The sequence below is a fragment of the Lysobacter sp. Root690 genome (assembly GCF_001427785.1).
In the GTDB taxonomy this organism is placed as follows: Bacteria; Pseudomonadota; Gammaproteobacteria; order Xanthomonadales; family Xanthomonadaceae; genus Lysobacter.
In genome coordinates this window covers 421246-536588 of sequence record NZ_LMHM01000016.1, presented here as the reverse complement: position 1 = coordinate 536588, position 115343 = coordinate 421246, and the positions used below count along the sequence as shown (strand labels likewise).

The 115343-nt window shown below is 65.3% G+C and carries 79 protein-coding genes (1 of these 79 running past the window's edge); 50 read left to right on the top strand and 29 right to left on the bottom strand.

Annotation, left to right across the window (positions count from 1 at the left end; genetic code table 11):
• The 10 genes from ASD86_RS19425 to ASD86_RS19380 all read right to left on the bottom strand — a co-directional run.
• On the bottom strand, positions 1–1124 hold the 5' portion of the coding sequence (locus tag ASD86_RS19425; protein ID WP_056114447.1) for a bi-domain-containing oxidoreductase. Its footprint begins 1030 nt before the window's first position; the window shows 1124 of its 2154 coding nt (coding positions 1–1124); the start codon lies at positions 1122–1124; its stop codon lies beyond the left edge, outside the window.
• Positions 1125–1179: 55 nt separating this feature from the next.
• Positions 1180–1944: a hypothetical protein gene (locus tag ASD86_RS19420; protein ID WP_056114443.1), complete on the bottom strand. Its 765-nt coding sequence runs from the start codon at positions 1942–1944 to the stop codon at positions 1180–1182.
• Complete coding sequence (locus ASD86_RS19415; RefSeq protein ID WP_056114440.1) at positions 1941–3038, bottom strand: hypothetical protein; 1098 nt, start codon at positions 3036–3038, stop codon at positions 1941–1943. Before ASD86_RS19415 ends, ASD86_RS19420 begins: the two co-directional genes overlap by 4 nt.
• A gap of 53 nt (positions 3039–3091) precedes the next feature.
• Positions 3092–4297, bottom strand: coding sequence for an O-antigen ligase family protein (locus ASD86_RS19410; RefSeq protein WP_056114437.1), 1206 nt, complete (start codon positions 4295–4297; stop codon positions 3092–3094).
• Positions 4298–4304: 7 nt separating this feature from the next.
• A complete protein-coding gene (locus tag ASD86_RS19405) occupies positions 4305–4823 on the bottom strand; it encodes an acyltransferase (RefSeq protein ID WP_056114434.1) in 519 nt (172 codons plus the stop codon).
• A gap of 10 nt (positions 4824–4833) precedes the next feature.
• Positions 4834–6126: an oligosaccharide flippase family protein gene (locus tag ASD86_RS19400; RefSeq protein ID WP_056114432.1), complete on the bottom strand. Its 1293-nt coding sequence runs from the start codon at positions 6124–6126 to the stop codon at positions 4834–4836.
• Between the two features lie 31 nt (positions 6127–6157).
• Positions 6158–7414, bottom strand: coding sequence for a UDP-N-acetyl-D-mannosamine dehydrogenase (gene wecC / locus ASD86_RS19395; protein ID WP_056114429.1), 1257 nt, complete (start codon positions 7412–7414; stop codon positions 6158–6160).
• A gap of 85 nt (positions 7415–7499) precedes the next feature.
• Positions 7500–9857 (bottom strand): UDP-N-acetylglucosamine 2-epimerase (non-hydrolyzing), encoded by a 2358-nt coding sequence (gene wecB / locus ASD86_RS28315; RefSeq protein WP_082578515.1) that lies wholly within the window; start codon positions 9855–9857, stop codon positions 7500–7502.
• 580 nt (positions 9858–10437) lie between these two features.
• Complete coding sequence (locus tag ASD86_RS19385; RefSeq protein ID WP_056114426.1) at positions 10438–12666, bottom strand: polysaccharide biosynthesis tyrosine autokinase; 2229 nt, start codon at positions 12664–12666, stop codon at positions 10438–10440.
• A gap of 51 nt (positions 12667–12717) precedes the next feature.
• Entirely contained in the window at positions 12718–13152 is a 435-nt protein-coding gene (locus tag ASD86_RS19380; protein WP_056114423.1) for a low molecular weight protein-tyrosine-phosphatase, read from the bottom strand.
• Between the two features lie 662 nt (positions 13153–13814).
• Here ASD86_RS19380 and ASD86_RS19375 point away from each other — a divergent pair.
• From ASD86_RS19375 to ASD86_RS19310, 14 genes are all read left to right on the top strand, one after another.
• Positions 13815–14918: a polysaccharide biosynthesis/export family protein gene (locus tag ASD86_RS19375; protein WP_056114418.1), complete on the top strand. Its 1104-nt coding sequence runs from the start codon at positions 13815–13817 to the stop codon at positions 14916–14918.
• A gap of 303 nt (positions 14919–15221) precedes the next feature.
• On the top strand, positions 15222–16994 hold the full coding sequence (locus ASD86_RS19370; RefSeq protein ID WP_162253703.1) for a CocE/NonD family hydrolase: 1773 nt from the start codon (positions 15222–15224) through the stop codon (positions 16992–16994).
• Positions 16995–17627: 633 nt separating this feature from the next.
• Positions 17628–19247 (top strand): methyl-accepting chemotaxis protein, encoded by a 1620-nt coding sequence (locus tag ASD86_RS19365; RefSeq protein ID WP_056114413.1) that lies wholly within the window; start codon positions 17628–17630, stop codon positions 19245–19247.
• A gap of 40 nt (positions 19248–19287) precedes the next feature.
• Complete coding sequence (locus ASD86_RS19360; protein ID WP_056115189.1) at positions 19288–19788, top strand: chemotaxis protein CheW; 501 nt, start codon at positions 19288–19290, stop codon at positions 19786–19788.
• Entirely contained in the window at positions 19785–21101 is a 1317-nt protein-coding gene (locus ASD86_RS19355) for a protein-glutamate O-methyltransferase CheR (protein WP_056114410.1), read from the top strand. The genes ASD86_RS19360 and ASD86_RS19355 overlap by 4 nt, the downstream gene beginning before the upstream one ends.
• Positions 21102–21111: 10 nt before the next feature.
• Positions 21112–21714 (top strand): chemotaxis protein CheW, encoded by a 603-nt coding sequence (locus tag ASD86_RS19350; protein WP_056114408.1) that lies wholly within the window; start codon positions 21112–21114, stop codon positions 21712–21714.
• On the top strand, positions 21711–24026 hold the full coding sequence (locus ASD86_RS19345) for a hybrid sensor histidine kinase/response regulator (RefSeq protein ID WP_056114405.1): 2316 nt from the start codon (positions 21711–21713) through the stop codon (positions 24024–24026). Before ASD86_RS19350 ends, ASD86_RS19345 begins: the two co-directional genes overlap by 4 nt.
• Positions 24023–25042, top strand: a complete 1020-nt coding sequence (locus ASD86_RS19340; RefSeq protein WP_056114403.1) for a chemotaxis response regulator protein-glutamate methylesterase — start codon at positions 24023–24025, stop codon at positions 25040–25042. The genes ASD86_RS19345 and ASD86_RS19340 overlap by 4 nt, the downstream gene beginning before the upstream one ends.
• Positions 25039–26052 carry a diguanylate cyclase gene (locus ASD86_RS19335; protein ID WP_056114399.1) on the top strand — a complete coding sequence of 338 codons (1014 nt, stop codon included), beginning with the start codon at positions 25039–25041 and terminating at the stop codon, positions 26050–26052. The genes ASD86_RS19340 and ASD86_RS19335 overlap by 4 nt, the downstream gene beginning before the upstream one ends.
• A gap of 200 nt (positions 26053–26252) precedes the next feature.
• A complete protein-coding gene (locus ASD86_RS19330; RefSeq protein ID WP_056114397.1) occupies positions 26253–27752 on the top strand; it encodes an XVIPCD domain-containing protein in 1500 nt (499 codons plus the stop codon).
• A gap of 221 nt (positions 27753–27973) precedes the next feature.
• Positions 27974–29212, top strand: coding sequence for a DUF4331 domain-containing protein (locus ASD86_RS19325; protein ID WP_056114394.1), 1239 nt, complete (start codon positions 27974–27976; stop codon positions 29210–29212).
• A complete protein-coding gene (locus ASD86_RS19320; RefSeq protein ID WP_200957270.1) occupies positions 29209–29820 on the top strand; it encodes a HupE/UreJ family protein in 612 nt (203 codons plus the stop codon). The genes ASD86_RS19325 and ASD86_RS19320 overlap by 4 nt, the downstream gene beginning before the upstream one ends.
• Positions 29821–29900: 80 nt before the next feature.
• Positions 29901–30323: a hypothetical protein gene (locus tag ASD86_RS19315; RefSeq protein WP_157476870.1), complete on the top strand. Its 423-nt coding sequence runs from the start codon at positions 29901–29903 to the stop codon at positions 30321–30323.
• A gap of 9 nt (positions 30324–30332) precedes the next feature.
• Positions 30333–31205, top strand: coding sequence for a DUF4198 domain-containing protein (locus ASD86_RS19310; protein WP_082578512.1), 873 nt, complete (start codon positions 30333–30335; stop codon positions 31203–31205).
• 92 nt (positions 31206–31297) lie between these two features.
• Here the strand turns inward: ASD86_RS19310 and ASD86_RS19305 are convergent, their stop codons facing one another.
• Positions 31298–31684: a hypothetical protein gene (locus ASD86_RS19305; RefSeq protein WP_157476868.1), complete on the bottom strand. Its 387-nt coding sequence runs from the start codon at positions 31682–31684 to the stop codon at positions 31298–31300.
• 239 nt (positions 31685–31923) lie between these two features.
• Positions 31924–32760: a hypothetical protein gene (locus tag ASD86_RS19300; RefSeq protein WP_056114379.1), complete on the bottom strand. Its 837-nt coding sequence runs from the start codon at positions 32758–32760 to the stop codon at positions 31924–31926.
• A 240-nt stretch (positions 32761–33000) separates the two neighbouring features.
• Between ASD86_RS19300 and ASD86_RS19295 the strand changes: the two genes are divergently transcribed.
• From ASD86_RS19295 to ASD86_RS19245, 11 genes are all read left to right on the top strand, one after another.
• Positions 33001–33894: a M15 family metallopeptidase gene (locus ASD86_RS19295; protein WP_056114377.1), complete on the top strand. Its 894-nt coding sequence runs from the start codon at positions 33001–33003 to the stop codon at positions 33892–33894.
• A 133-nt stretch (positions 33895–34027) separates the two neighbouring features.
• Entirely contained in the window at positions 34028–34291 is a 264-nt protein-coding gene (locus ASD86_RS19290) for a PAAR domain-containing protein (RefSeq protein WP_056115187.1), read from the top strand.
• 101 nt (positions 34292–34392) lie between these two features.
• Positions 34393–35883 (top strand): hypothetical protein, encoded by a 1491-nt coding sequence (locus ASD86_RS19285; protein ID WP_056114374.1) that lies wholly within the window; start codon positions 34393–34395, stop codon positions 35881–35883.
• 37 nt (positions 35884–35920) lie between these two features.
• Positions 35921–39694, top strand: coding sequence for a type VI secretion system membrane subunit TssM (tssM, locus tag ASD86_RS19280; protein ID WP_200957269.1), 3774 nt, complete (start codon positions 35921–35923; stop codon positions 39692–39694).
• On the top strand, positions 39694–40680 hold the full coding sequence (tagF, locus tag ASD86_RS19275; RefSeq protein ID WP_082578511.1) for a type VI secretion system-associated protein TagF: 987 nt from the start codon (positions 39694–39696) through the stop codon (positions 40678–40680). The genes tssM and tagF overlap by 1 nt, the downstream gene beginning before the upstream one ends.
• 2 nt (positions 40681–40682) lie before the next feature.
• Positions 40683–41501 carry an OmpA family protein gene (locus ASD86_RS19270; RefSeq protein WP_056114363.1) on the top strand — a complete coding sequence of 273 codons (819 nt, stop codon included), beginning with the start codon at positions 40683–40685 and terminating at the stop codon, positions 41499–41501.
• A 560-nt stretch (positions 41502–42061) separates the two neighbouring features.
• Entirely contained in the window at positions 42062–44308 is a 2247-nt protein-coding gene (gene tssI / locus ASD86_RS19265) for a type VI secretion system tip protein TssI/VgrG (RefSeq protein ID WP_056114360.1), read from the top strand.
• Between the two features lie 11 nt (positions 44309–44319).
• Entirely contained in the window at positions 44320–45948 is a 1629-nt protein-coding gene (locus ASD86_RS19260) for a hypothetical protein (protein WP_056114358.1), read from the top strand.
• A gap of 164 nt (positions 45949–46112) precedes the next feature.
• Positions 46113–50852, top strand: a complete 4740-nt coding sequence (locus tag ASD86_RS19255; RefSeq protein ID WP_082578510.1) for an RHS repeat-associated core domain-containing protein — start codon at positions 46113–46115, stop codon at positions 50850–50852.
• Positions 50853–51332 (top strand): Imm26 family immunity protein, encoded by a 480-nt coding sequence (locus tag ASD86_RS19250; RefSeq protein WP_056114355.1) that lies wholly within the window; start codon positions 50853–50855, stop codon positions 51330–51332. It begins immediately after the preceding gene.
• Positions 51332–51667, top strand: a complete 336-nt coding sequence (locus tag ASD86_RS19245) for an Imm51 family immunity protein (RefSeq protein ID WP_056114351.1) — start codon at positions 51332–51334, stop codon at positions 51665–51667. Before ASD86_RS19250 ends, ASD86_RS19245 begins: the two co-directional genes overlap by 1 nt.
• Before the next feature lie 299 nt (positions 51668–51966).
• Here the strand turns inward: ASD86_RS19245 and tssA are convergent, their stop codons facing one another.
• Positions 51967–53025, bottom strand: a complete 1059-nt coding sequence (gene tssA / locus ASD86_RS19240; protein ID WP_056114348.1) for a type VI secretion system protein TssA — start codon at positions 53023–53025, stop codon at positions 51967–51969.
• Positions 53026–53338: 313 nt separating this feature from the next.
• On the opposite strand from tssA, the gene ASD86_RS19235 reads away from it, so the two are divergent.
• The 4 genes from ASD86_RS19235 to ASD86_RS19220 all read left to right on the top strand — a co-directional run bounded on the left by ASD86_RS19235 (position 53339) and on the right by ASD86_RS19220 (position 60092).
• Entirely contained in the window at positions 53339–56647 is a 3309-nt protein-coding gene (locus ASD86_RS19235; protein ID WP_082578509.1) for a type VI secretion system Vgr family protein, read from the top strand.
• Between the two features lie 154 nt (positions 56648–56801).
• Positions 56802–58952 (top strand): phospholipase D-like domain-containing protein, encoded by a 2151-nt coding sequence (locus ASD86_RS19230; RefSeq protein ID WP_162253702.1) that lies wholly within the window; start codon positions 56802–56804, stop codon positions 58950–58952.
• An 89-nt stretch (positions 58953–59041) separates the two neighbouring features.
• The gene (locus ASD86_RS19225) at positions 59042–59320 is read left to right on the top strand and encodes a hypothetical protein (protein ID WP_157476866.1); all 279 of its coding nucleotides are present in this window, start codon (positions 59042–59044) and stop codon (positions 59318–59320) included.
• Between the two features lie 13 nt (positions 59321–59333).
• Positions 59334–60092, top strand: coding sequence for a hypothetical protein (locus ASD86_RS19220; protein ID WP_157476863.1), 759 nt, complete (start codon positions 59334–59336; stop codon positions 60090–60092).
• A 261-nt stretch (positions 60093–60353) separates the two neighbouring features.
• On the opposite strand, the gene ASD86_RS19215 is transcribed toward ASD86_RS19220, so the two are convergent.
• The 6 genes from ASD86_RS19215 to tssJ all read right to left on the bottom strand — a co-directional run bounded on the left by ASD86_RS19215 (position 60354) and on the right by tssJ (position 69580).
• On the bottom strand, positions 60354–61034 hold the full coding sequence (locus ASD86_RS19215) for a hypothetical protein (RefSeq protein ID WP_056114336.1): 681 nt from the start codon (positions 61032–61034) through the stop codon (positions 60354–60356).
• Between the two features lie 126 nt (positions 61035–61160).
• Positions 61161–63044 carry a protein-arginine deiminase family protein gene (locus ASD86_RS19210; RefSeq protein ID WP_056114334.1) on the bottom strand — a complete coding sequence of 628 codons (1884 nt, stop codon included), beginning with the start codon at positions 63042–63044 and terminating at the stop codon, positions 61161–61163.
• 3 nt (positions 63045–63047) lie between these two features.
• Positions 63048–66344 (bottom strand): type VI secretion system Vgr family protein, encoded by a 3297-nt coding sequence (locus ASD86_RS19205; RefSeq protein ID WP_056114332.1) that lies wholly within the window; start codon positions 66342–66344, stop codon positions 63048–63050.
• 212 nt (positions 66345–66556) lie between these two features.
• A complete protein-coding gene (gene icmH / locus ASD86_RS19195) occupies positions 66557–67342 on the bottom strand; it encodes a type IVB secretion system protein IcmH/DotU (protein WP_056114325.1) in 786 nt (261 codons plus the stop codon).
• Positions 67339–68673 (bottom strand): type VI secretion system baseplate subunit TssK, encoded by a 1335-nt coding sequence (gene tssK, locus ASD86_RS19190; protein WP_056114321.1) that lies wholly within the window; start codon positions 68671–68673, stop codon positions 67339–67341. Before tssK ends, icmH begins: the two co-directional genes overlap by 4 nt.
• A 262-nt stretch (positions 68674–68935) precedes the next feature.
• Complete coding sequence (tssJ, locus tag ASD86_RS19185; RefSeq protein WP_056114319.1) at positions 68936–69580, bottom strand: type VI secretion system lipoprotein TssJ; 645 nt, start codon at positions 69578–69580, stop codon at positions 68936–68938.
• A gap of 229 nt (positions 69581–69809) precedes the next feature.
• Between tssJ and ASD86_RS19180 the strand changes: the two genes are divergently transcribed.
• From ASD86_RS19180 to ASD86_RS19120, 13 genes are all read left to right on the top strand, one after another.
• Positions 69810–70397 (top strand): hypothetical protein, encoded by a 588-nt coding sequence (locus ASD86_RS19180; protein WP_157476861.1) that lies wholly within the window; start codon positions 69810–69812, stop codon positions 70395–70397.
• 40 nt (positions 70398–70437) lie between these two features.
• On the top strand, positions 70438–70944 hold the full coding sequence (gene tssB, locus ASD86_RS19175; RefSeq protein ID WP_056114316.1) for a type VI secretion system contractile sheath small subunit: 507 nt from the start codon (positions 70438–70440) through the stop codon (positions 70942–70944).
• A 2-nt stretch (positions 70945–70946) separates the two neighbouring features.
• A complete protein-coding gene (tssC, locus tag ASD86_RS19170; RefSeq protein WP_056114312.1) occupies positions 70947–72440 on the top strand; it encodes a type VI secretion system contractile sheath large subunit in 1494 nt (497 codons plus the stop codon).
• Between the two features lie 144 nt (positions 72441–72584).
• Positions 72585–73118, top strand: a complete 534-nt coding sequence (locus tag ASD86_RS19165) for a type VI secretion system tube protein Hcp (protein WP_056114309.1) — start codon at positions 72585–72587, stop codon at positions 73116–73118.
• A gap of 329 nt (positions 73119–73447) precedes the next feature.
• Complete coding sequence (gene tssE, locus ASD86_RS19160; RefSeq protein WP_056115180.1) at positions 73448–73936, top strand: type VI secretion system baseplate subunit TssE; 489 nt, start codon at positions 73448–73450, stop codon at positions 73934–73936.
• A 13-nt stretch (positions 73937–73949) separates the two neighbouring features.
• Positions 73950–75785, top strand: a complete 1836-nt coding sequence (gene tssF / locus ASD86_RS19155; RefSeq protein ID WP_056114306.1) for a type VI secretion system baseplate subunit TssF — start codon at positions 73950–73952, stop codon at positions 75783–75785.
• Positions 75749–76837 (top strand): type VI secretion system baseplate subunit TssG, encoded by a 1089-nt coding sequence (gene tssG, locus ASD86_RS19150; protein ID WP_056114302.1) that lies wholly within the window; start codon positions 75749–75751, stop codon positions 76835–76837. The genes tssF and tssG overlap by 37 nt, the downstream gene beginning before the upstream one ends.
• A 122-nt stretch (positions 76838–76959) precedes the next feature.
• The gene (gene tssH, locus ASD86_RS19145) at positions 76960–79728 is read left to right on the top strand and encodes a type VI secretion system ATPase TssH (RefSeq protein WP_056114300.1); all 2769 of its coding nucleotides are present in this window, start codon (positions 76960–76962) and stop codon (positions 79726–79728) included.
• A 301-nt stretch (positions 79729–80029) separates the two neighbouring features.
• The gene (gene vgrG, locus ASD86_RS19140) at positions 80030–82822 is read left to right on the top strand and encodes a type VI secretion system tip protein VgrG (protein WP_056114297.1); all 2793 of its coding nucleotides are present in this window, start codon (positions 80030–80032) and stop codon (positions 82820–82822) included.
• 2 nt (positions 82823–82824) lie between these two features.
• Positions 82825–83793: a hypothetical protein gene (locus tag ASD86_RS19135; protein ID WP_157476859.1), complete on the top strand. Its 969-nt coding sequence runs from the start codon at positions 82825–82827 to the stop codon at positions 83791–83793.
• On the top strand, positions 83772–87065 hold the full coding sequence (locus tag ASD86_RS19130) for a T6SS effector BTH_I2691 family protein (RefSeq protein ID WP_056114293.1): 3294 nt from the start codon (positions 83772–83774) through the stop codon (positions 87063–87065). The genes ASD86_RS19135 and ASD86_RS19130 overlap by 22 nt, the downstream gene beginning before the upstream one ends.
• Positions 87066–87175: 110 nt before the next feature.
• Positions 87176–87670: a hypothetical protein gene (locus ASD86_RS19125; protein WP_157476857.1), complete on the top strand. Its 495-nt coding sequence runs from the start codon at positions 87176–87178 to the stop codon at positions 87668–87670.
• A 22-nt stretch (positions 87671–87692) separates the two neighbouring features.
• On the top strand, positions 87693–87881 hold the full coding sequence (locus tag ASD86_RS19120; RefSeq protein ID WP_056114286.1) for a hypothetical protein: 189 nt from the start codon (positions 87693–87695) through the stop codon (positions 87879–87881).
• On the opposite strand, the gene ASD86_RS26950 is transcribed toward ASD86_RS19120, so the two are convergent.
• Positions 87863–88138 (bottom strand): hypothetical protein, encoded by a 276-nt coding sequence (locus ASD86_RS26950; RefSeq protein ID WP_157476855.1) that lies wholly within the window; start codon positions 88136–88138, stop codon positions 87863–87865. The two genes, ASD86_RS19120 and ASD86_RS26950, sit on opposite strands and share 19 nt — an antisense overlap.
• Before the next feature lie 25 nt (positions 88139–88163).
• Between ASD86_RS26950 and ASD86_RS19115 the strand changes: the two genes are divergently transcribed.
• From ASD86_RS19115 to ASD86_RS19105, 3 genes are all read left to right on the top strand, one after another.
• Complete coding sequence (locus ASD86_RS19115) at positions 88164–88499, top strand: hypothetical protein (protein ID WP_157476853.1); 336 nt, start codon at positions 88164–88166, stop codon at positions 88497–88499.
• A 2-nt stretch (positions 88500–88501) separates the two neighbouring features.
• Positions 88502–89293 (top strand): DUF6708 domain-containing protein, encoded by a 792-nt coding sequence (locus tag ASD86_RS19110; RefSeq protein ID WP_056114279.1) that lies wholly within the window; start codon positions 88502–88504, stop codon positions 89291–89293.
• Between the two features lie 651 nt (positions 89294–89944).
• Positions 89945–90556, top strand: a complete 612-nt coding sequence (locus ASD86_RS19105) for a hypothetical protein (protein ID WP_056114276.1) — start codon at positions 89945–89947, stop codon at positions 90554–90556.
• A 69-nt stretch (positions 90557–90625) separates the two neighbouring features.
• Here the strand turns inward: ASD86_RS19105 and mqo are convergent, their stop codons facing one another.
• From mqo to ASD86_RS26945, 4 genes are all read right to left on the bottom strand, one after another.
• Entirely contained in the window at positions 90626–92311 is a 1686-nt protein-coding gene (gene mqo, locus ASD86_RS19100) for a malate dehydrogenase (quinone) (protein WP_056114273.1), read from the bottom strand.
• A 400-nt stretch (positions 92312–92711) separates the two neighbouring features.
• The gene (locus ASD86_RS19095) at positions 92712–92987 is read right to left on the bottom strand and encodes a hypothetical protein (protein WP_056114271.1); all 276 of its coding nucleotides are present in this window, start codon (positions 92985–92987) and stop codon (positions 92712–92714) included.
• A gap of 111 nt (positions 92988–93098) precedes the next feature.
• Positions 93099–94094 (bottom strand): trypsin-like serine protease, encoded by a 996-nt coding sequence (locus ASD86_RS19090; RefSeq protein WP_056115177.1) that lies wholly within the window; start codon positions 94092–94094, stop codon positions 93099–93101.
• Between the two features lie 500 nt (positions 94095–94594).
• Entirely contained in the window at positions 94595–94861 is a 267-nt protein-coding gene (locus ASD86_RS26945; protein ID WP_157476851.1) for a hypothetical protein, read from the bottom strand.
• Positions 94862–94901: 40 nt separating this feature from the next.
• Between ASD86_RS26945 and ASD86_RS19085 the strand changes: the two genes are divergently transcribed.
• Positions 94902–95114 carry a DUF6289 family protein gene (locus ASD86_RS19085; protein ID WP_157476849.1) on the top strand — a complete coding sequence of 71 codons (213 nt, stop codon included), beginning with the start codon at positions 94902–94904 and terminating at the stop codon, positions 95112–95114.
• 160 nt (positions 95115–95274) lie between these two features.
• Here the strand turns inward: ASD86_RS19085 and ASD86_RS19080 are convergent, their stop codons facing one another.
• From ASD86_RS19080 to ASD86_RS19070, 3 genes are all read right to left on the bottom strand, one after another.
• Entirely contained in the window at positions 95275–95667 is a 393-nt protein-coding gene (locus tag ASD86_RS19080) for a GFA family protein (RefSeq protein ID WP_056114265.1), read from the bottom strand.
• 155 nt (positions 95668–95822) lie between these two features.
• Complete coding sequence (locus ASD86_RS19075; protein ID WP_056114261.1) at positions 95823–98903, bottom strand: efflux RND transporter permease subunit; 3081 nt, start codon at positions 98901–98903, stop codon at positions 95823–95825.
• The gene (locus ASD86_RS19070) at positions 98900–100021 is read right to left on the bottom strand and encodes an efflux RND transporter periplasmic adaptor subunit (RefSeq protein ID WP_056115174.1); all 1122 of its coding nucleotides are present in this window, start codon (positions 100019–100021) and stop codon (positions 98900–98902) included. The genes ASD86_RS19075 and ASD86_RS19070 overlap by 4 nt, the downstream gene beginning before the upstream one ends.
• Positions 100022–100442: 421 nt before the next feature.
• Between ASD86_RS19070 and ASD86_RS19065 the strand changes: the two genes are divergently transcribed.
• The 3 genes from ASD86_RS19065 (at position 100443) to ASD86_RS19055 (ending at position 104734) form a co-directional block, all read left to right on the top strand.
• Entirely contained in the window at positions 100443–101732 is a 1290-nt protein-coding gene (locus ASD86_RS19065; protein WP_056114258.1) for a cupin domain-containing protein, read from the top strand.
• A 69-nt stretch (positions 101733–101801) separates the two neighbouring features.
• The gene (locus ASD86_RS19060) at positions 101802–102593 is read left to right on the top strand and encodes a hypothetical protein (RefSeq protein WP_157476846.1); all 792 of its coding nucleotides are present in this window, start codon (positions 101802–101804) and stop codon (positions 102591–102593) included.
• Positions 102593–104734 carry a hypothetical protein gene (locus tag ASD86_RS19055; protein WP_056114250.1) on the top strand — a complete coding sequence of 714 codons (2142 nt, stop codon included), beginning with the start codon at positions 102593–102595 and terminating at the stop codon, positions 104732–104734. Before ASD86_RS19060 ends, ASD86_RS19055 begins: the two co-directional genes overlap by 1 nt.
• A gap of 15 nt (positions 104735–104749) precedes the next feature.
• Here ASD86_RS19055 and ASD86_RS19050 read toward each other — a convergent pair whose 3' ends face one another.
• A complete protein-coding gene (locus ASD86_RS19050; protein ID WP_056114249.1) occupies positions 104750–105976 on the bottom strand; it encodes a glycosyltransferase family 4 protein in 1227 nt (408 codons plus the stop codon).
• Positions 105973–109272 (bottom strand): amino acid adenylation domain-containing protein, encoded by a 3300-nt coding sequence (locus ASD86_RS19045; RefSeq protein ID WP_162253701.1) that lies wholly within the window; start codon positions 109270–109272, stop codon positions 105973–105975. The genes ASD86_RS19050 and ASD86_RS19045 overlap by 4 nt, the downstream gene beginning before the upstream one ends.
• Before the next feature lie 317 nt (positions 109273–109589).
• Between ASD86_RS19045 and ASD86_RS19035 the strand changes: the two genes are divergently transcribed.
• Positions 109590–110465 carry a hypothetical protein gene (locus tag ASD86_RS19035; RefSeq protein WP_082578505.1) on the top strand — a complete coding sequence of 292 codons (876 nt, stop codon included), beginning with the start codon at positions 109590–109592 and terminating at the stop codon, positions 110463–110465.
• The last annotated feature ends 4878 nt before the right edge of the window (positions 110466–115343 follow it).

The following is a 115343-nucleotide window of genomic DNA, read 5'->3' as shown; positions in this document are numbered from 1 at the left end:
TCGGGAATGTCGTCGCCCAGGCCGTAATCGAGCACGATGCCCAGCGAAGGTTCGCCGCCGCCGAGCACGGCGTAGGCGCGTTCGGCTTCGGCGATGCCGTAGCGATGGGTCACCAGCGACTGCACCTCGACCGCGCGGCTGCTCATCATGTCGAGCACCGCTTCGAAGTTGCGCTGCTCGGTCCAGCGCACGAACCCGACCGGATAGTCGTTGCCGCGTTCTTCGTAGGACGGGTCGTAGCGGCCCGGACCGTACGAGCACGAGACCTGGAACGACAGCTCCTTTTCGTAGAAATCCGCGCGCGACAGTTCCAGCCCGGTCACGCCGATCAGGACGATGCGGCCGCGCTTGCGGCACATGTGCGCGGCCTGGGCGACCGGTTCGTTGCTCTTGGTCGAGGCGGTGATCAGCACCGCATCGACGCCGCGTCCGCGCGAGAACGCCGCCGCTGCCGCGAGCGGGTCTTCGTTCTTGGACAAGTCGACGGTTTCCGCGCCGTATTCGCGCGCGATCGCGAGTTTGGCCGGGTCGTAGTCGATGCCGAGCACGCGACAACCGTGCGCGCGCAGCAACTGCACGGTGATCAGGCCGATCAGGCCCAGGCCGGTGACGACCACGGTTTCGCCCAACGTCGGCTGGACCAGACGAATGCCCTGCAGCGCGATCGCGCCGAGCACGGTGAACGCGGCGGCTTCGTCGCCGACGTTGTCGGGGATCTTCGCGCACAGGTTGACCGGCACCGCGACCACTTCGGCGTGCTTGCCGTTGGACGCGACCCGGTCGCCGATCTCGAAACCGCTGACCCCGGGACCGACGCCGATCACCGTGCCGACGTTGCAATACCCGAGCGCGAGCGGCTGATCGAGCTTGCTGCGTACCGCGTCGAGGGTGGTGGCCAGGCCGTCGGTGCGCACCTTCTCCAGCACCATGCGCACCTTGTCGGGCTGCTGGCGCGCCTTCTGCAGCATATTGGCCTTGCCGAACTCGACCAGCATGCGCTCGGTGCCGGCCGAGACCAGGGTGATGTGGCTGCGGATCAGCAGATGACCGCGGCGCAGGGCCGGGGCGGGCACGTCGGCGACTTCGGTGCTGCCGTCGCGCAGGTTTTGCAGGACTTGTTGCATGGTGATTCCAGTGCGTGAGCGAGTATTCGGGAAGGGACAGGCGCGTTGCGCGCGCTCAGCGCTCGGGCGCGGCGCGCGCGGCCTTGTCGAGGAAACTGCGGGTGACCGGCACCCAGTCGCGGTCGCCGCCATCGACGCGCTTGCTCCAGATCACCGCGCCATCGGCGGCGCGCTGGAGCTGATCGAGCTGAAAGCGCCAGTAGTCGGCCGGCACGAACTGCGCGCTGCGCGGGGTGGCGTCGTGGTATTGCGGCCAGATGAAGGCCAGCACCGGTTTGTCCGGATCGAGCTTGCGCGCCGCCGCGACCATATTGTCCATGCGTCGGCGCCAGCGATCGCGGTCGTCGTCGACGGTGTACAGCGAGGGGAAGAACAGATCGACCGAAGCCGCCAGTTGCTTGGCGCGTTGCGGATCGGCGTGGTCGATCGCGCCGGGGAAACCGTAGTAGCCGATCTTGCGTCCGGGCGCGGCCTCGTGCGCCCAGCGCGCGAGGGTCTGCAGCATCTGCAGATGCTTGGCCGACACCTCGGCGTCGCGGCTGAGGTTGATGTGTTCGAAGTCCAGCACCAGCGGGCCGGGATTCTTCACGTTGGCCTTGACCGCGGCCTTGAAGCGTTGCTCATCGGGCATGATGCCGTCGCGCAGTTCCGGCAGGTGCGGTTCGCCGACCAGATTGGAACGCGCGATCGCCAGGCGCTGGTCGACCAGGTCGGTGTACTTGGTGTTGTTGTACAGGACGAAGCCGCGCTCACCGGCGCGCGCGCCGAGCGGCGCGGTGACCAGCAGCATCGTCAGCAACAGCGTGCCGCGTCGGCTCATGGCGCCAGCCTCACGCACTCGGCGATGACCCGCGCCATCGCGGTATCCCAGGCTTCGTAACGCAACTGGCGCAGACCGGCGCGGCGGGTTTCCAGCAAGGAACGGTCGGCGGCGATCTGCAGCAGTTGCGCGGCCAGTCGTTCGCCGTCGCCGTACTCGCACATGAAGCAGGCCTGGTGCTGCTCGAACGGCGCCGAGGTCAGCAGGCCGGGGTTGGTGACGAAGGGAATCTGCAGCGCCGCGCAGTCGAACCATTTGTTCGGTTCGGCCAGGCGGTTGATCTCCAGGGCCGGGTCGTAGAACGCCAGCACCAGGTCGGCGCTCAGCAGCAGCGCCAAGGCGTCCTCGTTGCTGACGATGCCGCGATAGTCCGGGCCCATGCGTTCGGCCAGGCGTTGCGCATCCTCGCCGAGAAGACGGCCGGCGCCGATGAATTCGACCTCGCCCTGGGTGCGTTCGATCGCCTCGCGCATCATCCGCGCGCCCCGTTCGGGCGAGATCAGCCCACTGATCAGCACCCGCAGACGACCGCTGCGTGGCGGCAGGCGCTCGGCGAGACTGCGCGCGCGTTCGATCACCTCGGTGTGCGGGGTGTTGCGCACGATCCGCAGATTGTCGTTGTCGTTGTCGCCGGCGCGCGACGAGCCGGGCACCACATGCAGGCTGGCGCGACGGCCGACGAAACCTTCGATCGCTTCGATCATGCGTTTCACTGGCGCGGGCCAGGCATAGCTTTTGGAAAGCTTGTCGCGGTCGAGAAACACATAGCGGCAACGCCGCACCGAGGCGACCAGCGCGCACGGCAGCGCCGCGTCCAGGCGCGAGCAGAAGTACACCCCGGCGCGCGGCTGGGCGAACACGCGCACGCTCAGCCAAGCCACCCACAGCGCGTAGCCCAGCGCGTTGACCGCGCCACCGCCCCAGGAACCGAAGTTCAACAACACCTTGACCTTGGGCAGATCGGCGGGCTGTTTGTCGCGGCTCCATATCCAGAACTCGTACGGCACGCTGGCGCTGTCGAGCACTTTCGACAGTTTGCTCAGGTACGGATTCTTCAGGTAGGGATTGCCTTGGCCCAGGATGATCGCTTGCATTTTTGGCTCGGGATTCGGGATTGGGGATTGGTGATTCGAGATGTGTGATTCGCTCAGGTCGGGATGGGGTGGCGAGATGGCGGCGGTGGCATCGGTGTCGGCTGCGGTCCTCGCCGCACCGCCAGCGCGGTCGACAGCGCGAAGAACAGGCACAGGTACAGTTCCTTCGGGCTGGTGATGTCGCCGCTGAACATCGCGTTGGCCAGCGAATAGATCGCCAGCGCGCACAGGAAGGTCGGCACCAGTTCGCGGCCCTGGTCGCGCTTGGCGGTGAGGTAGAGGCGACGGATTGCGTAGACGATCAGGGCGAAGAAGAACGCGCTGAAGATCAGGCCCGGTTCGATCAGCGCTTCGATCAGCAGATTGTGCGGATACGGCTGCAGCGCGCCGCTGGCTTCGAACGCGCCGAAGCCGTGGCCGAACAGGGTTTCGCGCAACATGCCGAACGACACCTCATACAAATTCATGCGCAGCACGTCGCTGCCGCTGTAGTTGCTGACGAACAGGCTGGCGAGGCGATCCTGGATGCCCTGCGGCGCCAGCACCACCGCCGCGATCGCCAGCAGCACGACCAGTACGCCCGCCGCCCAGAGCTTGCGCGACAGCAGCAGCGCGCCGCGGTTGGTCATCACCACCAGCGCGCCCAGGCCGAGCAGCAACGACAGGATCGGGCCGCGCGAACCGGCCAGGATCAACGCCGCCACGCACGGCAGCAGCGCGAGCAGGCGCAGGCTGCGATGGCGCGGTTCGATCAACAATCGGTAGCCGAAGTACATGATCGCGGTGCCGGCCGCGCGCGCGATCCAGATCGGGTTGCCTTCGCCCTGCATCAAACGCTGCGCGCCGGTGTCGGCGGTGCGGTTGAAGCCGAGCGCGGCCAGGCTCAGGGCGAAGCACAGCGCCACGTAGATGCGCACGAAATGCTCGGCGGCCTTGCCGCGCAGCACGAAGCAGGCGCAGTAGGCGCAGAACACCAGGATCAGATAGAACTTGAGTTCCTTGGGCGGATGCGGCTGGCGCGTGTCGAGGAAGGAAATCTGCGCGAACACGATCAGGGTCGCGATGATCGGCAACAGGAACGCAAACCGGTTCAAGCCCGAATACGACAGCGAAAACGCGCCCAGCCCGATGGTCGCGGCGATCGCCGCGTACTGCACTACGTCGGTATCGACGCTGAAGAACACCGAGGCCCAGCCCGACAGCAGGAACGCGCCGAGCGCGGCCGGTGCCAGGAACAGCCGGGGAGCGGGAATGCGCATGCGCGGCTCAGGCCTCGCGGCCCTTGCGCAGCGACTTGTCGACATAGTCGCTGACCGAGCCGACGATCTGGCTGGGGTTGCCGATCACTATGCTCAACGGCGGAATCGTGCCGCGCACCACGGTACCGGCGCCGACGATGCAGCCCGCGCCGATGTCGGTGCCGGGCATGATGATCGAGCCGGTGCCGATGAAGGCGTGACGGCCGATCGAAATCGGCCGGATCCGCCCTTGCGGCGTATCGAACTTGAGCCCGAGCTCCTTGGCGACGGTATGGATCGCCCAGTCGTGAGTGAGGATGCGCACGTTGCTGGAGATCGTGCAGCCGCGGCCGAGGCTGATCAGCGAATAGTCGGTGCCGTCGAACCAGATCTTCGCCGACAGGTAATTCGGATCGGCCTCGACGTTGGCGCCTTCCGAACGCAGGAACCAGGCGTACAGACGCGTCACCAGGCCGGGCTTGATGAACCAGCCGACCCGGATCACGGTCAGGACCACGGCTTTCTTGATCAATCGCAGGGCTTTCATAGGAATGTTCTCATCGGCTGCCGCCGGTCGCCGAGTTCCAGCGGAACTCGCGGCGGTTGCACAGGGAATAGGTCGCCAGTTGCAGGCTCGAAGCGATCAGATAGGCGATCGCCAGCCCCGTCGCGCCGCCGTGCAGATGCAGCGAGGCCACGCTGGCGCCGATCAGCGCCAGCGCGAACACGCCGTTGCCGGCGAGCAGCACGCCGGGCCGGCCGTCGGCGGTGGCCTTGCGCATCAGCACCGTGGTCGGCGCGGTGGCGATGGCCGACAACAGCAGCCATTGCAGCGGCACGATCGCGTCGATATAGGCCGGCGCGAGGCGATGGATGAAGAACGGCGCGGCCATCGCCAGCACCATCGCGATCGCGCTGGTGGCGATCACCAGCAACGCGATCGAATGGCGCAAGGCGCTGCTGGCCTCGCCGCTGGCGCCGCGCGCCGCGGCCGACGCGAGCAAGGGCAGGGTGGCGTTGGCGACCACGCCCATGCCGAACAGCAGGATCGAGCGGGCCTGATTGCCGAGCGAGAAATTGCCCAGTTCGGTCGCGCCATCGATGCTGTGCGACAGCATCGCCATCGACAGCCAGATCGCCGGCATGGTCAGCAGGCCCGACAGCGACGACGGCAGGCCCAGCCGCCACACCACCGCCCACTCCTCGCGTCGCGGCGCCGACCACGACAAGGGACAGTCGTGCTCGCGCCGGTAGCGGCGCAGCACCCGTTCCTGGCCGATCACGATCAGCCATTGCGCGGCGATCGAGCCGTACACCGCCCAGCCGATATCGCGCCGGCTCGCCGCCAGCAGCATGATGCCGAACACCAGCGGCGCGGTGATCAGGTTGGCCAGCGCCTGCTGCTTGACCTTGTGCAGCGCCAGCGCGACCCCGTTCTGGACCGCGCCGATGAAACCGGTCAGCACCAGCAACGAAGAACTCGCGTACACCGCGACCAGGTCCGCCGAACCGCCGACGCGCACCGCCAACGGCTGCGAAAACACCAGCAGCAAACCGGCGAACAACAGCGACGCCAGCAGCGCCGAACCGTAGGACACGGTCAGCGCCGCGGCGATGCGTTCGGGTTTCGTCGCCACCGCCTCGGATACGATCTTGGTCGCCATCTGGCCCAGGCTCAGCGCGCAGAACGTGGTGAACAGCAGCGCGGTGGTCTGGATCAGGGTGAACTGGCCGAACGCGGTCGGACCGAGAAAATGCGCGGCCGCGAGCACGCCGGCGAACAGCGCGCCGCGCGAGGCGAGCGCGCTGAGCGCGGACAGACTGGCGGTGCCGATCAGGCGTCGCATCATGGGCTTTGGTCCGGATCGAGCGCGCCGGCGCTCAGGTCCAGATGCCCTTGGTGTCGATGATCTTCATGTGGCCGGGCAAGCTGTGCTCCTTGAACGGTTTGTGATCGACCAGCAGCACCGCGATGTCGGCCTGGGCGCTGGCGGTCGGCAGATCGACCAGAATCAACTTCGACGAATCGAGCTTGGCCGGCAGCACCGAGATATGCGGCTCGACCGCGAGCACGCGGCCGGGATGGCGGCCAGCGAGTTCGACCGCGATGTCGAGCGCCGGGCTTTCGCGCAGATCGTCGATATCGGGCTTGAACGCCAGGCCGAACACCGCGATGGTCAGGTCCTCGCGCTGCTTGCCGTCGGCCTTGGCCTGCGCGATCGCTTCGTCGATCTTGTTGATGACCCAGCCGGGCTTGCCGTTGTTGACCTCGCGCGCGGTGCGGATCAAGCGTGCCTCCTCCGGCGCGCTGTCGACGATGAACCACGGGTCGACCGCGATGCAGTGGCCGCCGACGCCCGGGCCGGGCTGAAGAATGTTGACGCGCGGATGGCGGTTGGCCAGGCCGACCAGATCCCAGACGTTGATGCCGAGCTTGTCGCAGATGATCGACAGCTCGTTGGCGAAGGCGATGTTGACGTCGCGGAACGCGTTCTCGGTGAGCTTGCACATCTCTGCGGTGCGCGCGTTGGTGACGATGCACTCGCCGCGCACGAAGCTCTTGTACAGCTCGCAGGCGCGCTGCGAACAGCGCGCGGTCATGCCGCCGATCACCCGGTCGTTTTCGATCAGTTCGCGCATCACGTGGCCCGGCAGCACGCGCTCGGGGCAGTAGGCGATGTTGACGTCGGCCTGCTCGCCGGCGTCCTGCGGAAAGCTCAGGTCGGAACGGGCGGCCGCCAGCCACGCGGCCAACTGTTCGGTGGCGCCGACCGGCGAAGTCGATTCGAGCACCACCAGATCGCCCTTGCGCAACACCGACGCGAGCGATTTCGCCGCCGCTTCGATGTAGCTCAGGTCGGGTTCGTGATCGTTCTTGAACGGCGTCGGCACAGCGATCAGGAACGCGTCGGCGGCCTCGGGCCGCAGCGAGGCGCGCAGGAAACCGCCAGATACCGCGGCGCGCACCGCGGCGTCGAGCTCGGGTTCGATGATGTGGATCTCGCCGCGGTTGATGGTGTCGACGATCGAGGCGGTGACGTCGATGCCGATCACGCGCTTGCGCGCGGCGGCGAAGGCGGCGGCGGTGGGAAGGCCGATGTAGCCCAGGCCGATGACGCTGACGGTGTCGAAACTCATGGAAACTCCGGTAGGCCCCGTGGGGAGGCGCAATGGGTGTCGTATCCGCCGCGGACGCGAAGGTCCGCGGCGAAGGGAAGGAAACTCAGGCGGCCAGGCGCGATTCGCCGTGCTTGAACAGGGCCAGCGCTTCGACGATGCGCTGACAGGCCTTGCCGTCGCCGTAGGGGTTGTGGGCGAAGCTCATCGCCTCGTAGGCGGCGCGATCGTCGAGCAACGCGGTGATGCCGTCGGCGATCAGCTTGCGGTCGGTGCCGACCAGCTTGACCGTGCCGGCCGACACCGCTTCCGGACGCTCGGTGGTGTCGCGCATGACCAGCACCGGCTTGCCGAGCGAAGGCGCTTCTTCCTGGATGCCGCCCGAGTCGGTCAGGATGATGTGCGCGGCATTCATCAGATAGACGAAGGGCAGGTAGTCCAGCGGCTCGATCAGATGGATGGTCGGGATGTCGCGCAGCAGACGATTGACCGGTTCGCGCACCTGCGGATTGAGATGCACCGGATAGACGATGTCGACATCGGGGTGGCGCAGCGCGGTGTCGCGCAGCGCGTGGCAGATGCGTTCGAAGCCGCCGCCGAAGCTCTCGCGACGGTGGCCTGTTACCAGCACGACCCGCCGCTTCGGATCGAGGAAGGCGAACTGCGATTCGAGTTCGTGACGCAGCGACGGCGTGTTCTCGATCCGCAGCAGCACTTCGCGCAAGGCATCGATCACGGTATTGCCGGTAATCTGGATGCGCCCGGTCGGGATGCCTTCGTCGAGCAGGTTGCGTCCGGACAGTTCGGTAGGAGCGAAATGCATCGACGCCAGCGCGCCGGTGAGCTTGCGGTTGGCTTCTTCCGGCCACGGCGAATACAGGTTGCCGGTACGCAGGCCGGCCTCGACGTGGGCGACCGGAATCTGCTGGTAGTACGCGGCCAGGGTGGTCGCCATGGTGGTCGAGGTGTCGCCGTGGACCAGCACCACATCGGGCTTGAGTTCCGACAGCACCTTCTTCATGCCGGTCAGGATCGCGGTGGTGATGTCGGTCAGATCCTGACCGGGCTTCATGATGTCCAGATCGAAATGCGGCTGGATCTCGAACAACTGCAGCACCTGATCGAGCATCTGCCGATGCTGGCCGGTCACGCACACGCGCGCGTCGAAACGCGGGTCCTGCGCCAGCATCAGCGCCAGCGGCCCCATCTTGATCGCTTCGGGACGGGTGCCGAACACGCACAGGGTCTTGATCGTGCGCGCGGCGTGCGGCATGGCTCCTACGGGCATCGGCGCGGGCGTGGCCGCGAGTTCGCCGGCCAGGCCGTTGCGGGCGTACGCCAGCGGCACCGGCGCTTCGGCTTCGGGCAGCTTGCCCGGGTTGTGCGGCGAAAACGCCAGTTCGTTATCGCTGTCCGCGGCCGGCTCGAGCAGGGCGCGCTTGAGCTTTCCGCCGTACGACAGGCTGATCGCATATACGCACAGCGCCGAGGCGAACAGCAGCAGGCCGATCCCGACCGGTTGCTGGCGCAGCGCATAACCTAGCGCGATCAGGCTGCAGGCGATGCCGATCATGGTCAGCAGCGCGTTGTTCGGCGAGCGTCCCTGGTCGATCAACATGTAATGCAGATGCTGGCGATCGGGCTTGAACGGCGACAAGCCCTTGCGCACGCGGCGGTACATCACGGTGAGGGTTTCGAACACCGGCAGGGCCACGCACCACGCCGCCTCGGCCGCGTCGATGCGCGGCGAGCCGCGCTGGCTCAGGTAGATCAGGCTCCAGGCGAGCACGTAGCCGATCAGCATGCTGCCGGCATCGCCCATGAACAGTTTGCGTCCGGGCACGCCGCCGAGATTGACGAACAAGTACGGCGTCAACGCGGTGAACAGCAGCAACAGCACCGGCAGCGCGCCGCTCGAGCCGGCGTTGCCGCCGCCGAACAGGAAGATCGCGCCGATGCAGACCAGGGCCAGGCTGCCGGCGAGTCCGTCGATGCCGTCGAGCATGTTGAAGGCGTTGATCATGCCGACCACCGCGATCAAGGTGACCGGAATGCCGAGCCAGCCCAGACGGATCGCGCCGGTGCCGAACAGATCGCCGAGCTGATCCAGATACAGGCCGCTACCGGACATCATCAACGCGGCCGCGCCGGTCTGCACCAGCAGGCGGGTGCGCACGCTCAGGTCGCGGGCGTCGTCGACCGCGCCGACCACCACGATCAGCGCGGCGCTGCCAAGCAGGCACAGCGCGAAGCGATCGTGCAGGCCCAGGTAGACCGCGCCGGCGAGCAGCCCGGCGAAGAAACACAGCCCGCCGATTACCGGGATATGGCCTTTGTGCTTTTTTCGCGCGTTAGGACGGTCGATCAGCCCCAGCGCGTTGGCGGCGGGGTACATCGCATACATCGCGATGCAGGTGACCAATAAAGTCAGCGTGCACGCTATGACGAATTGTTCTTTCAACATGACCGTGAGTCCAAGGAAAGTCTTCGGTGTGACCAGCCGACGACCGCCCCCTCGGTCAATCCTGTTCTTTTGCTTTTGGTGCTTTTGTTCTTAACGCAGCTACGCATTGCTCCTGTCGATCTGGCGGAGCGTTCGATCTTGTTGAAACCTTATGGCGATGCCGGCTTGTTATCGTTGTTGTTGCCGCCGCATCCCTGCAGCCGTATATGCACGGTGCTCAAGTCGATGTGGTGCGCGTTGCGTAGAGCGAAATCGGATGTTTCCGCCTCGACTTGCATCGTGCCACTTCGGGTTGCGCGATACTGTGAGTTGGTAAGGAGTTTATCGCTGTTTTCACGATTGCTTCCTCGAAACGTGCGCGAAGTTCATAAGCTGTAAACACATGTTTCGTGGTTGATGGTGTCGTGCAAATGTTTCTGTTGTTAGCGATTGATGCGTGCCGGTCATGCCGTCATTGCAATGCGTTATGAGGCGCTCATTTTGATTGCGATCGCGCGCCTGGAATCGCCTGTTCCCGTGGCCACGGTCGCGTCGCTTCCGGGCCGCGCGACACCGGTTCGCGAGCAGGACATCCGGATGCTCACGCATCGGTCTTGCCCTGGTACTGATAGCCGTAGACGTAATGGGTGTCGTGACGCCGCTCGACCGCGTTGAAGATCGCGCCGCGCAGTTCGATACCGTTGTGTTCGAAGCGCTGTTTGGCCAGCGCCAGTTCCTTGGCCGGATTCAGGCCGAAGCGGGCGACCATCAAACTGGTCGCGGCGTGGCGACCGATGATCGCCGCGTCGGTCACCGCCAGGATCGGCGGCGTATCGACGATCACCAGGTCGTACTGCTGCGCGGTGGTCTGCAGCAACGCGGCCAGATTGGGGCGCATCAACAGCTCGGACGGATTCGGCGGCGCTTCGCCGCGCGGGATGAAATGCAGCCCGTCGATGGCCGACGCGCGCGTGGCCGTGGCCAGATCGATCTTGCCGGCCAGCAGGTCGGCCAGGCCGTTGTCGTTGCTGTGTCCCATCACCCGGTGCAGGGTGCCGCGGCGCATGTCGCCGTCGATCAGCAGAACGCGCTGGCCACCCTGGGTGATCACCGCGGCCAGGTTGGTCGAGACGAAGGTCTTGCCGGCGCCGGGGCTGGAGCCGCAGATCATCAGGATGTTGTTCTTCGCTTCCAGCCGGGCGAAATGCAGCGAGGTGCGCAGGCTGCGGATCGCTTCGATCGCCAGATCCGACGGCGCGTCCAGCGCCAGCAGGTGTGGGCGGTTGCTGCGTCCGTTGCCGCTGCCGTGCAGCTTGCGGCCGTTGCTTTCGTGGTCGCGTTGGTAATCGCTCATCGGGATCGAGGCGTACACCGGCAGGCCGAGTTCCTCGATCTGCTTCACGTCCTCGATGCCGCGGTTGAGCATCTGCCGCAGGAATACCCAGGCGACGGCAAGAAAACCGGCGAGGAAGGTGCCGATCACCAGCAGCTGCAAGCGCTTGGGCTTGATCGGCTGGCTGACATCGACCACCGACTTGTCGACCACGCGCGCGTTGCCGACCGTGCCGGCGCGGGCGATGTCGAGTTGCTGCGCCTGATTCAACAGATTGGTGTAGGTGAGCGTGCTGACCTGGACCTCGCGGGTCAGCCCGAGCAATTGCTGCTGGGTCTGCGGCAGGCCGCCGATGCGGTCGTTGATTTCCTGCTTTTTGCCTTCCAATTCGCCCAATTGCGCCATCAAGGCGCGATAGGCCGGATGCTGCGGGGTGAAGCGGCGGCTGACTTCGGCCTGTTGCAGCTTTAATTGCGAAACGTTGTTGTCCAGCGCGACGACCTGATCGAGCAGCGACTTGGCTTCCAAGGTCACATCGACGGTATGCGCCTGCGACTGATACTCGGCCAACGCGTGCTCGGCCTTCTCCAGATCGGCGCGCACGTTCGGCAACTGCCTCTGCACGAACTGCAGGCTGCTGGCGGCTTCGGCGGAATTGCGCTCGACGTTCTGGCGGGTGTACTGGCGGGTGATCGCGTCCAGCGTGGCCACCGCGAGATCGGGATCGCCGTTCTCGTAGCTGAGCTGGATGATGCCCGAGTCCTTGGCCTTCTCGCTCGCGGTCAGGTTGTTCTGCAGCGAGGTGAGGATCGCCAGCCGCGGCAATTGGGTGATCTCGAAGCGCATGCCCGGATGCGCGCTCATCTGTTCCACCCGCAAGCTGACCGTGCCCGCGCTGGCTTTCTCGCCGACCTTGCCGTTGAGCAACAGATTGTCTTCGTCGTCATACAGTGCGTACGCGCCAGCTTCGGCGGCGACCAGCAGCAGCGGCTTGGCGACCAGTTCCTCGGGCACGCTCAACTGCGACAGCGCCAGGGTATCGCCGCCCCAGCCGTAGCTGTTCATGCCGAGCCACGGCGAGGCCAGATCGCCCGGCGCCGCGGGCTGATAGCGCCGCGCCAGCAACGAGCCGATCAAGGGAAAGCGCTTGGGCTCGACCTGCACGTCAAGCTTGAGATCGTCGACGGCCTTGCCGACCACGGTACGCGAGGTCATCAGCGCGATCTCGGTGACCGCCTGCGGCGCCGAATCGGTCAGCGCCTGCGACACCGCGGTCAGGCCGGGCAGGGTGGGCGAGTTCGACTCCACCTGCACCATCGCATTGGCCTGATACACCGGCGAGGCCAGCAGCACGTACATCAGGCTCAGCGCGAAGCCGGCCGCGGTGACGATGCCGATCAGCCAGCGATGGTCGAGCAAGGTGCCGAGCAACGCGGCCAGATCGATCTCGTCGTTGCTGTCCTGGCGCGAGCCAGGTGGCGTGGATACTGCCGACATTAGGGTGAGTACCTGTTAAGTGAAGCCTGCCGCGAACCGCGATGCGACAACTTATAGATAGCCCCGCCAGCTACTCACCCCTGAGCTGATCAACTGGTAGGACTGTTCGAAAACGCTGTGCGATTGCCGGTACGGATCGGGGATGCTGGCGTTGTCCAGCCATTTCCCGAGCAGATACGTCTTGCCTCGCGCATGCGGCGAAATCCGGAGCACGGCATCGACATGCCATGGTTCCATGGTCAACACCAGATCGGCCGCGTCGATCATCGCGCGGTCGATCTGTCGAGCAATGTGCGATTGCCCCGACATTCCATGTTGAGTGAGCACAGCCTGCGCTGTGGCGTCGATCGGATGGCCCTTGACGGCGGCCAGTCCCGCGGATTCGACGGTGACGTCCAGGTCGTGGAGTTGTTGGCGCAACAGCACTTCAGCGGTGGGACTTCGGCAGATATTGCCGACGCATACGATCAGAACTCGACGGAACACACGTTATGAGACCTCAATCGTTGCGGAGCTATCGTTTCAGAACTTTCATTACACAACGGCGACGGTCGCGAAGATTTCTTGTCTTGCGATCGTGCGTGCATCGATGTGCGGCACATCGGATGTGACGGCCGAAAATGTAAGAGCTGGCCATGACAGGGTCAACACGCACGTGATTTTTCGCGATGAAGGCGTGACGCAAGTCACCGCGATGTTTGCGGCATGAGCGCGCAGGCTTGCTGGGCGGGGCATACGCGACATGTGACGTCGCATCGACAATGCGATGCGGTCGTTAAATAAACGTCAAATGCAGCGTAAAAACAGCCGTATTCCGAATGCAAGCTGTACCCGGGTCGCATCCGATGGCGAAAACGTGATCGCGTTCCGATCATCGCGGCGATGAGGTGAGAGCGCTCGCTATACTTTCGCGACAGGGCGACAAGATCGATTTCATCGTTGAGGTTTCATGCAAGATCCGTACCGCGACTGCTTCGCCCGCGCAGTCGACTGTCTGCATCGCTCGCCGCGCATCGCCACGCCGGCCGCGTCCATCCATCGAATCGCAACGTCGCGTCGACAGGATCGTCGATTCAACGCGCGCGTCTGACCTTGAGTTCTCACCCAGAGTTCTCACCTCGAATTCGCGACTTAGAGACGATCCACTCATGAGAAAGTTTTCGCGCGCCATGGCTCTGACCGCCATCGCCGGACTCAGCGGCTGCATGTGGGCGCCAGGGCAGTACATGTCGCCCAAGCAGTTCGCGCCCGGCAAGACGATCGAGGACGGGCACATCCAGCTGGTCACGATCACCCCGCAGTTCCTGGCGAGCGAGCATGCGGCCAGCGCGACCGCGGCGCTGCCCACCGAGTTGCTGAGCTATCAGCCCGAGCCGTACCGCATCGGCGCTGGCGATACCTTGTACATCACCATCTGGGATCATCCCGAACTCACTTCGCCGGCCGGCACCCAGCAGCAGCCGGCGGCGAACGGACGCCTGGTCCGGCCCGACGGCACCTTGTTCTATCCCTACGTCGGCGTGGTCGAGGCGCGCGGCAAGACCATCGAGGAATTGCGCACGATCATCACCCAGCGCATCGCGCGGGTGGTCGAGAGCCCGCAGGTCGACGTCAGCATCATCGACTACGGCAGCCAGCGGGTGACCTTGCAAGGCGCGTTCGTGAAGACCGAACGCCAGCCGATCACCGCCACGCCGTTGACCTTGTCGCAGGCGATCGGCGCTGCGACCGTCGATCCCTTGCGCGCGGATCTGTCCGGACTTGTGCTGACGCGCGCGGGACGGCAATACCGGCTCGATCTGGATGCGCTCAATCGCGGCGACAGCAACGCGCCCGACATCTATCTCAAGGCCGGCGATCATCTGTTCCTGCCGTACAACGATCGCAAGGAAGTGTATGTGGTCGGCGAGGTGATGCGCCCGCAGGCGCTCAACTTCAAGACCACCGATATGACCCTGACCCAAGCCCTGGGCCGGGTCGGCGGGCTGAATCCGCAGACCTCCAAGGGCGAGGCGGTGTATGTGATCCGCGGGGTCGAGGACATGCAGCGCAAACCGGCGACGATCTATCACCTCAACGCCAAATCGCCGGCCTCGTACGCGCTCGCGAGTCAGTTCGCGGTGCGGCCCGGCGATGTGGTGTTCGTCGGTCCGGCCGGGGTGACCCGCTGGAACCGCTTCGTCAATCAGCTGCTGCCGTTGTCGAACGTGATCAACAACGCGGCCAATACCCAGGATCTGCTGGGACGCTGAGTCGTGGCGTCGTCTGGCCAGTTTCTACTGGCCGGTGCGAGGCGGTATGCGCTAAACCGCGCGGCGAGCCTGCGCGGTTCGCTGCGCGTGCGTTTTTCGCAATTCCGGCACGATGCCGCGCGGCCCGGGTCTGCTAGCCTGCGCCCAATCGAAGTCTCGCCCGCGCGAGTCACCGCATCGCCCGCGATGCGCGGAGCGGCGACTTTCGCTGTTTGTTACCTCTCGTGACGGAGCGCAACCATGAAGGCAGGCGTCGCAAGCTGGATGCTCGGCGGACTACTCGCGTCCGCGAGCCTCGTGTCCATGAATGCATGCGCACAGGACGTCAAGCCCGACGCCAAGCCCGGCGACAAGACTGAACTCGGAGCGTTCGATTTCCGCTGGGACGTACGGATTCCCTTGCGCGACGGAGTCAAGCTCAGCGCGACCCGATACCTGCCGCGCGGACTCAAGCGCGCCGGCCCCTGCGTGTTCTCGCTGACCCCGTACACCGCGCAGCGCAATCACGAACGCGGCAAGTACTTCGCCAGTCATGGCTATGCCTATTACGCGGTCGACGTGCGTGGACGTGGCAACTCCGAAGGCGAGTTCACTCCATTGCTGCAGGAGGCGCGCGACGGTCACGACGTGGTCGAATGGTTGGCGGGGCAGCCCTCGTGCAACGGCAAGGTGGCGATGAGCGGCGGCTCCTACCTGGGCTATGCGCAATGGGCCACGGTGAAGGAATTGCCGCCGCATCTGGCCACGATCGTGCCGATCGCGTCGGTCGGGCCGGGCGTCGACTTCCCGATCCTCAACAACATTCCCTACACCTACAACATGCAGTGGCTGACCTTCGTCAGCGGCCACACTTCGCAGGACCGGATCTTCGGCGACTTCGGCTTCTGGGCCTCGCAGTACCGGCGCTGGTACGAGGCGCATGCGCCGTACACGCAGCTCGACGAATACATCGGTAACCCGTCGCCGACCTTCCAGACCTGGAACGCGCATCCGTACCAGGACGCGTACTGGGACAGCCACCGTCCCACGCCGGAGCAATACGCCAAGCTGAGCGTGCCGATCCTCAGCGTCACTGGCCATTACGACGACGACCAGCCCGGTGCGATGAGTTATTACAAGGGCCATATGCGCTACGGCAACGAGCGCGCCAAGGCCATGCATTACCTGGTGATCGGACCGTGGGACCACACCGGCACCAGCAGCCCGCAGGCCGAGGTCGGCGGCCTGAAGTTCGGCGAGGCCTCGCTGGTCGATATCAACGCGTTGCATGTCGCCTGGTACGACTGGACGATGAAGCAGGCCAGGAAACCGGAGTTCCTCAAGGACAAGGTCGCGTTCTACGTGGTCGGCGAAGAGGCCTGGCGTTACGCGCCGTCGTTGTCGGCGGTCACCGTGAGCACCCAGGCCTGGTATCTGGATTCGCGAGGGCGGGCCAACGACATATTCGAATCGGGGCAATTGCGCGCAACTCAGTCCGTCGGCGGCATCGATCGCTACGTCTACGATCCGCTCGATACCAGTCCGCTGGAATACGAGGACCGGCCGGACGTGCTTACGCCGACCTACGCCTATCTGACTGACCAACGCGGGCTGGTGATGTCATCGGGCAAGCAACTGATCTATCACACGCCCGCGCTGGAACGCGACACCGATATCGCCGGTTTCTTCAAGCTGTCGGCGTATATCGCGCTGGATCAGCCCGACACCGATTTCGCGGCGAAGATCTATGAAGTCAAGGCCGACGGTGGCAGCGTGTTTCTGGCCCAGGAACTGATGCGCGCGCGTTATCGCAAGAGCCTGCGTCAACCTGAGCTGGTCGTGCCCGGTCAGGTCGAACGCTACGACTTCGAGCGTTTCAACTTCACCGCGCGGCGCCTGGCCAAGGGCAGCCGCCTGCGGCTGGTGATCGCGCCGCTCAACAGCCTGAGCATGCAGAAGAACTACAACAGCGGCGGCGTGGTCGCGGAAGAATCCGGCAAGGACGCGCGCAAGGTCACGGTCGCGCTGTACCACGACGCGCAGCATCCCAGCGCCTTGTACGTTCCGATCGCGGCGAAGTCGTCGGTGGGAAAATAAGCCGGGCGCGGGCATCGAGCCGATCGGTCACCCGAGGCCCACCCAGGCCTCGCTGGTCCGTGCAGTGTCCCCTATAGGAGCGGCGCAAGCCGCGACCACGACACCACACCCACGACGCAAGCACATCGAGCGCCCCTCGCTCGCGCCGCCTGCGATGCAAGCGCGAACACCCGCGCAAACCGCTGGCCGATCCAGCCGGCCCGCAGTGACGACCACCGGCATCAGTCGTGACGCTCGCCCGTGCCGCCACGCGATCGGTTAACCACGCGCCCGAGACCGCCCTCGCTGCCGCCGTTCGCCCTAACAGATTCACAGCCGCGCAACGACCGCGTTCCGCTCCGCGTACGCCGGACCCGTGTGCGGCCCAGTCTGGGGGAATACACCCTTACCGGCCGGACCGTCATCGGCCATAGTGTCGATAAGCCTCATAAACTGAGTATTTAAAGTGCCAATTACTGGCGTCAGGTATAACTTATGCTGCAAGAATATACGTACTGGAGCAGGTCGACGGCGTCGGCCTGAGACGACCGGACTCCAGTCGAATCAAGCACATACCTTAATCGGCGTGGCCGCCGTTCGGCCATCGCCAGGGCGCGCGGGCAGGGCGTTCGGACGACACAACGGGAACCGGTCATGAGCCAATTCACGATCCGCCAGCGGATCATGTTCAGTTTCGCGATGATTATCGCGGTGATGGTGCTGATGGGCGGACTCGCTCTGCAGCGGCTGAATCACATCAAGATCGAAGAAACCGCCCTGCGCAGCGATTCGATTCCCGGGCTGTATTCCTCGGGCACGATCGAGACCGAATGGCATGCCTATTACAGCGCCCTGCATGGGTTGTCGGCGCCGGCCGCGAGCGACCGGGCGGAGGCGGTGGCGAGTCTGCGCGCCCGCCACGACGCGTTCGAGGAGGCGATGGGACGCTATCGGGCGACCATCCATGCGGCCGACGACCGACGCAGCTTCGAGCAGTTCGGCCGCCTGGCCGCCTCGGTATTCGCGCTGCAGCCTGAGTTGATCAAGGCCGGCGAAACCAGCGATCAAGCGCTGCAGCAGGCGCTGCGTTCGCGGATCGCCCCGACCTTCCGCCAGTCGGCCGAACAGATCCGTTCGATCATCCAGTACAACTACAAGCAGTCGGTGGCCTCGGGCATCCGCATCGACGACGCGGTCAAGTCGGCTCAGTTCGGCATCGCCCTGGCGTTCGCCGGCGCGCTGTTGCTGGCGGTGCTGGCCGGTTTCTTCCTGTGGCGGGCGATCACCCGGCCGCTGGACCAGTTGGCGCGCGCATCGGCGGTGATGGCCAAGGGCGATTTCAGCCAGCGCCTGGGCTTCGCCCGCAGCGACGAGTTCGGCGCGGTCGCGCAGGGCTACGACCGCATGAGCACGGACCTGTCCGAACTGGTCGGGCAGATCCAGACCTCGGGCATCCAGGTCAATTCCTCGATCAACGAGATCACCGCGACCCTGCGCGAACAGCACGCCACCGCCGCCCAGATCGCCGCGACCACCACCGAGATCGGCGCGACCTCGCGCGAGATCGCCGCCACCTCCAAGGAACTGGCGCGGGCGATGCGCGACGTCGCCGGCAGCGCCGAGCAGACCGCCGACCTCGCCGGCGACGGCCAGGAAGGCGTGGCGCAGATGGAAGACACCATGGGCCGGATGATCGACGCGACCGCGGCGATCAGCAGCAAGCTCGCGGTGCTGGCCGAGAAGGCCAGCAACATCAGCCAGGTCGTCACCACCATCACCAAGGTCGCCGACCAGACCAATCTGCTGTCGCTCAATGCCGCGATCGAGGCCGAGAAGGCCGGCGAATACGGCCGCGGATTCTCGGTGGTGGCGGTGGAAATCCGTCGTCTGGTCGATCAGACCGCGGTCGCCACCCTCGACATCGAGCAGATGGTGCGCGAGATCCAGTCGGCGGTGTCGGCCGGCGTGATGGGCATGGACAAGTTTTCCGAGGAAGTCCGCCGCGGCACCGGCGACGTGCAGAAGGTCGGCGGCCAGTTGTCGAAGGTGATCGAGCACGTGCAGGCGATGGTGCCGCGCTTCGAAACCGTCAACGAAGGCGTGCAGGCGCAGACCGCCGGCGCCGAGCAGATCAATCTGGCGCTGGCCCAGCTCAGCGAGGCCGCGCAGCAGACGGTCGACGCGCTCAAGCAATCCAATCAGGCGATCGACGAGCTGCATCAGGTCAGCGCCGGTCTGCGCGACGGCGTGTCGAAGTTCAAGCTGCTGGCTTGATCGCGCGGGCTGAAGCAGGTTGGTCGAAGCAGGCGCAGTGATGGTTACGCGGACTCAGGCTCGGGAGAACGATGCCGTGTTATTGCTGGTGTTCCATCTCGATCGCGACCGCTACGCCATCGACGCGGCGCAGGTCGTGTCGGTGCTGCCGTTGGTGCGGGTCAAGACGATCCCGCAGGCGCCGCCCGCGGTGGCCGGCCTGTTCGATTGCCGCGGCGAACTGGTGCCGGTGATCGATCTGTGCCAGTTGGCGCTGGGACGCGCGGCGCGAGCTTTGCTGAGCACGCGGATCATCGTGGTGGATTACCCGGGCGACGACGGCCGCATGCGCAAGCTCGGCCTGATCGCCGAGCAGGTGCTGGAAACCCTGCGCCGCGATGCGCACGAATTCGAAGCCAGTGGCATCGACAACCCGGATGCGTCCTACCTGGGCCCGGTCGCCAGCGATGCGCGCGGGCCGATTCAACTGATCGGCGTGCGCGAGCTGTTGCCCGAATCGGTGCGCGAGCTGCTGTTCCAGGCCGCGGCGGCGGAGGCATGAGACTCGACGGCTTCCAGCAATGGCTCAAGGACACGATGGGGCTGGATGCCAGCACCATCGGCCCGACCCTGGTCGAGCGCGCGGTGCAGCGGCGGATGACCGCCTGCGGTCGCGCCGGCCTGGTCGACTACTGGCAATTGCTGCGCGATTCCGCGCTCGAACAGCAGGAACTGATCGAAGCGGTGGTGGTGCCGGAGACCTGGTTCTTCCGCGACGCGCAGGCGTTCGCGACTCTGGCCCGGCATTTCGATCCGCTGTGGGCTGTCACTCATCCGGGCGAGCGGCTGCGGCTGCTGAGCCTGCCGTGTTCGAGCGGCGAAGAACCCTACACGATGGTGATGAGCCTGTTCGAAGCGGGGTTTCCGATCGAACGGCTCGACATCGACGCGATCGACATCAGCGAACAGGCGCTGGCCAAGGCGCGGCGCGGGCTGTACGGCAACAATTCCTTCCGTGGCGGTGACCTGGGATTTCGCGACCGGCATTTTCAGGCCGAGGCCGGCGGCTGGCAGTTGCCGGCCTCGATCCGCGCTCGGGTCAATTTCATCCAGGGCAACGTGCTCGACCTGGGTTTCCTGCCGGGCGAAGCGCGTTACGATGCGATTTTCTGCCGCAATCTGCTGATCTATTTCGACGAGCCGACCCAGGTGCGCACGGTCGAGATTCTTGCGCGGCTGCTGAAACCCGAAGGGCTGTTGTACGTCGGTCCGTCCGAGGCGAGTCTGCTGCTGTCGCGCGGTATGACCTCGGCGCAGTTCCCGATGGCGTTCGCGTTTCGCAAGGCAGCGCCCGCGTCGAATCCGAATGCGGGCATGGCGTCCGGTGCAAACAAATACGTCGCCGACAAGCGTGTCGCGAGCGAGCCGACGCGGCGCGCGGCCACGCCGCTTGCGTTCACACCTGCCTCGCCGCCGCGGGCGTCGTCGCCATCGCGACCGAAGCCCGCGCCGCCGACACTTACGTCGACCTCGGCCAAGCCGGCGCCCGCCGCCGCCACGCAATCCTCGCTGCTCGACACCGCGCAATCCCTCGCCGATGGCGGACGTTTCGTCGAAGCTGCCGCGGCCTGCGAAGCGTATCTGCAGGCGCAGGGGCCGTCGGTGCGCGCCTTGTACCTGTCCGGGCTGATCCACGGCGCGATGGGCCGCGATGCCCAGGCCGAGGACCATCTGCGCAAGGCCTTGTACCTGGATCCCTGCCACGAGGAAGCGTTGATGCATCTGGCCCTGTTGCTGGAAACCCGTGGCGATGCGGCCGCCGGCCGCGTGCTGCGACTGCGCGCGCAGCGTTGCCGCACGGCGACGAGCCGATAGGACCGCATCGATGACCGATCATCCCGCCATCGACGCCTCGACCAGCCCAGTCGCGCAACTGCTCGGCCGCGCGCCCGATTCCGACGCGCTAAACCGTGCTACCGGCGAAGTCGCGGCCAAGGCCGATGACCTGCGCTCGCTGACCCGCTCGCTGTTCGTGTTCCGCCTCGGTGGCGAATGGCTCGGGCTGCCCGCGGCGATCGTCGACGAAGTGCTGGAGCCGCGCCCGATCCACAGCCTGCCGCATCGTCGCGAAGGCCTGGTGCGCGGTCTGGTCAATGTGCGCGGGCAGCTGACGGTGTGCGTGGCGCTCGAATCCCTGCTGCAGATAGACGCGGCGCGGACCGATCCGGAGCGCTCGTCCGCCAGCGCGGCCAGCGTGCTCGGCCGACGACTGGTGGTGCTGTCGCTGCAGGACCAGCGGCTGGCGTTCGAATCCGACGAAGTGCATGGCGCGCATCGCTACGATCCGGCGCTTGTCGGCGAGGTGCCCGGCACCGTCGCCCTGGCCAGCGCGGCGTTCAGCACCGGCGTGCTGGCGATGGAAGCCCGCAGCGTGGGTTTGCTCGATGACGGCTTGATGCTGAGCGCAATCAATCGGCGGCTGGGATGAGCACAGGCGACCTGCGGGATTTTTCGCTGCACGACCTGTTCCGCATGGAGGTGGACGGGCAGGCGCAGTTGCTGACCGATGGCCTGCTGGTGCTGGAAGGCCAGCCCGATGCCGCCGCGCAACTGGAGTCGTGCATGCGCGCGGCACATTCGGTCAAGGGCGCGGCGCGGGTGGTCGGCTTGTCGGCGGCGGTGACCATCGCGCATGCGATGGAGGATTGTCTGGTCGCGGCGCAGGAACGTCGGCTGGTCCTCGATCATGCCGCGATCGATGCCTTGTTCAACGGCGTCGATCTGCTCAGCCGCATCGCCGCGACCCCGGCCGAGGAGGCCGAGCCGTGGATGCGCGACGATGCGCCCGAGGCGAAGCGCTATTGCGAAGTGCTGGCTGAAGCGTTGCGCTCGGGCGTCAGCCCCGCGCGCGTACCTACCGCCGCGCCGCGCACCGAAACGCCGCTCGCCAATTCACCTCTCGCTCAAGCAGACAAAGCCCAAGCGAACCAAATCCAATCGCATCACACCGAACCGCCGCGCAATGAAATTGTCGGCGATCCGATCGGCGAAGAACGGGTCCTGCGCATCACCGCGCGCAGCCTCAATCGCCTGCTCGGATTGGCCGGCGAATCGCTGGTCGCGTCGCGCTGGCTGGACCCGTACATCCATTCGCTCGGGCGGCTCAAGCGCCTGCAGCGCGACAGCGCCACCGCGCTGGACCGGCTGGCCGAGGTCGCGCCCGGTCTGGCGCGCGATCAGCACGCCGCCGCGCTGCTGACCCAGGCGCGTTCGCAGATCGCCGAATCGCAACGCCTGTTGACCGATCGCATCGCTCAGCTCGATCTGTTCGAACGCCGCGCCGCCAGCGTCGCTCATCGGCTGTACGACGAAGCGCTGTCCAGCCATATGCGCCCGTTCGCCGACGGCACCCGTGGCTTCAAGCGCATGGTCCGCGACCTGGCGCGCGAACTGGGCAAGCAGGCGCAACTCGAGATCGCCGGCGCCAAGACCCAGGTCGACCGCGACGTGCTCGCGCGCCTGGAAGCGCCGCTCGCGCATCTGCTGCGTAACGCGGTCGATCACGGCATCGAAGCGATCGAGTCGCGTCGCGCCGCCGGCAAGCCCGATGCGGGCACGATCCGGCTCGAAGCCCACCACGTGTCGGGCCTGCTGGAAATCGTGGTCGAAGACGACGGCCGCGGCATCGACCTAGAGCGCATCCGCGAGACCGTCGTCGTGCGCCGCCTTACCGATGCCGACACCGCCTCGCGTCTGAGCCCGGCGGAACTTATGGAGTTCCTGTTCCTGCCCGGGTTCACCTTGCGCGAGGTGGTCACCGAGATTTCCGGACGCGGCGTCGGCCTCGACGCGGTCCAGACCATGGTCAAGGAACTGCGCGGCAGCGTGCGGCTGTCGTCGCGGCCCGGCGGCGGCTCGCGTTTCCAACTGCAACTGCCATTGACCACCTCGGTGCTGCGCGGCCTGGTGGTGGAGATCGGCGGCGAGCCGTATGCGTTCCCGCTGACCCAGATCAGCAGCACCGCGATGGTCCCGCGCGAGCAGGTGCAGTGGCTGGAAGGGCGGCAGCATTTCCAATTGAACGCGCGCAGCATCGGCCTGGTGTCGGCGGCGCAGGTGCTCGGCGGCGCCGAAGCGCAGACCTCGCCGGAACAACTGCAAGTGATCGTGGTCGCGGCCAGCGGCGGCGGGCACGAATACGGACTGGCGGTCGAACGCTTCATCGGCGTCAACGAACTGGTGGTGCAGCCGTTGCCCGGCCAGCTCGGCAAGGTCAAGGACATCAGCGCCGGCGCCTTGCTCGACGACGGCACGCCGGTGCTGATCGTCGACGTGGACGATCTGGTGCGTTCGGTCGAACGCCTGGTGTCCACCGGTCGTCTGACCCAATTGCGTTACCACGACCACGCGCAGACGGTGACGCGCAAGCGCGTGCTGGTGGTCGACGATTCGCTGACCGTGCGCGAACTCGAGCGCAAGCTGATCGAGAACGGCGGCTATGCGGTCGAGGTCGCGGTCGACGGCATGGACGGCTGGAACGCGGTGCGTTCGGGGCATTTCGATCTGGTGGTTACCGATATCGACATGCCGCGCATGGACGGCATCGAACTGGTCGGCCTGATCAAGAAAGATCCGCGCCTGCGCGCGCTGCCGGTGATGATCGTGTCGTACAAGGACCGCGAGGAGGACCGCCGCCGCGGTCTCGACGCCGGCGCCGATTTCTATCTGACCAAGGGCGGGTTCCATGAAGAGGCGTTGTTGCAGGCGGTGGTCGACTTGATCGGCGAGGCCTCGGCATGAGGATCGCCATCGTCAACGATCTGGCCCTGGTGGTGGAGGCGCTGCGCCGCGCGATCGGCGTGCGCGGCGAACACAGCGTGGCCTGGACCGCGTCCAGCGGCGAGCAGGCGGTCGAGCGCTGCGCGCAGGACGTTCCCGATCTGGTGCTGATGGATCTGCTGATGCCAGGCATCGGTGGAGTCGAAGCCACGCGCCGGATCATGGCCGCGAGCCCGTGCCCGATCCTGATCGTGACCGCCAGCGTCGGCGGCAACGCGCCACTGGTGTTCGAGGCCATGGGCCACGGCGCGATGGACGCCACCGATGTTCCCTCGCTGGGCGTCGACAACTCGGTCGGCGTGCGGCAACTGCTGGCCAAGATCGACCTGATCGGCCGCTTGATCGGAGATGCGCCGGCGCCGCCGAAGCGCGCGCCGCTGGTGCGCGGCTCCGGCGCGCGGCGCCTGATCGCGATCGGCGCGTCCGCCGGAGGCCCGGCCGCGTTGGCCGATCTGCTCGGGGGTTTGCCGGCGAAGTTTCCGGCCGCGATCGTGATCGTCCAGCACATCGACGAAAAATTCGCCTTGAGCATGGCCGAGTGGCTCAATCGCTTCTCGCCCAATCCGGTGCGCCTGGCCATGGCCGGCGACCGGCCGCTCGCCGGCACGGTGCTGCTGGCCGGCACCAACGAACACTTGATCCTCGACCAGCGCGGCGCGCTCGCGTACACGCCCGATCCGGTCGATCAACCCTATCGTCCGTCGGTCGACGTGTTCTTCGACAGCATCAACGCGAACTGGCCCGGCGACATCGTCGGCGTGCTGTTGACCGGCATGGGCCGCGACGGCGCCAAGGGCTTGCAGGCGCTGCGTCTGCGCGGCCATCACACCATCGCCCAGGACCAGGCCAGCAGCGCCGTATACGGCATGCCGAAGGCCGCCGCCGACCGCGGCGCCGCGGTCGATATTCTTCCGCTGAATGCAATCGCTTCGAAGTTGGAATTCCTCTTCGGAGACACCAGGAACACAAGCCCATGACCCTGCCTCCCAGCCTCCGTCCCACGGGACTGCCGCACGAACGTCGCATCGTGGTGCTGCTGGTCGACGACCAGCCCTTCATCGGCGAGGCGGTGCGTCGCGCGCTGGCCAAGGAACGCGACATCGATTTCCATTACTGCGGCTCCGCGAGCGACGCGGTCGCGATGGCCGAATCGCTGCAGCCCACAGTGATCATGCAGGACCTGATCATGCCCGACGTCGACGGCATGACCCTGGTGCATCTGTACAAACTGCATCCAGGCCTGAGCAGCGTGCCGGTGGTGGTGCTGTCGAGCAAGGAAGACGCGGCGGTCAAGAGCCAGGCGTTCGCGACCGGCGCGACCGACTATCTGGTCAAGCTGCCCGATCCGATCGAACTGATCGCGCGGGTGCGGCATTACTCGCAGTCCTATCTCAATCAGGTCGAGCGCGATCTGGCCTATCAGGCGCTGCACGAAAGCCAGCAGAAGCTGCTGGAAATGAACGAGACCCTGCGCCGGCTCAGCGACGTGGATGGCCTGACCGGGCTCAACAACCGGCGTTACCTCGACCGCTACCTGGATCAGGAATGGCGCCGCGCCGCGCGCGAACGCCGCGATTTCTCGATCCTGATGATCGATGTCGACAACTTCAAGGCCTATAACGACGTCTACGGCCATCTGGCCGGCGACGAAGCGCTCAAGACCGTCGCCAGCGAGATCCAGCGCTGCGCGCATCGCCCGGCCGATGTGGCGGCGCGCTTCGGCGGCGAGGAGTTCTCGCTGATCCTGCCGGCGACCTCGATGGAAGGCGCCAAGCAGGTAGCCGACCTGATTTGCGCCAGCGTCTACCAACTCGGTATTCCCAATCGCGGCGCACCGCTGGAACGCGTCACCGTCAGCGTCGGCGGCGCGACCTGCTCGTTGAGTCACGTCGAATCGCACGAAACCTTGCTCGAAGCCGCCGATCTCGCTCTGTACGAAGCCAAGCGGATGGGCAAGAATCAGGCGATCTTGCGCGAGTTGGGATGATCGCGTCGATTCACCGATACGCGATCACGCCCGAGCCGATGGTGATGGCGTAGTCCGAACAAGCAAATCCGATATTCATCACAGTCCGCCGTGTCCGCGCGAGCCCGGCGCGCATGCACGCTCGCATAGAGCGCATCGATGGCCGCCCGTTCGCGCCGATCGCGTTTGTGCAGACATCAAAGCCAAAGGACCCCCATCGAATGGGAACCTATCGACAAACCCTCAGCGGCGGCAGCCACGTGCAGCTCGCGACCTGGGACGACATGCAGCCGCCCGTGCACGGCCCCGACTTGCAGCAGCGCACCTGGAATCCCGACGCCAGCCGCACCGGCCTGGCGTTCTACGATTCGACCGTGCACTACATGCGCAACGACTGGGCGAGCGCGCACATGGACGTGGTGCCGGTCAGCGCCGGCCAGCACAATCTGCTGCTGTACCGCAATCGCGAAAGCGATACCTGGCATACCGCCGAAGCGCTCGATATCGATCACGAGCGGCCGTGGAAACAGCACCTGCAAGACGTCGGCACGGTCAGCATGGCCGACGCCCAGCAGGCCTACAACGACGTCAGCAACTTGCGCGCGCTGCCCGGCGTGATCAACCGCGCCCGCAACAGCGCCGAGCGCGCGCTCGCACAGGGCCTGGACTCGGACGCATGGCGCAACTGGTCCGATCAGCATTTCCGTTACGACCCCAACGAAGCGCATCCGGCGTTCGATCCGCAGCGCGATGCCGCCCGCCGCACCGCCACCACGCTCAACCAGCCGTGGACCCTTGACGACGGCCGTTCGACCTTGAGTTTCGACACCCGCGTACAGGGCAAATGGTTCGAACACCAACTGTCGCAGCATTACGCCGGCTCGGTCGAAATGGTCTCCGACGAGGACGGCTCGCGGCGCAACGTGCACCTGTTCCAGTGCCCGGCGACCCGGCAACTGGTGACCCGCGACGCCTTCGACATCGACCATGTCCGGCCGTTCGAGGACGTGGCGCGCGAGCGGATCGAGCAAGCCGGCGGTTCGATCAGCAAGGCCGAAGCGCTGAATCTGTACAACGACACCAGCAATCTGCGTTTGGTCAGCCGCAGCGCGAATTGCTCGCACGAGTGGGAACTCGATGCGCAAGGCGAATACCGCGACCGCGAGGCGCCCGAGACCGACGAGGACCGCGCCTTCATCGAACACGGGCCGGTGACCGAGGAGGATCAGCATGCGCTCGACGACCTGCGCGGCATGCTCGACCGCAACGCGCATCCGCCGCGGACTTTCGGCGACGACGCGCCGGTGCATACGCCGCAGGTGCATTACCGGCTCAACGATGCGCGCAATCCCGATCACGCGCTGTTCGGCCAGGCGCGCCAGCAGATGGGCGTGTTGAACGGCCAGCACGGCTGGAACCTTGGCGAGCAGCAGCTCGACAACGCCTCGGCCGCATTGACCGTGGCGGCCAAGCAGAATCATCTGCCGGCGATCGACAGCGTGCTGTTCCAGCAGCCGGACAAGTTGTTCGCGGTGCGCGGGCAGGGCGAGGCGATGCAGTGGGCCGGGGTCGATGCGCGGGCGGCGATCGACAAGCCGATCGCGGTGAGTTCGCGCGAGGCGCGCGAGATCGCGCCCACCGTGCAGGCGCCGCCTATCGCGCAGGTGCAAAGCATGGATGTCGATGTGCAACCGATGCAGATCGGCCGCCACGGCCACTAGGGCTCGCCGGTTGGAGCAGTTCGCATGATCCGCGGCGCAGTGGTATCGCTGCGTCGCGGATCGATGCGGCATGGTTGTGGTTGGCGCTGCCCGGCGGATCAGGCCGGACGGGGCGTTCGGACACCACCGGCCGCGCCGTGAGACACGATCGCTAAAGATTCCGATAGCGGCGCGCGGCCGTCGAATCTCTACTGGGCGCCTTCCCGCCAGGCGCCGATCCCATGTCCGATCCATTGCGATTTCCACTGTTGCGCCGACGCGTCGCCGCCGGCCTGTCAGCCATCGGCTTGTTCGCGATCCTGGCCGGCCAGACCGCAGGCGCCTCGGACCATCTCGACTCGCCCAGCGTGATCGCCGACCCGCGCGCCGACATCGGCGACTTGTACGCGTGGATGGCGCCCGACGGCCGCCATCTGAATCTGGTCATGACCATCGTCGGACACAGCTTCTCCGACAAGCTCGACTATGTGTTCCATATCGACAGCGCCAAGCGCTTCGGCAAGGCCGGACAGACCATCCGCATCGCGTGCCGCTTCGCCGCGCCCGAACGCGCCGATTGCCGGCTCGGCCAACTCGACAGCGCCCTCGGCGATGCCAGCGACGAACAAGGTCTGTGGAGCCGGGATCGTCGTTTTCGCGTGTTCGCCGGTCTGCGCGACGATCCGTTCTTCAACAACGTCAAGGGCACGCGCGCGGCTTACAACGTCGCCGATGCCGCCTTGAAGCGCGGCGCCGCGGTCGATGCCGCGCATTGCCCGCAATTCGATCGCGCGACCTCGGACGCGATCTTCGAACAATGGAAGCACACCGACGGCGGTCCGGCGCACAATCTGCTGGCCGGTTGGACGCCGGCATCGATCGTGATCCAGGTCGATCTGGATGCGGTCGATAGCGGCGGCAAGTTGCTCGCGGTGTGGGCGGCGACGCAGTCGCCCGAACGCCAGATCGACCGCGCCGGCCGCACCCTGACCGGCAATGCGTTGCTCGGAACGTTGGACAGCGAGGAGGTCAGCGATGCGCTCAAGGAGCGCTATAACGCGGCCACTCCGGCCACCGGCACGCCGTTCGTGGCGGAAATCGAGAAATCGCTGGGTCTGTACGACGGCTTCGACGGCCGTTGCGGCAATCAATGGCTGGCGCGGCGTGCGTCGCAATCGTCGACGCCGTACCGCGCCCTGGCCGAGTTGCTCGCGGACGACCGGCTGTGGATCAACAGCGCGGCCAAGGTCTGCGCGCAGCCGTTCGCGGTCGAGCTGGCGCGGTTCGATCCACGCAAGGCCTGGCGGCGCGACTGCGGCGGCCGCACGCCGAATGTCGGCGCGATCAACGTGTACCGATCGCTGCTGGTCGACGGCAGCACCGAGCGCGTCGACGACGGAGTGGAACGCGACGACAAGATTCACTCGATCTCGCAGTTCCCGTTTCTGGCGCCGGCCGATAAGGCGGGGTATCCGCGGTGATCGCTGTGCGCGTCTCCAGCGCGCGCGTGCGTGTGCTGACGGTATTGGCGTTGTCGATATTCGCCGGTTCCGCCGCGGCGCACAGCGGCACCGGTCTGGCCGGCGGTTTCGCCTCGGGATTCGCGCACCCGTTCGGCGGCGGCGATCATCTGCTAGCGATGGTTTGCGTCGGCATCTGGGGCGCGTTGTTAGGCCCGCGATTGCGATATGAATTGCCGATGGTGTTTCCGCTGCTCATGGTCGGAGGCGCGATCGCTGGCATGTTCGTGCTGCCGATGCCGCCGGTCGAACTCGGCATCGCGCTGTCGGTCGTGATGCTGGGCGGCTGCATCGCGGCGGCCTGGCATGCACCGGCGTGGCTGGCGATTACGATCGTGTCGCTGTTCGGATTGTTCCATGGCTATGCGCACGGCCGCGAATTGCCGTCATCCGCCGATCCGGTTGGTTACAGCCTGGGCATCGTGTTCGCGACCGGATTGCTGCATGTGCTCGGCATCGCGTTGGGCGAGAGCGCGTTGCGTATGGGCTGTGTGCAGATCATCCGGGCAGCTGGCGCCGCGATCGGCTTAGTCGGTGTGGTGTACCTGTGGTCGGCGAGAGTCGCGTGAACGCCGATGCGCTGGCGCCTTCGTTGCTTTGCGCCGCGCACGGCCTGGCGCTGGCGTTCGCGCCATCGCGGGCGAGGAGGATGGGCGCGGCGCTGTCGGCAGCCGCGGCGATCGCAATGGTGGCCATCGACGCGTACGTCATCCGCCCGGCTTGGGGTCCGATGGCAGTGGAGCAGGGCACTCAGGCCTGTTGGTTCGGCGTGGTCGTGTGCGCGGCCAGCGTGTATCTGCCGGTCGCCGTCTCGCGAAGGATCGCGCCGTTGCTCGCGGTGTGCGCGGGTCTGTGCTGCGGCATTGTGATATCGGGGCAGGGCGATGCCGTCGGCGTGTTGCGCGCATTGCCGTGGCTACTGCTGTCGTGGCCGGCAGCGTGGTTGATCGATCGCGGCGCCGCGGTCGCGGTCAAAGTCGTGTGCAGTTGGTTGCTCGCGGTCGCGGTGTTGGCCGCGACGCTGGCGTGGCTGCCGGTCACACCGGGCTATTTGCCCGATCATCTTGAATAGAGATCGTCCATGTTCGCTATCGATTGGTTACGACGCGTGAGATCGCAAGGCGCGCGCATCACATTGGCGATGAGCCTGTTGTCGCTCGCCGCCTCTGCGCAGGCCCATGATTTCTGGATTCAGCCCGAACGTTACCGGATCGCGCCCGATACGCCGACCGCATTGACCCTGCAGGTGGGCCACGGCGCCGATCGCCAGCGTTCGAAGATCGGTGTGCGCCGAATCACCCACTTCGCGGCCGTCAGCACGGGCGGAAGCAGTATCGATCTGCGCGAACGTCTGCATCCCGGCGAGGCCAGCGACGGGACCTTTCAACTGCCGGCCGGCGGCTACATGCTGGTGCTGGAAACCGATGCGCGCGCGCAGAGCCATCTGCCGGCGATCCGTTTCAACGATTATCTGCAGGCCGAAGGATTGACTCCGGCCTTGCAGCATCGCCAGCGCAACGGGCGCATGCAGGCGGAAGGTTTGGAAAACTACAGCCGGCGCAGCAAGGCGATCGTGCGGGTCGGCCCATCCGATGCGATGACGTCGGCGCAATGGCGGGCGTTGCTGAGCCGGCCGCTCGGTCTGCCGCTGGAAATCGTGCTCGATCAAGATCCGTACGCGCAGCCGCGACCATCGCGATTGCCGCTGCGGGTGATCTACGAAGGTCGCACGCTGGCCGGCGCGCTGGTCAAGCTGACCCGGCTCGAAGACGACGCCCAGCCGTTCGCGACCCAGTACACCGACGCCGACGGTCGCGCCGACTTCGCCATGCCCACGCAAGGCCGCTGGCTGCTCAACGTGATCTGGACCAAACCGCTGCCGGCGTCGAGCGAAACCGACTACGAGACGGTGTTTTCCAGTCTGAGTTTCGAACTGGATGATGCGCGCCGGTGATGTTGCGCGTGCTTCAAATTTTCGCGATACGATTCGGTCATGCAGGTTCCTGCAACGCGGGATAAGCGAAAGACGCTCGAAAACTCGCGGTTTCAGCAATGTCCCGCGGACGACCAACTGTTGCCGCGCCTCACCACCAGTTCGCCGTTGATGCAGCGCAGCGAGGCTTGCTCCTGCGGTTGCGCGCTGCGCTCGGCGAGCAATTGCGTTTCCAGCTCAAGCACCCGATCGCGCAATGTGTCGCGCTCGGCGACGATCTGCGCGACCTGCGTCTGCGCGACCTGGCGTTCGCCGAGGACCGCGCGCTCGCCCGACAGTTTGTTGCGTTCGTCGGCCGCGGCCTGCTGCTTACCGATCTGGTAGGCGGTGCCGCCGGCCGCGCCGACGATGCCGATCAAAACCACCGCGGCCAATGCCGCGCCCCTCCAACCCCATGAGGTTCGCTCGTCGGTGGTGCGGTGATATCCGGACTCTTGCATGCGCCTGCCCATTGATGTGGCGAACGCATGCGCCGCGCCGGGTTGGCGGGGCCGGATCTGCGTTCGTAAGCGAACCGTTCGAAATTACGGTGTATGCGTGCGGCCGACTGCCATCGCGGTCACGAACCGCGATGGCGAATCCGATGCGTGGATAACGGACGAGCTTACCTGGAACCCGATCGATAACGACCGCGGGCGATGGCCCGAGGCGATCTGCGCAAGCGCCCCGGTCCGGTGATTCAGACCGGGCAGGCCGGGTCCTGCCCGGCGTATTTGGCGCAGACCTTTTGCCGGCACTGCAAGCCCTTGGTCGTATTCGCCTTCGGGCATTTGCGCAGGCTGGCCTGGACCGGGTTCGCCGGCGCTGTCGAGGTGGTTTTCGGCGCGGCGCTCTTGGCCGGCGTCGCGTTCTTGGGAGCCGGCGCGGGCTTGCTGACCGGCTTGCTCGCGGCCTTCTTCGCCGCGACCGCGTTTTCGGCGTTGACCTTGCGGATCAACTGCTCGAGCGCGTCCTGATCCTCTTTGGCGTTGGCGTTGCGCGGCTTGGTCGTGCGCTTGCCGCCGGATTGCGCGTCGGTGTCGATGTTGCCGAGCAAGGCGGCCATCAGGCCGTCCTCATCGTTTTTCGCGGAATTGCCGCGTTTATTGGCGGTGGTGGCGCGGGCGGGCGCGATCGCCGGTTTGCCTACGGCCTTGGGCGGCGTCGCCGAAGCCACGAGTTTGGGCGCGGGCGTTGCCGTTGCTGGTTTGACGCCGGGCTGAGGCGGGGGCGGCGGATCGCCGGCACTGAAGGGATTGGCATCGGCCGGATCGTCGTCGAGCACGATCTTGGCCGGCGTGGTCGCGGCGGGTGCCGGCATCGCGCGGGTGGGCGCGACCGGTGCGGCGACGGCGGGCGTTGTTGGTGTCTTGTCGACGATCGCGGGCGTCGGCGACGGATCGAACGGTCCTTCCTCGCCGCGCAACAGCAGGTAGGCGCTGGCGAAAAACACCGCGGCGACACCGGCGACCAGCACGATCGGCGCGATCCGGCGCGGCTGTCCGGGCGCGACCGGCCGCTCTTTCCGGCTTTCCATGTCTGCTAGGATTCGACCCGCAGGCGCGGCGCTACTGGAGCGATTTTCGGCTCCCGAGATCAGGCTCGGACGATTCGGCTTTCCCTCTTGCCGATCCACGTGGACTCCTTTCCATGCAGGCTGGGCCGGAACCGGCCTCGTCGGCATTCTGGGCGAACGCCGACGCGGGCGTCAATTCGAGCGGACGCGGGAGCATGCGCGCCGCTTGCGGAGCACTAACCCAAGGATGAGGCGCGGCGCGTGGTCTGGATCGTGATCGGGTGTTTCTTCGTGATTCTGAGCGTCGCCGCATGGCTGGCGATGTTTCCCGATGCGCGCGACGCAGCGGGCGAGGTGTGGGCGCGAATGCTGCGTCGCGGCAGCGCGGCAAGCGGACGTCTGCGCGAGCGCGCATCGACCCAGGCCAGCGATTCGGGCCAAATATTGCGTAATAAAGGCACGCGCTATGTGCGGCACATGTCGCGCAACAAGTATCTGTTTATCGCCGCGGCGGCGATGGTGGTGCTGCCGGTGGCGCTGATCCTGGGGCTGCGGCAAAAAGTGATACTCGACGGCGGCGTCGATCCGATACCGGTGGCGTCCAGTTCGCAGATACGCGAACTGCTGGAAGGCGAGAACCTGGTTCCGCCCGAACCGCCGCCGCCGGAGGTGTTCGTCGAGGCGGAACGTGAACTGGCGCAACTTTCGCCGACCGCGCGTCTGAGCATCGCCGCGCCCGAACAGATCGTCAGCGCCGATCGTCGCTGGGAACAGATCGACCCGGATTTCAAGCAACGCGTGCTCGCCATCTACAAGGTCATGGAAGGTCGCGGCATCAAAATGGTGCTGGTTGAAGGCTTCCGCAGCGCCCAACGCCAGGCCGAACTGGCCGCCGGCGGCAAGGCCACCCGCGCCGGCGCCGGGCAAAGTTGCCACCAGTACGGCCTGGCCGTGGACAGCGCGCCGATGCGCAACGGCAAGCTGCAGTGGGATATGAACGATGCCTGGACCCGAGACGCTTACTTCCTGTACGGCCAGTTGGCCCAGGAGGCCGGGCTGGAGTGGGGCGGGCAGTGGCGCAGCATCAAGGACTACGTGCATCTGGAACAGAAGTCGCAGTGCCGGGCCGCGCGGCGGGCGGCCGGGGCCGGCTGAACGGGGCGCCGGTCGCGGCGATCGGCGCCCGTTCACGCCGCAGGTTCGACGCTGCCGGGGTGATAAAGCGGACCCACTCCTGCTATCGTCCCGACTGACATCTGGATCGTCACTCGCCAACAGGAGCATGGCCATGTCCCGCCCTTTCATTCTCGTCGGTGATCCCATCGACCACGGCGGCACCGTGGTCAGCGGCTCGCAAGCCTCCGACGTGGACGGCCGTCCGATCGCCCGCATCGGCGATCAGGTGATCTGCAGCCTGCACGGCCCTACCGTCATCGCCAGCGGCGATTCGACCTTGATCGTCGACGGCCAGCCGATCGCGCGCCACGGCGACACGACCGCCTGCGGCGCGCATCTGATCGCGGGCCAATTCCACGCATCGGTCGACGCCTGATGGATACGCCGGCGCGATAAAACCGACAGGCATTCAAGGATGAAGCACGTGCAATGGTCTGACATGGATGCAGGCAAGACCGGGACGAGGACGCTCCCGGCATGAAAGCCTTCAAGATGATTCTGTTGCTGGCACTGCTGACGGGCGCGATCTGGTTCGTGATCGTGGTGGCATGGCAGGTCAACGACGTTCAGCCGAGCGGTTCGGATCTTGCCCTGTACCTGGGCGGTTTGCCGCTGCTCGCGATCGGCACGGTGCTGCTGGTGCGCTACGGCTTGCGCCAGCGTCGTGAGCGCGCCGCCGAGCAGGCCATCGCGCCCGCATCAGCAGCGCGAGGCGCGGGTGAACCCGGCGAACACGACGCGCCCGCGGTTGCTTACGTGCTGCATCTGCATGCCGCGGCCGTGCATCTGGCCATCGGCGCGAGCCCCGAGGAGGCCGCGGCGAACTTGGTCGAACCCAAGCGGCCGGGCCTGCATCCGAATTTGAAGAACGCCCAGGGCATGCCGGTGATGGCCGCGCCGGTGGACGATGTGGACACCGATGCGGTGGCCGACGCGTTGCGCGCCATCGCCGAGGATCAACATCAGGACCAGGACTTCGATCGGTTGTTCGCGGAGGAACGGCTGCGCGCGGTCGCCTTGCTCGAACCGGTGGCCGAGCAATTGCTGATGCTCGAATCCGAGGTGGTAGCCGGGCTGACGCCGCCCGGCGGCGAGTCCGCGCCTTCGTTGTCCGGTCGTCGTTCCGATGCGGTCGCGCCGCCGAAGTCGCGACTGCGGACCTTGTTGCTGGTCGCCGAATCCTGGCCGCAGCCGGCCCGGCAGATGCTCGGCGATTGGTTGCTGGGCAAGGCCGAAGCGCTCGGTCTGCCGGCCGAGCGGATCGCGGTGGAAGTCGTGCCGATCGACGACGCGAGCCAGGGCTGGGGATTGATCGATCAGATCGGCCGGCGCTACCACGGCGAAGTCACGCCCGATCGCTATCTGTTATTGGCCTGCGCGTCGCAGCTCGGCGAGAGCAGCATCGAGACCCTCGAAGCATCGCAGCGATTGCTCGGCAGCGGCCGGCCCGAAGGCCTGGTTCCCGGCGAAGGCGCGGCCGGCCTGTGGCTCAGCGGTCCGCCCGAACCGGGCCGCGACGCCTCGCCCGACGCCCTGGAACTGCATGTGCTGCAGCGCGGCCATGTCGCCGCCGGCACTTCCAGCCGCAACGCCACCCGGCAAAGCTCCGAACTGATGAATAAGGCGCTGGCCTGCACGACGCATAAGCCGGATGCGGTCACGGCGGTGGTCAGCGACGCCGATCACCGGCCCAGCCGGGCGATCGAGATCGCCAGCGCGATCGCGGTGGTGTGTCCCGAACTCGATCCGGTCGCCCAGAGCCTCAACCTCGGCGTGGCCTGCGGCCATCTCGGCGCGGTCGCGCCATGGGCGGTGATCGCAGTCGCCGCCGCGCAGGCGCGCGGCAGCAACGCGCCGGTGCTCGCGGTCGGCCTGGCCGACGGTGAAGCGCGCGCGGCGATCGCGGTGACACCGGTTCCACCTCCTTCCTCCACCCAAGCCGATCGCAGCGACGATCAGGCCGCCTAAGCGGCCCACCTAGCAGCCCACACGGACGACGTACTTGATGAGCAGGCTCAGATATTTTCTTACCGACTACCGGGTGATCGCCGCGATTGGCGTGTTCGCCGTGGGTGGGGTGGCGTATTTCGGCGCCGACAAACTCAAGACCATCGGCGGCTGGATCCTCGCCCTGGCGGTGCTCGGATTGCTGGTGTGGATCGCGGTGTGGATCGTGCGCCGGATCCTCGCCGCGCGCGCGGCCAAGCAGCTCGATGCGATGGTGCAGCAGCACGCCGAGCAGGCGGTGGTCGCCTCCAAGCCCGCCGCGCGCGCCGACACCGAGCAACTGCGCGAACGCATGGCCGAGGCGGTCAAGGCGATCAAGTCGTCCAAGCTGGGATTGCTCAAGGGCAGCGCGGCGCTGTACGAACTGCCGTGGTACGCGATCATCGGCAATCCTGCCGCCGGCAAGAGCACCGCGATCCTCAATTCGGGCCTGCGTTTCCCGTTCGAGGACAATCGCAGCAACGTCATCCAGGGCCTGGGCGGCACCCGTAACTGCGATTGGTACTTCACCACCGAAGGCATCGTGCTCGACACCGCCGGCCGCTACACGGTCAGCCCGGAGGATCGCCTGGAATGGCTGACCTTCCTCGACCTGCTGAAGAAGAACCGCCCGCGCGCGCCGATCAACGGCGTGATCATCGCCGCCTCGATCGCCGAGCTGTCCGGCAGCAAGCCCGAATTCGCGATCGAACTGGCCAAGAACCTGCGCCAGCGCGTGCAGGAACTGACCGAGCGGCTGGAAGTGTTCGTGCCGGTCTACGTGGTGTTCACCAAGGCCGATCTGATCGCTGGTTTCGCCGATTTCTTCCAGGGCCTGGACCCGGCCGAGCGCGAGAACGTGTGGGGCGCGACCTTGCCCTACGACGCCAAGGGCGAGACCGACGCGCTGGCCGCGTTCGACAGCCATTTCGACGAATTGTCCGAAGGGCTCAAGGAAATGAGTCTGTCGCAGATGGCGATGCAGCGCGGGCGCGAAGTCGGTCCGGGCCTGTTGACCCTGCCGATGGAGTTCACCGGCATCAAGCCGGCGCTGCGCACCTTCATCGCCACCTTGTTCGAGGAAAATCCCTACCAGTTCAAGCCGGTGTTCCGCGGTTTCTATTTCACCAGCGCGCTGCAGGAAGGCGTGTCGGTGCAGCACGCGTCCGAGCGCATCGCCCGCCAGTTCGCGTTGCGTCCGCGCGCCAATGCCGCCGAGCGCGCGCCGATGTCGGACAACGGCCACTTCCTGCTGGGCCTGTTCCGCAAGGTGATCTTCGCCGACAAGCAATTGGTGCGGCAGTACTCGAGCCCCGGCAGCAATCGCCTGCGCAAGCTGATGTTCCTGGGCTCGTTCGCCCTGCTCGGGCTATGCCTGGCCGGCTGGGGCTGGTCGTACCGCAGCAACGGCCAACTCGTCGCCAATTCGGTGCAGGACCTGCGCCAGGCCAAGGCCTTGCAGGAAGGGCGCTTCGACGTGCAGTCGCGGATCCAGGCGCTGTTGGTGCTGCAGGCGCGGCTTGAACAGTTGCAGAGCTATCGCGAGCAGCATTCGCTGTCGATGGGGCTAGGCCTGTACCAGGGCGACCGGATCGAGAAGAAGGTGCGCGAGGAGTATTTCCACGGCATGCGCCAGCTGATGCTCACGCCGGTGCAGACCAAGCTGGAAGCCTATCTGAGCGAGGTCCTGGCCAACCGCGCGCGGGTCAAGGTCGCCGATGCGGCCAGCGCGAACGCGCAGGTGGCCGCGCAGGTCAACGTCGGCCAGACCCTGTATCAGGACTCGTCGCCGACCGACGCCAACGATGCCTATAACGCGCTCAAGACCTATCTGATGCTGGCCGACAGCAGCAAGGTCGAAGGCAGTCACCTGAGCGATCAGCTGACCCGGTTCTGGCGCGGCTGGCTCGACGACAACCGCGGCACCATGTCGCGCGAGGAACTAGCGCGCTCGGCCGAACGGCTGATGGCGTTCTACGTCAGCCAATACGAACAACCCGGCTGGCCGACGATCGACGAGAAATTCGCCCTGGTCAGCGACAGCCGCAGCGTGCTCAAGGGCGTCATGAAGGGCACCCCAGCGCGCGACCGCGTCTACGACCAGATCAAGCAACGCGCCTCGGTGCGGTTCCCGCAGATCACCGTGGCCTCGCTGATCGGCGAGGAGAACGCGCGCACCGGCGTCGCCGGCAGCTACCGCGTGTCGGGCGCGTTCTCGCGCAAGGCCTACGACGACTACGTCAAGGACGCGATCAAGCAGGCCGCCAACGAACAGCTCAGCGCCACCGACTGGGTGCTGGCCGACACCGTGCAGGGCGATCTCACCCTCAGCGGCAGTCCCGAGCACATCGCGCGCGAACTCACCCAGTTGTACAAGGCCGAGTACGCGCAGGAATGGCGCAAGTTCATGCAGGGCGTGACGGTCAGCGACTTCGGCAATTTCGATCAGGCCGTGACCCGCATGAACGCCATCGGCGATCCGCAGAACTCGCCGCTGCGCAAGATTCTCGAGGCGGTCAACAACGAAACCATCTGGGATAACCCGGAGGCCGCGAACAAGGCCCTCGGCGTGGCCAAGAAGGGCGTCGTGGAATGGTTCAACCGCACCATCCTGCGACGCCAGCCGGCCGGCATGAACGTGCAGGTCGACCCCAACACCGGCAAGCAGGTCGCGGTGCAGATGGGGCCGATCGGCGCCGAATTCGCCGGCCTGGCGCGGCTGTTCGCGCAGCGCGACAGCAGTCCGCCGATGATCAACGCCTACTTCGACGCGATGGGCAAGCTGCGTTCGCGCCTGAACGGGATCAAGACCCAGGGCGATCCGGGCCCGGGCGCGCGCAAGCTGATGCAGGAAACGCTGGAGCGCGGCAGCGGCTCGGAAATCTTCGAGATCGAGAAGATCATCGACGAGCAGATGCTCAACGGTCTCAACGAGAGCCAGCGCGACGCGATGCGTCCGTTGCTGGTGCGTCCGCTGATGCAGACCTTCGCCGCGCTGATCCGCCCGACCGAGGGCGAGATCAACCGCACCTGGGTCGAGCAGGTCTATCAGCCGTTCGAGGACGGGATCGGCAAACTGTATCCGTACAACGCCGGCGCCACCGCCGAGGCCACCCAGGCCGATCGCGACGCGGTGTTCGGCGCGAGCGGCTCGATCGCCAAGTTCGGCAACGAGGCGCTCGGTGCGCTGGTGATCCGCCGCGGCACGGTGATGACGCCGCAGCAGTGGGCCAACATGGGCGTCAGTCTGCGGCCCGAGTTCACCGCCAATTATTCGAGCTGGGTGGGCGGCGCGAGCGGCGCGTCGAAGGGCGATGCGAACGCGGGCATGGTGATCGAAATCCTGCCCGGCGCGGCCACCGGTCGCGAATACACCATCACCATCGATGGGCAGACCCTGCGCTATCGCAACGAGCCGCCGCAGTGGAAGACGATCGAACTGGTCAATTCCAGCAGCGTGCGGATCGATGCGGTCACCCTCGACGGTCGCACCGTCGAAGTGTTCAACGAGCCCGGATCGAAAGGCCTGAATCAGCTCTTCGAAAAAGCCTACAAGGGCAAGGGCAGCGGCGGCGACAAGCACTTCCTCATGTCGTTGAACAAGGACGACATCGCCGTCGATTTCGAATTGCGCGTCATTCGCACGCCGATCAAAGCCGACGCCAAGCCCGATGCCGGCGGCGAGCGTACGCAGCGCCTGCCGCGCGAAGTGGCCGGCGCTGTCGCGACCGCTCCGGCCGCACCCGCGGCACCGGCCGCGCCCACCGCCGCCGCGCCGGCAGGAGGCCTGTAATGGCGACCGTAGAGGCCATGGCCCAGGTGAGTTACTTCGGCAAATTGCCCTCGCGCGGCGACTTCGTGCGCACGCCCGAGAGCCATCAGTTGATGGTGCTGCTCGATCGCTGGGCCGGCGCCGGGGTCGAGCTGCTGGCCCAGGACCCGTCGTGGAAACAGCTCTACGATCGCGCGCCGCCGATGCATTTCGCGTTTCTGGGCTCGCGCAGCCGGCTCGCGATCGGCGGCCACTTCCTGCCCAGTCGCGATGCCACCGAACGGCGTTTTCCGTTCCTGTCGGCGACCCGCCTGGACATCGCCCAGCCGCTGGCGTTCATCGCCCGCAGCCCGCTGGCGCTGGCGCGGATGTGGACCGGCATGGCCAAGCTCGGCAAACAAGCCGTGCAGGCCGAGGACGCGGCCGATCTGCTGCGCGAACTGTCCGAGAACAAGATCGCGGTTAACACCGATCCCAGCGTCTACGATGCGGCGTTCACCGATTTCCTCGACCTGCAGGACGTGGGTTCCTTGCAGGACCTGCTGCAGCAGTCCGGCCACACCCACGTTCAACTGCGCTGGGTGCTGCCGGCGCTCGGCCTGCTGTTGCAGCCGGTGCTGACCGGCGCGGCGTCGCAGATCGACAAGGCGTTGTCGCTGCCGTTGCCGCGCGACGCCTTGTACCGGCCGATGGTGGCCGCGTTCTGGCTCGATCTGATCAGCGGCTTCATCGCGCGCGCCGACTTCGAACTGGCGATCCTGATTCAGGACGAGGCGATGCCGCGCCTGATCATCGGCTTCAACGGCGCCGACGGCCGCACCTTGCAGGCGGTGCTCGACCCGCAAGTCGCCGGCGAGCAGATCATTCGTGTCGACGACGCCGAGTGGGTGGACGAGCATGTAGCCGGCGATTACGCCCTCAACAAGCTGGTCAGCTACATCGGACGCGACGACCTCTCGCTGCGCGTGGCCCGCAAGGCCTTCGGCGAAACCTTTCTCGGAGCGTGAGCATGCGCCGCACTTTCTTATTTCCGCATCGGGCCGTCGCGCTGGTCGCATTGAACTTGGCTGTCGCCGCGTTCGGCGTCCAGGCGCAGACCGCGTTGCCCGCCGCCGGCGCCGTGGCGCCCAAGCCGATCATCGCCTCGGGCAAGGTGCCCGATGAAGCCAGCAAGCAAGCGGTGCTCACGCGCCTGCGTGAGCTGTACGGCAACGAGCGGGTGATCGACCGCATCGAGGTCAGCCCCGGGGTCGTCGCGCCACCGAACTGGCGCCAGAACGTGGTCAACATGCTCGCGCCCGACCTGCAGCAGGTCACCGTCGGCAAGCTGGAGATCAACGGCAACACGGTGCGGGTCAGCGGCAACGTCGCCAACGAGTTGCAACGCCAGCAGATCGTCAGCGGCCTGTCGACCCGGATCAACAACCCGACCTATTCGGTGGACGGCAAGCAATTGCGCGTCGCCGCGGGCGCGCAGCAGAATCTGCTCGACAATGCGCTGGCCAACCGCATCGTCGAATTCGAGAGTGGCCGCGCGACGCTGACCCCGAAGGGCGAGCTGATCCTCGACGAGATGGCCGCGGCGATGAAGCAGATCGGCAACAAGCGCGTGCTGATCGTCGGCCATACCGACGCCGCCGGCGGCCGCGAATCGAACCTGGCGCTGAGCCTGGCCCGGGCGAATTCGGTCAAGCAATACCTGGAGGTGCGCGGAGTCAACGGCGGTCTGCTCAACGTGCTCGGCGCCGGCCCGGATCAGCCGGTCGCCGACAACGCCACCGCGGAAGGCCGCGCGCGCAACCGGCGGATCGCGTTCAAGGTGTTGTAAGCGGCCGATTCGCGCTGCTGCATGAGTCGCGGTCACGGCCGCGAACCCAGGCCCGCCGCGAGGCGGGCTTGGCGTTTACGGGGGCGGTGTTTGTGGGCGCAGGCGCGTTCGCCCAGGGCTGAATGCGCGCGAGCTGAACCGAAAACTTGAGGTCGTCGATTTGTAACGATCGTCGCCGGCGCATCACCGATACGCATCGACATCCGTTCATTCGTCTCTCAGTGCCCGCACGTGGCTGAACGCGACAAATCGCCGATTTAGCGGGGCGTCGATTTAGCTGACCACCGTCGCAATTCACGCGCCGGTCCGCGAATACGCTGAACCGGCATAAGCAAGGCATCGACCTGGGGACGAACCGAGCTTGCCCGCGGCAGGCAGGTGCGGCACATAATCGCGGGGCGGGGTCGTACGCGCCGCGGAGCACCGCGAACCATGTCCGCAATCCCCTTTCGCAATCGTATTCAAGAAGGTAAGCAGCACGGCTCGTAGAACCGCTCCAGCGCCGGTCCGGCCGAGCCGCTCCCGCGAAAACGCAACCACCACAAAACAGGACGTCCCCCGTGTACGGATACACACCGGCCTCCCTGGCCAAGCTCGTTCAGCTCAATCAGGACACGCGCCTGATCCGGGTCAAATCCCCGCTCGAACCCGAGGCCTTCGTCGTGCGCCGCATGACCGGCACCGAGTCGCTGTCGCGGCCGTTCGCATTCGACGTCGAATTGTTGTCGCTCGACGCGCACCTGGAACTCAAACAGGTGATCGGCCAGCCGATGCGCCTGAGCCTGCGCACCCAGAACGGCGAAGAACGCCATTTCCACGGCTACGTCAAGGAATTCGGCCGCAGCGGCGCCGAAGGCGGCATGGCCGTGTATCAGGCGCAGTTGCGGCCGTGGTTCGAGTTTCTCGATTACACCAGCAACTGCCGCATCTTCCAGGACCTGACCGTGCTGGAGATCGTCGAGGACGTGTTCGGCGGTTACGGCGATCTGGCCAAGTGCAAGTACGACGTGCAATCGGGCAAGTACCCCAAGCTGCCGTATTGCGTGCAGTACAACGAATCGGATTTCGCCTTCGTCTCGCGCCTGCTCGAGGACGCCGGCATTCACTATAGCTTCGAACACGGCGAAGACGAGCACGTGATGTTCATCGCCGACGATTCGACCCAGGCCAAGGTCATCGACGGCAGCGCGCGGGTGAACTTCGTCGCCGACGATTCGGTGCGCGACGACTACGGCCTGGATCAATGGCTGACCCGCCGCCGCGTCGGCACCAGCGTGCAGGCGCTCAAGAGCTTCGATTTCAAGCAGCCCAAGAGCGCGCTGTCGGTCGACCGACCGCTGGACATTCCGCTGGGCCGCCTGCCGCAGTTGGCCTCGTACCGTTACGAAGGCGCCGCGCGGTACGTCGACAGCGCGATCGGCGATGCGCTCGCCAACCTGCGCGGCGAGGAATCGGCGTGGCAGACCAAGCTGTTCGAAGGCAGCGGCAATCACGGCATGCTGCAGGCCGGCCGCCACTTCGTCTTCAACGGACACTACGAACACAGCGAGGGCGACGAAGAGGAACGCAAGTTCCTGCTGGTCCAGGTCGGCCACGACGTACGCAATAATTTCAACGAGGACTTCACCGTCTCGGAAGGCGCGAGTTACCGCTGCAACGCGACGTGTTTGCGCCTGAAGATTCCGTTCCGTCCGCTGCGCGCCACGCCGCAGCCGCGCATGCCCGGGCCGCAGACCGCGACCGTGGTCGGTCCGTCGGGAGAGGAGATCCACGCCGACAAATACGGCCGGGTCAAAGTGCAGTTCCACTGGGACCGGCTCGGTGAGTTCAACGAGCGCAGCTCATGCTGGGTGCGCGTGGCCAGCCCGTGGGCCGGCAGCGACATGGGCGGGGTGTCGCCGCCGCGGATCGATCAGGAGGTCGTGGTCGATTTCCTCGACGGCGATCCGGACCGTCCGTTGATCGTCAATCGCGTCTACAACGAACTCAACATGCCGCCGTTCGGCAACGAGGTCAGCGGCATCAAGTCCAAGACCGTGAAAGGCGAGGGCTTCAACGAACTGAGCATGCACGACTCCGACGGCAAGCAGATGTTCAACATGCACGCCCAGCGCGACATGATGACCACCGTGCTCAACGACCAGACCGCGGCGATCACCAGCAACAAGGCCACCACGGTCGGCCAGAACCAGACCCTCGCCGTCGGCGTCGACCAGAGCATCACGGTCGGCGGCAGGCGCGCGATCAGCGTCACCGGCGACGACACTCACGACGTCACCGGTACCCGTACGAGCACCGTCACCGGCGCGGTCGCCGAGACCTACAAGAACGGTCAGACCCTGACCATTCCCGCGGTCGGCTACACCGAAACCATCACCGGCCCGCTGCTGACCACCTTGACCGGCGACTTCACCAGCGTGCGCACCGGCGCCTGGAAGGAAACCGTCACCGGCACCTCCGATCGCATCGTCACCGCGGCGCTGACCGAGCAATACGGGGCAGGGCGCACGACGACGATCACCGGCGCCGATATTCGCGGCGTGATGGGCGCGGTCGAGGACGCCAACGAAGGCGCGCGCACTGTGTCGGTGACCGGCAACCTCGAACACGGCGTCACCGGCACGCATGCGGCGTTTTCCGGCGGCGACATGAGCCTGGGCTCGGGCACCCTGGTCGCGCTCGGCGTCGGCGAGGCCTCGGGCATCACCATCACCGGCGGCGAAATCGTGATCGCTTCGGGCGGCTCGACCATCGTCATCAATGCCGCGGGCGTGACCGTCAACGGCGCCAAGATCAACCTCAACTGATCGCGGCGACCATGGCCAACCCCAAGAATCCCGTCGAAAAACGCATCGACGACCTGGCCGCATTGTGGCTGCAGGCCTGCGAAGCGCCCGAAGTGCGCGTGATCGTCTGGCGCGTTCCGGGTAATGCCGGCCGGATGATGGCCGCGTTCTTCGAAGCGCAAAAACACCTCGAGCCCGCGTCGACGCCGGACCTGTTCCAGAACTTCGACGCGCCGTTCGAAACCGGCTTCGGCTACAGCCGCGAGTTGATGGGCGCGCTGCGCGACGGTTATGTCGCCAGCCGCGGCGAACTCAAGCAGCAAGGGCTGCCGATCGACTGGCGCGGCGCGCACGGCGAGTATCCCGACAGCGCCGCCGGCGTGCTCGCGATGTTCCAGTCGTTCGCCGAGTATTATCAGGCGCAGATGCGCTACTTCGCGCCGGTGCTGTCGCCCAGCCAGGTCGCCTCGTCCAGCGGCCTGGAGCAATGGCTGGACGCGGCGCTGCGCGCGCCGATTCCCGATCGGTTGCGGCTGTGCCTCGTCGATAACGTCGAAGACAAACGCTGGCAGGCCCTGGCCGAACGTCATGGCAAGGCCGTGCGGGTGATCGACGCGCCGATCGACATGTTCGACATCGCTCGCCAGACCGCCGCCCAGTCCAGCGGCGGCGCCGCACCGAGCACCGCCTATCGCGCCATGCTCGCCGACGTCATGACCTTGCTGGAGAAGGGCAGCGCGGCGCAGACCGCGGCCCGCGCCGACAAGGCGATGAAGCTGGTCCAGCGCGAGCAATGGCACGATCAGCAAGTGGTGCTGCACATGGCCGTGGCCGGCGCGCACCTCAAGCAGGCGGAGCATTCCGAGGCGATCCATCGTTATCGCGCCGCGCGCGAATGCGCGCTCGCCGCCGAGGCCGCGCGGCATCCCGCGGGCACCAATCTGATCATGCAGACCTGGTTCGGCGAGGCCGGCGTGTGGTTGTCGGCGCAACAGCCGGTGCGCGCGTCCGAGACCTACGCGCAGGCCGCCTCGGTCGCACGGCGCGTGCCGAATGCGATGTTCGCGCTCGAAGGCCTGCGCATGGCCGGTTATTGCCTGGCCCAGGACGGTCAGGTCGAGCCGGCGCGCGAACGCTATCTGGCCGCGGTCGCCGAAGCCAAGGCGATGCCGCCGGCGGATCGGCCGCTGACCACGCTGGCGCTGTTGCTGCAGGACATGTTGCGGCTGCAGGATGCGCCGCGCGCCGAACGCATCGCCCAGTGCGCGCCTGCCTATCAGCAGGACGTGGCCGAAGCGCTGCAGCAGGCCGAGGCGCAATCGGCCAGGCTCGGCCCCCAGCCGGCGCCAGCCGCGCTGGAGAAGATCGAGAAGGAACTGCTGACACGTTACGAACTGGCGTTCCGCACGCTGTGCGACCAGCGCGAGCGTCTGATCGGCGGCGGCGACGTGTTCTTCCGCAAGGTGGTCGCGCTCGCCCGCGACTACCTGCATCCGGCCTGGAACGGCGTGCCCGAGGTCAAGCATCCGCTCGACAAGGAATTGCTCGAATGGAGCCAGCCGCCGCAGTTCGCGCAATTGCCCGAACCCGACGACTTGCTCGACACGGCCAACACGACCACTAAACCCACACCAGCCGTGCCCGCCGAGGCCAGCGTTTGACCCGGCGCGGCTGGATCGTCCTGGCCGTGTTCACCCTGATCGCCATGGGCGCGGTGGCGTGGCTGGGCCAGGAATACAGCAACGAAGCCCGCGCGTTCCTGCGCGGTCTGCGCCGAATCTTGTAGACGTCGACGCCGCATCGCGACCAAGGAAGGAAGCCCGTCATGACCATCGCCGCCAAGCATTTCGATCCGCAACTCGGGATCGACATCCACACCTATCTGATTCCGCCTTCGCCGATTCCGATCCCGCTGCCCACCCCGCATATCGGCATCGTGCTCGATCCGTTCGACTACCTGCCATTCATCGGCGGCACCGTCCACGTCAACGGCATCAAGCGCGCCACCGCCGGCACCGGCGGCCTGGACATCCATATCCCGGTCGGCGGCGTGTGGATGCCGCCGATGAAGATCGCCGCAGGCCCGCAGTGGGACGACGAACTGTTCATGGGCAGCAAGACCGTGCTCGCCGACGGCGATCCGTTCTCGAAGATCACCATGCCGGTACTGGCCTGCAACATCGTCGGCATGATCGCGCCGTTCCGGATCCGCAAGCCGAAGAAACCGCATATGTCGTTGCTGCTGCCGACGACGTTCAACATCGCCATCCCGACCAACGTATTCGTCGGCGGGCCGCCGACGGTGTCTTGGACGGCGCTGGCGATGGGCGCGGGGCTGTCCATCTTCGGCAAGATCCTCAAGAAGACCGGCATCGCCGGCGCCGCGGGCGCGGCGTTCAAGAAACTGCGGCAGAAGCTGTTCGCGAACATGAAGCCGGGGTTTCTGAAGTGCAAGGTGCTGCGCGCCGAACCGGTGGATATCCGCGACGGCAGCGTGTCGGTGACGCACGAGGATTTCGCGATCCCCGGCCGTCTGCCGCTGACGTGGACGCGCGAATACCGCTCGACCGATACCCACGCCGGCCAGTGCGGCCACGGCTGGCACACGCCGGCCGACGTGCGCCTGGAACTCGACCCCGACGGCAGCGTGCTGTTCCATGGGCCTGAAATGCCTGCGTTGTTCCCGCAGCTGCCGCAAGGCGAGGGTATCGACAACGCGGTGCGCGAATTCGTCGACGGCGCGCGCCTGATCCGCGAAGGCCAGGAACTGTGGGTGCGTACCAAGGACGGCCTGCGCTACGGCTTTGCCGCCGGCCCGGCGAATCTCGCGACCTTGCAGACGCGCGCGCTGCCGATCGAACGCATCGAAGACCTGTGCGGAAACTACTGGCGGTTCGAACGCGGCAACGGCCAGCTCGTGCGTATTGTCGAAAGCGGTATCGATGGCTTGCAGGGCCGCTTCCTGGAAATCGATTCGCGCCACGGCCGCATCGATCGCGTGCAGTTGCACGATCCCGCCACCGGCCTGAACTACCCGTTGGTGAGCTACCGCTACCAGGATGCCGATCTGGTGGCGGCAGTGGACGCACTCGATGCCGCGCGCACCTTCGAATACCGCCAGCACCGCATGGTTCGCCACACCGACCGCGTCGGCCTGTCCTTCTACTACGCCTACGACGCCCAATGGCGCGTGCTCCGCGCGTGGGGCGATGGCGGCCTGCACGACTACAAATTCCGCTACGACGACCTGCTCGACGAAACCGAAATCACCGATTCGCTGGGTCACGTCTCGATCGTCAAATTCGACGAGAGCGGATTGCCGCTGTGCGAGATCGATCCGCTCGACGGGGTGACGGTGTTCGAGTACGACGAGGTCGGTCGGACTACGGCGGTGGTCGATCCGATGGGGTTGCGGACTGAGTTCGCATATGACGAGCGTGGCAATCTGCTCAAGCTGACGCGAGCGGATGGCAGCGTACTCACGACACAGTACGACCCCGATGATCGCCCCGTTGTCATCGTCGACCCGCTCCAGGCCGGTTGGCGGCAGCGTTGGAATGATCGTGGCCTGCTCGTTGAGCAGGCCACGCCGATGGGGGCGGTGTCGTTGTACGAGTACGACGCCGCCGGCCAGCTTTCCGCTCATACCAATGCACTCGGCGCGAAAACGGGATTGCACTTTGACCGCCACGGTCAACTGCGAGGAATTACCGACCCATTGGGTTTCGTCCTTGTCTTCCAGCATGACGCGATGGGCCGTTTGATGTTCAAAGCCGACGCGAATGAAGCCAAGACCCTCTACACGTATGACCGGAAGGGGCGCTTGTCGCGGATCCAGCAAGCCGATGGCAGCCGGGTGACGGCCGACTATGACGCAGAGGACCAACTGGTTCGCTACGAAGACGAAAGCGGCGCGGTGACGAGGCTGGACTACGTTGGAACCGGCCAGGTTAGCAAGCGCACCCAGTCCGACGGTCAAGCGGTACGTTACGAATACGACACCGAGCAGCAACTGATTGCTGTCATCAACCCGCGCGGCGAACGTTACGGACTCAAGCGCGACGCCCTGGGTCGCATCGCCGAAGAAGTCGACTATTGGGGGCAGGGACGCCAGTACACCTACGACGCAGCCAATCGGCTGATGAGAACCGTGGACCCGCTGGGCCAGTGCGTTATCTATGCCACCGATTCGTTGGGCCGCATCACCGCCAAGACGCTTCCCGACCCGGATCGCGCCGGATGCGTATTCAAGGAGTCCTTCAAGTTCGACGCGCGAGGTCAATTGGTCGAACTGCATAATCCCCATCGTCAAGTGCGGCGTGTCTTTGATGCCGATGGACGCTTGGTGGAGGAGGTGCAGGGCAGCTTTCGCATCGCCAATACCTTTGATGCGGTCGGCAACCGCCTCATGCGTGAAACCAGCGCGGGAAACCGCGTGGAATTCTCATTCGACCTGCGTGGACATTTGCAGGCCGTGGCGATCAATGACGATGCGCCCATCGAGATCGAACGCGACGCCTTGGGCCGCGCGATGCTGGAGAAGCTGGGGCCGCATGTGGAGCGTCACCTGAGCTACGACGCGCGGGGGCGGCTCACGGCGCAAAGTATCCTGCGCGATGACGCGGCATTGTTCGATACCGTCTACACATACGATGCCGTCGGCAACCTGACCCAACGCGACGATAGTGCCCAAGGTGCCGATCGCTACACTCACGACCCCATGGGGCGTGTGCTCTCCCACACCGATCCGCGCGGAAAGCTTACCCACTTCCTCAACGATCCCGCTGGCGATCGCTTGCGTACGCGCGTGCAGGAAACCCGCATGAAGCAGGTGGTCGGTGGTGAATCGCAGCCAGAACTTTGGACCAGGGAAGGCGAGTACGGCGGACTGAACTACGTGTTCGACCGGGCCGGCAATCTGGTCCGGCGGGCGCGGTCGTACGGCGCACACGAAGACGGTGGTCGCGATCGCGACCTGCACTTGCGCTGGGATGCCAACCACCGTCTGATCGAAAGTCGCAAGAACGGCCAGGTCACGCGATACGGCTATGACCCGTTAGGCCGCCGTGTCTTCAAACGCAATCCCACTCAAACTACCTGGTTCTTCTGGGATGGCGATGCCTTGCTGGGCGAGGTGCGGCATGCCAACGATGCCTCGGACCTTCCGCAGGCAGGAGTCGCCGCCAACAACTTGGTGGACTTCGTCGCTGCGCGCAAACGAAGGCAAGCCCTCGCGCAACTGCATCGGCGGGCGAGGGAATATGTTTATTACCCCAGCGGTTTTGTGCCATTGGCGTTGATCGACAGAAAGAAGGTGGAATCGGTAACGGTGGAAGCGGTAGTTCCGGGCGCTTCTGCATTGACGTCCGCCTCCGGAGCGCCGGTGATTTTCACCGACGGCGATTCGCTGGCGACTGACCCTTCGCCGTCGCTTACCGCCCCTCCTGCCGACGAACCACTGGGTCGCCGTTCCCGCGAACGCACACGACCTTCGCCTGTGGTTTCATCGCTCGATCAGAAGAAGAAATTCGACATCGGCTTCGGTGCCCTGGGCTCCGTTCCCCTCGGCGTGCGCGCTTCGCTGGCATTCGAGGAGTCCGCGCCCGGCACGGCCATTCCCGACGACAATCGTTTAGGCGCGATGCGCCTGGGCCGCGGTAACGCATCGCCCGCATCCCCGCCTCCAAGATTCACGGTTACGCCCACACAGGCAGCCGTAGCAGAGGAGGCGCAAAGCCAGGCAGGCGCCGCGCCCGTCGAGATCCCACAGTTCCAATCCTTCGCTCCCGCCGTTGCGCCGGCGCCGTCGGAAGCCGAATACATTCCCCAGACTTACCACTACCACGTCGACCCCAATGGCTGTCCAACACGGTTGACTTCGTCGGTGGGAGAAGTGGTCTGGTCGGTGAGCTACACCGCCTGGGGCAGCATCGCCCAAGCCCATGTTTCCGAACTGGTGAACCCGATCCGTTTTCAGGGTCAGCACTATGACGAAGAATCGGGCCTGCATTACAACAGACATCGGTATTACGATCCCGCGATTGGGCAATATGTGGGGCTGGACCCGGTCAGGTTGTTGGGCGGCTATAGCCTGTATGCATATACCGCGAACCCGCAGGTTCTATCCGATCCGCTCGGGTTGGTGCCCGAGACGACACCTGGGTACACGGTTTATCACCTGTATGCGCCTGGCGCCGACACCCCGTACTATGTCGGGATAACCGAGGACAATAGATTCGATCAACGCCGGCTCGAACACAAAGAAAGCTCGCGCTTGGCGGATGGAGCAAGGATGGAACGCGTCGAGACAGGCGTCACCTATGGAGAAGCGCGCGGGATCGAACGCGCCCACATCGAGCACTACGGGACCAATACGGGTGTGGTGGGGGCAGACATGCCCGGCAAGGGAACCAACGATTTTGCCGGAAGAGGCAATCGCAATCTGGGCTTCGACGTCGACAGCCCTGTCAGGCCAGCGACGAGGCAGAAATATTTTCAAGCGGCGTATGAGGCGGCGGGCGGTAAGGCCCGTCCAAACAAAGCTACGGTGGCGAGGTGCGGCTGAATGAAAAAGAAGAAGGTAAAGCTGGGTGATATCAAGTCGGGAGACGTCGTTTCTTTCGAGTGTGTGCCCGGGACGTTTGGTTATGGCGTTATCGTTTCGAGAATCATGGACGGCCATGTCGCGGAGCTGTGCAAGTACTTTGGGCCTGGGCCGGAGATGCCACCGGAGTCGAATTTGGCCGATACGTTCTTCCCGCCAGTGATCCTGGATGCATTCTCGCTCATCGAGAAAGCAGTCGAAGGTGACTGGCGCATAGTGGGGCATATTTCCAATTACTTACCGGACGATCGTGTAAGCAACATCAGATTCAGATGGGGTGTAAAGGGCAAGCAAAGCACCACCGACATCCATAACCATCACGAGAAGGTTTCGGATGAAGAGGCCGCTAAGTGGCCGAATGCCAGCCCTTCTGGCGACTGGGACGTGAAGAATTATCTCAAGGACCAAGGCGTGGACCCTGAGCTGCTCGGATTGGCCTAATGAAGAACGATAGCTACGCGCCATTCATTATTTATGGTGAGGACGATGACGATGAGGCGCGTCTAAGCCTTCTCGATAACGGGATGTTTGCTCGCAGGCATGTGTTTGCTGGTCGTGGCCGCGAGAGCAACGGCTACAGCTGGGCAAGTCTGGCCAAGTCGGTGGCCAAATCCTTGTCTGCCGAATCGCAACAGTTGGATTTCAATCCTGAGGCGGACATGCTCTCGATTTATGGCCCTGCATCTGTTTTGCAGCAATTGGCTCGCGCCCTGCACGAGCTGTATATGAACGAGCGCGCGCTGGGGCATGCAATTGAATTGTCCGAGGTTGATTGATTCAACTGGCGGGCCTGCTCTCAAGACGTGGCCGATCTTGCGAAGGAAGTTGAGGCTTGAATGGCGGCCTCATCGCGCCTTCGCGTGCCAGGCGAAAGAACGAATGGCTCCAGCGAGTCTGCGTCCGAAACCCTCCTGCGTATCAGATGCTGATGGCGCTCGGGAAGCGTTATGTTGTTGTCTGGACGTGACGCATCCGGATCGTTCGGGATAAATGGCAGGCTACAAGTGCTCGATACCGGGGATGCAAAACGCCGCCCTTGAGGCGGCGTTTCCACAGGTGCGGGGGCCGACCGAAGCTAGTCGTTGTTGCCGCCGTCGTTGCTATCCAACAACTCCTCGATCTGACTAAGCGTGTTCTCGTCCTTGATCACGCGCTTGAGCCACACGTGCAGCGGCATTTCGCCCCAGCGAGCGGCCTTGTCGGCGAGGTAGGCGACCGGGCTGTGCGGCTCGGTGCGGCGGAAGAACTCGGCCACGCGACGCAGTTGCACGATCGCGTCGCGGCGCGACTCGATCGCGCCGGGCGGTGAGGCGGGGGGCTGGCTGCGCACCGGCGCGGTGTCGCTTTCGAGTGCGCCGTCGATGCGTTCGCCCGGCGATTGCGGATCGGCGGCGATGCCGTCGATCAACACGCCGGCCTCGCGGGCGAAGCGGCGGGTGGTGTCGACCAGGTGCTCGAGCTGTTCGCGCGCCTGGGCGAAGCTCGGTCCTTCGTGGCCCAGGCGGGCGTCGATGATCTGTTCGAGTTCGCGCAGCGCCTCGCGGCAATCGGGCACGACCTCGATCAGCTTGAGGTAGTACTCGCGCGGCGTGGCGCGCCGCGCCGACTCGATCTGTTCGACGGTGGGGCCGTTGCCGTCCTCGCTGCCGCGGCGCGCGTGCGCGAGTTCGATGTCGGCGATGCCGTAGCGCCCCTGCGGCGATTGCATAAGCGGCAGGCGTCGCGACCATTTGGTCGAATGTTCGAGCAACCACACCAGGTTGCCGATGCGTTGTTCCTGATCGCCGTCCTCGGCCTGCGGATGGATATCGTCCCAGAAGCGCTCGCACAACGCGGCCGCGAGGCGGTAGCCGCGGGCCAGGCCGGCGAAGCCGTGGATCTGGGTTTGACTCTCGATCCACCACGACACCAGGCGCAGATCCTTGGTGCTGGTCTTGAGCAGCTTGGTGGTTTGGGTGGCCACCGATTGCCAGTCGGCGACTTTCAGGTCGGTGACCCATTCGCCCTGTTCCAGCGAGGGATCGTCGGCGCGGCGCGCCTCTTGAATGACGTCGTACTCGATCGAGAACGACATATCCGCGCCTGACGGGGCGGCGTCGGAAATCGGCGCCAACAACTCTTCCAGATCCTGCATGACAGTCCATTGAAGTGCGGGAAAGACGCTTCGGATTCTACAGAACGCGGCGCCGGCGTCGCGGCGCACGGCGGCTTCGGGCCGGCGAGGGCGGGTTTTGCTCGGAATCTGGCTGAATCCGGGTGTAAAAAAAGCCCAGCAAGTCACGGTTTCAAGGCCGCGGTCGGGCGCCGGGCCCGGGTCTTCTACCGGCCGCCGGTTCCGATACACTGGGACCTTGCGGGAGAGGTCGCCATGGAGGCGGCCTGCCGAGGCTGGCACGGGACGACACGGTCCGTGCGCGCGCAAGGAGAAGGGCGTGAGCAGCGAAGGAATGCAGCAGATTCTGGCGGGATTGTCTCGTTTCATCGGTGCGCAGCGGTTGTACACGCTGGCGTTGCCGCAGGACGAAGGCGCCGGCGAAGACTGGGCCGTGGAGCGCTGGCAGGGCTGGGAAGCCTTGTCGGGCGGCTTCGAATGGTGGATCGACGTGCTGTCGGTCGACGCGCGGCGTCCGCTGGACGCGTTCCTCGGACGCCATGCCGTATTGAATACCCGACTCGCCGACGGCGGCCAGACGCTGCGTTCGGGCTTGGTGCGCGAAGCGCAGTGTCTGGGCAGCGAAGGCGGGCTCGCGCGCTACCGGCTATGCCTGGTGCCGTGGACCTGGCTGCTGAGCCAGGGCCGCCACAGCCGGGTGTACCAGGACAAGACCGTCGCCGAGATCGTCGAGGCGGTGTTCGCCGCGTACACGCCGCTGGCGGTGTGGCAGTGGAGCGACGAAGCCGGCCCGTTCCTGGCCGCCGCGCGGCCGCGCAGCTACTGCGTTCAATACCGCGAGACCGATGCGGCCTTCGTCGATCGCCTGCTGGCCGAGGAAGGCCTCGGCTGGCGGCTGGAAGAAGATGCCGACGCGCCGGGCGGCCATCGCATGGTGCTGTTCGCGCAGAGCGGACAAAGCCCGCAGGAAGCCAGCGACGCCGTGTATGGCGCGACCCGCTTCCACCGCAGCGACACCACCGAAGACAGCGACACCGTGCAGAGCTTCGGCGCGGTGCGGCGGATCGCATCGAACGCGCTGACCTTGCTCAGCGGCGACTACAAAGGCCTGCAGACCCAGGTGGCGAGCGTGCCGCTGGGCGATCAGGACGACGCCGCGGCGCAACTGGAGGTCTACGATCCGGTCGGCCTGTATGCCTTCGCCGATCGCGCCGAGGCCGAGCGTTACGCCGGCCTGCTGGCGCAGGCGAGGGCGTCGGAACGCACGCTCTGGCTAGGCCGCGGCACGGTGCGCACGTTCCGCAGCGGCACCTGGTTCGCATTGACCGATGCGCCGCAATCGGAAGCCGACACACCGCGCGAAGCGCTGCTGGTGGCGGTGCAACACGCCGGCGTCAATAACCTGCCCAAGAGCGTGACCGAGGGCATCAGCGCGCGTTTCGGCGCGGCGCCGCGGGTCCCGCTGAGGGCCTTGCCGGGCGCATCGGATTCGGCCTGGAACGCGGTGCTGGCGCGCGCCGAAGCGGTCGGTTACGCCAACAGTTTCGTCGCCGTGCCGCGCGAACAACCGTGGCGACCGGTTCTGCACGACGGCACCGGCGCGCGCTTGAACCCGCGTCCGACCGCGCCGGGCTACCAGACCGCGATCGTGGTCGGCCCGGAAGGCGCGACCAGCCCGCAGGGCGCACATGAGCTGTATTGCGACCGCCTGGGGCGGCTGCGGGTCAAATTCCACTTCCAGCAAAGCGGCGGCGACACCGGCTCCAATCAGGCCGGCTCCAATCAGGCCGAATCCAACCACAGTTGCTGGCTGCGCGTGGCCCAGCGTTATGCCGGCCCCGGCGTCGGCACCCAGTTCCTGCCGCGTATCGGCCAGGAAGTGCTGGTCGCGTTCCTCGACGGCGATATCGACCGGCCGGTGATCGTGGGCGCGCTGTACAACGGTCAAGGCGAGGCCGGCGTGCTTGCCACCCCCGGCGAGGGCTCGCGCGACGGCGACGCGGCCGTGTACGCGCAGGCCAGCGACCACGGCCCCAGTGCCCAGGCCAACAGCGTGGGCGGCCATGCGCCGGCCTGGCACGGCATGAGCCAGGACGCCGATGGCCATCGCAATGCCGCCGCGCTGGTCGGCATCAAGTCCAAGGAATTCGGCGGCGGCGGCCACAACCGGCTGGTGTTCGACGACAGCGACCGGCAACTGCGCCTGCAACTCGCTACCACCCAGGCCGCGACCCAGCTCAACCTGGGCCACCTGATCCATCAGGCCGACAACTACCGAGGCAGCTTCCGCGGCGAAGGCTTCGAACTGCGCACCGACCAATGGGGCGCGGTGCGCGCTCAGGCCGGTCTGTGGATCAGCGCCTACGACATCAACGGCGAAACCCCGGCCGGCGAAACCATCGCGGCGACCGCGCTGTTGAAGCAGGCCAGCCAACTGGGCGAAGTGCTGTCGAAAGTGGCGGGCACCCACAAGACGGTGAAGCTCGCCGCGCACGAAGGCGTGACCAAGGCGGGTCAATCGGCCTTGATCGGCGATCAACCGCCGTTGCGCGCGTTGCTGACCAGCGCCAGGACCACGGTCGACGGCGCGAGCTTCGAGGGCGCGCTCGGCCAGGCGCCGGAGCGCAAGGCCGATGCGGGCGACGGCAAGGTCCCGCACAGCGGCGACGCCTTGCTGGGCCTGGCGGCACCCGCCGGCGTCGGCTTCATCGCCGGGCAAAGCCTGCAATGGGCGGCCGGCGAAACCTTGACTCTGGCCAGCGGCCAGTCGAGCAACCTCGCCGTCGCCAAGGACCTGCGCATCCACACCGGCCAAGCGATCGGCTGGCTGGCGAATGCGGTGGAAGGCGCATCGGCCGGCAACGACCCGGCCCTAAGCGTGGTGGCCGGCAGCGGCAAGCTGGAATTCGAAGCCCAGCACGATCAACTCAGCCTGCAATCGCGCGATCAGCTCAAGATCGTCTCGGCCAACGCCGAGGTCGAACTGGCGGCCGGCAAGACCATCCATCTGGCCACCGCCGGCGGCGCCAGCGTGACCATCGAGGGCGGCAATATCGTCATCAGCTGTCCGGGCACGATTACGGTGCATGCGGCCAAGAAGTCGTTCGTGGGGCCGGCGCAGATGAGCTACCCCTTGCCCGTATACCCGACCTCCAAACTCGAACCGATCAAATTCGGTTTGAAGTTGTTGGACATCCCCGGCGTTCACGGCGTCGCGCCGGAAGGGCAGGCCTGGGACATCGTGCTGGTTGACGGGCAGGCGGGGCAACCCGGTAAGAACGGCGGCGTCAATGCGCTGGTGTTCGCCAAGGAGCATTGGGAGGAGACACTGTCCTCCGGCACGCTCGGCGGCGATGGAGAAATTTCGCTCGACGAGGCTCAGCAGCAGCAGTTGTATCAGCGCGCGGCGTCATCCGCCGGGCGGGTCTGGCTGGTCAGTGGTCTCACGGCGATGCCCTTGACTCCGACCCGATGGAGCACTGCGCCTGAACAACACAACGCCAAGCGTATTCTCGATGCGCTGAATTTCGCTAGCGACGGACGGGGCATGGACATGCTGCGCGAGGAGTTCCTCGGCGAGATGGCCGCGCACGAGGCCGAGGCGCTCGGCCTGTTCAAGCGCAAGCCCGAAGTGGACGTCTAAACAGCAATCGCAAAGCATTAAAAGGACGTATATGTCTTCCGATCGCTACACCGCGCCGCTGACGCCGGACACCATCGCGGCCGTCACCAATCAATACTTCGACCTCGAAAAGCCGTACGCCCTGCCGCGCTATGGCAACGACTGCACCGCGTACGTGACCGGCAAGGACTACATGAAAGCGGTCGCCGATGCGATCCGTGGCGCAAAAAAATTCATCTTCATCACCGGCTGGCAAGTCGACTCGGACGTCGAACTGGATCAGCGCGGCGTGGCGGGCCATCCCGGTCGCTTGACCGAGTTGCTTGCCGACGCCATGGCCCGCGGGGTGCATGTGCGGGTGATGCTGTACGACGCGATCAATATGGCGGTCGACACCCACGAAGAAATCACGCGAACGCGTCTTGACAGCCTGCCCACGGGCAAGGGCTCGATGAAGGTCATGCTGCAGAACGCCAACACCGGCCGCGCCGTGGTGAAGTGGGGATCGAAGGACTCCAACGCGTATTTCTCCCATCATCAAAAGACGGTCATCGTCGACGGATCGGTCGCTTTCGTCGGCGGTATCGACCTGGCCTATGGGCGTTGGGACACCAATACCTTCGACGTCGTCATCGATCCGAAGATCCACGTCCTCAACGACGCCTACAACGGACAGGTCTCGCGCGGACGCAGAATGAACGCCGAGGAAGTGAAGCTGACCAATTGGGTCGGGCACAGGCCCGGTTTCATGTGGCCTCCCAAGAGGGAGGTGCTCAACGAAAGCTGCCAGCCGCGCCAGCCCTGGCAGGACATCGCGCTGCGCATCAAGGGTCCGGCCGCGTTCGACGTCTTCGTCAATTTCGTGCTGCGCTGGAACAGTTTCGCGGGCACGGGCACGAATTTCATGGACGGCGCCCTGACCAAAAGCTGGTTCGACGACCTGGGCGGCACGCAGAGCCTGGTCGATCCGCTGCAAAAGGGCGGCGGCACCACGACGGTGCAGGTTTGCAGGTCCGCATCCAGCGAGCAGCTGAGGGACGAACTGAATATCTGGCGGCGCGGCAGCTACGTTACCGACGACTGGAAACAACCGAATCAAAAGCGCCGCGAAACCTTGGTTAAGACGCGCGAGGCCTGGGCCGGCGAACATCAGACCAGTATTCGCGATGCGATGATCAACAGCATTCGCGCGGCGCAGGGTTATATCTATATCGAGAACCAGTTCTTCGTGTCCGACTGCGGCGTGGACGACAAGATGACCCAAAGTCCGGCCAAAAACCAGATCGTGCACGAGTTGAGCGAAGCGGTCAGGCGCGCCATCAACGCCAATCGGCCGTTCCATATCTGGATCGTTCTTCCCGAGCATCCAGAAGGGCTGCTCGAAGACGAGGCGACCGCGTCGCAAGCCTGGTGGGCCCTGCAAGGCACTCGGCGAGGGCAGCATGCGCTGATCCGCAACATCACCATGTACCTGATCTTCAAGAAATTCAAAGACGCGGGCGATTCGGTGCCGGTGCGCACGGCTTGGGGTTACGATGCGCTGGCCAAGGAATTGGGCATGGAAAACAAGTGGCGCGACTATGTCACGGTGTTGAACTTGCGCAACTTCGGCCATACCAAGGACTTCATGCTGACGGAGATGGTTTACATCCATTCCAAGCTGATGATCGTAGACGATGCGGTGGCGATCATCGGCAGCGCGAACGTCAACGATCGCAGCCTCAACGGCAACGGCGACACCGAGTTGGCGGCCGTCGTGGTCGACGACAGCGGTGCCGCCATGACCGATGTGGGACAGGGCATACGCATCGTGACCCGGAAGTTCGCTCGCGATCTGCGCATGAAGATCTGGAAAAAGCACTTCGGCATGAGCGTCGATCAAGCCACGACCGGTATCAAGAAGCAGGGCTTGCCGGCGGGCATCGACCTGGAGCGGCCGCTGGAGAAAGCCTCGATCAAAGCCTTGCGCGATCTGGCCGTCGCCAATCGAAAGATCTACAACCAGGTATTTCTGCACACCCCGAGAGATTCGTTCGGCACCCTGGCCGAGGGCCGCGAGCACTACAAGCGCAAAGGCGAACTGGACTTGACCTGGACTCCGCCGCTCGACCCGGATTACATGTCGGGAGGCAAGCACAATATCGCCAAGGCGAGCGCCGAACTGGCCAATATCAAGGGTTTTTTCGTCGAAATGCCGCTGCAGTGGGGGAGCAAGGAGGCCAAGACGCCGCCGCCGCCGCTAGGCGCGAGCACGATGATCGCGAGGAACGAGGTCCCGGCTGAGCCGGAGGTTCCCGAGACCACCGGAATCACCGAGCAAGTCTGAGAGCAGGTCTGAGCGAACGGGATATCATCGGCGCCCACATGGAAACATTCACCGCGTTCTTTTTCGCATTCACCGGAGCGCTGAACTTCGTGCGCTACGCGTTGTGGCTGCTGTTTCCGCTGGCGACGGTGCTGTTGCTGTTCGCGAGATTCGCGAAATCACCGCCGGACTATGCGCTCGCGAACGTTGCGTGGTGGTCCAGTCTCGTGTTTTTGGTGGTCGCCGGAGGTATGTTGGCGATCGGCGCGGCGGTAGCGAGCAAGGATCGCAGCTTCGTTTACCCTGTATTTCAGTTGCTGTTCGTCGTCGGGCCCGCGCCGCTCGCGTGCCTGGTCTCGTTGTTCCTGCGGCCGGCGGCGCCAACGTGAGCCTCGTTCTGGTTTGCGCTTGCCCAGGCATTCACTCTGGGACAGGTTGAGACGCGATGATGGTCCCCGTTACGAATTCCGGCGAGAGATCATGAAACTATTGGTCCAACTTGTGGTTCTTTCCTTGATCCTGGTCGCGACGACCGGTACGGCGTGCGCCGCGCCGGTCACGCGCGCGGAGTTCGAGGAATGGCGCGGGCGCTTCGTCGCCGACTATCGCGCGGCCGCGCAAGCCGACAACCGTGCTGAGCCCGGCGCGACGCCATGGACCGCGGCGCAGGCGTTCAACACGTCCTTGTGGGCCGAAGGCATCGCCGATAACGCGCTGGATGAGCTGTACGCCAAGCACACCCTGTTTCCGCCGGACCGAGCGAAGTACGTCACCCCGGCCGGCGTGTTGTTGGCCACGGCGATCCAGAACAGCGATTTCGCCGGCGACGGCGGCTCGCTGCCCGGAGAGAAGCTGCACAAGAAACTGGCGAAACAGTCGGTGGAGATCGTCTACACCAAGGCCTGGGACGACGGCGACCGGGTCGACGAATTCCTGCGCAAGTCGTTCAAGCGCGCAGAACTGAAGGCGCCCGCCGGCGGAAAACTGCAGCGCGACGTGTATCCGTTCCTGGTGTTCCACCGGGTCGATGGGAAGCTTTATCTCGCGGCGTTTTCGCGCGAATTCCTTGAGATCATCAACGCGATCACGACGATGCAGATCGCGACGCAGTCGCGCCCCGATACGCGCGTGCCACTAACGCCGAGTGCACGTGCGAGTTGATTTGCTCTAATCAACTTGCTCGCGCGCCGTCTGGTGAGTGCGCAGCCGCTTGGTTGAGGATGCGCCAGGGTGCGTCGGGTCTGGGGCGAATCAATTGTCGGCCCGAATCGAAGGAGCAACGTCCAAGTTAGCGTCAATGCGCTCGTGATCCGCGCGTTGCTGTGGTACCTGCCTGAGCGGAAACCCTGCCGGAGCGAGGCCTGGGAGCCACGCCACATCAGGCAGCAAGCGCATATGTGAGCCGCTGGAAATGAATCGCGACTAGTGCCCGCTTTCTTTCCTCTCCTGCGCGTCGACGAGCAGGGTCTGCAGCGTAGCTCTGGTACGAACCAGGGGTTCGGGGTTGCTGCTGATTTCTATCTGCTTCTTGATCGAGTCGATTTCGGGCGTGAGGCCCGCAATCAGTGCTTTGGGCGGCATCTTCTGCAGATAGTTCGACAACATGCCGACCACTTCAGGATCCTGAGTGGTCGCGATCAGCGATACCGCCGGCTTGATGTCCTCGACCTGCGGCACGGCGTTGAGCATGGCCACGCAGATCCCGCGTTGCCAATGCTCCATCTGTGTCGGCGCTTTGAGCAAGACTTCCCAACACAGAGGAGCGATCTTGTCTCCATAGCTGCCCTGCGCCTTGCTGGCATACTCTTCCATTAGCGGAGACAGGTTGCTGGCCTTGGGGCGGTTCTGCGCCACCTTGGCGCGTAACTCATCGCTGTTGAGCTCTGTCAGGACGCTATCGTAAAAATTGGCGTGATCCAGCCAGCCAGCGAGGATCTTCGCATCGAAATAGCGTGTGGCATCGCTGCTTTTGGCGACAGAACGCAGGAGCGTCGGAAGCTCCGGGTTATGCAGCAGGTGGTTCCGCGCCGCGACATACTCGGCACCGCGTAGTGCGTGAGTCGATGCGAACTCAGTTTCTATTTCGGTTTTTTTTGTGGTCATGGCTGCGGAGTCCGCGGGGTCGCTAGAGGGGGGCGCGCCATGGGCGCGACCTGACAACAGACAGGCTGATACCAGAAGTGAAGCCACGAGAAGCTGCGTGGCATGGGAATGGTGCGGTCTGTTCACTCAGGGCTCCTGTTCCCACCAATGCACGTCGGTGGGTGGGACGCGCAGACTGTTGGTTCCACAATGGATTTCGCCATCCAGAACGTGATATTCGAAAAAATCTTCGACGAATTCGTAATCGGTGTGAAGCACCAATGGTGATAACTGGGTCTCGATGTCCTTTTCGAACTCGCAAGCGCCACTGGCCACAACAGGTCCGAACGGCTTCGGAATGACCAGTCGGGCCGTGGCGTCCGATTTGGTCAAGACCAACATGTTGACAACGCCCGGAGTATAGGCAATGTAGCGAGGAGTGTATCGAAGCTTGGCGGCGGCGCTGGGATCAATCTTTTCCATAGCGGCGACCCTGATGGCGTTTTGTCGCGTCGCTTCGCCAACTACGGCGTGGAATAGAACAGGCAAGGGCACAAAGTCGGCGTCTTCGAGCCCTAGATTGCGTTTGAGTGCCTTCTGTATGCCATCGATCTTTTTCTGCACTTGTTTTTGTGCAGTCTTGAGCCCCGCATCCGCCAAGATTGTCTTGACGGTTCTGTGCGGGTAGACGCTTGCCACCGTATCGGTGCCCAGCAATGTCCGAGTGGTGTCGATTCCTGAAAACAGACCTGCGTCCGGACTGGTTTTTTCCAGGCCTTCGAGGATGCTCCAGGCCCTTTGCGGACTGGCGATCAGGACCTTGAATTTTTTCGGCGCCCCTTTCATCGGGCAAAACGAAAACACTTCATCGACGTGGCCGACTTCCAGCCAACTGGTATCGACCGAGAACGGAGCCTGGATCGCCTGATTCTTGAGGAATCTGACCACATTGGAGTTCATCGCTCGAGCAGGTGTGCCGCCAGAGCCATCTCCATAAACGATACGACCAAATGGATAGACTTTCTTGCCGACGGTTACCGGTGGCGAACACTCCAGATTGCCGAAGGAGTCCAGGGAGTCGGAGCCCGCTGGAACTGTTGCCGTCGTGTAGCCCATCTCCGGGCTAAGCAATTTCTTCAAAGGAAAATGTTCAGTAGCGCCACCACGCACTCTTCCCGATCGGAGCACAACGGGAGTGGCCCACGCGTCAGGCGCTTCGGTGCTGGGCTTGCTGGAAAAGCCAAGCTCCATGACGTCCTGCATCCAACGATCCGACTCGGCGAACTCTTCCATCGAAGCGCCTACCGTCGAGACCTCGGTGGCAAGTTTGCTGCGGAAGGCCGTATTGCGCCATTCCGGGGGAAGTCGGTCCGTATCCACGACGTATACAGTTTTCGTCTGTTGGAAATGGTTGAAAATAATCCAGGGTGCGACCCGGAAGACAATCTTCTGCGGCTTGAGGTCTTGTTTTCCGTCGTTGACCGTCCACTTGAGTTCGATCGTTCCATCGAATACGGAACTGTCCTTTGGGTACTCGACGGCTTCGATGCCCAATTCCTTCTTTTCGAAGTCGAGCGGGCCAACCGAATACTCCGACGCCGAGCCCGTGCCCATTACTTGTTTGGCGGCAGGATCGCGCGATTCGAAGATGCGCACGTAGGGCAGGACGTTCGGGTCGATACTGAGCTTACCGGTCCAACCTGCCGGCGCCGGGGCGCTGCCTCGCCTGCGGATCTCGATCGGAGCGACATCGTTCAGATCGGACGCGCCATTGATGACAGTGTCCGAGTTGTCGGTGGTTTCCGGTGGCGCGCCGTCGCGATTGTTGTTGACCAGGACGATCGCGCCCTTCTTGCCCTTGCCCCATTGCCATTTGTCCAGGCCGAGGGTCACGTCGTCGACCTTGCCGTCTCGATCGGCGTCGACATGGACGAAGTAGGCAGGCTTGTCTTCGATCAGGACTTCCTTGCCCTTCTTCGCGTCGAGTGGCGTGGTGACGACGTTACCTGCTTCCTTGAGGTTCTTGCCCACGTATCAGTCCTCGATCTCGATTTTCAGAATTTCCTGGGCAGCGGTCATGACCGCGTGGGTGTAGCCCTTTTCGTCGGTGATACCGTCTTCTGTCTCGCCGTTGGCCAGGGTGATCCGATACGCGCGATTGACGACCGGCTCGCCGGTTTGCCGGTTCTTGAGGATGAAGCTTTCGCTGAAACGTTTCGGCCGCGTATCGGGCAGCTTGGCCAGCTCCGCCGCATCGCTCTCGCCACCCTTGAAAGGATGCATCCCGGCCTTGACCGTGAAATTCCCCGGGCATTCGAAGGTGATGTTCCCGCCTTCGAGGGTGACCTGACTTTGCCCGGCCTGCAGCACGATCTTCTGCTTGGCCAGCACGTCGATGCGTTCGTCGGTGGCGGTGACGGTGACGGATTGATCGGCCAATAGCTCCAGCGTGCCGACGTGGGCCTGCACGCTCAGAGGGCCCTGCGCGGCGATCGCGCGGACCGGGCCTTGTTGCGCGAACAAGGCGCTGTGCGCGCCGCTGACGGCGGCGAAGGTCTGGCCGGCGGCGAAGTGGGCGTCGTCCTGCACGGTGATGTGGCTGTGGCCGCCGGCGTAGGCCAGCGCGCTGGCCGGGGTCACCGCGCCGATGCTGTCGGGCGATTCGGCGATCAGCATCGCCGCGGCGAAGCGCTCGACCGGATCGCCGCCGTGGCGACTGCCGGCGCCGGGTTTGCGGGCCGGCTGACCGGCGACGTCGCCGTCGTACTTGCCGCTTTGCTCGGCATCGACCGCGGTGATGAAGGCGGTCTGCGGTTCGTTGCCTTTCAGCGCCGGCACCTGGTTCTGGGTGGCGGCGTCGTTGAGCGCCCGCGCGGTGTTCTCCGCGCCCTTGAGCTGGCTCACCGCTTCGAGGATGTCGAACTGGGTCGAGCGGGCGTCGTTGCGCGCTGTGGTCGACAACAACACGCCTTGGGCGGCGTGCAGATTGCCCCAGCCGAGCGTGGCCAGGTCGAAGCCTTGTCCGCGCAACGCGCCGCGTTGCCCGTCGTTGTGCTGGATCAGATAGCCCAGTTCCAGCCGGCTGTCGGCCAGGGTGGTGTGCAGGCGCTGACGCAGTTGCCCGGGCGCGTCGTCGATCACCCATTGCTGTCGGCCGTTGCCGTCGAGCGATTGGGTGTGCAGGCCGCTAAGGGTGCCGATGTGATTGGCCGGGGATTCCTGGCCGGCGGTGAATGGCGGTGCGACCTCGCCGTTGAACAACTGGCCGGTGATCAGCGGTTGGTCGATATCGGCGTGGAGGAATTCGACCAGCACCTCGGCGCCGATGCGCGGCAGCGCGTGACTACCCCAGTTCGGGCCGGCCAGCCATTCGGCGACCCGCACCCAGGTACCAGAGGTTTCGTTGCCCGGCGCATGGCCGTCGGGATGGGCGCTGGAACCGGCTTCATTGGCGCCGCCATAGGTCGGCGCCGGGCCGCGCTGCCAGGCGAACTGGATGCGCACCTGATGATCGCGGGTCACGGTATTGGCCGCGCTGGGCAGGCCGACCACGCGCGCGGTCTGCGCGCCCGGAGCGATCGGTTTGGGCCGCGCCAGCGGCACGATCGCGGTGCCGAGCGGAACCGCGAGGAAGCGATTGCGATAACTGCCGCGTTCCAGCCCGGAGGCGTCGAGGATCGCGCTGGCGTTGGAGGTGAGGTTGTTGGCGGCCAGATGCTCGACCCGCAGCGGCACGAATGCCTGACCGGACAGGTCGGCGTGCTGGCTCAGGGTGAACGCGCGGCCCGCATCGAGGCCGCGGCCGCTGCCGGCGCCGGCGTGCAGGCGTTGCGGCAGGCGCAACGCGTCCAGACGCAACTCGGCGGTCTTCTGCGCCTGATCGCGCTCGGCGTAACGGCCGCTGCGCGGCACGCTGTAGACCTCGCGCTGCGGCAGGTTCGGCCCGGCCGCGTCGCCGATGGCGCTGGCCGAAATCGCTTCGACCTGTTCGGCCTGCCAACTGGCGGTGCCGACCGCGTCGGGCGTGGTCTGGCGAAGTTCGCTGAAATGGCCGATCGCGTCCTCGCTTTCGGTGCTGGAGGTGCGATGGAAGCGCAAGGTATCGGGCGACGCGCTGGGCACTTCGGCCTGACGGTCGAAGATCACCAAGGTGTGGCTGGTGGCGCCGTCGCGTTGTCCCGGCTCCGCGGCCGCGGCGTCGCCTTCGCTGTCGTCCTGGGCGTGGTCGAAACGCCAGGCCAGGCCGGCATCGGCGAGCAGGCGGGTGACGAAGTCGTAATCGGTCTCGCGGTATTGGGTGGTGATCGCGGGCTTCGGCAGCGTTTGGGTGACGTCGAAGCGCCAGGCCGCCTGCGGATAATCGGCGAACACGCGCTCGAGCACCTGCAGCACGTCGCTGTCCTGGAAGATCAGCGCGTTGCGGCGCAGCTTGAGCAGCACCAGCCAGGGTTCCAACGTCAGCCGGTAGCGCGAATAGCCGCCGTCACTGCCGAGCGGCGCGGCCTGGCTGCATAGTCCGCGCCAGTGGCGGTAAGAACCGTCCGCGCGTTGCAGGCGCAGGTCGACCGGCTCGCCGATCAGCGCGGTGGTTTCGAGAAACGCTGAGGTCGAAATGCAGTCGATCTCGAAGCGGTAACTGTCGCAGACCGCTTCCTGACCCTGGAAGCGTTCGACCAGGAACGCGCCGGGCAGGGCGGTGTCGATTTCGACCAGGTACTGGCCGCCCTTGAACGCCGAGGCGACACTGCGCGCGAGCTGCTGCGGCATGCGCGCGAACGCCTCCGCCTGGCGGGCGATCGGCGCGGGCATGGCGTCGTAGCGTTCGGCGTTCGCGGAGACCACGCTGCCCATCGGCGAATGCGCGCCGAACGACGTGTCTTGCAACACCGGCGTGGCCGCGCTGGCGAGAGCGCTCTTGCCGGCGCCGATGCCCGGGTCGGCCATCTCGGCGAACGAGGTCGGCACTCCGATCGCCTTCAATGCCTCCGGCGCGAGTTGTTTGGCGACCTCTTGGTGGCTGGCGCCGCGCTGCAGCGACTGCAGCACCATCGCCGCGACCGGCGCGGCGGCAGCGAGCTTGCCGAGCAGGCCTTCGGTCTGGATCGCCGATGCGGCGACTTCGACCGTCGGCATGTCGCGGGTGATCTCCGGCAGCGCGGTGCGCGCCATCGCGATCAGTTCGTCCGACAGCGCGGTGGTATCGCCGCCGGTGCGCGCCATGGTGATCAGTTCGTCAGCCAGGGCCGAAGTCTGCGCGAACTGAGCCAGTTCCGGCGCGGCCGACGAGGCGACGGCGCCGCCCAGGGCGAAAGGACTGTAGGGATCAGTCATGGCGGGCGACTCCCGGCGCGGCGTCGCCGCCGTCCATCAAGCGGTGTCGAAGGCGCGCGGCCAGGATCGAAGCGGCCGCGATCGAATCTGCTGCGACCGAAGCCGCGGCGGCGGGGGCCGCGCGGAACATGCGGGTCCGGCGCAAAGGCCGGCCCTGCGAGCGTGTGCGTTCGATTTTGGGGATATCCATATCCGTTTCACCAGGTTGATCGTCAGGGCAGGGTGATCGTCAGCTGCGCTGTGTCGGCCGGCATCTGCACCACGTTGTTGTACTGCGCGAGTTGCTGATTGGTCTGGCGCGCGGCCAGCGTGCTGAAGGCCAGGAACGCCAGCACCGCGCCGACGCCGACGATCGCCATCGGCGCCCAGATCGGAGTGATCTTGCGCAAGGCGTGCTGGATGCGATCCGGCGGCGCCCAATGCGGCGCGAACGGAGCGCGCTTACCCTTGAGATAGGCGATCTCGTCGCCCAGGCGCGCGGTCAGATAACCGAGCTTCTCCGGCCCTTCCAGGCGGTACTTACCCTCGAAGCCGAGCAGCAGGCAGTAGTAATAGACCTCCAGCGACGGCAGGCGCGGCGCGCCTTGCGAACGCAGCTGTTCGAGCCGATCGAAGAAGTGTTCGCCGGCGAGGTGTTCGCCGAACAGGCGCAACTGCAGCGGATTACGTTCCCACTCTTCGCGCAGCTCGGACGGCTGCGACAGCATCGCTTCGTCGAGCGCGGCGCAGAATGCGTACTTGGCCGCGTACACATCTTCCGAGCCGATGCCGAGCTTGACCGCGCCGCGCTCGGTGGTGTCGAGAAAACGCCGGATCGATTCGACGAACGGCGTTTCCGAACTCGGCAACTGGCCGCGCTTGAGCAGCATCAACAGGTAGAAGCCGTCGGACATCAGGTCGAGCAGGCTGCGCGCAGGCGCGCCGGCGGCCGCCGGCGCGGCCAGGTTCGGACCCAGCGACGGCATGCCTTGCGGGATCGGGGGCTGGGGATAGTTCATGGCACCAACGCGATGAGTTCGAGCTTGAGTTCACGCAAACCGGACGGCACGTAGATCATCAGCGATTGCGATTTGATCATGCGTTCGTACAGCGGGCCGCGCGGTTCGATGGCGAAGTAGTAGCTGCCCGGACGCACCGGAATCGCCGCCGGCACTTGCGCGGCGTGAGCGAGCTTGAGGCCCGGCAGCGCCGACAGCACGCACTTCTCGACATCGTCCGGCGCGCCGACCTTGAAGCGCACCGGGATGGTCTGGATGAGTTCGGGCCCGGGAATGTCGGCGGCGACGCCGAGGTAGAACACCGATTTTTCGTCGATGCGCTGCGAGTCCAGCCGACCCAGGTGGAACGACGGCTTGACCTCCGACAACGCGATCTGGAAATAACGCGCCGAGATCACCGTATCGAGCAGTTCGCGGATCATGTCGAACAGGCGCTCGAACCCGGCTTCGGGTTGCGAATGCGCGTAGTGGGGCAGGTCGCTGAGGCTGTAGATCTTGGAGAACGTCAGCAGAGAACCGGCCAGCCGCAGCAACTCCTGATGCAGGCGTTCGGGATGCAGTCCGGGATGGCGGAACAGGTGCGAAAGCGCGGCGAACGAACTGTTGACCGTATGCAGCAGCCAGAACGAGGCGATGTCGCCGGAACGGAATTCGATGATGTGCTGCGACGGCTCGCGGTGCAGTCCGTACAACGCGTCGGTCTTGGCCTGCAACGAGTCGAGCAGGCGCCGCAATTGCGCATGCAGTTGCGTCGACGAGGCGATGCTCAGCGACGGCGCCAGGAAAGCGTCGTCGAATTCGAAACCGCCGGTGGAGGTGCGGCGCACGCGCGCGACCGGCACGGTCACGTAGGGATCGCGCGGTTCGTCGTCGGTCAGCAGGCGCACGCTCTTGCGCAGGTAGGCCAGCTCGGCCTCGCTGGCATCGGTGTACAGATCCAGGGTCGGCTGATTGTGCTGGGTGAAGCGCGCCGACGCGGCGTTGCCGCCTTCGGCGCAATTGCCGCCATGCTCCTTGAGCAGCGGCAGGGCGAGATGGATCGTGGTCGACTGCACGCCGGCCGGCAGATCGGTCAGGCTGACCGCCTCGGGCAGTTCGTCGTCGCCGGGCGCGGCGTAACTTTCGCCGTCGGGGAAGATCGCCGACAACTGCAGCGCGCGCAGGGTGCCGCTGGCGAGGCTCTGGACATCGAAACGGGCCTGGCGCAAACCCCAGGCATACGGATGCAGCGCCGTCGAGAGGTCCTGCAGCCGCCCCTCGTGGTACGCATCCTGACGTTGAAAATGCTGGGGGCGCAGGAACAGGCCCTCGCCCCAGAAAACCTTGGACATCCGACTCACGCGTGCCTCGCTGCAATCCATTGATGACGACCGTCGGGTCGAACCATGCCTCGGACCAGCCCTGACCGACGGGTGCTGGACGGGCCGCCGCCCGGCAAACGCCGGAACGAAGGGCACTGGTTCGTGTAACGCCTGTCGCCCCTATCCATCGGGTGACCCATTGGGTAACCCTGGGCGACAGGGCGAGGGTACTACAACTGTTACGAGCGTACTTCCAGGCACCGGCCGTTGTGCCGCGGCCGGGGCGCCCGGTTCAGCGACGCGGCTTGGTGCAGTTCACCGACGACAGCGAATTGGCCGCCGACGACAAGGTCGTGGTCAGGGCCGGGGTGTCAGTCGCGGTCATGGCGCAGGCGTGCAGGCCGATGGTGATGCCGTCCTTGATCGCCTTGCGGCTGTCGAAGGAAAACCGCCAGCGGCTTGCGGCCGGGCTCCTGAACAGCGCGACCACGCCCAGGTGGCTGGCCGTGCCGGGCAGCTTCTGCTGGACTTCGTGGCGCTGGCCCGGGGTCATCAGGATCTCGTTGACCTCGATCAGGTCGCCGCCGAGAGCCTCTTTCTCGCGGGCCTCGTCGAGGAAGGCCTCGAACGGCGCCTGCTCGAAGCGCTGGGTGTCCTTGAGCTGATAGATCCGCACCACCAACGCCAGGGCTTTCTTCTCGGTGCCGGCGTTGAGATTGTCGCCGGCATACAGGCGAAGTGGGACGGAGTACTCGGTATTGATGTCCGGCGCGGACGGTTTCTTGAGGCCGAAGGCCTCCATGCTCTTGCCCATGGCCTCCTTGACGCCGCCCGGGGCGGAACATCCGGAGCCGAGCAGGGCCGCCGCGGTGACCAAGGTCAGGGCCAGCGTGCGAAAGCCGGCGGGGCGAACCCGAGTGGGGGAAACAGTGTCCATATCGCGTCTTGCTCCATGTCGACTTGCACAGGGGCTCATGCGGTCACGCCGTCCCCTGCCACCGGCGTGAAGTGCTTCCAATAATCAAGATGCTAGTGCCCCGGTCACCTTGACGACCGTGACAAAGGCTACTATACCGGCCGAAGGTGTAAACCAGACTCGCCAGCGACCGGAATCGGGCGACGTCCGCACCTTGCTACATGAGCGCCGACAAGGAGAGTACAGCCCCATGAATTACGTTTCCCCCACCGCAGCAAACCGTTGGCTCATCGCCATCTTCTTCGCCACCACTCTGGCTTCCTGCGCCAGCGGCGGCGGTTCCAAAAAAGCCAGCAACGACTACGCCACCTTGCTTCGCAACGCCGAGGCCCAGCTTTCCGCGGGTCACGTCGAGCAGGCACTGGTCGGATTCAACGCCGCCTCGCAGGCCGACCCGACTCGCAAAGAGCCCTGGCTACGCAGCGCCCAGCTGCAGTTCGATGCCGGTAACTACGGCCGCGCCATCGTCGCCGCCGAGGAAGTCCTCAAGCGCGATCCCAGCGACAAGGTCGCCGACAGCGTACTCACTGTGAGTGGATTGCGTGTGGCTTCCAAGTCGTTGGCCCGACTGCAGGGCAACGGCGCGCTGTCGTCGAGCACCGCGCAGACCGAAGCCAAGAACCTGGTCAGGAGTCTGCGCGAGACCATGGGCAACGACTTCGTCTCAGGCGACGACAAGCCGGTCCGTCCGCCGCCGCCCAAGGGCACACCGCGCCCGAAGCCCAAGCCCGCCACCACGCCGGCCGCGCCGCCCAAGGACGACAACCCGTTCAATTAATGCAGTAACGGTCAGGCGATAACGCCATGGAGAAGATGTGATGGCCAAGAAGGAAAGCATTCAAAAGCGGCTGCAGAAAGTCCGGCCGCCTCGGGTTCAGTTGACCTACGACGTCGAGAAGGGCGACGCGATCGAACAGAAGGAAATTCCGTTCGTGGTCGGCGTGCTGGGCGATTTCAGCGGCAAGCAGGACGGCCCGCAGCCCAAGATCAAGGACCGCAAGTTCGTCAACGTCGACATGGACAATTTCGACGAAGTACTCGAAGGCATGGCGCCGCGCGCGGTGTTCCGCGTGCCGAACAAGATCAGCGACGCCGGCGGCGAATTCGGCGTCGAGCTCAACTTCAAGTCGATCGAGGACTTCCGTCCCGAAGCGGTGGTGGAGCAGGTCGAACCGCTGCGCAAGTTGCTGGAGGCGCGCACCAAGCTCGCCGATCTGCGCAACAAGCTCGCCGGCAACGAGAAGCTCGAGGACCTGCTCAACGACGTGCTGAACAACACCGAGCAGCTCAAGAAACTCGGCGCTCAGCCGAGCGGTCAGGAGTAAGCATGAACGCAACGCAAGCCGCCGGCGCCAGCGCCGCTGCCGCCGGTACCGAGGAACTCGGCCTGCTCGACCAGATCGTCGAGAAGAGCAAGGTCGCCAAGTCAGCAGCCGAGCACGAACGCGCCAAGGACCTGATCTCCGAACTCGCGCGCGAAGTCCTGGAAGGCACGGTCGTCGTTTCCGACAACCTCAACCTGACCCTCGACGCGCGCGTGGCCGAGCTGGACCGGCTGATCTCCGATCAGCTCAACGCGATCATGCACACGCCGCAGTTCCAGCAGCTGGAAAGCTCCTGGCGCGGCCTGCACTACCTGTGCTCGCAGACCTCCACCGGCACCCAGCTCAAGATCAAGGTGTTCAACGCGCCCAAGCGCGAATTGGTCAAGGACTTCAAGTCGGCGATCGATTTCGACCAGAGCTCGTTGTTCAAGAAGGTCTACGAGGAAGAGTTCGGCACCTTCGGCGGTTCGCCGTTCGGCGCCTTGCTCGGCGACTACTACATCGGCCGCCAGGCCGAGGACATGTACTTCGTCGAACAGATGGGCCACGTCGCCGCCGCCGCGCACGCGCCGTTCATCTCGGCCGCGTCGGAGGAAATGTTCGGCCTGGAGACCTTCACCGACCTGGGCAAGCCGCGCGACATGGCCAAGGTGTTCGACACCGTCGAATACGCCAAGTGGAAGTCGTTCCGCGAGTCCGAGGACAGCCGCTACGTCGGCCTGACCCTGCCGCGCTTCCTGGGCCGCCTGCCGTACAACCCGAAGGACGGCACCACGGTCGAAGGCTTCAACTTCGTCGAGGAAGTCGATGGCCAGGACCACGGCAAGTACCTGTGGTGCAACACCGCCTATGCCTTCGGCGCGCGCCTGACCAAGGCGTTCGAGGACTACTCTTGGTGCGCGGCGATCCGCGGCGTAGAAGGCGGCGGCCTGGTCGAGGACCTGCCGACCCACACCTTCCGCACCGACGACGGCGAGGTCGCGCTCAAGTGCCCGACCGAGATCGCGATCACCGATCGCCGCGAGAAAGAGCTCAGCGATTTGGGCTTCATCCCGCTGGTGCACTGCAAGAACACCGACTACGCCGCGTTCTTCGGCGCGCAGTCGGCGCAGAAGGCCAAGAAGTACAACACCGATTCGGCGAACGCGAACTCCTCGCTGTCGGCGCAGTTGCAGTACATGTTCGCGGTATCGCGCATCGCCCATTACCTCAAGGCGATGATGCGCGAGAAGATCGGCAGCTTCGCTTCGGCCGGCAACGTCGAGGACTTCCTGAACCGTTGGATCGCGCAGTACGTGCTGCTCGACGACAACGCGACCCAGGACGCCAAGGCCGAGCACCCGTTGCGCGAAGCGTCGATCCAGGTATCGGAGGTGCCGGGTCGTCCCGGCGTCTACCGCGCGGTGGCGTTCTTGCGGCCGCACTTCCAGCTCGATGAGCTGTCGGTGTCCTTGCGGTTGGTCGCGGAACTGCCGGCAGGGGCCAAGAAGGGTTAGAGCAGCGCCCCTGTCGAGTGGTAAAGGGCATGGAGCCCTAATAGCACTACTTTTTTCAACTGGCTTCACATCTGGCGGTTATTCCCAATCAACGCCGAATCTCTCGGCAAACTCAACGTCTCATGGAAGATAAGGAACCTATTTATGTCTATTGGCAACCAAGAACAGAAGCAGAAGCCCAGCGTTTTCCTCAAGATCGGTCCGTTCAAGGGCGAGTCCCGCGACAACGATCACAAGGACTGGATCGAACTGCTTGATTTTCACTTCGAGGTGACCCAGCCGCGTTCGGCCACGGGCTCCTCGACCGGCGGTCACACCGCCGCGCGCTCGGAGATCTCGACCATCAACATCCTCAAGGAAGCCGATCTGTCTTCGACGGCGTTCCTGCAGGCTGCGTCCAATGGCACCACCTTGGACAAGATGACCGTGAACGTCCGTCGTGCAGACGGCAAGGACGGCAAGGCCATCAACTACCGCGTCTTCGAGGCGATGAACATCGTCGTCAGCAAGGTGCGCACCTTCATCGGCAACAACGGTCTGTTGATGGAGGAGATCCAGCTCTCCATCGCGACCATGAAGGACACCTACACCGCGCAGGGCATCGAAGGCGGTCCGAAGGGCAACAGCACCTTCCAGTACAGCTGGTCGAAGAATACCCCGCAGTACGCAGCGAGCTAAGTTCGAGGTTGCCATGAGCGTCGCCCGTCAGGGCGCCGTGCATGTTGATCATGCAGACCGACCGGCGGCGGATTTTTCGCCGCCGGTTCTACGATACGGCCGGCCATCGCGGCCGCGGTATCGGGGCCGGCGCCGAAGGCGAGGCGAACGGCAAACGCAACACCCGCCGCAAGCGGTCGATCGGGTCATCGCCCGGATCGCCGACGCAAACGGACGGGGCGCACGGCACGCATCGCGATCGCCGTCGCGACCGGTCTCATCTCCAAGGATTGGAAGCACGGCCGCACGTTCCACCCGGGCAGGCGCCGACGAACGACAGGAAGCGCGAGATGAAAGGATTCGAACCCAGCCTGCTGGAAAAACTGTTCGACGACGAGCCCAAGTCGGCCAGCGCCGGACGCATCTTCAAGTCGATCTCGGTCGACCAGTACAAGGAATCGGTGGCCCGCGACCTGGAAGGCCTGCTCAACAGCCGCGCCGCCTTCACCGAGGACGAACTCAAGTCGTTCCCGAATTGCCAGCGTTCGCTGATGACCTTCGGCCTGCGCGACTTCTCCGCGCTGAGCCTGGCCAACGCCTTCGATCGCGCCGCCATCTGCCGCTCGCTGGAGCAGTCCATCGCCCGTCACGAACCGCGTCTGCACAACGTCCGCGTCGCGCTGGAGAACCACGCGCGCAGCGCCGGCGGCCTGCGCTTCGCCATTCACGGCTTGCTCGATCTGCACCCGGCGCGCGAAGCGATCAGCTTCGATGCGATGTTGCAGCCCAATACGCTGCAGTACTCGGTCGTGCGTCAGCGCCGGGTCGCGGCGGTTTGAACAGGATGGGCTGATGGAAGATTTGCTGCCTTTTTACGAGCGCGAACTGGCTTTCCTGCGTCGCTACGGACGCGATTTCGCCGAGCGTTACCCCAAGATCGCCAGCCGCCTGCTGCTGTCCGCCGACGGCAGCCAGGACCCGCATGTCGAGCGCCTGATCGAATCGTTCGCGCTGCTCAGCGCGCGGGTGTCGAAGAAGATCGAGGACGACTACCCCGAGTTCACCGAAGCGCTGCTGGAAGTGCTGTACCCGCATTATCTGCGGCCGTTTCCCTCGTGCTCGATCGCGCGCTTCGATGCCGGCTCGGGCCTGGCCAAGCTCAGCGCGCCGGTCACCATTCCGCGCGGCACCTTGCTGCATTCGCGCCAGGTGCGAGGGGTGAGCTGCAAGTTCCGCACCGCTTACGACGTGGTGCTGGCGCCGATCCGGGTGGCCAAGGCGAGCTTTCGCACCATCGTCGAGGCGCCGATGACGGTGACCTTGCCGCAGGGCAGCGGCGGCCAGATTTCGCTGTCGCTCGAATTGCTGGGCGACCAACCCTCGCTGGCCAAGCTCGGCCTGAATTCGTTGCGACTGTTCGCCGACGGCGAGCCTTCGTTCTGCGCGGCGCTGCGCGACACGCTGACCATGAACCTGCGCGCGGCCTATATCGAACCGACCGGCAGCAACCGCTGGTACGCCTTGCCGAAGATCCCATTGAGCGAAGTCGGCTTCGCCGAGAACGAATCGCTGATCGACTATCCCGAGCGCTCGCATCCGGCCTACCGCCTGCTGACCGAGCTGTTCGCGTTCCCGGAAAAATTCGGCTTCTTCGATCTCGATCTGAAAGCGCTGCGCGCCCACGCCGGCAGCGCTTTCACCTTGCATCTGATCGTCAAGAGCGCACCGCTGGATTCGCCGGTGTCGCGGGTGCTCGAAGGCCTGAGCGCGGACAATATCGGCCTGGCCTGCGCGCCGGTGGTCAACCTGTTCGAACAGCACGGCGAACCGATCCGCGCGACCCATCGCACCGCCTCGTACCCGGTGATCGCCGATGCGCGCCGCGCGTTCGCGTTCGAAGTGCATTCGATCGACTCGGTCAAGCGCGTGCGGCAAACCCCGCAGGGCGAGAAGATCACCGAGTTCCGCCCGTTCTATTCCTTGCACCACGGCGAAACGCCGGACAAGACCGGGCAGTACTGGCTCGCGCATCGCGACGATCAGGTCGCGCGGGTCAGTCCCGGCTACGAGACCGAGCTGTCGTTCGTCGACCTGGATTTCAATCCGGTGTTGCCGCAGACCGACATCATCAGCCTGGAGCTGACCTGCAGCAATCGCGATCTGCCGACCCACCTGGCCTACAACGTGCAGGGCGGCGATCTGACCATGGAAGGCGGCGGCGCGGCGCGTTCGATCAGCCTGTTGCGCAAGCCCAGCCGGCCGCTGCGGTTCGAGCGCGGCCGCGGCGTGCAGTGGCGCTTGATCTCGCACCTGAGCCTGAATCATCTGTCCCTGACCCAGAGCGGCCTGCCCGCATTGAAGGAGATGCTGCGCCTGTACGACACCGCGCGTTCGGCGGTCACCGCGCGCCAGATCGAGGGCATCCTCGGCCTGGAGCACAAGGCCACCACCGCGTGGATGCCGGGTCGGCATTTCACCAGCGTGGTGCGCGGGATCGAGATCCGCTTGACCATCGACGAGCAATACTTCGTGGGCACCGGCGTGGCCGCGTTCGCGAAGGTGCTCGACCACTTTTTCGGCCTGTATGTGCATGCCAACAGCTTCACGCAGCTGGTGCTGCTGTCGAGCCACGGCGGCGAGGTGTTGATCCAATGTCAACCGCGAAGCGGCGAATCGATCCTGGTGTAGCCCAGCAGGTGCTCACCGAGCCGCATCGCTTCGAGTTCTTCCAGGCGATGCGGGTCCTCGAGCACATGTTCACGCGCCAGGGCGTGGCCCAGCGCGATGTCGTGCCGACCCGGCTGCGCTTCGGCAATTCGCTGTCGCTCGGGTTTCCGGCCAGCGAGATCGAACAGGCGATGGGCTACGACGAGCAGGGCATCGCGCTGGAAACCGCCGAGGCGATCGACGCGGCGGTCACCGCGATGGACATCTCGGAAGTGCGGGTCACCCCGGCCTTCACCGGTCTGCTCGGCGTGGCCGGCGTGCTGCCGCTGCACTACACCGAGACCATCGCCCAGCGCGAGATCTACCAGCGCGACCGCACCGCGCGCGCGTTCCTGGACATGTTCACCAACCGCGCGGTGGCCCAGCACTACGCCGCGTGGAAGAAGTACCGGCTGCACGTGCAGTACGAGTTCGACCGGCGCGAGCGGTTCCTGCCGTTGATCCTGTCGCTGGCCGGGGTCGGCCTGCACGCGCTGCGCGACCGCATGGTCGACGGCGAAAGCGACGTGTTCGATCAGGCGATCGCGCACTACGCCGGCGGCATTCGCCAGCATCCGGTGTCGGCGGTGTTCGTGCAGCGGATCCTGTCGGATTATTTCCAGGCGCCGTTGCGGGTCGAACAATTCGTCGGCGCGTGGTACGTGGTGCCCGAGCAGCAGCGCACGCGCCTGGGCCAGAGCAACGCGCAGCTGGGCGCCACCGCACTCGCCGGCGAACGCGTGTGGCAGCGCGACCTGCGTCTGCGGCTGTGGATCGGGCCGCTGGACCGCGAGCGCTTCCAGCGCTTCCTGCCCGGCGGCAGCGCGGCGCGCGCGCTGGCGAAATGGCTGACCTTGCTGACCGGTTCGACCCTGGAATACGAAGTGCGCCTGATCCTGCGTCAGGACGATGTCCAGGGCGTGCGCATGGACGAACACAATGGCGCGCGCCTGGGCTGGGACAGTTACCTGTGCTCGCGCCCGGCCGACAGCGACCGCTCGGATACGCGCTACCACATCCACACCTTGCAATAACCCGATCACCGCATTCAACGGAGCTCTTACCGCATGGACCGCCCACCTTTTTCAACGCCCCGCCGCAGCGGCCGCGTAACCCGCGTCGCCCCCGTCCATCAGCAATCGCGGACCCTCGACGCATGAGCATCAATCTCAAGACCCTGATCAGCAAGCTCGACGACACCTGCCGTCGTTCCGCCGAACGCGCCGCCAACCTGTGCATGGCGCGCGGCAACTACGAGGTCGATCTGGAGCACCTGTTCCTGGCCTTGCTCGAACATCCGCAGTGCGACGTCGCCTTGATCGCGCAGCGCAGCGGCATCTCGGTGGATTCGCTGCGCCGCGACCTGGAAACCGAGATCGGCCGGTTCAAGACCGGCAACACCCGCACGCCGGTGTTCTCGCCCCATCTGCCGACCTTGTTCGAACACGCCTGGCTGATCGCCTCGCTGGATTCGCAGACCAGCCGCATCCGCAGCGGCCACCTGCTGCTCGCGCTGTTGACCGAGCCGGGACTGGCGCAATTGGCGATGCGCGGTTCGGGACAATTCGTGCGGATCAAGCGCGACGAACTCAAGCATGATTTCGCCAAGCTCACCGCCGGTTCGTCCGAAGCCGGCGACGGCGTGCGTTTCGCCGATGCCGAGCATCCGCAAGGCGAGCAGGCGCAGGGCGACGCCGCCACCGCCGCCGACGCGGCCCAGGGCGGGTTGTCGAAAACCCCGGCCCTGGATCAGTTCACCACCAACCTGACTCAGCGCGCGCGCGACGGTCATCTCGATCCGGTGGTCGGCCGCGAATCGGAGATCCGCCAGGTCGTCGACATCCTGCTGCGGCGGCGCCAGAACAACCCGATCCTCACCGGCGAAGCCGGCGTCGGCAAGACCGCGGTGGTCGAAGGCCTGGCGCTGCGCATCGCCGACAAGGACGTGCCCGAGGTACTTCAGGGCGTGGAGCTGCACACCCTCGACATGGGCCTGTTGCAGGCCGGCGCCAGCGTCAAGGGCGAGTTCGAGAACCGCTTGAAGAACGTGATCGACGAGGTCAAGAAAAGCTCGCATCCGATCATCCTGTTCATCGACGAAGCGCACACTATGATCGGCGCCGGCGGCCAGGCCGGGCAGAGCGACGCGGCCAACCTGCTCAAGCCGGCGCTGGCGCGCGGCGAGCTGCGCACGATCGCGGCGACGACCTGGGGCGAGTACAAGAAATACTTCGAGAAAGACGCCGCGCTGGCGCGGCGCTTCCAGGTGGTCAAGGTCGAGGAACCGAGCGAGCCGATCGCCGCGGCGATGCTGCGCGGGCTGGTACCGTTGATGGAGAAGCACTTCAATATCCGCGTGCTCGACGAAGCGATCACCGAGGCCGTGCGACTGTCGCATCGCTACATCAGCGGCCGGCAGTTGCCCGACAAGGCGGTCAGCGTGCTCGACACCGCCTGCGCCAAGGTCGCGCTCGGGCAGAGCGCGACGCCGGCGATCATCGAGGACACGCGCAAGCACATCGATCGCCTGCGCGCCGAACTGAGCGCGCTGCATCGCGAGGCCGCGTCGGGCGCCATGCACGATGAACGCGTGGCCGAACTCGAGTCGCAGTTGGAACAGTCGAGCAATGTACTGGCCGACAACGAAGCGCGGCTGCTGCAGGAAACCGAACTGGCGCAGCGGATTCAGAGCTTGCGCGGCGAACTCGAAGTCGCCGCCAACGCCAAGGCCGCGGATGCTGTTGCCGCCGACGCTACACCGCCGCCGCAAGAGCCCAAGCCCGCGGGGAAAACCGCGAAGGCCAAGGGCAAGGCAGCGACGAAATCCGCCGATCCCAAGCACCAGGAAGTCAACGATCTGGTCGCGCAACTGCGCGCGCTGCAAGGCGAAACCCCGATGGTGCCGCTGCAGGTCGACGGCACCGTGGTCGCCGAGATCGTCTCGGCCTGGACCGGCGTGCCGCTGGGCCGGATGATCAAGGACGAGATCCGCACCGTGCGCAACCTCGCGCCGATGCTGGCCGAACGCGTCATGGGCCAGGACCACGCGCTCGAAGCGGTGGCCCAGCGCGTGCGCACCGCCAGCGCCAAGCTCGAAGACCCGAACAAGCCGCGCGGCGTTTTCATGTTCGTCGGCCCGTCCGGCGTGGGCAAGACCGAGACCGCGCTCGCGCTGGCCGACATCCTCTACGGCGGCGAGCGCAAGCTGGTCACCATCAACATGAGCGAGTACCAGGAAGCGCACAGCGTGTCCGGCCTGAAGGGCTCGCCGCCGGGTTACGTCGGTTACGGCGAGGGCGGCGTGCTGACCGAGGCGGTGCGGCGCCAGCCCTACAGCGTGGTGCTGCTCGACGAGGTCGAGAAGGCGCATCCGGACGTGCTGGAGATGTTCTTCCAGGTGTTCGACAAGGGCATGATGGACGACGCCGAAGGCCGCGAAATCGACTTCCGCAACACGCTGATCATCCTGACCTCGAACGTGGGGTCCTCGCAGATCATGCAGGCCGCGCTCAACAAGCCGGCCGAGGAAATTCCCAAGGCCGACGAACTGGCCGACGCCTTGCGTCCGGTGTTGATGAAGTCGTTCAAGCCGGCGTTCCTGGGCCGCCTGAAAGTGGTGCCGTATTACCCGATCTCCGACGACGTGCTGGCGCAGATCATCGCGCTCAAGCTGCGTCGCATCCGCGACCGGGTCGCGGCCAACCACAAGGCGGTGTTCGAGTGGGACGAGAGCCTGGTCGAGGCGATGCTGCAGCGCTGCACCGAAGTCGATTCGGGCGCGCGCAACGTCGATCACATCCTCAATGGCACCTTGCTGCCCGAGATCGCCGAATCGGTGCTGGCGCGGATGGCCGAGGGCAGCAAGATCGAAAGGATCAAGGTCAGCGCGGCCAAGAACGGCGAGTTCAAGTACAAGATCGCCTGATCGTGGCGCGCTCCGCGGCCGGTTCGCGGATTGCGATCCGGCGCGGCGGACAGGGAAGGGCGGAGGCGGCCGACAGCGGGCTGGTTTGGACCCGCATCCACGATGGGCCGGCTGCCGCCGGACGGCCAAACCTGCCCCGCCGCGACAGCTGAGACCGGACAGGGCTATGATCGGCCGGTAAAGGAATCGCCGGCCCCGTTCGCGGGGTCGGAGCCAACGTAGGGGACGCTTCGCGAAGGCCACGCCGCCGTCATCCGGCGCGGGCAGAAGCGTCGCCCAGGAGACTGCAGGAGGCAGAGCCATGGACGTCCTCGCCACACTACTCAGCGCGCTCAGCGCGCCCCGTCAGCACGAACGCCTGTTGCGGCTGCATACGTCGCTGGGGCCGGACGTGCTGATCGCCGAATCGCTCGACGGCCGCGAATCACTGGACGAAGGCGGCTTTCGTTTCGAACTGACCGCGCTGTCGGTCGACGCGCACCTGGACCTGAGCGAACTGCTTGGCCAACCGGTACGGCTGGAATTGATGACCGCTGACGCGGTCGACGACCTGCGCTGCTTCCACGGCCACCTGAGCGCGTTCGAGCGCATCGGTAGCAACGGCGGCCTGGCGCGTTACCGGCTCATCGTCGAGCCGTGGCTCGCGTTCCTGCGCCAGCGCGTGGATGCGTTCGTGTTCCAGGACATGACCGTGGTCGAGATCGTCGAGTCGCTGTTCGCCGACTACGCCGGCCAGGGCCGCTTGGCGCCGGCATGGCGCTGGGATCTGAGCGACCCGTCGGTCTACAAGAAGCGCAGCCTGACCTGTCAGTACGAAGAGTCCGACTACGACTTCCTGCATCGCCTGCTGGCCGAGGAGGGCATCCACTACCACGTCGAACACAGCGATCAGGCGCTGGCCGAGGACGGCGCGGACGCCGACGAATCCAGCCTGGGCATGCACACCCTGGTGCTGGCCGATCACAATGAGGCCTTCGCCGACCTGGGCTCGATCCGTTTCCATCGCAAGGACATCACCGAACCCGGTGACAGCGTCCAGCACTGGTCGACCGCGCGCCGCTGGCAGACCGCGCGGCTGCAGCGCAGCAGTTGGGACTATCGCAGTCTGGACCTGCGTCCGGCCGCGGCCTTGGGCAGCCATTACGGCGAAGTCGCGCCGGAGGACCAGGACATCGCCGGTCCCTATGCCTATCCCGATCGCGCCACCGGTGATCGCTATGCCCGCCAGCATCTGGAAGCGTTGCAGGTGTCGGCCGATACCGTGCAGGGCGCCGGCAGCTGGCGCCGACTGCGTCCGGGCGGCCATTTCGTACTCACCCAGCATCATGCTTACCGCGACGCCGACAGCGGCCGCTTCACTTGCCTGAGCGTGCGTCATCGCGCCCGCAACAACCTCGGCGCCGAGGTCCTGGACTTGGCCGAAAAGCAGCTCGGCCCGGTCACCCTGGCGGTGCCGGTGTTGCCCGACGCGCTCAGCGGCCTGGCCACGCCCTCGCATGAAGGCTTCGCACCCGACCTGGGCGAGGCCGGCCCGGCCGTCGGCAATGACGCGGTCGGTGGCGAAGGGTTCTACCTCAACAGCTTCGACGCCTTGCCCGCCGCGGTGCCGTATCGCAGCCGCACCACCGACGGCCACGGCCTGCGCCTGCATCCCAAGCCGACCGTGCACGGCAGCCAGACCGCGATCGTGGTCAGCGACGGCGCGCCGTTGCAGACCGATCGCGATCACCGGATCAAGGTGCAGTTCCCGTGGCAGCGCGGCGGCGACGCCAGCAACCGCCTGGCGCATCCGTCCGGCGACGACAACGCGCCCGGCCTGGGCCTGGCCTGGACCTGGGTGCGCGTGGCCGGTCCCTGGGCCGGCGACAACTGGGGCGGGGTGATGCTGCCGCGCAAGGGCCAGGAGGTCGTGGTCGCGTTCCTGGAGGGCGACATCGACCGGCCCGTGGTCATCGGCACGGTCTACAACGGCCGCGGCCAACTCGACGCCGCCCACAACGATGTCAGCGGCGGCGCTGGCGGCGCCACCGGCAATGCCGCCGCCTGGTTCGAAGGCAACGAACACCCGTCCGTGTTCACCGGCTTCAAGACCCAGGCCCTGGCCGAGAGCCAGGGCGGCAGCGGCGGCTACCAGCAATTGAAGCTGGACGACACGCCCGGGCAGGGCCGGGTGCAGGCGAACACCACCCAGCACCTGAGCACCCTGGCGTTGGGCCATCTGAAAGGCGGAGTCGACAATATCCGCGGCCAGGAGCGCGGCTTCGGCGCCGAACTGAGCACCCAGGCCGGCGGCGCGTTGCGCGGCGGCGCCGGCCTGCTGCTGACCACCGAGCCGGGCCCTCAGCACCTGACCGCGACCGTGGCGCAAGCGCAACTGAGCCAGAGCGAGCAACTGATCCAGACCCTGAGCGAGGTCGCCCAGACCCAACAAGCGATCCTGCCCGACGACCCCAAGGAACTGTCGGCGCAGACCGCGTTGAAGACCACCCAGGACACCATGGCCGCGACCCAGACCGGCACCGCGCCGGGCGAAGGCATCGGCGGCGGCGACGGCAGCGCGCCCGGCTGGAGCAACCCGCTGCTGCTCGCCAGCAGCCCCAAGGGCATCGTCAGCGTGACCGCGCAAAACCAGGTGTGGGTGTCCGGCACCCAGACCGTACTCAGCGCCAACCAGGATCTGCAGTGGCTGAGCCAGACCGAAAGCGTGTTGGCCGTCGCCGGCGGCATCGCCTTGTTCACCCACGGCGGTGAAGCGCCCAGCGGCAAACCGAATCAGGAGCGCGGCATCGCGCTGCATGCGGCCAAGGGCGCGGTGAGCTTGCGCGCGCACAAGGAGCTGGCGCGCGCCGCGGCCCAGACCAGCGTCAAGATCGCCAGCACCGAAGCCGATGTGCAGATCGCCGCACCGAGCAAGCGCGTGCTGGCGACCGCCGCCGGCGCGTATCTAAAGCTTGAAGGCGGCGATATCGAACTGGGTGCGCCGGGGACGATCGAGTTCAAGAGCAGTCAGCGTGATTTAACGTCGCCGAAGAGCGCCAGCGCGCAGGCCCAACTGCCCAGTAGCCGGTACGAAGGCTGCGAGTGGAGGGATTAGCAGTGTCCGAACAACTGCGCGAAAGACTCTTCCAGCAGATCGAGGCGAAGCCGGGCAGCTCGATCATGGCGCTATTGGATCTGAATCATCCCGTCGCCGAGTCCGATGAGCTCCATCTTCAATGGCTTAGTAAACGAGAAGCAAAGCCCGAGCTTGCGGTCGTGCGTCGACACGATTACGCGCACGATCACACCATCTGCCCGCGGTTGATGCTGCTGCGTTCACCGCGCGATCGCGGATACGTCGACGAGGCGTTGCTCGACATCACCTGGAACGGCGCCCAACGTCGCAGAGCCAGCATCAATGGCGCTTACGTCTGTGGCTGGCTGGTGACTCAAGCCTCGTTGAAAGAGACGGCGGCGCAACTTCGCGCCAATACCTTGATGCACGATCCATTGCGGCGAAAACAGAAAGTGCTGCCATTGTTTGAGCCTCACCGCATGGCGTTGGCGATTCATCTGGCGCCGTCGCAATGGCTCAGCCGTTGGATGGGCGGAATTTCTTCGTGGTTGTTTGTCGATGCGTGCGGCCAGTTGCGCGAGGTAACGCCGACGCCTGTCGAAGCGACCGCCGCATCGGTCGAGCTGACGCATGAGTTCTGGGCCGCGCAAGGCAGGCTGCGGCGAGCCCGGGAGGTGTTGATGGCGTTGGTAAAGGCCGAGCACATGATCCCGGTCGATTGCGAAATAAAGATCGACCAGGCGCTGTCGCTCGCCTATTCGCAGGGCCTGATCGAAACCGAAGACGTGATCTTTTTCGCGCTCAATCAGCTCACATTGTCCAAGCGTTGGTATTTGCATCCTTCTGTGAGCGACTGCCTGGCGCGCGCGCGCGCAGGCGATCAAGCCTTGGCGGAGGGCGTTGAAGCCTTGTCCGACGAGGTGTTGGACGAACTGGTCGAAGGCGGTGATTCGATCGCGACAAGGAATTCAAGCAAGGAGGCGAGGGAATGGCCAGTCAAAATCCGGTAACCAAGCAAGGAAGCGGCGCGAACGCGGTAAAAGCCAATGCCGGCGCGGCAAAGAGCACGGCGCTTGGCAGCGCGGATGGCTGCTCGTTATGTAAGCGCAAGGGCATACCGATCCTGCCGCTGCGCTATGCCGTAATCCCTAATTACCTGGAGGCCAACCGCGGCGCGGGTTCGTTCAAAGCGTTGTTCGGCGGCAACCGTGAAAGCGCGCTGGGTGCGGTGCCGGCGCTGCAGGACAACAGATACACCATCCGTACCCTCCGAGAGGGCTACGTCTATGTCTATCTCAACAAGCCCGGGCAATGGCAAGTCTACGCAGTCACCCCCGATGGCAACCTGCGCCTCTTCGCCGATCCAGACGACATGGACGAGAAGGCCGGGAAGGAAATGTCGGCGCAGTGCAAGCGCTCTGGCGACAATATTCCGGCAAGTTTCATCCACGTGCGCGACCCGGCCAAGACCCCTTTCATCTGGTTGGCGTTCAGCACTGCGCGTTGGACCAAGGCAGTTCGTCAGGGTTACGAAAAAGCCCCCGCCAAGCGAATGCAGAAATTCGATTGCAAGCAACTGGACAGCGCGCCCGACACGGTGCCCGATGCTTTCGAGCTGAACAAAGAAACGAGCAAGCGGTTGTCGTCCTGGGTGGAGGAATTCATCGCTCCCAATGACGCTGAAACCGTTAGGCGCGCGTACACCACTCGCAAGGTGGGGGACGTCGAGAGCGGCCGATTCGTGTGGAACAGCATCCACGGCCATCGCTTGCGCGCCGGGCAGTCGCAAGCCCTGGCCAACCACGCCAAGTGCTACCAGACCCAGCATGGCGAGGCGCATAAAGTCGCCGCGGTGGTGTTGCACGACGCGATGGGTATCGTTCAAGAGCTCAATGGCCAGCGCGCTCACAATGTCAAAGCGCGGCAGAACTACTGCGAGCGGGTGCTTCGGCCGCTCACGATTTCCCAGTCCATTCTCGGATTGAAAAAAGTGATCGAAGCCAGCGCGCTGGCGACGAGAACCAAGACCGAGAAGGCCGAAGGAACCCCGGACACCGTCACCACGACCGTGTTCTACCCATCTCCGATGATGGCCGGCGAGAGCGAAACTGAAACTAGTACGCGCGCCCAGCGCGTGGCCAGTGACGTTGCGGCGACCTGGAGCAAGCTGGCCGATCGATATAGCGAAACCAAGCGCAAGGAATTCGAAGACGGTTACAGAACCACGTTGAAGGTGTTCAACGAACAGGTTACCTCCGCCGATGCGGATTGGCACAAATGGGCCGATGACCCCGCGTGGCATGCGTGGCTCGACGATTACGATCCGAGCGAGACCGCTCAGCGCGTACAGATGACCATCGACTGCGCACCTTGCCTGGCCGGCGGCGTGATCGATACCGGCAGCTTTGAAATATGGAAGAAGTGGTTTGGTGCCAAGGCCGATTCCAAGGAAAACCCTGTGTACCGAGGATTGTTCGGTAACGAGAAAACCCTGCTAGCGTATCTGGTCCCGCAAGACGGCGCCGTCAACAAAGGCGACATGCTGTACGGCCACGCGACCGCAATTGCCGATTCGAAAGAGTTCGAGAAGCACATCACCGACCGGCTGCGGCTTGCGACGGCCGATATTCAACTGGCCATCGCCGGTGCGACCAGCGAGGTCGAAAACAGGATGCGTCAAGCGGGTCAAGCCTTGAGCTCGGCCGTGCATGAAGTCGCAACAAAGGCTCAACAAATAGCGGTGCTGATACTGGAGAGAATCGAGGTTACCTTGTTGAAGGTTCAGTTGACTGTGGGAGCCTACCAGCGCTTGATGAGCGACCTGGCTTTCGAGTCCTTGGACAAGGCAAAGAGAGCGGCTTATGAAGTCATCGACGGCAGTGGGCGCAGGTTACGAAATTTCGCGATGTCGGGTGGTGAGGCGCTTGGCATCAATCGCGCGGATGTTCGGGAAAAACTCGTCGAGTTCACCATGTGGACATATGGCAAGGCCGACGACTTGAAGAAGGCGATCTCCGAAGCGGCGGACAAGTCGAAAGTCATCTTTGATCAGATGAGCAGTACCGCGAGCCGAGCAGTCCGCGGCTTTACCGCGCATGCCTTGACGCTCAACTCAAAAGCCATCAAGGCGCTGGAAAGCGTTGTCGTGAAGATTCCCTTGGGGCAGGCGTTGCGGTTTTCGCGAAGCATTACCTCCAAGGCTTTCCGTCTGGGTGGAGGCGGCGGCATGGTTCTGGTCGCGGGCTCATTGTATTTTCAGAAGTGGGCCATTCAAGATTCGATGAAGGAATTGAAGAGCAAGCTCGGACCGTTGGCCGTGGAGGCGCAACTCGCCGTTACCTCCGCCTGGGTCGGAACGATCGGCGTGATGGCCGGTGCGGTCGGCGGTGTTATAGAAGAGGCCGGCAAGATGAGCGCGCGAACGTCGCTTCTCAACGCCGGCAAAGTGGTCTCCAAAATTGGGGCGACTATAGGCGCCGTCGCGGCGGTCGTCGACGGCGTGCAATGCAGCTTCGCTGCCGGCAGAACCGGGGGCAAGGGAGATAGCGACGCGGCTGCTCTGTACGCGGGAGCTGCCGCGGTTTACTTCATAGCTGCCGGTTTTGGCAGTTACGCTGCGATTGTCGGCAGCAGCGCATTGCTTGGGCCGTTGGGCATCGCGCTGGGCCTGATCGTAGTGGGCGCGATTCTGGCCTGGGCAGCGCTGAACGCCGAGGATACACAGGCGGAAATCTGGTTGGATCGCTGCTATTTCGGCCTGGGTAAGCGCGCGGAAGGAAAGTGGAACGAGAACCAAAGCCTGGAGGAGTTGAGCGAGCTCAACTCGATCTTGGTCGGCCTTTCCGCGCAAATGGGCTTCAGCGACTCGTGGCTTGGCCTGGAAGAACGGATTACAGGTTACGAAACGATCGACATGGAGATAAAATTCGGCGCATTCGATACGGCAAAATCTGTTTATAAGTGGCGCCTGTTCGCTAGGCACGAAGGCAAGAAAAAAGAGTTCGAAATCAGCGCGGGCGAGCACGGCCTGTTGAGCGCGCAGCAGTTTCTTTCCGCCCTGCCGACCGACGACAAGGTTGATAAACGCAACAGTGACACTCCCGACAAATGGTTTCGGAACTGGAAGAGGTCGGAGTCGAAACAGGATGGAGCTTGGGTCGTGCGCGAAAGTGTCGAAGTTCAACGCACGAAGTTCCAGAACGCGCGATTGCAGGTTGACTATTGGCCCGACTACGATTCAGGGTCGACCAAGGCCAGCCTGTCGTTGACCGATCAAGACTAGGAGGTCAGGGTGTTCTTCCCCTGACCGAACCGGCATGGATCGGTTGGCGCCCGGTTGGAGTCGCCGTCCGCGAATTGCGGTTTACAGAATTCATCAGCGAGGTTTTTCTCTTGTCAGCCCCTCAATCTCAAACAGGTAAGGTCGCAGGCAGAAAATCCCGCGTCGCCGCGACGTTCGCGGTGATCGTCATTACCGCCGTCTGTCTGGCGTTGGGACTGGCTGAAGGACGTGGCAGCGCCATTGGGTTGTTGAAGCGGGGCGACATCGATGCCGGCGTCTTGCGATCGGCGGCGGTGGCGGTTTTCTGTTTAGTGCCGTTATTGGCGGCAACCATGCTCAGCAGGCGGATCGGGTTTTATGCCGCCGCCACGGCAGCGGCGACTTTCTGTGTGGTCGCCGCCTACTGCAGGATTTATCAGCCCATCGTTCTGGCGCTTCCGTTCGCCGCGTTGGTGTTTGCGCTGTTCCGGAAAAACGCTCATCGTGCCGACTTGGGACGCAAGACCGCCATCGCGCTTTGGGTCGTCGGCGCTATCCCAGTCGCTATCGCGGTGCTGGCGTTCGGGCTGGACGCGTTACGATCGCAGGAAATAATCGGGTACTGAAGGACGCGTCGAAGCAAACTGATTGGATCTGCCGCCGCGCGTGGAAATCGTAACGGTGGCCAATGCTGGCGGCGCCGCTCAGTACCATCACCTGTATCTGGTCGAGTCGGCAGACGACGGCAACCTGATCATGGCGAGCGCTGCGAACAACGTTCAGTCCGATTGCCTGGCGTATTACGAATTCTTGCGCTCCTACATGGCGGCGGAATAGACGTCGTTAAAATAAAAGCCGAATGTTTTCTTGGCGCTGCCCCACGCAAAGCGCTGACAAAAAGCATGCCGCCGTGAATGGTCGCGCTCAACGATCCGGTTGGTTGTACGCTGAACCTCAATCATCGGATGTTTTTCCGGATCGACTGGTTCGAGCGACAGGACAATCGCGACTGGAAAAAGGCCATCGGCTTCCGGGTTTACCTTCGTGTCGAACGAAGTCGCGTCAAGAGCGGCGCTGGTCGGCTTTTGCGGCAAGGCATTAGGGGCTGCCGCTGCGATCTTGAGCGTGATCGTCGATGGCTGGAAGGCATTGGATGCGTATAAAAAAGGAGATATTCCGATGGCGGCCGTCTTCCTCACCACCGGGGTTGGCGCGGCGGTCGTGGCATGGATGATGTTCGCCGGAACCCTCACGGCCGGTGTAGGCTTCATCATTCTATTGGTACTTGCCGCATTGGCTCTGTTGGCGGAGTGGATAATCAACCGTTTCCGCGATAATAAAATCGAAAAGTGGCCGCAAAAGACTCCGTTCGGTACGAAGGAGGATGGCAGCTTCGCATCCGTGTCCGATCAGGAGGCCGCTTGGAAGGCCCTCCTGCCTGGAGGAGCCAAGTAGTCATGTTCGAGGGATGGCTCAAACTCTATAAGGTGGACCGTCGATTGGAGGACTACGAGCGCGAAGCGCGGCTCGACCCCAAGGTCGCAGTGGAATTGCCGCCGATTGATCGTGGCTTGCTGAAGATCAATTCGACTTTCATCGAGTACGTCGACCGGCCTTTCTTCGTGCGGGGCTGGGCGGCGATGTGGGGGCTGTTGTTCCTCGCAGGACTGTTGGCGTTCGCTTATCTGTTCGGAGTGGAGGCGTTCCGGCCGTTGCAGGATGGTTCGCCGCGCTCGCAGGGACATGTTTACTTCGGCCTTACGGTGGTTGCATTGTGCTTGCTCGGCTCTGTCTTCGTGTTCAAGAAGGCCTTGCTGCGCGACTTCTTTGCTTACACGCACTATCCCGTGCGGTTCAATCGTCACAACCGGACTATCTATGTATTTCGTGGCAATGGCGCGGAAAGCCATATCGCGTTGCCATGGGACCGCGCGTTCTTTTTCATCGCCTCGTCAAGTCCCGTCGGTGGAACTGCGTCCGACGTCAACCTCGACCTTCGCTGTTATGTGCTGAGCGAAGACGGCTCCACGGTCCAGCACACTTTTTCTGCCGGCAACTTCAGCGGAAATCGCGCTCAAGTTCTTCAGCATTGGGAAATGATCCGGCGTTACATGGAGGACGGGATCGATGATCTGCTTTTCCCTCCCCTGATATTTATGTCTCGCCGGAACCGACTTTGCGAAATGCCATCTCGATTAATGTCGGGGGAATGGGGGACGGGCTGCTGCGGATCCTGGTATTGCCTCTGACTTTGCCGTGGGCGATATGCCGGTTCCTCGCGATGAAAACCTGTCGGCGCCCTCGTCGGTCCGAGTCGGTGCGATCAGCGTGCCAGACCGATAGCGACGATCCAAAGGTGCAGCGAGAGCCTGCTTATATGGGCTCAGTTTCAATTCGAAAATCAGTCCTCATTCGAGCGCAACATGCGCTACAAGATGCAAGCGAGCAAGGCGGCCGAGAATTACAGGCGCTCATCCACCACCTCGGCATGAAGGACTCAGGGCCGCTGTGTTCTTGAGACTGTTTGTCCAAGAATCTGGTCGGTAGGGTCGTCGATGGATGGCGGCAGCATTCAACGCACTCCGTTGCTACTTCGCGGCGATGCTCGAATACCGATACGTTCGCTGCGCCGCGTGGGCAGGGCGGGATGCGCCAGTTTCAGGTTGCCCCAATGATTTGACCCGGGCCATGTATTGGTAGGGTGACGATCCTTGTCCTCTCAAGACCGCGAGCGACGATCAGGTCGCGGCGGCTCGCGGTGAGCTCGCTCATTTCGTACGTCGTTGGCGCATCGCGGCCGCGCTGTCGAGCTTGCTGTATGTCGGGATATTCGTTGGAATGGTGTCCATCGGTTGGTTCGTCTTTACGTAGGCAGCGGATCGCAGGCTCTCAACACACGCATGCCGCCGATTGCGCCGCAACCGTTGAGCAAGGCATCGAAGATCATGGAGAAAGCAATGTCGCGTGACATCTCATTCCGCTTTAACAAACGTCATGCCGAAGCCTGTGCGGTGATTTTGATCCTGGCGTTGGCGCTGGTGTCGGGTTGCGCGGGCGCCAACGACGCACGCGGGCCGGATTGGCGCAGTATCGAGCCTGAGATGAAAAGCGCTCCGCTGGTGGACATCGCGTCGATCGAGCCCCACCAGAATGGCTGGGCGGCATGGACGCAATCGCCTGTTTTCGGACGAGACATTCCGGCCGGATTGGAGGTTCCGCCGGACAGCCGGAAGTGGGTTCGGATGCATGTGGACTGCCGAGCCGACTCCGTTGATGTCGAATTTCTCCAGGCGCGTCTGATCGCGCCTTCCGGAACGGTGCTGCATGAAGTGAAAAAAGGCGAGCCCGACGCGGATCGCTACCCACGGGGCGGTTTGATTTCGTATGGCATCAGCCCGCCGGCATTGATCTGCGCCGCCGCCGCCGCCCGCTGCGCGGACAAGCCATTGATCTGGCCTTTGCCTTCCGATGAGAAATCGTCGTTTGTTCCTGCTTGTAAGTCGCTCAAGTAGCGGCATCTGCCAACGCTTGAATGGCTCAAGTAAGTAGCGGCGAGCGTCGGTAGAACGGGCTTAGAAAGCTCACAAGGCCTGCAATTCGGCATTCTCCTTGCCCTTCGCCTGGGTCGGTGGTGGTTGCTGTGCAGCCTGCGGAACAGCCCCGCCAGCCAGCGGCACTTCCAGATACGGCAAACGCAAGGTCTGACTGGTCATCGCCCGAATCTCATTGGTCAGCTGCGCGCTGTCGTTGAGATGCCGCCCATACGACGGGATGATCTTCCGCAGCTGTGTTTGCCAACCAGCCGCCATTTGCGCCGGAAAGGCCTTGGCCAGCAGATCGAGCATGATCGGCGGCGACGTCGACGCGCCCGGGGAGGCGCCGAGCAGGGCGGCGAGGGTGTGGTCCTTGTCGGCGACGATCTCGGTGCCGAACTGCAGCACCGGGCCCTTGACCGGATCGCGCTTGATGATCTGCACGCGCTGGCCGGCGGTGACCAGTTTCCAATCTTCGCGTTTGGCGCTCGGGTAATACTTGCGCAGTTCGGCGTGGCGGTCGTCGTCGTTGAGTTGGGCCTGGCTCAGCAGGTACTTGACCAGGTCGAGGTTTTCGCCGCCGACGCTGACCATTTCGCCCAGGTTGTCGTGAGTGACCGAGGAGTACAGGTCGAACCACGAGCCGTACTTGAGGAACTTGGTACTGAACAAGGCGAATGGCCCGAACAACACCACCGGTTTGCCGTCGAGCTTGCGCGCGTCCAGATGCGGCACCGACATTGGCGGCGACCCGGTTTCGGCCTGACCGTAGGCCTTGACCCCGTGCCGGCCAGCGATCGCCGGCGCCTGGAACGCGAGGAACTGGCCGCCGACCGGGAAGCCGGCATAGTCGCGCGCTTCGGGAATGCCCGACAGCTGCAGTAGCTTCAGCGCCGCGCCGCCGGCGCCGATGAAGACGAAGCGCGACTTGACCGTGGACTCGGTATCCGACTTGAGATTCTTGACCGTGACATTCCAGGTCTTGTCGCCGTTCTGGCGCAGCGCGGTGACTTCGTTGCCCAGATGCAACTGGAAGTTTGCGCTGCGCTGCAGGCTCTGGGTCAGCTGCCGGGTGATGACGCCGAAATTGACATCGGTCCCGATCGGCATGTAGGTCGCGGCGACTTTCTGCTTGGGATCGCGGCCTTCCATCAACAACGGCGCCCACTTGCCGATCTGCGCCGGGTCCTCGGAATACTCCATGCCGTAGAACAGCGGGTTCTTGACCAGCGCATCGCGGCGCTTGCGCAAGTAGGCGATGTTGTCGTCGCCCCAGACGAAGCTCATGTGCGGGGTCGGATTGATGAAGTCCGACGGCTGCTGCAAGCGGCCTTCGCGGACCTGGTGCGACCAGAACTGGCGCGAGATCTCGAACTGTTCGGCGATATCCACCGCGCGCTTGGTTTCGATGCTGCCGTCGGGCAGCTGCGGGGTGTAGTTCAATTCGGCGAAACCGGAGTGACCGGTGCCGGCGTTGTTCCAGCCGTCGGAGCTTTCCTCGGCCACGCCGCCGCGGCGTTCGTACAGCTGGATGTTCCAGCTCGGCTCAAGCTCCTGCAGATAGGTCGCCAAGGTGACGCTCATGATGCCGCCGCCGATCAGGACCACGTCGACCGGCTTGTCGTTGCCGGCCGCGGGCACCGAGCGCTGGTACACCGGCCAATACAGGAACAGCACCGATCCCAGAAGTCCGAGCACGATCAGGGTAAGGAGGACCTTGCGGAATTTCTTCATGATCGGATCAACTCCGAAGGGAATGCCGAGGTGGGGGAGGCGCATGAACCAGCATGCTCAGGCACTACATACACCTTTGGCCGTCACGACGGAATAAGCCTGCCTCAATTCGCTGAATCGGCAGAGGGCCGCCGGGCTCGGGGCGATATGCCGCCGTTATTGCCCGCATGCGTTTGCCCACGCCGGTTTCCGCTGCGCACGGCGATGCCGTGGCGACCACGTCGCCATGGGGGATGTCGAGACTGGACGGCCTCGGCGCTATCGCCGCGGACGCTTGCGCACGATGGCGCTCCGACCGTCCGACAGATTCATGCCGGAAGGATCGCATCGGGCAGGGAAGTGCCCGGAACGGCAGCCGCAACGCGATCAATTGATCTTGATATCCGCTGACGCAAACCCGCTAACGCAAACCGCCGGATCGCGGCATCGCATTGAGTTCGTCGATCACTTTCTTCGGCGCGCGCAGGCGGATCTGCACCGGGAACGACTCCTGCACCACCACGTCCTTGACCACGCCGCTCTTTTCCAGCGCCATGACCTTGGCCAATACCGGGTCGGGAGACTCGGTGCTGCCGACGATCAGCGCGCTTTCCAGCGGCTCATGGTTCATGGTCGGCTGCTTGTTGTCGAGGCCGCAGCCCGCCAGCAGCAATACCGCGATAAACACCGGTTTCATCATTCTCGCCTCGCGCGTTGGACGATTCGATCACCGCAATGCCGATCAGGACGTGGTGCATCGTTGCCCCGATGCACCACGCAGCCATTACGCCGTATCGACGCTCGTCGATCAAGGATAAGTGGCGATCCAGTTCTGAAGCGTGTTGTAGACGGTGCTGGTCAGCCGGGTGCCGCAGTTCTGACTGGACGAGCCGGTGGTATGAATGCCGCGCACGTTGACCCCGCCGTCGCTGGAGATCCCGCTGCCGCTGTTGCCGCCGGCGGTGTCGATGGTGTAGCACAGGCGATACGAGCCGCTGGTGTTGACCGATCCCGAGTGCGTCCACATCGTGCCGAGCGGCTTGTCGCCGGGATACCCGGTGATGGTATGGGTGCCGCCCGAATAAACGCCCCAGCCGGAGTTGCCGCCGTGCGGCGCCGAGCTGAGCACGATCAGCGCATAGTCGTAGTTGCTGTCGGCGCTGTTATGCCAGGCCGTGGTGGTGACGGCGCGCGCCCAGGTGGTCGTGCCCCAGGGCTGGTAGCTGCCGTTCTGCGCGATGGTGAAGTCGAGCGCGGAATAGAATGTGCCCGCGCCGTTGGAAACGCAGTGGCCCGCGGTCAGAACATGCTTGGCGGTGATCAAGGTGCCGGTGCAGCCGATACCGATACGGCCGATATGCCAGAACGGCGCGGCCACGGTGTTCGAGATCTGCACTCTGTCGTCCGCGCCGATCACGACCTTGGGGGTGACGCGTCCATCCGCATAGAGCGTCGGAAACGTCGGCGGCGTACTGAAGCTGGTGGCGGTGCGACCGACCGACTCCAGATCCTTGATCGCCTTTTCGAAGATGGCGACGTCTTCCGGGTTCATCTTCGACTCGTACAGATCGCCGTTGCGCGTGACCATCACCGCGCTCAACCCGGCCGCTTTCTGCTGCGGCGTCTGCAGGCGGGCATCGGTGGCGGCGCCGGTTTCCGGCAACAAGCCTTTCACCAGATTTTCGCCGTGGATGAACTTGGCTTTTGCGTTCAATTTCTGGAAGGAAGGTTCCTTGGCTGCTGCCGTATCGATGGCCGGCAGCGAAACCAGCAACACCAGACTCAACGCGACTATATGGTTCATGACCAGCTCCTTGTTGGTTGAATAGTCCTTCTCACAAGCGGTCGCGAAGTGCATCCGGCACTCCCGACCTGGTCAGTTCGGATCGAATCCGTACTGGTCGAATTCGTATTGGTTCAATCCGTACCGATCCCCGAGGCGGAGCATCGTGAGCGCGTCCGCCAATGCGGTCTTCCCTGGCCGCGCAAGGCAGAGCGTTTCCCGGCGCTCCACCGTTGCTCGTTTTTCGCTTTATTTCGTTCGGCGTGCATGCCTCGCGCTATCGCGAGACCGAGGTTACGAGCGCGGCACCAAGGAACATGCGCGCTAGGATTGATGCGCGTAACGATCTTTCCGATCGAATAAGTAGTTTTAGTGGAAACTATTTGTCGCGCCGACAAAGTCGGGCGAAATATTTTCGATGCAAGTCGTATTACGCCACGAAACTCGCTGTCGTCGTGATGTGTCTCACAAATGTTCAATCATGAGCCGGCGTAGTGATCAAAGCATCGCATCGGTCGCATTCATGGCTGATCGATCTTGTGACGCAAGGAAGTCGCGCAGTGATCGATGGCAAGCGAGCGGAGAAACATATCGCGTTGTAGTGGTCGGGTCCGCCGCTTGTGCATGGGCATGTCGTGTCGCGCCAGCCTGGTCGGCAGATTGATCCCCTGTTTCATATGGCGAGCGACTTCACGATGGCGCTCACAGTTCATTTTCGTAACGGTTGGCGCAATTGAAACTTCGCTTCGTCCACAATCGCCGCGCGCATCCAGCGTTGTATCTTCCATGCGCGGCGACCTGCCGCAAGCAAGCCAAGGGAGGAGTGCGATGCATCGCTTCAAGCTGATCGTATTGGGAGCCCTGTTGGCCATGTCCGCGAGCACCGGCGCGGCGACCAGTTCCGCGGGTTGTTTCTGTTCCGTCGTGTACTACGACAACGCCGGCACCGTCGTCGGCATACGCCAGCCCGCCGGTTGCGGCGATCCGGGCTGGGGAGTGACGAGCAACAAGTCCAAGGTCTATGCCGGTTGCGTGATGTAAGCGGCCACGCTCGCGAGAGCGGGAGTCGCCCAGTCGTCTGGGCGACTCCGTCGGTCGCGACGATTCAGCAGCAGTCGACCCTACGTTCGCGAACACGCGCGCCAACACGATGGCGCCGACACCTCGGCATCGAAACGCGATGCATTGCCGCTTGCGCCAATTACGGCTCGGAGCGTCCCGTGCCTTCGCGATCGTGTTCGTAGTGTTTCGCCAGCGGAAAATCCGGCAGCCAGGACTCGCGACGGACGAGCCAGGTTTCGTAGGTCGGCGCCAGTTGATCCGGCGCGTCCAGCGATCCCAGGCTCACTTCGATTTCGTCCGTGCTGCGCGCGAATACCGACGAGCCACAGCGCGGGCAGAAATGCCGTCCCCGGTAATCGCGGGTCTCGCCTTCGATCGTCACCGCATCCTGGGGGTATATCGCGAAGGCGTTGAACACGCTGCCGCCATGCTTGCGGCAGTCGAGACAGTGGCAGAGGCCTACGCGATACGGTCGGCCCGAGGCTTCGATGCGGACGTCGCCGCACAGGCAGCCACCGGTGAGTCGTTGCATGCTGCATCTCCATTGAAACGCAGCTGGGATGGTTACAACGAAGGCGTCGCCATTGCAATCGCCGACGTATTCGGTGCGCGACGCTGTTCATCGCGCGCCCGACGCTTGCCCCTTCGGCATCGACCGCGAAAGGGGCGGGGCGGAAGCATCCGTCGTCAGCTCGACGCTGGGTGTTGCACCGGATGCGAGGAACGATGGCGGAACCGTCGCGTCAGCCATTCGCCGAGATCGTCGACCACCGTGAACGCGGCCGGGATCACGATCAGGCTCAGCAAGGTCGAGGTGATCAGGCCGCCGATCACCGCGATCGCCATCGGCGCGCGGAAGCTGGAATCGCCGGCGAAACCCAGGGCGATAGGCATCATGCCGGCGCCCATCGCCAAGGTGGTCATGATGATCGGCTGGGCGCGCTTGCGGCAGGCGTCGATCAACGCATCGTGCTGGCTCATGCCGTGTTCGTCCTCGGCCATCACCGCGTAGTCGACCAGCAGGATCGAGTTCTTGGTGGCGATGCCGATCAGCATCAACAAACCGATCAGGGCTGGCAACGACAGCATGTTCTGGGTCAGCAGCAATGCGCCGAACGCGCCGCCGGCGCACAGCGGCACCGCGGTCAGGATGGTCAGCGGCATCAGCGCATGGTTGAACAGCAACAGCAGCACCATGTAGATGCAGATCAGTCCGGCCGCCATCGCCAGCATGAAGCCGATGAACAGTTCAACGAAGACTTCCGCATCGCCGGTGTTGAGGAAGCTCACGCCGGGCGGCAAGTGCTGCACGCTCGGCAGTTTCTGCACGGTCTCCATGACCTCGCCCAGCGGACGACCATTGAGTTCGGCGGTCAGGGTGACATTGCGTTGACGCTGATAGCGCGAGATCTGCGACGGACCGCTGCCCATCTGGATATCCGCGACCGCGGCCAGCGGCACCGGGCCGTAACGGCCGTGTACGCGCAATTGGCCGATCAAGGCCGGATTCGACAGCGTCGCTTCGGCGAAGCCGACCCGGATCGGAATCTGCCGGTCGGGCAGGTTGAGCTTGGCCAGGCGTTGTTCGTAGTCGCCCGAGGTCGCGATGCGCGCGGCTTCGGCGATGTCGGCGGTCGCCACGCCCAGGTCTGCGGCCCGCGCCGGATTGGGCACGATCTGGATTTCCGGGCGCAACAACGACGCCGACGAACTGACGCTGCCGAGGCCGGAAATGCCGCGCAAATCGCGTTCGAGCGCGATCGACGCTTCCTGCAGATGCTGTGGATCGTCGCCGGACAGCACCAGTTGCAGCTGATTACCGGGTTCGGAGCTGACATAGCTCACGCGCACGCCGGCCAGATTGGCCAGACGCGCGCGCGCGTCGCGTTCGAGCGCGCGCTGATCGCGTTCGCGATCGTCGGCCACGCCCCAGTCGAGCACCAGGGTCGCCTTGCGCGCTTCGCCGATGCCGGTGGCGCTGGGGTCGCCGAGATCGAGTACGCTGCCGACCGCGGTGTACACCTGCTTGAGCTCCGGAATGTCCTTGACCAGCGCGCGCGCGCGTTCGGCGATGGCCGCGGTTTCCTGCAGGCGCGTGCCCGGCGGCAATTCCAGGCTGAGATTGCTGCGGCCCAGGTCGGATTGCGGAATGAAGGTCGCGGGGATGAACGGCACCAGCGCGAGCGAGGCGACGAACAGGCCGGTGGCGATCCACAAGGTGCGCGCGCGATGGCGCAGCGCGGCGTCGACCCAGCCCAGATACCAACGCATCAGTCGCGATTCGGGCGGTTCCTCGCCATGCGGCTTGAGCAGATACGCGGCCATCATCGGCGTCAACAAACGCGCGACCAGTAACGAGAACAGCACCGCGGTCGCCGCGGTCCAGCCGAACTCGCGGAAGAACTTGCCGGCGATGCCGGGCATGAAGGCGACCGGCACGAACACCGCGGCCAGGGTCAGCGAGGTGGCGATGACCGCGTTGCCGATTTCGCCGGCGGCGTCGCGGGCGGCTTCCAGCGGCGGCTTGCCCATGCGCAGATGGCGCACGATGTTCTCGATCTCGACGATCGCGTCGTCGACCAGGATGCCGACCACCACCGACAGCGCGAGCAAGGTGATCAGGTTCAAGGTGAAGCCGAACCAGTACATCACCGCGAAGGTCGGAATGATCGACAACGGCAGCGCCAGCGCCGACACCCAGGTCGCGCGCCAGTCGCGCAGGAACGCCCACACCACCAGCAGCGCCAGCAGCGCGCCTTCCCACAGCATCGTCATCGACGAATCGTAGGAACGGTGGGTTTCGTCGATGGCGGTGGTGACCAGACGGAAGTCGATGCCCGGGTGCTCGGCCTTGAGCTGATCCAGCGCCGCATGCACGCCGGCTTCGACCTTGACCTCGCTGGAGCCGCGGGTGCGCGACATCGAGAACGCGACCACGTCGCCGCCGTCGAGCAAGGCGACCTGGGTCGGATCGGCGGCGGCATCGCTGACCTTGGCCAGCGTCGACAGCCGCACCGAGCGGCCGTCGGGCAGGCTGATCGAATAGTCGCGTAGCGACTGCGCGTTGCCGACCGTGCCGAGGGTGCGGATGGTCTGCTGGCTGCGGTCGAGTTCGGCCTTGCCGCCGGCGCGTTCGACCTGGATCTGCGCCAACTGCCGCGACACATCGCCGGCGGTGACGCCGAAGGCGAGCAGGGCGTTCGGGTCAAGATCGACCCGCACCTGGCGCTCGACGCCGCCGACGCGGGTGACTCGCGCCACGCCCGGCACGCCGTACATGGCGCGCGAGACTTGCCGGTCGACGAACCAGCTGGCTTCATCGGCGGTCATCTGCGGCGCGACCAGCGCGTAGGTCATCAACGAGCCGCCGATATCGACCTTCGATATCACCGGTTCCTGGATGTCCTGCGGCAGGTCGGTGCGGATGCGCGTGACCGCGTCGCGGGTGTCGTCCAGCGCGGTGGCCAGATCGGCTTCCAGATTGAACTCGATCGTGGTGGTGCTGACGCCCTCGCTGACCGTGGAAATCACCCGCTTGACGTTGGTGACGGTCGCGACCGAGTCCTCGACCTTGCGCGTGACCTCGGCTTCGAGCTGGCTCGGCGACGCGCCCGGCTGGGTGACGGTGACCGTGGTCATCGGGAAGGCGATATCGGGGAAACGCGCCACCGGGAGTTTGAAGAACCCCCACAGGCCGGCCACGCACAGCACGAAGAACAGCATGATCGCCGGCAACGGGCGGCGGATCGCCCAGGCGGAAAAATTCATGGCTGCTTCGTCCCGGTGCCCGGCGCCTTGCTTGCCTGCTGACCCGCCGGCACCACCCGCACGCGGTCGCCGTCGCCGAGGAAACCGGCGCCTTCGGCGACGACTTGCTGGCCTTCCTTCAGCCCCTCGATGATTTCGATCCGGCCTTGCGCGGTCTGTCCGGTGCGCACGCGCAGGCGCTGCACGGTCTGCTTGTCCTTCATCGTGAACACGTAGCTGTGGCCGTCGCGCTGCACGATCGCCGCGCTGGGCACCATCAACGCGCGCCCGGCGCCGGTGACGATGCGGCCTTCGACATACACACCGGGTTTGAGCGCGCCCGGTTCGGGCAGGTCGGCGTAGATCGTGCCGGTGCGGGTTTGCGCATCGACGCCGGGGCTGACCGCGCGGATACGGCCGGTAATGGTGCCGCCGGCATACGGCAGTTCGACGGTGTTGCCGACGGTCACGCCGGACAATTGTTCTTCCGGCAGTTCGGCGCGCCATTCCAGGCGGCCGTCGCGGATCAGGCGCAGCAGTTCGCTGCCCGCGGCGACCACCTGCCCGGGTTGCACCAGGCGCTTGGAGATGATGCCGTCGGCGGGCGCGCGCAGTTCGGCGAAATCGCGGCGCAGTTGCGCCGCGTCGCGGGCGGCGCGGGCGGTGGCGACCTGCGCCTCGGCCTGCACGCGGGTCGCGCGCAATTCATCCAGACTGCTCGCGCTGACCAACTGCGTGGCGGCCAGTTTCGCGCCGCGCTCGTAATTGACCTGCGCCAGCGTCAACGAGGCTTGCGCCTGCTTCAACGAGGCATCGGCCTGGGCCAGCTCGCTGTCGAGGGTGCGATGGTCCAGTTCCAGCAGCACCTGGCCGCGGCTGACCGCCTGACCCACGTCGACCCGCAGCGCGGTCACCCGCTGGCCGCTGAGTTCCACGCCCAACTGCATCTCTTCGAATGCCGACACCGGCCCTGACACCAGCACGTTGCGCGCCAACGGCTGCGATTGCGCAGGCGCCAGCGACACCGCCAAGCCCGATGCGCCGCCGGCAGCGGCGGGTTCTTCCTTTGCCCCACCGCACGCCGCCAGCCAGGAACAGACAACGATCACCGCTAACCAACGCGGAACAACTGCGCGCATGGAAGATTCCATAAGAGATATGAAGAGATTGACGCAACCGCCGCACCGATCGGTGGCCGCGGGACCCGCCATTATCGCCTGTACCGACCAGGCGGATCGGTCGCAGCCTAGGAGGGCGACTTTAAGAGTTGATTAAAGGGCGTGGCGTGACGGCGCGGGTAGGGTGGGGCATCGGCTCGCCTTCGATGGGCGCATCGCTCGGGGGCGAATGTCTGGTTGGCGCGGGCATGCGGCCTTGCGCGGGCGTGGCCTCGCGAGGGCGACGAGTCCCGGCATCGACCATGGTCGGCGACGGCGCGCGGATGGTCGGCGCGACAGCGATCGCGCGAGCCCGATCGCGACGGCGCGAGCCGGCGGACGGTGGTGACTTTGCATGGATGCCGCTAGATTAGGCGCTCTCGATCAAACGGATGTTGATGCGATGCTTCTCGACGACGAACACGCGCTGGCCACGCAGATCGCGAACGCGTGGGGCGGGCCGCCGCGCTTGTTCAAGAATGCGCTGTCCGCGCCCCTGTTCACTCCGGCCGAATTCATCCAGGCCTTGTCGACCACCGCCCAGGCCATGGCCGCGGGCCGCAAGGAACCGTTCGGCCGCGCCAATCTCGCCGGCCGTGCGCCGGCCATCCACGAACTGCTCGCGTTCTTCCCCGGGCCGGATGTGCGCGGCTTCGAGCAGTATCAGGCGCAGGTCGATCAGGCTTTTCCCGGATCGGAGTTCTCGGTGATCCTGGACAAGGTCGATGTCGCCCTGCCTTCGATCCGCCGCAAGCTCACCCCGACCCTGCATGCGTTGTTCGGTCGCGTGGGTTATCCGGCCCGCGGCATCCACTCGTGCATCTACGCGGGCACCTATAGCAGCACGCCGTTCGGCATCCACATGGACGACTGCCATGTCCTGATGGCCACGGGCATCGGCACCAAGAAAATGGCGTTCTGGCCGCGCGAATATTTCGAACACCGCGCCGAGCTGGTCCAAGCGGGCTCGCCGGCGCACGCGGGCGAGGCGCTGGCGGCGCTGTTGGCCGATGCGACCATTCTGGAAGTCGGGCCGGACGATCTGCTGTATTGGCCCGCGGGCGAATGGCATGTGGCGGTCAACGACAGTGGCGACTTCTGCGCTTCGCTCAGCATCGGCATCTACCATAAAGGCGATACCAGCGAGATCCTCAAGAAGGCGGTGGTATTGCCGTCGGGGCCGGTCGCCAATTCGGATCACAAGGCCCTGGATGCGCTAGATCTTGACGGCCTGTCCGCCGCGTCCGCTGCGGGCGGCGACATGGCATCGCCCGAACGCCTGCGTCGCATGTGGGATGCGCTGAGCGCGGACATCAACGCGCCGCATGCGGTCGAACTCGCGTTCGCCGCGCATGCGCTCGGCATACGGACCTCGGCCGGCTTCGGTCCGTTGCCGCGCGACGGTGTCGTCGAGCAAACCGATGGGCAGGATTGCGACGCGCAGGCCGTGGTCAATGAAGATCGGCACGGCCTGGACTGGGCCACGGTGGGCGACAAGCTGCTCGCCAGCGCGCACGGGCAGGTGCTGGTGTTCGACCAGAACGCGCAAGCGGTGGCGGCCTTGTTGGCGGAGGTGAAGCAGGGCACGCCGACGCGCGTGGCCGACTTCGCCGCGCTGGTGCCGGCGGATGCGCACTCGCCGTTGCGGGCCTTTCTCGCCAATCTGAGGCCCGGCGCCGCCATCGTGGAATGACGCGCCCGCTCTCGCGCTGTTGCCGGGCGAGCATGGGTCGAAGCCAGGGGTTTAGCCAGAGGAGAGGGAATGCTCAACAGAATGCTGTACGCGTTGTTGCCGGGACGGCGGATGGACACCGCGGCCTATGTCGAACGGCGCCGGATCGAACTGGCGCGGCAACTCGATCTCGCGCTCGCCTCGACCGTCCGCTACGGGCCGTTCCGCGGCATGCGGCTCGGGCCGGACACGGCGTGGAGCGTCGCCGACCGCGCACCGATGCTGCTCGGCCTGTACGAGCAGGAAGTGCTGGAATCGCTGGGCGAAACCGGCGGCCGCAAGGCCTTCGTCAATCTCGGCGCGGGCGACGGCTACTACGGCGTCGGCGCGCTGGTGTCGGGACTGTGCCAGCGCTCGTATTGCTACGAAATGGGCGAGAAGGGCCGGCGCATCATCGGCGACACCGCGCGTTTGAACGGCGTGGAGGACCGGGTCGAGATCCGCGGCAAGGCCGACCCCGGCTTCTATCGCGACCTGCCCGCCGATGTGATCGACGACTGCGTGCTGTTCATCGACATCGAGGGCGCGGAGTTCGAACTGCTCGACGAGGCCGCGTTCGACGCGTTCGGCAACGCGGTGATCTTCCTCGAACTGCACGACTGGTTCTTCGAGGACGGCGCTCAGCGCATGCAGACGCTCAGGTGTAATGCCGCCGCGACCCATGCGATCACCGAGATGACGATGGCCGCGCGCGATCTGTCGTCGTTTGCGGAATTGCGCGAATACAGCGACAGCGACCGCTGGCTGCTGTGTTCCGAAGGCCGTGGACGCCAGATGGGCTGGATGCGGTTCGACCCGAAACGCGCCGGGACCGTCGCCTAGTGCGCGAGCCCGCTTCCGAATCGGTCGAAGTAGCGCCGGGTTCTCTGCATTCGTGCATCGCCGCGCTGATCGCGGCCGGCGATTGCGGGTTCGCCGACGTGCTGAACGCGTTGCGGCAATTCGTCGACGCGCCGACCGCGCCGGCCGAGCGCCGGTTGCGCCTGTTCCTGCGGCATCTGCTGTTTCTGCTGGAGAGCGGCGACGAGCTGTACGCCGACTGCGTGCTGCGTTCGGACGATCGCGGCCGGACGGTACTGATCGCCCATCGCATCGCGCGCGAAGCGGGCGAGGGGGTGATGAAGACCCAAGTGCGGCTGGCGCCGTGGCCGCTGGCGCGGGAATCGCCGGCGCTGGCGCAGGGGGCGTTCGCGGTGCATTCGCACGACGCCGACATCGTCGTTCACCGCGGTCCGGTCAGGATCGAAGCCGCGCTGCAGGACATGGGCGTGCCGGTCGACGCGGCCGCGCTGCGCGACGACGAGATCGATGCGTTCTACGCCCATCGCGAAGCGCTACGGCGCGCGGTGCGGCCGTCGGGGCGCGGTGTCGACGCCTCGTGGTACGCCGATGCGCGCGACGACCAAGATCGCGTCGCGCAGGCTTGCGCGCAGGCCTTCGAATTCGATGCGAGCGACGGCGAACGGATCGATCGCGGCCAGCCGCTGCCGGCAATCGGCCGCGCCACCCATCCGCCGCTCGGTGCGGCGTTGCATGTGCTGCCGCGCCTGCTGAGTCCGGCCGGCCCCGGGTCGGTTCTGCAAGCGCTGGCGATGGACCTGCCGGAGATCGCGGCCGCGGGCTTCGACGCGGTGCTGCTTGGCGTGGTCGATCGGCAAAGCACCGACCTGTACTACGTCGAAGGCGACGACGGCGCGCTGCATCCGTATCTCAACAATCACGGTTACTGGAGCAGCGGCGAGTGCGGGGTCGACCCGGCCTTGGGCGAAGCCGACGACTACATCGCCCTGCGCCATGCCGCCGCCGCGTGCGGCATGCGCCTGATCCAGGATTCGGTGCTCGGCACGATGGGGTATCCGCCGCAGTTGCCGCGCCTTGCGCCGCCGGCGTCGCGATGCACGCCGTTGGCGCTGGCCCTGGCCGACCAAGTGTCGCCGCTGGACGAACCCGGATGCTTCCTGGGCGGGCTGGAAAGCTGCGATGCGATTCCCTCGCCCGGCGGTCTGGCGCTGGCCGATTACATCCAGGTGGTGACGCGCACGCATCTGGGCGAGTACTACCAGTTGCCCCGGCCCAATCTGTTCGATCCGCAGGTGCGCGAGCGGGTTCTGGCGCGCGCGCAATGGCAGATCCGCGAGGCGCGGGTGTCCGCGTTCCGGGTCGACATGGCCAAGCACCTCGGTCTGGCGCCGCTGCGCGCCGCGCTGGATGCGCTGCGAGAGGCGGTGCGCGATGCCGACGCGGCGCCGTTCGTCGCGGTGCTGGAATACTGGAGCCTGCATTACCGGGAGCTGCGCTTCGCGCTGTCCGCGGTCGGGCCGCCGGTCGAAGGAGTTTATCTCTACGACTTCCCGCTGGCGCATGCGCTTCAGCAGACGCTGCTCGCGGGCGGCGATTGGTCGCGCCTGCTGCCGGCGATCGCCGAACAGCGGCTGCACTGGCAGGTGCCGCCGTGTTGCCTGGTTCCGATCGTCATCGATCACGATCCGAGTTTCCGGCCAATCTTCAACGGCACGGCGCATACGCGCGACCTCGTGGTCACGGGGCTGGCGCTGGCCCTGGCAATGAGCGCCAACGGCCCCAGCGTGTACTGCGGCTACGACGATCGCCGCGCGGCGCCGGCCGAGCTGGATCGCTATTTCGATTACTCCGAGCAGCATGCGCGCAAGGCGATGCCCGGTCCGCTCACGCGCGATCCCGACGGACCCGGCGCGGTCTTCGCGCGATTGCTGGCGGCGGTGAAGCTCCATGGTGTGTTGGCCGACTGGGACGGCGGTGCATTGGCTTTCGAAGGCGACGCGCAGCGTCTGCGCATCGTGCGTACGCTGGTCGACGGATCGCGGCGGCGCACGGCTTGTTTCTGCGTGGCCCGCGACGGCAGTGCGGCGACCGCGGGCGCGGACGGCGAGCAACTGGTGTTCGCCTCGGGCGAGGGCCCATCGGTGGCGCTGTTCGTCGGCTAGCGACGCGCAGCGGTTTCAGCAAGCCGGCGCCGGTGTCGGCACAGGTATCCGCGGCAGCGCCGTGTCCAGCGCGCGATCGTAAACCTGCTTGAGCGCGGCGGCCGATCGGGTCCAGTCCAGCTCCGCCGCTTCGCGCGCGGCGGCGGACGCACATGCCCGCGCGCGCGCAGGATCGGTCAGCAGGCCGATCGCCGCATCGGCGATCGCGTCGATGTCGTCCGGATCGACGCAGAGCGCGCTCGGCACCCGTTCGGCCAGGCCGCAGTTGCGCGAGAGCACGACCGGCACGCCGGCCTCGATCGCTTCCAGCGCGACCAGCCCGAACGGCTCGGACAGCGAAGGCATCACCAGCACGCGGCTGCGCGCGAGCAGATTCGTCACTTGCTCGCGATCGATGAAGCCCGGAAACGAGAACGCCTCGGACAGTCCCAGCGCGCGCACCAGCGAACGCATCAACGGCAGCAGATTGCCGTCGCCGGCCATTTCGAAGCGCGCGTCCGGCACCCGCTCGCGGATCCGCAAGGCGGCTTCGACGAAGGCTTCCGGACCCTTCTGTTCGGTGATGCGGCCGATGAAGCATACGCATCCGTCCGCGGGCGGCGCAGCGGGTAACGGATCGGTCTGGCGCGATCGACCGGCGTTGTAGACCACGTCGATCCGCTCGGCGGACTGGCCGTAATTGCGCACCAGGCCATGCTCGGTATAGCGGCTGACCGCCACGATGCGGTCGGCCGCCTGCATGCCGGCGCGTTCGAGTTCCGCGATCACCGGATTGGTGCGGTGCTCGCCGGCGCGATCGTGCTCGGTCGAGTGGACGTGCACCACCAGCGGCCTGCCGCTGGCGCGCTTGATCGCCATCGCGGCTTCGAAGGTAAGCCAATCGTGCGCGTGGATGAGGTCGAACTCGCCGAGTTCCGGCAGGGCGCGCAAGGTCGCGGCCGCGTACCGTGCGGCTTTTTCGCGGTATGCGATGTAAGCGCCCTGCGCGCGCACGCCGGCGTGCGGATCGTCGCATCCGTCCAGTTCGACGATCCGCACCGCGGTGGGATAATCGCCGCGAATCCCAGGCGATGCAGGCAGCAGGAAATCGACGCCGATTCCGCCGAGCGCGCCGATGCCGCGCAGCAGCCCCTCGCAGGCGACACCGAGTCCGCCGGTGATGGCGGGCGGCAGTTCCCAGCCCAGCATCAGCACTTTCAGCGGTGGTCGATCCGCATGCGCCCAGGCATCCATCGCGGTCATGCGTCGACCGGGCTCAGCGACGACGGCTCGGTCCGGCGCGCGGGTGTCGGCGCCGCCGGCGGAAAGCTCAGTGCGATATCGGCCACGCGCGCATTGCCGCTGTCGGCGAAGGCGCGCAGTACGTCGACGAATCCGCCCACCACGGTCTGCTCGATCGTGCGCGGCGCGAACCGCGCCTTGCGGTATTCGCAATCGATGTAGAGACCGTCCTGGTACTGGACCACGGTCAGGTTGAACTCCATCGAGGCGAACCCGCCGTCCTGATGGCGCGACGCGAACGGCGCCAGCGGCTTGTCGCTCTCGGCGCTGATGTAGTTCAGGCACAAGGTGCCGATGGCTTCCAGCGAAACGTCGGCGGCGCTGAGCACCGCCGGCAGCAAGCAGACCTTGTGTTCGCTGACCGCGGGCATCTGCGCCGCGATCTGCGCGATGGCCTCGTCGACGCCGGTATCGCCGGCGTATTCGACCGCGTACAGCGCATCGTTGACGAAGCTGCCGCCCGAATCCTGCCAAGCGCCGAACGGCCGGGTTTCGGTGAGCACCGAGATCAAGCTCGCGTCCGATCCGGTCAGCCGCTGGATCAGCACGTTGGCGGCGGCGATGGCGAGCGCGCTGAGCGGCAGCTTCGCGCGCATCGCCCTGGCCGCCAGCGCATGGAAGATCTCGGGTCCAACGTAGGTGCTGAAGCGGGCCATCGGCACCGGTTCGTGGAACAGGTTGCCGACGTAGCGATGCGCGTGCGCGGCCAGATGCGGGTGCATGCCGGTCGGCAGCTTCGACAGCGCGTTGGCGATGTATTGGCGATGCGAGGCGAACCACTGCGTCGGGTAATCGGCGAAGCGGTCGGTGTAGCGCTGCGCGCCGACGCGGCCGATCAGGCCGGTCCAGTAATCGATATGGCGGCGGCCGCTGTCGCCGGACATCTCGGTGCGTTCCCACTGCGCGTACTGCCGGTAGGTTCCGCCCGGCATCTCGATATCGTTGGCGCGGCCCTGCGAACGCGCGGCGTAGTCTTCGGCGACCTCGGCGACGAAACGGCCGAGAAAGGCCTGGTCCATGCAGACATGGTCGAAGGTGAAGATCACCGTGTCGTGCGTGGGCAGCCGCGCCAGATCGACAGTGAACAGCGGCAGGCGCGCGAAATCGAAGGTGCGCGCACGGACGCGGTCGGCCAACGCGTCGAGCGCGGCCGCCGGGTCGGTCTCGGCGCGCAGGTCCACCGGTTCGATCGGCGCCAGCGCATGGCTGGCGTGGGTGCGCTGGATCAGCCGGTCGTCGGTCACATGCAGGGTGGTGCGCAGGGCTTCATGGCGGGCGACGGCCGCATCGAACACTTGGCGCAACAGTTCCGGATCCGCTTGCTCGACGTTGACCCGCTGCTGCACGCACAGCGACGGGCGTGCCTGGGCGAGGGTGACCTGATTGAAGGCCCAGTCGCAGCATTGTTTCTGCGAGGCAGGCGAGTCGATCCATGCGGGGCCGGACGCATCGCTCTCGCCGCGCTGAGGTTGCGCGCGCGCCGACCAGCGCGCGGTCGCGGCGAAGCCGGCCAGGGTCGATTGCACGAACAAACCGTGCATGTCCGCCTCCAGGCCGATGCGATGCATGCGCTCGATCAGTTGCATCGCGTGCAGGGAATGACCGCCGAGTTCGAAGAAGTTATCGTCGCGGCCGACCCGATCCACCCGCAGCAGTTGCGTCCACAACTGCGCGATCGCCGTTTCGATCTCGCCCTGCGCCGGCAGGAACGGCCGTCCGGCGATGTCGGCCGAGGCCGGCGGGCGCAGCGCGCCACGGTCGATCTTGCCGTTGGCGCCGGTCGGGAATGCCGGTACGCAGACGTAGGCGTAAGGCAGCATGTAATCCGGTAACCGGTGCGCGAGGAAGGCGCGCAGGTCGGTCGGCGTCGGCGCGGCTTGGGCCGGTATGACATAGGCCGCGAGCCTTACGTCGCCGTCCTCCGAGCGCAGCGGCACGATCGCGGCGTCGCGCACGTCGGCATGCTCGCAAAGCGCGGCGGCAATCTCGCCGAGTTCGATGCGATAGCCGCGGATCTTGACCTGATCGTCGTTGCGGCCGAGGTAATCGAGCCTGCCGTCGGCGCGACGCCGCACCAGATCGCCGCTGCGGTACAAGCGACCTTCGCCGAACGGGTTGTCGATGAATCGTTCAGTGGTCAGCTCGGGACGGTGCAGATAACCGCGCGCCACACCGTTGCCGCCCAGCCACAGCTCGCCGACCACGCCGGGCGCGGCCAATGTTCCATCGGCTTCAACCACATACGCCTGCACGCCCGGCAGCGGTTCGCCCAGATGCGGACCGCACTCGGCGCTGACTCGCGCCAAGGTGCTGTTGACCGTGCATTCGGTCGGGCCGTAGGCGTTGTAGCAGGCCACCGGCGCGGCCGCTGCGCGCTTCCACGCCGCGGCCGGAAACGCTTCGCCGCCGACCAGAATCGCGCGCAGTTGCGGCAGCTCCCGCTCGAAGAGGCCGCCGTGGATCAACAGGTCCAGTTGCGATGGCGTGCAATCGAATACCGATACCGCTTCGGTGTCGAGAAAGTCCAGCATGCGCGCGGCGTCGGCGCGAACGTTCGCGGGTACCATGCATACGGTGTGGCCAGACGCCAGTTGCACCAGCGCCTGCAGCGAGGCATCGAAGGAAACACTGGCGTTGAGCGCCACGCACAAGCCTTGCGGCAATGCGCTGAACACGCGCTCGCGCATGCCTTGCCACAGGTGCAACAACTGACGATGTTCGACCATCACGCCCTTGGGCCGGCCGGTCGAACCTGAGGTGTAGATCACATAAGCCAGATGCTCGGGGCGCAAGGCCACCTGAGGCGCGTGCGAGTGCGCGCTATCGATCGTGGCTTTCACGTCCAGCACTGCAACGCCGTCGAGCCCCAACCGCGCGGCCGCGCCGCCGGTGCTCACCACCGCGACCGGCGACGAATCCTCCAGCATCTGCAGCACGCGTTCGCGCGGATAGCCCGGGTCCAGCGGTACGTAGGCGCCGCCGGCCTTGAGGATGCCGAGCAAACCGACCACCAGTTCGATACCGCGTTCAGCGCACAGGCCCACGCGGGTGTCGGGCAGCACACCCAGTTCGATTAATGCATGCGCTACGCGATTCGACGCGGCGTCCAATTGCGCATAACTCAGCCGCGCAGCGTCGCTGCGCAGCGCCTCCGCCTCCGGCGTGCTCGCCACTTGCGCCCGGAACGCATCGACGAACGATGGCGGCGACGACAGCGGCCGTGGGCCGAGAGAGGAAGCGGAAGAAAGAAGGGTCATGCCACGAATCCTTGCAGCGACGGGGTCCTGCTGCATTGCAAAAAACATCGGCGTGCAATGCGGCGCATAACCTTACGATGAGTGCATGCCTTGTTGCTATCCTGTGGAATCATCATCAAGCATATGGAGTCGTCATGCGACATGTTGTGTGCGATGAAGGCTTCAATATACTGCGGCGGCCACTGGAAGAGCAGGCTGCGCCCGATCGTCCGCCGGACGACCGGGGCGGCGGCGGTGTCGCTCGCATTCATTGAGGTGCTTCGGGGCGTTGGGGACGCCACGGGGATCGTCTTTCGGAAAAAAAGGGAGTTGGCAAGATGTCAGAAATGACAGTTCGGCAATGGATTGCAGCGGGCGTCGAACTGTCGATACTGCGGCTTGCGAGCATCCTGCCGCTACGCATGCTGGCCCCGATTTCCAAAGTCGCGGGCGCCGTCTACTGGTCCGTTTCAGCCGAGTCGCGCCAAATCATCCTCGACAACCTATCCCTGTGTTTCCCCGAGCTCAGCGAGCGCGCCCGCGTCGACATGGGCCGCGCCAGTCTTGCCCAGGCGGTGCTGGGCTATCTGGAAAAGGGCCGCTGGTGGTTCGGCGATGCGTCCACCCAGCCTTGCGTCGTCGACGGGCTGGAGCATCTGCAGCAACTGACATCGGCAGGGCGCGGCGTGCTGCTGCTGGGCTTTCATTTCAGCGACATGGAAACCGCGGTGCAGTTGCTTAACGAGCGCATTCCGCTGTGCGCGATGTATATGCGCCGCCCGAATCCGTTGGTCGACGCGGCGTCGCGCAGATCGCGGGGCAGGCGCCAGCTCACGATGATAGAACGCAGCGACGTGCGCGGCGTATTGTCCGCGCTGCGCGACGGCGCGGTGATGTGGTTCGCGCCGGATCAGGAATACCGCGATCGCAATCAGGTGCCGGCGCCGTTCTTCGGCATGGTGCTCAACACCTTGTCGTCGGCGACACGGCTGGTGAAGCTCAGCGGCGCGGCCGTGGTCGCGTTCACCCACCATCGCGAACGCGACGGCTGTCGCATCTCGCTCTCGCCGCCGCTGGAGGGATTCGGCGAGGACCCGGCCGCGGACGCGATGCGGGTCAATCGCATCCTGGAGGAGGCGATCAGGCGCAACCCGTCGGCCTATTTCTGGATCAACAGGCGTCTTCGCGGCCACAGCGTCGCAGCGCAAGCTTAGTACGGGACGGCGCCGTCGCGGACGCGGCGGTGCAAGGGATTACCGATTTCTTTTTGCTCGTGGTCGAGAATGGAGTCAGCCGTGGTCATGCCTTCGACGTGTTCTTCATTGGCGCAGTTGCTGCGCCGTCACGCGGAGGATGCGCAACACAGCGAACGCATCGCGTTCCGGTTCCTGGCCGACGGCGAGGGCGCGGGCATTGCGTTGGACTACGCTGGCCTGGATCGCGAAGTCGCGCGGGTCGCGGCCGGATTGCGGCGCGTGACCGCGAGCGGCGACCGCGTGCTGTTGCTGCTGCCGCCGTCGCTGGATTACATCGTCGCCTTCCTGGCCTGTTTGCATGCCGGCCTGGTGGCGGTGCCGGCGTATCCACCGAGCAATCGCCGCACCTTGCCGCGTCTGCGCGCGATCTTCGACGATTGCCGGCCCGCGGCCTGCATGGTCCTGGACGATGAGGTCCGCGAACGCTGCGTGCGCGAATTCGCGACCGCCGCCGAGGGCGTCGCCTGGATCGATGCGCGTACCCTGCCGGCCAGCGTGGACGAGGCCGGATGCGAGCCTTACCCGGCCACCGAGTCGACACCCGCGGTGCTGCAATACACCTCGGGTTCGACATCCGCGCCGAAAGGCGTGATCGTCACCCACGGCAATCTGATGGCCAATTGCGCGGCCGCGGTGGCGCGCTACGGCATGACCCGCGACGACGTCGTGGTCTCGTGGTTGCCGCCGTTCCACGACATGGGCCTGATCGGCGCCATCGCTTACCCCTTGTTCGCCGGCGCCGGCTGCGTGCAGTTTCCACCGGCTGCGTTCATGCGTCGGCCGCATCGCTGGTTGCGCGCGTTGTCGGACCACCGCGCCACGCTGACCGTGGCGCCGAATTTCGCCTACGCCTTGATGGCCGAGCGCGCGGACGATCCGCTGTTGCGCGCGATCCGCCTGGACAGCGTGCGCGTGGCGGTCAACGGCGCCGAGCGCATCCGTCCCGATACCTTGCTTCGCTTCGCCGATGCCTACGCCGACCGCGGCTTGGCGCCGAGCGCGCTGACGCCGGCGTATGGACTGGCCGAAGCGACTTTGCTGGTCGCCGCGCGATTGCGCGCGCCCGGCGAGCCGCTGCGCACGATCGTGCTGGATCGCCGCGAACTGGCGCGCGGACGCGCGATCGTCGCCAGCGACGAGGACGGTATCGAACTGGCCAGCGTCGGCACCTCAGCGGGTGTGCGCGTGCTGATCGCCGATCCGGTCAGCGGCCTGGCCTCGCAGGACGCATGCATCGGCGAGATCCTGGTCAGCGGTGCGTCCGTTGCGGCCGGCTATTGGGATCAACCGGCGGGCACGCGCGAAAGTTTCGCCGAGCGCGACGGCGAAACATGGCTGCGCACCGGCGATCTGGGCTTCGTGCACGAAGGCGAGCTGTACGTCGTCGGTCGCTCGAAGGAACTGTTGATCCTGGGCGGACGCAACCTGTATCCGCAGGACATCGAGCAAACCGTGGCCACGGTGGAACCGGCCTTCAGCGCGGACGGCTGCGCCGTGTTCGCGCTCGAGGACGAGGACTCGGGCGCGCTCGCGATCGTCCAAGAGATCTCCGGCGCCAGCGCGGTCGACAGCGTCGACCTGGCGGCGAGAATCCGCGCCGCGCTGGCCGAGGCGCACGACATCTACGATCTCGCCCGCGTGGTGCTGGTGCGCGCGGGTCATTTGCCGCGCACTTCCAGCGGCAAGGTCCAGCGTGGCCGCTGCCGCGAGTTGCTGCGCGAGGGTGCGTTCTCCGCGGTGTGGGAATGGCGGGTGGAGCAAGCGGCCGACGCATCCGCCGACCTTGATTCGCTGGGCGAAGACGACGTGGCGGATCGGATCGACGGGATCGTCGCCGACGTGCTCGGCGCCGTGCCGGCGGACCGGCAACAGGATCTGTTCGCGTTCGGTCTGGATTCGATCCAGGCCAGCATGCTGATCGCACGCCTGCGCGAAGCGTTTGGGGTGGATTGCGCGCCGGCGGATTTGTTCGCATCACCGACGCTGGCCGGGCTTGCCCGGATCGTGCGGGCGGCGCAGCCAGAGGATAGACATAGGCTGCCATTGGCGGATCGCAAGTCGGCGCTGCCTTTGTCGTGGTCGCAGCAGCGGTTATGGTTTCTGGACAAGCTGGATGCAGCGGCCGGCGCGGCGTATCACATCGCGGCGGGCGTGCGTCTGCGCGGCGCCCTCGACGAGACGGCACTGACGCGGGCGCTGGATCGGATCGTCGAGCGGCACGAATCGCTGCGCACGGTGTTCGAGCACGGTGTGGACGGCCCGGTGCAGGTGATACGGGCGGCAACCGGACTGGTGTTGGAGCGGCGGGATCTGCAAACGGTGCCGGCGCCGCAGCGCGAGGCGGCGCTGGCGCAGGCCTGCATGAGGTATGCGTCGGAGCCGTTCGAACTGTCGGCGCATCCGCCAGTGCGTGCGCTGCTGCTGCGTTTGGCCGCCGACGAGCACGTGCTGGTTCTGGTGCAGCACCACATCGTGTCCGACGGTTGGTCGCAGGGCGTGCTGGTGCGCGAGCTGGGCGCGCTGTACGCCGCGTATGCGCAAGACCAAGCCGATCCGCTGCCGGCCTTGCCGCTGCAATACGCCGACTATGCAGCGTGGCACCGGGCGCGGCTGTCGCAGACCGACAGCGACGATCAGGTTCAGGCGTGGTGCGAACAACTGCGCGGCGCGCCGGAATTTCTGGCGTTGCCGACCGACCGTCAGCGACCGTCGTTGCAGAGCTATCGCGGCGGTCGTCTGGCGCTGCGTCTCAACGCGGACCTGACCCAGCGGTTGCACGCGCTGGCGCGAGCGCACGGCACCACGCTTTACACGGTGCTGCTGGCCGGCTGGAGTGCGCTGCTGTCGCGGCTGAGCGGACAGGACGAAGTGGTGGTGGGTTCGCCGGTGGCGAATCGACCGCGGCTGGAGCTGGAAGGCCTGATTGGGTTTTTCGTCAACACGCTGGCATTGCGCACGCGGGTAGAGGGATCGGCCACGGTCGCGGATTTACTGGTGCAGGTCCGCGCGACCGCCCTGGCCGCTTACGAACATCAAGAGGTGCCGTTCGAACGCGTGGTCGAGGCGCTGCATCCGCAGCGCAGCCTGAGCCACAGCCCGGTGTTCCAGACGCTGCTGAGCCTGGACAACACGCCGGAGCGGACGCTGGCCTTGCCTGGGTTGGAGGTTGAAGGTTACGCGGTGTCGCACGGCGCGACCCAGTTCGATCTGAGCCTGACGTTGCGGGAAGAAGGGCAGGCGCTGAGCGGCGCGATCGAGTATTCCAGCGATCTGTTCGACGCGGACACTGTCGCGCGTTGGTCGCAATGGCTGGAGCGTTTGCTGGACGGCATGGCGCGGTCACCGGAGGCCACGGTCTCGTCGCTGGCGTTGCTGGATGAGGGCGAACGTGCGCAGCTGCTGCAAGCAAGCGCTGGTCCGTCGATCGAGCAGTCGCAGCAGACCCTGGTGGACTTGTTCGAATCGCAGGTCGCGCGCACGCCCGATGCGGTGGCGCTGCGAAGTGGTTACGCGCAGTTGAGCTATGCGCAGTTGGAAGTCGCGTCCAACCGGGTCGCGCATGCATTGATCGAGCTGGGTGTGGTGCCCGATAGCTGCGTGGGCCTTTGCGCAGAACGCGGGGTCGAACTGGTGGTCGGCCTGCTCGGCATCCTGAAAGCCGGCGGTGCCTACGTGCCGCTGGATCCGAGCTATCCGCGCGAACGCGTGTTGCAGATGCTGGAAGATGCTTCGCCGGTCGCAGTGGTAAGCGCCGGTGGCGCCGCCACGCGACTGGGCGTAGATGGGGTTGCGGTGCTGGAAGTGGAAGCCACCGCCGACAGCACGCAGTCGCACGCGCCGCGGGTGGCATTGCGTCCTGATCATCTGGCCTATGTGATCTACACCTCAGGTTCCACCGGCCGGCCCAAGGGCGTGGCGATCGAACATCGCAATACCGTCAACCTGCTGACGTGGGCGCATGGCGCGTTCGCGCTGCAGGACCTGGCGCGCACGGTGTGTTCGACCTCGGTCAATTTCGATCTGGCCGTATTCGAACTGCTGGTGCCGCTGACCACGGGCGGCAGCGTAGTGCTGGTAGAGGACCTGCTGCGCGCCGGCGCGCAACTCGAAGGTGCGACCCTGATCAACACGGTGCCTTCGGTATTAAAGGCAGTACTGGATGCAGGCGGCCTGCCTGCCAGTGTTCGCGCGGTGAATCTGGCTGGCGAACCGCTCAAGCGCGACTTGGTCGAGCAAGTATTCGCGCAGACGCAAGCGGCGTGGGTGGCGAATCTGTACGGCCCGACCGAAACGACAACGTATTCGACCTGGGTCTCGATGCCAAGGTCGGCAGGCTTCGTGCCGGGCATCGGCATGCCAGTGGCGAACACACGCGCCTACGTCGTCGACGACCACGGCGAACTGGTCGCACCGGGCGTGGTCGGCGAGCTGTGGCTCGGCGGCGCCGGCGTGGCGCGTGGTTATCTGCATCGCCCGGAGCTGACCGCCGAGCGCTTTATCGACGATCCGTTCGCGGCGGGTGGCCGGGTCTATCGCACAGGCGATCTGGTCCGGCGTCGCGGCGACGGCGGTCTGGACTATCTGGGCCGCAACGACTTCCAGGTGAAGCTGCGCGGTTACCGGATCGAGCTGGGCGAGATCGAGGCGGCCCTGCAGGCCTGCGCAGGCGTGCGCGACGCAGTGGTGGTGGCGCGCGGCAACGCGGGATCGGAACGAAGCTTGGTGGCGTACTGGCAGGGCGATGCGATCGAAGCGTCGGCATTGCGCGGCCAACTGCAGTCGCGCTTGCCGGACTACATGCTGCCCTCGGCTTATGTGCATGTAGATCAGTGGCCA

Excerpts from the sequence above, each read along its gene's own strand:
- ASD86_RS19420 (WP_056114443.1), bottom strand. The coding sequence starts at position 1,944 with ATGAGCCGACGCGGCACGCTGTTGCTGACGATGCTGCTGGTCACCGCG.
- ASD86_RS19415 (WP_056114440.1), bottom strand. The coding sequence starts at position 3,038 with ATGCAAGCGATCATCCTGGGCCAAGGCAATCCCTACCTGAAGAATCCG.
- ASD86_RS19410 (WP_056114437.1), bottom strand. The coding sequence starts at position 4,297 with ATGCGCATTCCCGCTCCCCGGCTGTTCCTGGCACCGGCCGCGCTCGGC.
- ASD86_RS19405 (WP_056114434.1), bottom strand. The coding sequence starts at position 4,823 with ATGAAAGCCCTGCGATTGATCAAGAAAGCCGTGGTCCTGACCGTGATC.
- ASD86_RS19400 (WP_056114432.1), bottom strand. The coding sequence starts at position 6,126 with ATGATGCGACGCCTGATCGGCACCGCCAGTCTGTCCGCGCTCAGCGCG.
- wecC (WP_056114429.1), bottom strand. The coding sequence starts at position 7,414 with ATGAGTTTCGACACCGTCAGCGTCATCGGCCTGGGCTACATCGGCCTT.
- wecB (WP_082578515.1), bottom strand. The coding sequence starts at position 9,857 with ATGTTGAAAGAACAATTCGTCATAGCGTGCACGCTGACTTTATTGGTC.
- ASD86_RS19385 (WP_056114426.1), bottom strand. The coding sequence starts at position 12,666 with ATGTCGGCAGTATCCACGCCACCTGGCTCGCGCCAGGACAGCAACGAC.
- ASD86_RS19375 (WP_056114418.1), top strand. The coding sequence starts at position 13,815 with ATGAGAAAGTTTTCGCGCGCCATGGCTCTGACCGCCATCGCCGGACTC.
- ASD86_RS19370 (WP_162253703.1), top strand. The coding sequence starts at position 15,222 with ATGAATGCATGCGCACAGGACGTCAAGCCCGACGCCAAGCCCGGCGAC.
- ASD86_RS19365 (WP_056114413.1), top strand. The coding sequence starts at position 17,628 with ATGAGCCAATTCACGATCCGCCAGCGGATCATGTTCAGTTTCGCGATG.
- ASD86_RS19360 (WP_056115189.1), top strand. The coding sequence starts at position 19,288 with ATGGTTACGCGGACTCAGGCTCGGGAGAACGATGCCGTGTTATTGCTG.
- ASD86_RS19355 (WP_056114410.1), top strand. The coding sequence starts at position 19,785 with ATGAGACTCGACGGCTTCCAGCAATGGCTCAAGGACACGATGGGGCTG.
- ASD86_RS19350 (WP_056114408.1), top strand. The coding sequence starts at position 21,112 with ATGACCGATCATCCCGCCATCGACGCCTCGACCAGCCCAGTCGCGCAA.
- ASD86_RS19345 (WP_056114405.1), top strand. The coding sequence starts at position 21,711 with ATGAGCACAGGCGACCTGCGGGATTTTTCGCTGCACGACCTGTTCCGC.
- ASD86_RS19340 (WP_056114403.1), top strand. The coding sequence starts at position 24,023 with ATGAGGATCGCCATCGTCAACGATCTGGCCCTGGTGGTGGAGGCGCTG.
- ASD86_RS19335 (WP_056114399.1), top strand. The coding sequence starts at position 25,039 with ATGACCCTGCCTCCCAGCCTCCGTCCCACGGGACTGCCGCACGAACGT.
- ASD86_RS19330 (WP_056114397.1), top strand. The coding sequence starts at position 26,253 with ATGGGAACCTATCGACAAACCCTCAGCGGCGGCAGCCACGTGCAGCTC.
- ASD86_RS19325 (WP_056114394.1), top strand. The coding sequence starts at position 27,974 with ATGTCCGATCCATTGCGATTTCCACTGTTGCGCCGACGCGTCGCCGCC.
- ASD86_RS19315 (WP_157476870.1), top strand. The coding sequence starts at position 29,901 with ATGGGCGCGGCGCTGTCGGCAGCCGCGGCGATCGCAATGGTGGCCATC.
- ASD86_RS19310 (WP_082578512.1), top strand. The coding sequence starts at position 30,333 with ATGTTCGCTATCGATTGGTTACGACGCGTGAGATCGCAAGGCGCGCGC.
- ASD86_RS19305 (WP_157476868.1), bottom strand. The coding sequence starts at position 31,684 with ATGCAAGAGTCCGGATATCACCGCACCACCGACGAGCGAACCTCATGG.
- ASD86_RS19300 (WP_056114379.1), bottom strand. The coding sequence starts at position 32,760 with ATGGAAAGCCGGAAAGAGCGGCCGGTCGCGCCCGGACAGCCGCGCCGG.
- ASD86_RS19290 (WP_056115187.1), top strand. The coding sequence starts at position 34,028 with ATGTCCCGCCCTTTCATTCTCGTCGGTGATCCCATCGACCACGGCGGC.
- ASD86_RS19285 (WP_056114374.1), top strand. The coding sequence starts at position 34,393 with ATGAAAGCCTTCAAGATGATTCTGTTGCTGGCACTGCTGACGGGCGCG.
- tssM (WP_200957269.1), top strand. The coding sequence starts at position 35,921 with ATGAGCAGGCTCAGATATTTTCTTACCGACTACCGGGTGATCGCCGCG.
- tagF (WP_082578511.1), top strand. The coding sequence starts at position 39,694 with ATGGCGACCGTAGAGGCCATGGCCCAGGTGAGTTACTTCGGCAAATTG.
- ASD86_RS19270 (WP_056114363.1), top strand. The coding sequence starts at position 40,683 with ATGCGCCGCACTTTCTTATTTCCGCATCGGGCCGTCGCGCTGGTCGCA.
- ASD86_RS19260 (WP_056114358.1), top strand. The coding sequence starts at position 44,320 with ATGGCCAACCCCAAGAATCCCGTCGAAAAACGCATCGACGACCTGGCC.
- ASD86_RS19255 (WP_082578510.1), top strand. The coding sequence starts at position 46,113 with ATGACCATCGCCGCCAAGCATTTCGATCCGCAACTCGGGATCGACATC.
- ASD86_RS19250 (WP_056114355.1), top strand. The coding sequence starts at position 50,853 with ATGAAAAAGAAGAAGGTAAAGCTGGGTGATATCAAGTCGGGAGACGTC.
- ASD86_RS19245 (WP_056114351.1), top strand. The coding sequence starts at position 51,332 with ATGAAGAACGATAGCTACGCGCCATTCATTATTTATGGTGAGGACGAT.
- tssA (WP_056114348.1), bottom strand. The coding sequence starts at position 53,025 with ATGCAGGATCTGGAAGAGTTGTTGGCGCCGATTTCCGACGCCGCCCCG.
- ASD86_RS19235 (WP_082578509.1), top strand. The coding sequence starts at position 53,339 with ATGCAGCAGATTCTGGCGGGATTGTCTCGTTTCATCGGTGCGCAGCGG.
- ASD86_RS19215 (WP_056114336.1), bottom strand. The coding sequence starts at position 61,034 with ATGACCACAAAAAAAACCGAAATAGAAACTGAGTTCGCATCGACTCAC.
- ASD86_RS19205 (WP_056114332.1), bottom strand. The coding sequence starts at position 66,344 with ATGACTGATCCCTACAGTCCTTTCGCCCTGGGCGGCGCCGTCGCCTCG.
- icmH (WP_056114325.1), bottom strand. The coding sequence starts at position 67,342 with ATGAACTATCCCCAGCCCCCGATCCCGCAAGGCATGCCGTCGCTGGGT.
- tssK (WP_056114321.1), bottom strand. The coding sequence starts at position 68,673 with ATGTCCAAGGTTTTCTGGGGCGAGGGCCTGTTCCTGCGCCCCCAGCAT.
- tssJ (WP_056114319.1), bottom strand. The coding sequence starts at position 69,580 with ATGGACACTGTTTCCCCCACTCGGGTTCGCCCCGCCGGCTTTCGCACG.
- ASD86_RS19180 (WP_157476861.1), top strand. The coding sequence starts at position 69,810 with ATGAATTACGTTTCCCCCACCGCAGCAAACCGTTGGCTCATCGCCATC.
- tssB (WP_056114316.1), top strand. The coding sequence starts at position 70,438 with ATGGCCAAGAAGGAAAGCATTCAAAAGCGGCTGCAGAAAGTCCGGCCG.
- tssC (WP_056114312.1), top strand. The coding sequence starts at position 70,947 with ATGAACGCAACGCAAGCCGCCGGCGCCAGCGCCGCTGCCGCCGGTACC.
- ASD86_RS19165 (WP_056114309.1), top strand. The coding sequence starts at position 72,585 with ATGTCTATTGGCAACCAAGAACAGAAGCAGAAGCCCAGCGTTTTCCTC.
- tssE (WP_056115180.1), top strand. The coding sequence starts at position 73,448 with ATGAAAGGATTCGAACCCAGCCTGCTGGAAAAACTGTTCGACGACGAG.
- tssF (WP_056114306.1), top strand. The coding sequence starts at position 73,950 with ATGGAAGATTTGCTGCCTTTTTACGAGCGCGAACTGGCTTTCCTGCGT.
- tssG (WP_056114302.1), top strand. The coding sequence starts at position 75,749 with ATGTCAACCGCGAAGCGGCGAATCGATCCTGGTGTAGCCCAGCAGGTG.
- tssH (WP_056114300.1), top strand. The coding sequence starts at position 76,960 with ATGAGCATCAATCTCAAGACCCTGATCAGCAAGCTCGACGACACCTGC.
- vgrG (WP_056114297.1), top strand. The coding sequence starts at position 80,030 with ATGGACGTCCTCGCCACACTACTCAGCGCGCTCAGCGCGCCCCGTCAG.
- ASD86_RS19130 (WP_056114293.1), top strand. The coding sequence starts at position 83,772 with ATGGCCAGTCAAAATCCGGTAACCAAGCAAGGAAGCGGCGCGAACGCG.
- ASD86_RS19110 (WP_056114279.1), top strand. The coding sequence starts at position 88,502 with ATGTTCGAGGGATGGCTCAAACTCTATAAGGTGGACCGTCGATTGGAG.
- ASD86_RS19105 (WP_056114276.1), top strand. The coding sequence starts at position 89,945 with ATGCCGCCGATTGCGCCGCAACCGTTGAGCAAGGCATCGAAGATCATG.
- mqo (WP_056114273.1), bottom strand. The coding sequence starts at position 92,311 with ATGAAGAAATTCCGCAAGGTCCTCCTTACCCTGATCGTGCTCGGACTT.
- ASD86_RS19095 (WP_056114271.1), bottom strand. The coding sequence starts at position 92,987 with ATGAAACCGGTGTTTATCGCGGTATTGCTGCTGGCGGGCTGCGGCCTC.
- ASD86_RS19090 (WP_056115177.1), bottom strand. The coding sequence starts at position 94,094 with ATGAACCATATAGTCGCGTTGAGTCTGGTGTTGCTGGTTTCGCTGCCG.
- ASD86_RS26945 (WP_157476851.1), bottom strand. The coding sequence starts at position 94,861 with ATGGAAGATACAACGCTGGATGCGCGCGGCGATTGTGGACGAAGCGAA.
- ASD86_RS19085 (WP_157476849.1), top strand. The coding sequence starts at position 94,902 with ATGCATCGCTTCAAGCTGATCGTATTGGGAGCCCTGTTGGCCATGTCC.
- ASD86_RS19080 (WP_056114265.1), bottom strand. The coding sequence starts at position 95,667 with ATGCAACGACTCACCGGTGGCTGCCTGTGCGGCGACGTCCGCATCGAA.
- ASD86_RS19075 (WP_056114261.1), bottom strand. The coding sequence starts at position 98,903 with ATGAATTTTTCCGCCTGGGCGATCCGCCGCCCGTTGCCGGCGATCATG.
- ASD86_RS19070 (WP_056115174.1), bottom strand. The coding sequence starts at position 100,021 with ATGCGCGCAGTTGTTCCGCGTTGGTTAGCGGTGATCGTTGTCTGTTCC.
- ASD86_RS19065 (WP_056114258.1), top strand. The coding sequence starts at position 100,443 with ATGCTTCTCGACGACGAACACGCGCTGGCCACGCAGATCGCGAACGCG.
- ASD86_RS19060 (WP_157476846.1), top strand. The coding sequence starts at position 101,802 with ATGCTCAACAGAATGCTGTACGCGTTGTTGCCGGGACGGCGGATGGAC.
- ASD86_RS19050 (WP_056114249.1), bottom strand. The coding sequence starts at position 105,976 with ATGACCGCGATGGATGCCTGGGCGCATGCGGATCGACCACCGCTGAAA.
- ASD86_RS19045 (WP_162253701.1), bottom strand. The coding sequence starts at position 109,272 with ATGACCCTTCTTTCTTCCGCTTCCTCTCTCGGCCCACGGCCGCTGTCG.
- ASD86_RS19035 (WP_082578505.1), top strand. The coding sequence starts at position 109,590 with ATGTCAGAAATGACAGTTCGGCAATGGATTGCAGCGGGCGTCGAACTG.